The 114,330-nt window shown below is 50.3% G+C and carries 114 protein-coding genes (2 of these 114 only partly in view); 26 read left to right on the top strand and 88 right to left on the bottom strand.

Annotated elements, in window-relative coordinates; genetic code table 11:
- From CWE15_RS06520 to murJ, 22 genes are all read right to left on the bottom strand, one after another.
- Window positions 1-51 carry the beginning of a DUF2802 domain-containing protein gene (locus CWE15_RS06520; RefSeq protein ID WP_126757269.1) on the bottom strand. 438 nt of this gene lie to the left of the window's left edge, so the window shows 51 of its 489 coding nt (coding positions 1-51); the start codon lies at window positions 49-51; its stop codon lies beyond the left edge, outside the window.
- 9 nt (window positions 52-60) lie between these two features.
- Window positions 61-564 carry a chemotaxis protein CheW gene (locus tag CWE15_RS06515; RefSeq protein WP_126757268.1) on the bottom strand — a complete coding sequence of 168 codons (504 nt, stop codon included), beginning with the start codon at window positions 562-564 and terminating at the stop codon, window positions 61-63.
- A 2-nt stretch (window positions 565-566) separates the two neighbouring features.
- Window positions 567-1,274 carry a chemotaxis protein CheW gene (locus CWE15_RS06510; protein ID WP_126757267.1) on the bottom strand — a complete coding sequence of 236 codons (708 nt, stop codon included), beginning with the start codon at window positions 1,272-1,274 and terminating at the stop codon, window positions 567-569.
- A gap of 3 nt (window positions 1,275-1,277) precedes the next feature.
- Window positions 1,278-2,063 carry a ParA family protein gene (locus CWE15_RS06505; protein WP_126757266.1) on the bottom strand — a complete coding sequence of 262 codons (786 nt, stop codon included), beginning with the start codon at window positions 2,061-2,063 and terminating at the stop codon, window positions 1,278-1,280.
- An 8-nt stretch (window positions 2,064-2,071) separates the two neighbouring features.
- The gene (locus tag CWE15_RS06500; RefSeq protein ID WP_126757265.1) at window positions 2,072-3,133 is read right to left on the bottom strand and encodes a protein-glutamate methylesterase/protein-glutamine glutaminase; all 1,062 of its coding nucleotides are present in this window, start codon (window positions 3,131-3,133) and stop codon (window positions 2,072-2,074) included.
- 8 nt (window positions 3,134-3,141) lie between these two features.
- Window positions 3,142-5,280, bottom strand: coding sequence for a chemotaxis protein CheA (locus CWE15_RS06495; protein WP_126757264.1), 2,139 nt, complete (start codon window positions 5,278-5,280; stop codon window positions 3,142-3,144).
- Between the two features lie 11 nt (window positions 5,281-5,291).
- Window positions 5,292-6,041, bottom strand: a complete 750-nt coding sequence (locus CWE15_RS06490; protein WP_126757263.1) for a protein phosphatase CheZ — start codon at window positions 6,039-6,041, stop codon at window positions 5,292-5,294.
- Window positions 6,042-6,060: 19 nt separating this feature from the next.
- Complete coding sequence (cheY, locus tag CWE15_RS06485) at window positions 6,061-6,444, bottom strand: chemotaxis response regulator CheY (protein WP_126757262.1); 384 nt, start codon at window positions 6,442-6,444, stop codon at window positions 6,061-6,063.
- Between the two features lie 38 nt (window positions 6,445-6,482).
- Complete coding sequence (locus CWE15_RS06480; RefSeq protein ID WP_126757261.1) at window positions 6,483-7,208, bottom strand: RNA polymerase sigma factor FliA; 726 nt, start codon at window positions 7,206-7,208, stop codon at window positions 6,483-6,485.
- The gene (locus CWE15_RS06475) at window positions 7,201-8,043 is read right to left on the bottom strand and encodes a MinD/ParA family protein (protein ID WP_198674981.1); all 843 of its coding nucleotides are present in this window, start codon (window positions 8,041-8,043) and stop codon (window positions 7,201-7,203) included. The genes CWE15_RS06480 and CWE15_RS06475 overlap by 8 nt, the downstream gene beginning before the upstream one ends.
- Window positions 8,044-8,125: 82 nt before the next feature.
- Entirely contained in the window at window positions 8,126-9,532 is a 1,407-nt protein-coding gene (gene flhF, locus CWE15_RS06470) for a flagellar biosynthesis GTPase FlhF (protein WP_126757260.1), read from the bottom strand.
- 34 nt (window positions 9,533-9,566) lie between these two features.
- Window positions 9,567-11,669 (bottom strand): flagellar biosynthesis protein FlhA, encoded by a 2,103-nt coding sequence (gene flhA, locus CWE15_RS06465; RefSeq protein WP_126757259.1) that lies wholly within the window; start codon window positions 11,667-11,669, stop codon window positions 9,567-9,569.
- Window positions 11,670-11,774: 105 nt separating this feature from the next.
- Entirely contained in the window at window positions 11,775-12,104 is a 330-nt protein-coding gene (locus CWE15_RS06460; protein WP_126757258.1) for a hypothetical protein, read from the bottom strand.
- A 1-nt stretch (window position 12,105) separates the two neighbouring features.
- A complete protein-coding gene (locus CWE15_RS06455; RefSeq protein ID WP_126757257.1) occupies window positions 12,106-12,507 on the bottom strand; it encodes a hypothetical protein in 402 nt (133 codons plus the stop codon).
- On the bottom strand, window positions 12,495-12,956 hold the full coding sequence (locus tag CWE15_RS06450; protein ID WP_126757256.1) for a hypothetical protein: 462 nt from the start codon (window positions 12,954-12,956) through the stop codon (window positions 12,495-12,497). The genes CWE15_RS06455 and CWE15_RS06450 overlap by 13 nt, the downstream gene beginning before the upstream one ends.
- Window positions 12,950-13,447 (bottom strand): prepilin-type N-terminal cleavage/methylation domain-containing protein, encoded by a 498-nt coding sequence (locus CWE15_RS06445; protein WP_126757255.1) that lies wholly within the window; start codon window positions 13,445-13,447, stop codon window positions 12,950-12,952. Before CWE15_RS06445 ends, CWE15_RS06450 begins: the two co-directional genes overlap by 7 nt.
- A 72-nt stretch (window positions 13,448-13,519) precedes the next feature.
- Window positions 13,520-14,470 (bottom strand): 4-hydroxy-3-methylbut-2-enyl diphosphate reductase, encoded by a 951-nt coding sequence (ispH, locus tag CWE15_RS06440; RefSeq protein ID WP_126757254.1) that lies wholly within the window; start codon window positions 14,468-14,470, stop codon window positions 13,520-13,522.
- Window positions 14,471-14,472: 2 nt separating this feature from the next.
- Window positions 14,473-14,913 carry an FKBP-type peptidyl-prolyl cis-trans isomerase gene (gene fkpB, locus CWE15_RS06435; RefSeq protein WP_126757253.1) on the bottom strand — a complete coding sequence of 147 codons (441 nt, stop codon included), beginning with the start codon at window positions 14,911-14,913 and terminating at the stop codon, window positions 14,473-14,475.
- On the bottom strand, window positions 14,906-15,427 hold the full coding sequence (gene lspA / locus CWE15_RS06430; protein WP_126757252.1) for a signal peptidase II: 522 nt from the start codon (window positions 15,425-15,427) through the stop codon (window positions 14,906-14,908). Before lspA ends, fkpB begins: the two co-directional genes overlap by 8 nt.
- Complete coding sequence (ileS, locus tag CWE15_RS06425) at window positions 15,427-18,267, bottom strand: isoleucine--tRNA ligase (protein WP_126757251.1); 2,841 nt, start codon at window positions 18,265-18,267, stop codon at window positions 15,427-15,429. The genes lspA and ileS overlap by 1 nt, the downstream gene beginning before the upstream one ends.
- Entirely contained in the window at window positions 18,264-19,235 is a 972-nt protein-coding gene (gene ribF, locus CWE15_RS06420) for a bifunctional riboflavin kinase/FAD synthetase (protein ID WP_126757250.1), read from the bottom strand. Before ribF ends, ileS begins: the two co-directional genes overlap by 4 nt.
- Before the next feature lie 49 nt (window positions 19,236-19,284).
- The gene (murJ, locus tag CWE15_RS06415; RefSeq protein ID WP_126757311.1) at window positions 19,285-20,802 is read right to left on the bottom strand and encodes a murein biosynthesis integral membrane protein MurJ; all 1,518 of its coding nucleotides are present in this window, start codon (window positions 20,800-20,802) and stop codon (window positions 19,285-19,287) included.
- A gap of 348 nt (window positions 20,803-21,150) precedes the next feature.
- On the opposite strand from murJ, the gene rpsT reads away from it, so the two are divergent.
- Window positions 21,151-21,417, top strand: a complete 267-nt coding sequence (gene rpsT, locus CWE15_RS06410) for a 30S ribosomal protein S20 (RefSeq protein ID WP_126757310.1) — start codon at window positions 21,151-21,153, stop codon at window positions 21,415-21,417.
- Between the two features lie 126 nt (window positions 21,418-21,543).
- Here rpsT and CWE15_RS06405 read toward each other — a convergent pair whose 3' ends face one another.
- On the bottom strand, window positions 21,544-21,813 hold the full coding sequence (locus CWE15_RS06405; protein WP_126757249.1) for an acyl carrier protein: 270 nt from the start codon (window positions 21,811-21,813) through the stop codon (window positions 21,544-21,546).
- Between the two features lie 240 nt (window positions 21,814-22,053).
- Here CWE15_RS06405 and pseB point away from each other — a divergent pair, with 240 nt between their 5' ends.
- Genes pseB through CWE15_RS06390 form a run of 3 tightly spaced genes read left to right on the top strand, consistent with a single transcriptional unit; the run spans window position 22,054 to window position 26,382 of the window.
- Window positions 22,054-23,055, top strand: coding sequence for a UDP-N-acetylglucosamine 4,6-dehydratase (inverting) (pseB, locus tag CWE15_RS06400; protein ID WP_126757248.1), 1,002 nt, complete (start codon window positions 22,054-22,056; stop codon window positions 23,053-23,055).
- A complete protein-coding gene (pseC, locus tag CWE15_RS06395; RefSeq protein ID WP_126757247.1) occupies window positions 23,052-24,206 on the top strand; it encodes a UDP-4-amino-4,6-dideoxy-N-acetyl-beta-L-altrosamine transaminase in 1,155 nt (384 codons plus the stop codon). Before pseB ends, pseC begins: the two co-directional genes overlap by 4 nt.
- A gap of 1 nt (window position 24,207) precedes the next feature.
- Window positions 24,208-26,382 (top strand): 6-hydroxymethylpterin diphosphokinase MptE-like protein, encoded by a 2,175-nt coding sequence (locus tag CWE15_RS06390; protein WP_126757246.1) that lies wholly within the window; start codon window positions 24,208-24,210, stop codon window positions 26,380-26,382.
- Here the strand turns inward: CWE15_RS06390 and CWE15_RS06385 are convergent.
- The 22 genes from CWE15_RS06385 to CWE15_RS06280 all read right to left on the bottom strand — a co-directional run bounded on the left by CWE15_RS06385 (window position 26,372) and on the right by CWE15_RS06280 (window position 48,644).
- A complete protein-coding gene (locus tag CWE15_RS06385) occupies window positions 26,372-29,257 on the bottom strand; it encodes a 6-hydroxymethylpterin diphosphokinase MptE-like protein (protein ID WP_126757245.1) in 2,886 nt (961 codons plus the stop codon). The two genes, CWE15_RS06390 and CWE15_RS06385, sit on opposite strands and share 11 nt — an antisense overlap.
- A 20-nt stretch (window positions 29,258-29,277) precedes the next feature.
- Window positions 29,278-29,592 carry a hypothetical protein gene (locus CWE15_RS06380; RefSeq protein ID WP_126757244.1) on the bottom strand — a complete coding sequence of 105 codons (315 nt, stop codon included), beginning with the start codon at window positions 29,590-29,592 and terminating at the stop codon, window positions 29,278-29,280.
- On the bottom strand, window positions 29,592-30,023 hold the full coding sequence (gene fliS, locus CWE15_RS06375; RefSeq protein WP_126757243.1) for a flagellar export chaperone FliS: 432 nt from the start codon (window positions 30,021-30,023) through the stop codon (window positions 29,592-29,594). Before fliS ends, CWE15_RS06380 begins: the two co-directional genes overlap by 1 nt.
- 28 nt (window positions 30,024-30,051) lie before the next feature.
- Window positions 30,052-31,485, bottom strand: a complete 1,434-nt coding sequence (fliD, locus tag CWE15_RS06370; RefSeq protein ID WP_126757242.1) for a flagellar filament capping protein FliD — start codon at window positions 31,483-31,485, stop codon at window positions 30,052-30,054.
- An 11-nt stretch (window positions 31,486-31,496) separates the two neighbouring features.
- On the bottom strand, window positions 31,497-31,919 hold the full coding sequence (locus CWE15_RS06365) for a flagellar protein FlaG (protein ID WP_198674980.1): 423 nt from the start codon (window positions 31,917-31,919) through the stop codon (window positions 31,497-31,499).
- A gap of 461 nt (window positions 31,920-32,380) precedes the next feature.
- On the bottom strand, window positions 32,381-33,199 hold the full coding sequence (locus tag CWE15_RS06360; RefSeq protein WP_126757241.1) for a flagellin N-terminal helical domain-containing protein: 819 nt from the start codon (window positions 33,197-33,199) through the stop codon (window positions 32,381-32,383).
- Between the two features lie 213 nt (window positions 33,200-33,412).
- Window positions 33,413-34,231: a flagellin N-terminal helical domain-containing protein gene (locus CWE15_RS06355; RefSeq protein WP_126757240.1), complete on the bottom strand. Its 819-nt coding sequence runs from the start codon at window positions 34,229-34,231 to the stop codon at window positions 33,413-33,415.
- Between the two features lie 184 nt (window positions 34,232-34,415).
- On the bottom strand, window positions 34,416-34,835 hold the full coding sequence (locus tag CWE15_RS06350) for a hypothetical protein (RefSeq protein WP_126757239.1): 420 nt from the start codon (window positions 34,833-34,835) through the stop codon (window positions 34,416-34,418).
- Window positions 34,836-34,965: 130 nt separating this feature from the next.
- A complete protein-coding gene (locus CWE15_RS06345; protein WP_126757238.1) occupies window positions 34,966-35,790 on the bottom strand; it encodes a flagellin N-terminal helical domain-containing protein in 825 nt (274 codons plus the stop codon).
- Window positions 35,791-35,987: 197 nt separating this feature from the next.
- Window positions 35,988-37,223, bottom strand: coding sequence for a flagellar hook-associated protein FlgL (flgL, locus tag CWE15_RS06340; protein ID WP_126757237.1), 1,236 nt, complete (start codon window positions 37,221-37,223; stop codon window positions 35,988-35,990).
- Between the two features lie 10 nt (window positions 37,224-37,233).
- Complete coding sequence (gene flgK / locus CWE15_RS06335) at window positions 37,234-39,243, bottom strand: flagellar hook-associated protein FlgK (protein ID WP_126757236.1); 2,010 nt, start codon at window positions 39,241-39,243, stop codon at window positions 37,234-37,236.
- Between the two features lie 12 nt (window positions 39,244-39,255).
- Window positions 39,256-40,254, bottom strand: coding sequence for a flagellar assembly peptidoglycan hydrolase FlgJ (gene flgJ / locus CWE15_RS06330; RefSeq protein WP_241971856.1), 999 nt, complete (start codon window positions 40,252-40,254; stop codon window positions 39,256-39,258).
- Between the two features lie 31 nt (window positions 40,255-40,285).
- Window positions 40,286-41,392: a flagellar basal body P-ring protein FlgI gene (locus CWE15_RS06325; protein ID WP_126757235.1), complete on the bottom strand. Its 1,107-nt coding sequence runs from the start codon at window positions 41,390-41,392 to the stop codon at window positions 40,286-40,288.
- 20 nt (window positions 41,393-41,412) lie between these two features.
- On the bottom strand, window positions 41,413-42,096 hold the full coding sequence (flgH, locus tag CWE15_RS06320; RefSeq protein WP_126757234.1) for a flagellar basal body L-ring protein FlgH: 684 nt from the start codon (window positions 42,094-42,096) through the stop codon (window positions 41,413-41,415).
- Window positions 42,097-42,110: 14 nt separating this feature from the next.
- Window positions 42,111-42,899 carry a flagellar basal-body rod protein FlgG gene (flgG, locus tag CWE15_RS06315; RefSeq protein ID WP_126757233.1) on the bottom strand — a complete coding sequence of 263 codons (789 nt, stop codon included), beginning with the start codon at window positions 42,897-42,899 and terminating at the stop codon, window positions 42,111-42,113.
- Window positions 42,900-42,935: 36 nt separating this feature from the next.
- Window positions 42,936-43,679, bottom strand: a complete 744-nt coding sequence (gene flgF / locus CWE15_RS06310; RefSeq protein WP_126757232.1) for a flagellar basal-body rod protein FlgF — start codon at window positions 43,677-43,679, stop codon at window positions 42,936-42,938.
- 150 nt (window positions 43,680-43,829) lie between these two features.
- A complete protein-coding gene (flgE, locus tag CWE15_RS06305) occupies window positions 43,830-45,161 on the bottom strand; it encodes a flagellar hook protein FlgE (RefSeq protein WP_126757231.1) in 1,332 nt (443 codons plus the stop codon).
- 32 nt (window positions 45,162-45,193) lie between these two features.
- Entirely contained in the window at window positions 45,194-45,880 is a 687-nt protein-coding gene (locus CWE15_RS06300) for a flagellar hook assembly protein FlgD (RefSeq protein WP_126757230.1), read from the bottom strand.
- Window positions 45,881-45,902: 22 nt separating this feature from the next.
- Window positions 45,903-46,349: a flagellar basal body rod protein FlgC gene (gene flgC / locus CWE15_RS06295; protein ID WP_126757229.1), complete on the bottom strand. Its 447-nt coding sequence runs from the start codon at window positions 46,347-46,349 to the stop codon at window positions 45,903-45,905.
- A gap of 2 nt (window positions 46,350-46,351) precedes the next feature.
- Window positions 46,352-46,750 carry a flagellar basal body rod protein FlgB gene (gene flgB / locus CWE15_RS06290; RefSeq protein WP_126757228.1) on the bottom strand — a complete coding sequence of 133 codons (399 nt, stop codon included), beginning with the start codon at window positions 46,748-46,750 and terminating at the stop codon, window positions 46,352-46,354.
- Window positions 46,751-46,840: 90 nt separating this feature from the next.
- Window positions 46,841-47,677: a CheR family methyltransferase gene (locus tag CWE15_RS06285; RefSeq protein WP_126757227.1), complete on the bottom strand. Its 837-nt coding sequence runs from the start codon at window positions 47,675-47,677 to the stop codon at window positions 46,841-46,843.
- A gap of 37 nt (window positions 47,678-47,714) precedes the next feature.
- On the bottom strand, window positions 47,715-48,644 hold the full coding sequence (locus CWE15_RS06280; protein WP_126757226.1) for a chemotaxis protein CheV: 930 nt from the start codon (window positions 48,642-48,644) through the stop codon (window positions 47,715-47,717).
- Window positions 48,645-48,814: 170 nt separating this feature from the next.
- Here CWE15_RS06280 and flgA point away from each other — a divergent pair, with 170 nt between their 5' ends.
- The 3 genes from flgA to flgN all read left to right on the top strand — a co-directional run bounded on the left by flgA (window position 48,815) and on the right by flgN (window position 50,364).
- The gene (gene flgA, locus CWE15_RS06275; RefSeq protein ID WP_126757225.1) at window positions 48,815-49,501 is read left to right on the top strand and encodes a flagellar basal body P-ring formation chaperone FlgA; all 687 of its coding nucleotides are present in this window, start codon (window positions 48,815-48,817) and stop codon (window positions 49,499-49,501) included.
- Between the two features lie 83 nt (window positions 49,502-49,584).
- Window positions 49,585-49,920 carry a flagellar biosynthesis anti-sigma factor FlgM gene (gene flgM, locus CWE15_RS06270; protein ID WP_126757224.1) on the top strand — a complete coding sequence of 112 codons (336 nt, stop codon included), beginning with the start codon at window positions 49,585-49,587 and terminating at the stop codon, window positions 49,918-49,920.
- A gap of 18 nt (window positions 49,921-49,938) precedes the next feature.
- Window positions 49,939-50,364, top strand: coding sequence for a flagellar export chaperone FlgN (flgN, locus tag CWE15_RS06265; RefSeq protein ID WP_126757223.1), 426 nt, complete (start codon window positions 49,939-49,941; stop codon window positions 50,362-50,364).
- A gap of 11 nt (window positions 50,365-50,375) precedes the next feature.
- On the opposite strand, the gene CWE15_RS06260 is transcribed toward flgN, so the two are convergent.
- On the bottom strand, window positions 50,376-50,852 hold the full coding sequence (locus tag CWE15_RS06260) for an LPP20 family lipoprotein (protein ID WP_126757222.1): 477 nt from the start codon (window positions 50,850-50,852) through the stop codon (window positions 50,376-50,378).
- Between the two features lie 97 nt (window positions 50,853-50,949).
- Here CWE15_RS06260 and CWE15_RS06255 point away from each other — a divergent pair, with 97 nt between their 5' ends.
- The 3 genes from CWE15_RS06255 to CWE15_RS06245 all read left to right on the top strand — a co-directional run bounded on the left by CWE15_RS06255 (window position 50,950) and on the right by CWE15_RS06245 (window position 54,156).
- Window positions 50,950-52,116 (top strand): flagellar assembly protein T N-terminal domain-containing protein, encoded by a 1,167-nt coding sequence (locus CWE15_RS06255; RefSeq protein ID WP_126757221.1) that lies wholly within the window; start codon window positions 50,950-50,952, stop codon window positions 52,114-52,116.
- Window positions 52,117-52,184: 68 nt separating this feature from the next.
- Window positions 52,185-52,790, top strand: coding sequence for a DNA endonuclease SmrA (smrA, locus tag CWE15_RS06250; protein ID WP_126757220.1), 606 nt, complete (start codon window positions 52,185-52,187; stop codon window positions 52,788-52,790).
- 22 nt (window positions 52,791-52,812) lie between these two features.
- Entirely contained in the window at window positions 52,813-54,156 is a 1,344-nt protein-coding gene (locus CWE15_RS06245; RefSeq protein ID WP_126757219.1) for an alkaline phosphatase, read from the top strand.
- Between the two features lie 26 nt (window positions 54,157-54,182).
- Here CWE15_RS06245 and purL read toward each other — a convergent pair whose 3' ends face one another.
- The gene (gene purL, locus CWE15_RS06240) at window positions 54,183-58,058 is read right to left on the bottom strand and encodes a phosphoribosylformylglycinamidine synthase (RefSeq protein WP_126757218.1); all 3,876 of its coding nucleotides are present in this window, start codon (window positions 58,056-58,058) and stop codon (window positions 54,183-54,185) included.
- 170 nt (window positions 58,059-58,228) lie between these two features.
- Here purL and mltF point away from each other — a divergent pair, with 170 nt between their 5' ends.
- Together mltF and CWE15_RS06230 are read left to right on the top strand one after the other, a co-directional pair.
- A complete protein-coding gene (gene mltF, locus CWE15_RS06235) occupies window positions 58,229-59,695 on the top strand; it encodes a membrane-bound lytic murein transglycosylase MltF (protein WP_126757217.1) in 1,467 nt (488 codons plus the stop codon).
- An 85-nt stretch (window positions 59,696-59,780) separates the two neighbouring features.
- Complete coding sequence (locus CWE15_RS06230) at window positions 59,781-59,984, top strand: hypothetical protein (RefSeq protein WP_126757216.1); 204 nt, start codon at window positions 59,781-59,783, stop codon at window positions 59,982-59,984.
- Here CWE15_RS06230 and tadA read toward each other — a convergent pair.
- The 4 genes from tadA to guaB form a co-directional block, all read right to left on the bottom strand.
- Entirely contained in the window at window positions 59,953-60,465 is a 513-nt protein-coding gene (gene tadA, locus CWE15_RS06225; protein ID WP_126757215.1) for a tRNA adenosine(34) deaminase TadA, read from the bottom strand. The genes CWE15_RS06230 and tadA overlap by 32 nt on opposite strands.
- 12 nt (window positions 60,466-60,477) lie before the next feature.
- Window positions 60,478-61,896, bottom strand: coding sequence for a Na+/H+ antiporter NhaC family protein (locus CWE15_RS06220; RefSeq protein ID WP_241971855.1), 1,419 nt, complete (start codon window positions 61,894-61,896; stop codon window positions 60,478-60,480).
- 89 nt (window positions 61,897-61,985) lie between these two features.
- Window positions 61,986-63,563, bottom strand: a complete 1,578-nt coding sequence (guaA, locus tag CWE15_RS06215) for a glutamine-hydrolyzing GMP synthase (protein ID WP_126757214.1) — start codon at window positions 63,561-63,563, stop codon at window positions 61,986-61,988.
- 49 nt (window positions 63,564-63,612) lie between these two features.
- The gene (guaB, locus tag CWE15_RS06210) at window positions 63,613-65,079 is read right to left on the bottom strand and encodes an IMP dehydrogenase (protein ID WP_126757213.1); all 1,467 of its coding nucleotides are present in this window, start codon (window positions 65,077-65,079) and stop codon (window positions 63,613-63,615) included.
- A 133-nt stretch (window positions 65,080-65,212) separates the two neighbouring features.
- Between guaB and xseA the strand changes: the two genes are divergently transcribed.
- Window positions 65,213-66,571 (top strand): exodeoxyribonuclease VII large subunit, encoded by a 1,359-nt coding sequence (xseA, locus tag CWE15_RS06205; protein WP_126757212.1) that lies wholly within the window; start codon window positions 65,213-65,215, stop codon window positions 66,569-66,571.
- A 3-nt stretch (window positions 66,572-66,574) separates the two neighbouring features.
- Here xseA and CWE15_RS06200 read toward each other — a convergent pair whose 3' ends face one another.
- The 13 genes from CWE15_RS06200 to gspC are packed head-to-tail and all read right to left on the bottom strand — an operon-like array spanning window position 66,575 to window position 78,690.
- Entirely contained in the window at window positions 66,575-67,411 is an 837-nt protein-coding gene (locus CWE15_RS06200; protein ID WP_126757211.1) for a mechanosensitive ion channel domain-containing protein, read from the bottom strand.
- Window positions 67,412-67,457: 46 nt separating this feature from the next.
- Window positions 67,458-68,225, bottom strand: coding sequence for a type II secretion system protein N (locus tag CWE15_RS06195; protein WP_126757210.1), 768 nt, complete (start codon window positions 68,223-68,225; stop codon window positions 67,458-67,460).
- A 1-nt stretch (window position 68,226) separates the two neighbouring features.
- Window positions 68,227-68,754 carry a type II secretion system protein GspM gene (gene gspM / locus CWE15_RS06190; protein ID WP_126757209.1) on the bottom strand — a complete coding sequence of 176 codons (528 nt, stop codon included), beginning with the start codon at window positions 68,752-68,754 and terminating at the stop codon, window positions 68,227-68,229.
- Window positions 68,751-69,965 (bottom strand): type II secretion system protein GspL, encoded by a 1,215-nt coding sequence (gene gspL, locus CWE15_RS06185; protein WP_157980723.1) that lies wholly within the window; start codon window positions 69,963-69,965, stop codon window positions 68,751-68,753. Before gspL ends, gspM begins: the two co-directional genes overlap by 4 nt.
- A complete protein-coding gene (gene gspK / locus CWE15_RS06180; RefSeq protein ID WP_126757207.1) occupies window positions 69,949-70,947 on the bottom strand; it encodes a type II secretion system minor pseudopilin GspK in 999 nt (332 codons plus the stop codon). Before gspK ends, gspL begins: the two co-directional genes overlap by 17 nt.
- Window positions 70,940-71,587 carry a type II secretion system minor pseudopilin GspJ gene (gene gspJ, locus CWE15_RS06175; protein WP_126757206.1) on the bottom strand — a complete coding sequence of 216 codons (648 nt, stop codon included), beginning with the start codon at window positions 71,585-71,587 and terminating at the stop codon, window positions 70,940-70,942. Before gspJ ends, gspK begins: the two co-directional genes overlap by 8 nt.
- A complete protein-coding gene (gspI, locus tag CWE15_RS06170) occupies window positions 71,587-71,979 on the bottom strand; it encodes a type II secretion system minor pseudopilin GspI (protein WP_126757205.1) in 393 nt (130 codons plus the stop codon). Before gspI ends, gspJ begins: the two co-directional genes overlap by 1 nt.
- On the bottom strand, window positions 71,973-72,545 hold the full coding sequence (gene gspH / locus CWE15_RS06165; RefSeq protein ID WP_126757204.1) for a type II secretion system minor pseudopilin GspH: 573 nt from the start codon (window positions 72,543-72,545) through the stop codon (window positions 71,973-71,975). Before gspH ends, gspI begins: the two co-directional genes overlap by 7 nt.
- 9 nt (window positions 72,546-72,554) lie before the next feature.
- Complete coding sequence (gene gspG, locus CWE15_RS06160) at window positions 72,555-72,992, bottom strand: type II secretion system major pseudopilin GspG (RefSeq protein ID WP_126757203.1); 438 nt, start codon at window positions 72,990-72,992, stop codon at window positions 72,555-72,557.
- Between the two features lie 2 nt (window positions 72,993-72,994).
- A complete protein-coding gene (gene gspF / locus CWE15_RS06155; RefSeq protein ID WP_126757202.1) occupies window positions 72,995-74,215 on the bottom strand; it encodes a type II secretion system inner membrane protein GspF in 1,221 nt (406 codons plus the stop codon).
- The gene (gene gspE, locus CWE15_RS06150) at window positions 74,215-75,765 is read right to left on the bottom strand and encodes a type II secretion system ATPase GspE (protein ID WP_126757201.1); all 1,551 of its coding nucleotides are present in this window, start codon (window positions 75,763-75,765) and stop codon (window positions 74,215-74,217) included. Before gspE ends, gspF begins: the two co-directional genes overlap by 1 nt.
- Window positions 75,755-77,821, bottom strand: a complete 2,067-nt coding sequence (gspD, locus tag CWE15_RS06145; protein ID WP_126757200.1) for a type II secretion system secretin GspD — start codon at window positions 77,819-77,821, stop codon at window positions 75,755-75,757. The genes gspE and gspD overlap by 11 nt, the downstream gene beginning before the upstream one ends.
- 8 nt (window positions 77,822-77,829) lie before the next feature.
- Window positions 77,830-78,690: a type II secretion system protein GspC gene (gene gspC, locus CWE15_RS06140; RefSeq protein WP_241971862.1), complete on the bottom strand. Its 861-nt coding sequence runs from the start codon at window positions 78,688-78,690 to the stop codon at window positions 77,830-77,832.
- A gap of 216 nt (window positions 78,691-78,906) precedes the next feature.
- On the opposite strand from gspC, the gene hslR reads away from it, so the two are divergent.
- Together hslR and hslO are read left to right on the top strand one after the other, a co-directional pair.
- Entirely contained in the window at window positions 78,907-79,305 is a 399-nt protein-coding gene (gene hslR, locus CWE15_RS06135) for a ribosome-associated heat shock protein Hsp15 (protein ID WP_126757198.1), read from the top strand.
- A gap of 10 nt (window positions 79,306-79,315) precedes the next feature.
- A complete protein-coding gene (gene hslO, locus CWE15_RS06130; RefSeq protein ID WP_126757197.1) occupies window positions 79,316-80,233 on the top strand; it encodes an Hsp33 family molecular chaperone HslO in 918 nt (305 codons plus the stop codon).
- A 1-nt stretch (window position 80,234) separates the two neighbouring features.
- On the opposite strand, the gene der is transcribed toward hslO, so the two are convergent.
- The 8 genes from der to ndk form a co-directional block, all read right to left on the bottom strand.
- Entirely contained in the window at window positions 80,235-81,677 is a 1,443-nt protein-coding gene (der, locus tag CWE15_RS06125) for a ribosome biogenesis GTPase Der (RefSeq protein WP_126757196.1), read from the bottom strand.
- 26 nt (window positions 81,678-81,703) lie between these two features.
- Entirely contained in the window at window positions 81,704-82,900 is a 1,197-nt protein-coding gene (gene bamB / locus CWE15_RS06120) for an outer membrane protein assembly factor BamB (protein WP_126757195.1), read from the bottom strand.
- Window positions 82,900-83,508: a YfgM family protein gene (locus CWE15_RS06115; RefSeq protein ID WP_126757194.1), complete on the bottom strand. Its 609-nt coding sequence runs from the start codon at window positions 83,506-83,508 to the stop codon at window positions 82,900-82,902. Before CWE15_RS06115 ends, bamB begins: the two co-directional genes overlap by 1 nt.
- A 16-nt stretch (window positions 83,509-83,524) precedes the next feature.
- Window positions 83,525-84,802 (bottom strand): histidine--tRNA ligase, encoded by a 1,278-nt coding sequence (gene hisS, locus CWE15_RS06110; protein WP_126757193.1) that lies wholly within the window; start codon window positions 84,800-84,802, stop codon window positions 83,525-83,527.
- A 76-nt stretch (window positions 84,803-84,878) separates the two neighbouring features.
- Window positions 84,879-86,006, bottom strand: a complete 1,128-nt coding sequence (gene ispG / locus CWE15_RS06105) for a flavodoxin-dependent (E)-4-hydroxy-3-methylbut-2-enyl-diphosphate synthase (protein WP_126757192.1) — start codon at window positions 86,004-86,006, stop codon at window positions 84,879-84,881.
- 24 nt (window positions 86,007-86,030) lie between these two features.
- Window positions 86,031-87,182, bottom strand: a complete 1,152-nt coding sequence (locus CWE15_RS06100) for a RodZ domain-containing protein (RefSeq protein WP_126757191.1) — start codon at window positions 87,180-87,182, stop codon at window positions 86,031-86,033.
- Window positions 87,183-87,240: 58 nt separating this feature from the next.
- Window positions 87,241-88,374: a dual-specificity RNA methyltransferase RlmN gene (rlmN, locus tag CWE15_RS06095; RefSeq protein WP_126757190.1), complete on the bottom strand. Its 1,134-nt coding sequence runs from the start codon at window positions 88,372-88,374 to the stop codon at window positions 87,241-87,243.
- Between the two features lie 97 nt (window positions 88,375-88,471).
- Window positions 88,472-88,903: a nucleoside-diphosphate kinase gene (gene ndk / locus CWE15_RS06090; protein ID WP_126757189.1), complete on the bottom strand. Its 432-nt coding sequence runs from the start codon at window positions 88,901-88,903 to the stop codon at window positions 88,472-88,474.
- Window positions 88,904-89,104: 201 nt separating this feature from the next.
- Here ndk and msrA point away from each other — a divergent pair, with 201 nt between their 5' ends.
- A complete protein-coding gene (gene msrA, locus CWE15_RS06085) occupies window positions 89,105-89,644 on the top strand; it encodes a peptide-methionine (S)-S-oxide reductase MsrA (protein WP_126757188.1) in 540 nt (179 codons plus the stop codon).
- A 2-nt stretch (window positions 89,645-89,646) separates the two neighbouring features.
- Here msrA and CWE15_RS06080 read toward each other — a convergent pair whose 3' ends face one another.
- A complete protein-coding gene (locus tag CWE15_RS06080; RefSeq protein ID WP_126757187.1) occupies window positions 89,647-90,813 on the bottom strand; it encodes an IscS subfamily cysteine desulfurase in 1,167 nt (388 codons plus the stop codon).
- Between the two features lie 27 nt (window positions 90,814-90,840).
- A complete protein-coding gene (gene trmJ / locus CWE15_RS06075) occupies window positions 90,841-91,563 on the bottom strand; it encodes a tRNA (cytosine(32)/uridine(32)-2'-O)-methyltransferase TrmJ (RefSeq protein WP_126757186.1) in 723 nt (240 codons plus the stop codon).
- A 141-nt stretch (window positions 91,564-91,704) separates the two neighbouring features.
- Between trmJ and suhB the strand changes: the two genes are divergently transcribed.
- Complete coding sequence (gene suhB / locus CWE15_RS06070) at window positions 91,705-92,508, top strand: inositol-1-monophosphatase (RefSeq protein WP_126757185.1); 804 nt, start codon at window positions 91,705-91,707, stop codon at window positions 92,506-92,508.
- Window positions 92,509-92,551: 43 nt separating this feature from the next.
- Here the strand turns inward: suhB and CWE15_RS06065 are convergent, their stop codons facing one another.
- The 5 genes from CWE15_RS06065 to CWE15_RS06045 form a co-directional block, all read right to left on the bottom strand.
- Complete coding sequence (locus CWE15_RS06065; protein WP_126757184.1) at window positions 92,552-92,722, bottom strand: DUF3545 family protein; 171 nt, start codon at window positions 92,720-92,722, stop codon at window positions 92,552-92,554.
- Between the two features lie 140 nt (window positions 92,723-92,862).
- Complete coding sequence (ung, locus tag CWE15_RS06060; RefSeq protein WP_126757183.1) at window positions 92,863-93,546, bottom strand: uracil-DNA glycosylase; 684 nt, start codon at window positions 93,544-93,546, stop codon at window positions 92,863-92,865.
- A gap of 80 nt (window positions 93,547-93,626) precedes the next feature.
- Window positions 93,627-95,450, bottom strand: coding sequence for a DUF1302 domain-containing protein (locus CWE15_RS06055; RefSeq protein WP_126757182.1), 1,824 nt, complete (start codon window positions 95,448-95,450; stop codon window positions 93,627-93,629).
- 216 nt (window positions 95,451-95,666) lie between these two features.
- Window positions 95,667-96,596, bottom strand: a complete 930-nt coding sequence (locus CWE15_RS06050; RefSeq protein WP_126757181.1) for an electron transfer flavoprotein subunit alpha/FixB family protein — start codon at window positions 96,594-96,596, stop codon at window positions 95,667-95,669.
- Complete coding sequence (locus CWE15_RS06045; protein WP_126757180.1) at window positions 96,593-97,342, bottom strand: electron transfer flavoprotein subunit beta/FixA family protein; 750 nt, start codon at window positions 97,340-97,342, stop codon at window positions 96,593-96,595. The genes CWE15_RS06050 and CWE15_RS06045 overlap by 4 nt, the downstream gene beginning before the upstream one ends.
- 187 nt (window positions 97,343-97,529) lie before the next feature.
- Between CWE15_RS06045 and CWE15_RS06040 the strand changes: the two genes are divergently transcribed.
- The gene (locus CWE15_RS06040) at window positions 97,530-97,943 is read left to right on the top strand and encodes a SufE family protein (RefSeq protein ID WP_126757179.1); all 414 of its coding nucleotides are present in this window, start codon (window positions 97,530-97,532) and stop codon (window positions 97,941-97,943) included.
- On the opposite strand, the gene tcdA is transcribed toward CWE15_RS06040, so the two are convergent.
- Genes tcdA through rppH form a run of 8 tightly spaced genes read right to left on the bottom strand, consistent with a single transcriptional unit; the run spans window position 97,935 to window position 105,446 of the window.
- Window positions 97,935-98,705, bottom strand: a complete 771-nt coding sequence (gene tcdA, locus CWE15_RS06035; protein WP_126757178.1) for a tRNA cyclic N6-threonylcarbamoyladenosine(37) synthase TcdA — start codon at window positions 98,703-98,705, stop codon at window positions 97,935-97,937. The two genes, CWE15_RS06040 and tcdA, sit on opposite strands and share 9 nt — an antisense overlap.
- A complete protein-coding gene (locus tag CWE15_RS06030) occupies window positions 98,705-99,187 on the bottom strand; it encodes a PAS domain-containing protein (RefSeq protein WP_126757177.1) in 483 nt (160 codons plus the stop codon). The genes tcdA and CWE15_RS06030 overlap by 1 nt, the downstream gene beginning before the upstream one ends.
- On the bottom strand, window positions 99,181-100,209 hold the full coding sequence (locus CWE15_RS06025; protein WP_126757176.1) for a response regulator: 1,029 nt from the start codon (window positions 100,207-100,209) through the stop codon (window positions 99,181-99,183). The genes CWE15_RS06030 and CWE15_RS06025 overlap by 7 nt, the downstream gene beginning before the upstream one ends.
- A gap of 2 nt (window positions 100,210-100,211) precedes the next feature.
- Window positions 100,212-101,045 (bottom strand): thymidylate synthase, encoded by an 834-nt coding sequence (locus CWE15_RS06020; protein WP_126757175.1) that lies wholly within the window; start codon window positions 101,043-101,045, stop codon window positions 100,212-100,214.
- A complete protein-coding gene (lgt, locus tag CWE15_RS06015; protein WP_126757174.1) occupies window positions 101,042-101,860 on the bottom strand; it encodes a prolipoprotein diacylglyceryl transferase in 819 nt (272 codons plus the stop codon). Before lgt ends, CWE15_RS06020 begins: the two co-directional genes overlap by 4 nt.
- A gap of 3 nt (window positions 101,861-101,863) precedes the next feature.
- Entirely contained in the window at window positions 101,864-102,658 is a 795-nt protein-coding gene (locus tag CWE15_RS06010; RefSeq protein WP_126757173.1) for a sulfite exporter TauE/SafE family protein, read from the bottom strand.
- A gap of 2 nt (window positions 102,659-102,660) precedes the next feature.
- Window positions 102,661-104,934 carry a phosphoenolpyruvate--protein phosphotransferase gene (gene ptsP / locus CWE15_RS06005; protein ID WP_126757172.1) on the bottom strand — a complete coding sequence of 758 codons (2,274 nt, stop codon included), beginning with the start codon at window positions 104,932-104,934 and terminating at the stop codon, window positions 102,661-102,663.
- Window positions 104,935-104,936: 2 nt separating this feature from the next.
- Window positions 104,937-105,446 (bottom strand): RNA pyrophosphohydrolase, encoded by a 510-nt coding sequence (gene rppH, locus CWE15_RS06000; RefSeq protein ID WP_126757171.1) that lies wholly within the window; start codon window positions 105,444-105,446, stop codon window positions 104,937-104,939.
- A gap of 134 nt (window positions 105,447-105,580) precedes the next feature.
- Here rppH and mutH point away from each other — a divergent pair, with 134 nt between their 5' ends.
- The 8 genes from mutH (at window position 105,581) to arcA (ending at window position 114,102) form a co-directional block, all read left to right on the top strand.
- Window positions 105,581-106,276: a DNA mismatch repair endonuclease MutH gene (gene mutH, locus CWE15_RS05995; RefSeq protein ID WP_126757170.1), complete on the top strand. Its 696-nt coding sequence runs from the start codon at window positions 105,581-105,583 to the stop codon at window positions 106,274-106,276.
- A gap of 152 nt (window positions 106,277-106,428) precedes the next feature.
- On the top strand, window positions 106,429-106,863 hold the full coding sequence (locus CWE15_RS05990) for an ATP-dependent zinc protease family protein (RefSeq protein ID WP_126757169.1): 435 nt from the start codon (window positions 106,429-106,431) through the stop codon (window positions 106,861-106,863).
- Window positions 106,860-107,765 carry a 30S ribosomal protein S6--L-glutamate ligase gene (gene rimK, locus CWE15_RS05985; protein WP_126757168.1) on the top strand — a complete coding sequence of 302 codons (906 nt, stop codon included), beginning with the start codon at window positions 106,860-106,862 and terminating at the stop codon, window positions 107,763-107,765. Before CWE15_RS05990 ends, rimK begins: the two co-directional genes overlap by 4 nt.
- Window position 107,766: 1 nt before the next feature.
- Window positions 107,767-108,798, top strand: a complete 1,032-nt coding sequence (locus tag CWE15_RS05980; RefSeq protein ID WP_126757167.1) for a succinylglutamate desuccinylase/aspartoacylase family protein — start codon at window positions 107,767-107,769, stop codon at window positions 108,796-108,798.
- Between the two features lie 116 nt (window positions 108,799-108,914).
- Complete coding sequence (locus CWE15_RS05975; protein ID WP_126757166.1) at window positions 108,915-110,585, top strand: DUF342 domain-containing protein; 1,671 nt, start codon at window positions 108,915-108,917, stop codon at window positions 110,583-110,585.
- Window positions 110,575-111,579 carry a class I SAM-dependent methyltransferase gene (locus tag CWE15_RS05970; protein ID WP_126757165.1) on the top strand — a complete coding sequence of 335 codons (1,005 nt, stop codon included), beginning with the start codon at window positions 110,575-110,577 and terminating at the stop codon, window positions 111,577-111,579. The genes CWE15_RS05975 and CWE15_RS05970 overlap by 11 nt, the downstream gene beginning before the upstream one ends.
- Before the next feature lie 72 nt (window positions 111,580-111,651).
- The gene (locus tag CWE15_RS05965; protein WP_126757164.1) at window positions 111,652-113,259 is read left to right on the top strand and encodes a sensor histidine kinase; all 1,608 of its coding nucleotides are present in this window, start codon (window positions 111,652-111,654) and stop codon (window positions 113,257-113,259) included.
- Window positions 113,260-113,373: 114 nt separating this feature from the next.
- Window positions 113,374-114,102, top strand: a complete 729-nt coding sequence (arcA, locus tag CWE15_RS05960) for a two-component system response regulator ArcA (protein WP_126757163.1) — start codon at window positions 113,374-113,376, stop codon at window positions 114,100-114,102.
- Here the strand turns inward: arcA and CWE15_RS05955 are convergent.
- On the bottom strand, window positions 114,095-114,330 hold the 3' portion of the coding sequence (locus CWE15_RS05955) for an Hpt domain-containing protein (RefSeq protein ID WP_126757162.1). 103 nt of this gene lie beyond the right edge of the window; 236 of the gene's 339 nt are visible here — the last part of the coding sequence; its start codon lies beyond the right edge, outside the window — the gene reads right to left on this strand; the stop codon is at window positions 114,095-114,097. The two genes, arcA and CWE15_RS05955, sit on opposite strands and share 8 nt — an antisense overlap.

Genomic DNA, 114,330 nt, shown 5'->3' with positions numbered 1-114,330 from the left:
CGCTGCTGAACTTAAACTGAAGGGCAGCCAAAAAAGGATGAGTTCATTCATTATCGCCTACTATATTTGTGAGACTTCGTCCCATTCATCGTCGGTTAGAAGTTTGTTTAAGTCCACCAGGATAAGCAGTTCATTGTCGCGGTTACTCACTCCTTGAATAAAGCGTGCGCTTTCTTCCGTGCCCACGTTCGGTGCACTGTCAATGTCTGAGCTGCGCAAGTACACCACCTCGGCCACACTGTCCACCAGAATACCAATAACCTGTTGGTCCGATTCGATAATAACAATACGGGTGCTGTCACTGACTGCCGCTGGCTCGAGGCCAAAGCGGGCGCGCGTGTCGATAACAGTGACCACGTTACCACGCAGGTTAATAATACCGATAACGTATTCAGGGGCACCGGGTACAGGCGCAATTTCACTGTACCGCAGCACTTCTTGTACCTGCATGACGTTAATTCCATAGGTTTCTTCAGCCAGTTGGAAGGTGACCCACTGTAGAATAGGGTCTTCCGCGTCGCGGGCGGCTTCGTTGTTGGCCTGTTCACGGCTTGTTTTTGTCATTCTTAGCTCCCTACGCTGTTATCTAACCCTTGCTCGAGTAAAGCAATGAGTTCGTTTACATTTAATAAAGCACACATTTTGTCTTTTACAATACCTGCTAACCACGGGCGTTTACCAGCACTTGTGCGCCACTGCACTTCATTTGGGTGCAAAGCCGTGGTGGTTACCAGCTCTTCACAGGCTAGCCCCCAGTGGCTTTCGCCCAACATGACAAGGTATTGGTAGTCTAAATTTGCGGCCAATTCGTCTGTGTATTTTTCTGGCATGACCCAGCGGGCCGAGTCAACGACGTTTAGTTGCTCGGTCCGATGCGGCATGATGCCTAAATACCAAGGGGGCCTGCCAAATAAAGGCTTGGGCGTTTCCCAATTATGAATGCCGCCCAAGCTTTTTAATGGCACGGCGAGGTTTAAGCCGGCCACACGAAAGAACAAGGCTTGGAAGGGTTCTTGTTGGAACTCGTCCATGTCGGTTTTGAGTTCTTCGGCGTCGGGCAGTGCCGTTTTAACGTACGGCAATGCCGTACCTACGGGATCGGGTGCCGGTTCCACAGGGGCAGGTGCCGGTTCCGCGGGGGCCTCCTGTGGTGTGGCAAGTAAGCGTTCTAAGGGCGCGCGGGTTAGGGTGTCCAGCTGGCTTGGCTGCTCTTCTTCTAACAGGGCGCTGAGGTATTCGCGCATAGCGCGATCACTGGTTGAATGCTGGCTCATACGTTAATGTCCCCCGCGCTGGCTGAGGGTGAGTAAATGCTGTAATAACTGCTGGTACGCCACCACACCCCGCGCATTGGGCGCGTGAAGCGAAGGCGGTGTATGGGCGGCACTGGCGTCGCGAAACTTGGTGTCGATGGGGATCATACCTGTCCACACTTTCGAACCATGCTGGGCTAATAAACTTTTGTATGCTTCAAGGGACGCCCGGGTACGTCTGTCGTACATGGTGGGCACCACGGTCACCTGATGGTGTTTCTTGAGGGAATTTTGCACCAAGGTCAGGGTTTGCAGCATACGTTCGAGCCCTTTTAACGCCAAGGCTTCCGTTTGTACCGGCACCACCACTTGCTGGCAAGCCGCTAAGGCATTCACCATAAGTACGCCTAATACGGGAGGTACGTCGATAAGCACTGTGTCGTATTCTTTTTGCAGCATGTCCAAACCGCGTTTTAATACCAGCCCCATACCGCTGCGGCTGCCTAGCTTGCGGTCGAGGGTGGCCAGAGCCATGGTCGAAGGCAGCACATGGATGCCCTCGAATGCCGTGGGCTGAATCGCTTGGGTAAGCAGATTTTTGCTGAGCTCAGCGCCAGCGAGCAAAACATTGTAGGCGCTGTGCTGAATGCTTTCCGAGTCGATATTGAAGTAATAGGTTAAAGAGGCATGGGGGTCGAGGTCGATAAGTAAGACCTTTTGTTGACGCTCAGCCAGCAAACCACCCAGAGCGATGGTACTGGTGGTTTTGCCAACGCCCCCTTTTTGGTTTGCGACTGTCCATATATTCATAGCCTGTCCTATTTACAATCGAACGCACGCAGAATATGCCGTGAAATGTCGGGCAGGGCCAAGTCACGCTCGGCTAAACCTGCACTGGCCACAGCTTGTGGCATGCCATACACCACGGAGGTGTCTTTGTCTTGTGCCCAAATAGTCGCGCCCCGGCCCTTTAACATACGGCAGCCTTCGCGGCCGTCGGCCCCCATGCCTGTGAGTACCAGTGCGAGGACGTCACCGCCATAAATGCGGGCGACGGAGCCAAAGGTGAGGTCGACGCTGGGCTTATAAGTGAGCTTTTCGCTGTCGTCTTCACGGATTTGCAGCTTGGCCGAGCCTGGCCGACCCGCCACCAGCATTTGTTTGCCACCCGGCGCTAAATACGCCTTGCCTGGCTCCAATACGTCACCGTCTTCCGCTTCTTTGACGTCGATGGCACACAGACCATTCAAGCGATTGGCAAAGGCCCCGGTAAACGCTGCCGGCATGTGCTGTACCAGTACAATGGGCACAGGGAAATGCTTCGGTAAGCTGGTGAGTATTTTTTGCAATGCCACGGGCCCCCCTGTGGAGGTGCCAATAGCGAGTAATTTATAGTTGCCTGCTTTTACCGTGTCGCTGGCTGCCGAAGCCGGCTTTGCTGCTGGCATAGGTTTGAGTGCTGCAGCTCTTGCTACGGCACTTGGTTTACGGGCAATTTGCACCACCCGCTGCTGAAGCACCCGACTTGCGTCAGATCGGCTGCGGGCTATGTCTTCAAATTTCTTCGGCAGAAAGTCCACAGCACCCGCGTCGAGGGCGTCTAACGTGGCTTTGGCCCCTTCGTGAGTCAGCGAGCTGAACATTAAAATAGGAATGGGACGTTCAGCCATAATGCGACGTACGGCGCTAATGCCGTCGAGCACGGGCATTTCAATGTCCATGGTAATCACGTCAGGCTGGAGCTTGCGTGCCTTGGCAATCGCGTCTTCGCCGTCACGGGCTTGGCCTATTACTTCAATATGGGGAGATTCATTTAGAATCTCGGTGACGCGACGACGAAAGAAGCTCGAGTCGTCGACCACTAATACCTTGACTGTCATGTTTTCCTTTACCGATTTACGTAGCGTTTGGCGTACTGCTTTAACAGACTCGGGGTGTCGAGAATTAAGGCAATACCGCCGTCACTGGTAATGGTAGCGCCTGCCATACCTGGCGTGCCTTGGAGCATACGATCCAGTGGTTTAATTACGACTTCTTCTTGGCCCACCAAAGCGTCTACCACAAAGCCCACATACTGGGTACCAAGGGTGACCACGACCACATGGCCCGCGGCTGGGTCGAAATTCTCTGGTTGGGTGCGATTTAGCCATTTATTGAGGTAGAACAACGGGATGGCTTTTTCCCGAACAATCATAGTGAGCTGGCCGTCGACCCGGTTGGTCAGCTTGGTGTCCATGTTAATAATTTCACTGACGGACGCCAGCGGTAAGGCGAAGGACTGTGTCCCCACGCGCACCATTAAGGTAGGCAGTATGGCTAAGGTAAGGGGCACTTTAATTTCTAAACGAGTGCCTTTACCTAGCTGCGATTCGATACGAACAGAGCCATTGAGCTGGTTAATTTTAGTTTTTACCACGTCCATGCCCACACCGCGGCCGGACACGTCGGAAATAACTTCTTTAGTAGAAAAGCCCGCAGCAAAGATCAGGTTGTAGGCTTCTTCGTCGCTCATACGGGCGGCGTTTTCTGGGTCTAGAATACCGCGACCAATGGCGATATTTTTTAGTTTTTCCGGGTCCATACCGGCGCCATCGTCTTCAATGGATAGCAAAATATGGTCCCCTTCTTGGGACGCAGACAGCTTTACCAAGCCAGTACGCGGTTTCCCCGCTTTTTCACGAACGTCAGGCATTTCTATACCGTGGTCCACGGAGTTCCGCACCAAGTGCACGAGCGGGTCGGCCAGGGCTTCCACCAGGTTTTTGTCTAAGTCGGTGTCTTCGCCTTCAAGCTCGAGGGTAATTTCTTTTTTCAGGTTTCGGGCCATGTCGCGCACCACCCGTGGGAAACGGCCGAACACCTTGCGTATAGGCTGCATGCGGGTTTGCATGACCGAGCCTTGCAAGTCACCGGTTACCACGTCTAAGTTGGCGATGGCTTTACCGAGCTCTTCGTCGTTGGTGTTGCTGTTGAGCAGTAATAAACGGTTCCGCACCAGCACCAGTTCGCCCACCATGTTCATAATTTCGTCGAGGCGTCGTGTGTCTACCCGTACTGTGGTTTCAGCCGGTGGTGCTCCTCGGCCTGCAGCGCTTGGCTTTTTACTTGGGGCTTTGGCTTTCGGCGCTGGCTGGGCTTTCGGCGCTTGCTTCGGCTCGGGCTTCGGTTCTGGTTTTGACTCTGTTTTTGGTTCTGGTTTGGGCTCTGGTTTTGGTTCCGGCTTGGCAGCAATTGGCTTTGGTGCGTCATTACCATGCAACGCGTCGAGCAGGGCTTCAAATTCGTCATCGCTCATTTCGTCGTTGCTTGCAGACGGCTGTGGCTCTGGCTGTGGCTCTGTTTTTGCTGGTGCAGACTTAGCCCCTTGCAATTCGTCCAGCAAGGCTTCGAATTCGTCGTCGGTCATTTCGTCGCTGTCGCTGCTGTTTGGCGATGGCTCCGAGGGCGTTGGGGCTGCTGGCTCTGGCTTTGCGACAGTGGCCGGCCCATGCAGCTCGTCGAGTAAGGACTCGAATTCATCGTCGGTCATTTCGTCGATACCGCCTGCGGAGCTGGGCGCTTGCTCTTGTTCTGGCTCAGGCGCTGGTGCTTCTGCTTCTGCTTCGGGCTCTGTGCTGGCTGTATCTGGCAAAGCGTCGCCTGGCTTGCTGAGTTCCTCTAAAGCGGCCAATAATTCAGGGTCGGCTGCGGTCATGTCTTCTCGGGCTTGTACCGCGGCGAATTGATCATTAATGGTGTCTAAGGCCTGTAAAATGACATCCATCAGCTCGGGGGTAACTTGGCGGCCGCCATTGCGTAAAGTGTCGAATACGTTTTCAGCACCATGGCAGGTGTCTACTAAGGCGTCGAGGGAAAGAAAACCAGCACCGCCTTTCACCGTATGGAAACCACGGAATATGGCGTTTAATAAGTCGCTGTTATCTGGATCGTTCTCCAGCTCTACGAGTTGCCCAGAGAGCTGCTCTAAGATTTCTCCTGCTTCGATTAAAAAATCTTGTAGGATATCTTCGTCTACATCAAAACTCATTCTAGCAGCTCCTAAAACCCTAAACTCGACAGTAAGTCGTCTACGTCTGTTTGTCCGCTGACCACATCGTCCCGTGCTTCTGGGTCTATGATGGGGCCTTCGACACCTGTTATTTTCTTCTTATTCTTGCTATCGGCATCTGTTGCGGCTGCTTTATCAGTATCTTCACCAAACAGGGTGAGCAGGGAAACCAATTGCCCTTCAACCTCTTGCACTAAGTCGATGACGCGACGAATAACCTGACCTGTTAGGTCTTGGAAGTCTTGTGCCATAAGCACTTCGGTTAACTGCCCATGCAGTTTTTCACTATGACTGGAAGCGCGCTGTAAAAAGCCGTCGACTTGGTGGCACAACTCTTTAAACTCACTGAGTTCTAAGTTTCGTTGCATGAGCCTTTCCCAAGTTGGCCGCATGGCCGCTACCTCGGTGGCCATTTCCTCCACGAGGGGGAGAGAGCCCTCGACTGCGTCCATGGTCCGGTTGGCAGCGTCTTCTGTACGTTGAATGACGTATTCCAGCCGGTTTTGCGCATCGGGTAATTCATCGGCGGTTAGCTTGGCAAGACGAGGGTCTTCTAAAAAGGCCTGGAGGGAGTCGTGCAATTGTCTTGTCAGCTTGCCAATGGAGTCGAACAGCTCACCCTGCTCGACTTTGGCGATGTCTTGCACCAACTTGTCGGCTTCGGCTTGCAGCCCTGTTTCCAGCAACCGCACGAGCAGTTTTGCTTGTTCCAGTGTGACCTGACCAACCGAAGGCGCCATGTGCTACGTCCCTATATGTTTAACCTAAACGCTCAAACACTTTGTCGAGCTTTTCTTTTAATGTCGCTGCAGTAAAAGGCTTCACAATGTAGCCGTTTACGCCTGCTTGTGCTGCTTCAATAATTTGGTCGCGCTTGGCTTCCGCGGTCACCATTAACACAGGAATATGGCTCAAGCTTTCATCGGCACGAATAGCACGCAGCAAGTCGATGCCTTGCATTCCCGGCATATTCCAGTCGGTAATAACAAAGTCAAACTCGCCGTTTTGCAACATAGGCAAGGCGGTGGTGCCATCGTCGGCTTCCGACACGTTCTGCATGCCCAAGTCGCGAAGCAAGTTTTTGATAATGCGTCTCATTGTGGAGAAGTCGTCCACAACAAGTATTTTCATGTTTTTATCCAAAGTACCCTCCGGTGAGGTAAAGACCTAAATAAATACTATTACTCTGTCCAGCTGCGCATGCGACCCTTCAGACGCACCATAGCTTGACTGTGAATTTGGCTGACACGTGACTCGCTCACATCGAGTATTTGTCCTATTTCCTTTAGGTTCAGCTCTTCGTCGTAATATAACGAAAGCACCAAGCTCTCACGCTCGGGTAAGCCACGTATTGCTTCTGTTAGTGCACGTTGAAACGCGCTTTGCTCTACATCTGCAAAGGGTTCGTCGTGCGAGGTGTCTTGCGTACCGGCCACAATAACGTCGTCGGACACGCCTAAGTCTTCGATGCCGATTATACGACCTGATGAAACATCATTCAAAATATGATGGTATTCCGACAGACTCATGTCGAGCTTGTCTGCTACCTCTTGGTCGCGGGCGTCGCGACCGGTTTCGTTTTCCACTTCGCGAATGGCATTGGCAATAAGGCGGCTGTTGCGGTGGACTGAGCGCGGGGCCCAGTCGCCACGGCGTATTTCGTCGAGCATAGCGCCACGAATACGAATGCCAGCAAAGGTTTCAAAGCTTGCGCCCTTGCCTGTTTCGAAGTTTTTTGAGGCTTCCAGTAAGCCTATCATGCCCGCTTGAATTAAGTCGTCTACTTGTACACTGGCTGGAAGGCGCGCCACCATGTGGTGGGCAATGCGCTTCACCAAGTTGGTGTGCTGCTCGACAATTTGTTGCTGCTGACGCGCTTCTGAGGCATAGGCTGCCACTTTATTCATTCGTAGCCTCCTGTTCCACTGTCGGCTGGGCTACCAGCTGTTCAATAAAGAATTCTAAATGGCCGCCCGCATGGGCTGGAATGGGCCAGTTTGCGGCCCGCTTGCCTAAGGCTTTTAATGCTAAGGAGCCGGGCGAGCGTGGGTACGCTTGCACTAACAGCTCTTGACGGCGGACGGCTTTGCGTAAGTTCTCGTCGTAAGGAATAATGGCAGCAAGCTCTAGGGCCACGTCGAGGAAGCGGTCTGTCACCTTGGTGAGTTTATTAAACAGCACCTGGCCTTCTCGCATGGTGCGCACCATATTCGCTACAATTTTAAAGCGAAACACATTGTGTTCTCGGCTTAATACTTTAATGAGGGCATAGGCGTCGGTAATGGATGTAGGTTCGTCGCAAACCACCACCACCACGTCTTGCGAGGCACGGGCAAAACTAAGCACCATATTGGAAATTCCCGCCGCAGTGTCCACAATGAGCACGTCGAAGGGAGTGCGCATGTTGCTAAAGGCTTGGATAAGCCCTGCATGCTCTTGTGGAGATAGCTCGACCATAGAGCGTGTACCCGAGGTGGACGGCACAATATAAATGCCTTTCGGGCCTTCCACTAAAATGTCGTCAAGGCTGCACTCGCCCGACAACACATGAGATAAATTCTTTTCAACACGCAGGCCTAAAATAACGTCTACATTCGCCAACCCTAAGTCAGCGTCGAGCACCAGCACCCGCTTACCTTGCTCGGCCATGGCCAGCGCCATATTTAGCGACACGTTGGTTTTGCCAACGCCGCCTTTGCCACCTGTCACTGCAATTACTTTTATCTGGTTTGCTTTCATCATTCGCCTTAAACCGCTCGCTTGATCCTTCACTACCGAATTCCTACACCCTTAGTTTACACCAGTTGCAAAATTTTATTTCTTATTATGCATACGCAAGGTTGGTTTCGGCAGCAAATGAATGCTCAGATGCTGTGGCAGACGCCATTTCTTCAGCTCGAGCCATTAAGTCGCCCGCATCTGCAATTTTGATGTCTTCGGGTACGCGTTGCCCATCTGTAAGATAACTGATTGGCAATGAATTTTGAATGCTAACACTTAAAGACTCACCAATACTTAGACATTCGTCAATTTTTGTGAAAATACAGCCACTCAAAGGCAACTTTTTAAAACGACGTACGATTTCTTCTTGTACCGCACCTTGGGCTGTAGCGGCAAGCACTAAATACGGACGAATGCGTAAACGGGTATTGCGCATGAGGGCTTCTAGTTGGTCTGTAAGACGCATGTCGCGCTGGCTCATGCCCGCCGTGTCAATCAGTACCAACTTGCGTTGACGGAGCTGGGCTAGCACCGCGTTGAGTTCGTCGGCGTCTTTGGCGACCTTCACTGTACAACCAATAATACGGCCATAGGTTTGCAACTGTTCAGACGCGGCAATACGATAAGTGTCTGTGGTGATCATGGCAACACTGTCGGGGCCATGACGGCGCGCAAAGCGAGCTGCCAGTTTGGCCACAGTGGTGGTTTTACCCACACCCGTTGGGCCAACTAAAGCCACCACACCGCCTTGCTGCAATATGTCGTTGCTGGTGGTTTGCAGTTGGTTTTGCATCAGGTTTAAAGCTTGTTCCCAGGCTTCGTTTTTGGGCACACTTTCTGGGATAAAGCAGGAAATTTGGTCAGCGATTTGGGCGGAAAAGCCGAGGCTTTTAATTTTGTTCATAAGTAAGGCACGCATGGGTTCGCGGCGGGCAACCTCTTGCTCCATCAGGCCTGACACTTGGTGCTCGAGCAAGGCACGAATAGCGGCCATGTCGTCGCGCATGGTTTGAATTTGCGTGTCTTGGTTCGACAAACGCGCCGCTACTTCGGCGTCGTTTAAAATATGGGTTTCAGGCACATGCTGCCCCGCGACCTGAGCCATGGGCTCTTGCAAACTTGCAGCTTGTGTTTCCGCCGCTACCTGTGGTTGGTGGACTGGCTCGGCCATGGTGTGCATGGGCGCAGGTTGCACCGGCGCTTGCGGTTGTGACTGAGGAGCAGCGGCAGGCTCTTGCTGCTGACGCTCGAGCAGCGCTTGGAGCGAGTCGGCGATGGCCTGCTGCTTTTCTGCCCCACCGGTCAGTTCTTCTGCTGGGGTGACAGTATTTTGACGACCGGCACTCGGCGCCGCAGGCTGCGGTGCACTTTCTGGGTCGTAGGCGGCCACTAATTCAATACCACCCGACACGGTTTTGTTCGACATAATGACTGCGTCTGGCCCTAAGGTGCGCTTCACCTCATTTAATGCTGACCGCATATCTTTTGCAAAAAAACGTTTTATTTTCATATTGCACTCTCCGCCAAGCTAGCTCAGCTGCCCATTACTGACCGATTGAGCTGACGATTCTAATTTGTTTGTCGTCCGGTACTTCCTGATACGACAACACGTGTAGTCCGTGCAGGGTGTTGCGGGTGAACCGCGACAAGGTATTACGTAACATACCTGAGGTAAGCAAGACGGATGGTTGTCCGTTCATTTCTTGCTGTTGGTGCGCTTCTTTTAAACTGGTTTGTAAGCGCTCTGCCAACCCAGGCTCTATGCCTGCCCCTTCATTTCCTGCCATCTGTAGAGACTGATGCAACATCTGTTCCAACTCTGGCGCCAATGTTATGACAGGGAGTTCCTCCATACCGCCAGCGGCTTCTTGCACAATTAAGCGGCGCAGGGCAATACGGACTGCTGAGGTGAGCACGTCTGGGTCTTGGCTCTTGCCACCGTATTCCGCCAAGGTTTGCACTATGGTGCGGAAGTCGCGGACAGGCACGCCCTCTTCCAAGAGATTTTGCAGGACTTTGGCAATAATCGACAAGCTGAGTACATCGGGTACAAGGCCTTCAACTAACTTAGGTTGCTGTTTCGCCAACAAGTCCAGTAACTGTTGAGTTTCTTCGTGGCCCACCAGCTGTGCGGCGTTGTTCGTTAGTATTTGACTAACATGGGTGGCGACCACGGTGGCTGCGTCCACCACGGTATAGCCCAAGGTTTGTGCGTGTTCACGGTCTTCTTTCTTAATCCAAATAGCGTCGAGGCCAAAGGCTGGGTCTTTCGTGGCTTCCCCTTGAAGTTCGCCAAACACTTGCCCTGGGTTAATCGCCAACTCCCAGTCGGGGCGTATGTCGGCTTCGCCAAAGGTCACACCCAGTAAAGTAATACGGTATTGGTTAGGGCCTAAGTCGAGGTTGTCGCGAATATGCACCGAAGGAACCAAAAAGCCCAGCTCTTGCGACATTTTCTTACGCACGCCTTTAATACGCGCCAGCAATTCGCCGCCTTGGTTTTTATCTACCATAGGAATTAAGCGATAGCCCACTTCCAAGCCAATGGTGTCCACTTGATGCACGTCGTCCCAGCTGATCTCTTTGCTTTCGTGGGCTTGGTGTTGTGCCGCCATTTCAGTACTTTCACGAACCAAGGTGCCTTCTTTTTCGTCCTTCGCTTGGCGTAAGCGCCAGTAGGCAATACCTAAACATAGGCCTGCCATACTTAAAAAAGCTAGGTGCGGCATGCCTGGCACAATACCCATAACAAACAAAATAGAGCCGACAATAATCATGATGCGCGGATTGCCCGACAGCACCTTGTTCATTTGCTCGCCTAAGTCTTTGTCGGCGTTTTCACGGGTAATAATAATGGCCGTTGCCACTGACAGTAACAGCGAAGGAATTTGTGCTACGAGGCCGTCACCAATACTTAAGGTGGTATACACTTCCGCGGCTTGGCCAAAGCCGAGGCCGTGTTGGAACATACCAATTAAAATACCGCCAACAATATTAATGGCGAGGATAAGCAAACCAGCGATGGCGTCGCCTTTTACAAATTTACTGGCACCGTCCATGGAGCCGTAGAAGTCGGCTTCTCGGGTAACGTCTTCGCGTTTTTCTTTGGCTTCTTCTTGGGTAATCAGGCCTGCGTTTAAGTCTGCGTCTATGGCCATTTGCTTACCCGGCATAGCGTCGAGGGTAAAGCGTGCGGTTACCTCTGAAATTCGGCCCGCACCCTTGGTAATAACCACAAAGTTAATAATGATAAGAATTAAGAAAACCACCATACCCACGGTGTAGTTGCCGCCAATCACCACAGAGCCGAAGGCTTCGATAACTTGCCCTGCCGCGTCGGTGCCGTCTTGCCCGTTTAGCAGTACCACGCGGGTTGAAGCGATATTCAACGCCAAGCGAAAGACGGTCGCGATTAACAAAATAGCGGGGAAGGCTGCGAACTCTAAGGGCCTGCGGGTGTACACGGCCACCAACAGCACCATCATGGACAGGGTAATATTAAAGCTAAACAGAATATCGAGCAGGATGGGCGGCATGGGCAGCACGACCATGGCCAAAATAGCTAGCACACCAATAGGCGTACCAATGCCAACTAAATGACTTTTATAGTTATTGTAAAACCCCTGCAAGGCGGCGAGTTGTTGCATGTGGCTGCGCTTCCTGTGTTTAGCTGCTGTGTAACGTGCCATATTCCCGACACATCACTCTTTTCACAGGGAGTTAATTCAAGAAACATACCAAGATGCAAAAGCCTACTTTTCTTCACAGCCGGACGCTTGCTGGCCCTTCCCTTGCCAAGTGCCATGCCAAAGCACCGGACCAGCAAACCCCTGAAACTGCAGCTGCCAAGTAAATTGAGTTGGACTGCTAGCGTGGCTGTATAGATGGGCTTGCCCTAAGTTTGCTTGGCCTGCGCTGGGGGCCTGCTGCCACTGGGCCAGTAGTTGGAGGGCGTCGGCCCGGGCTTGTTGCACCTGTTGCTGCTTTTGGTATAGCTGAGCTTGGTGCAGCCAGGTCTGATGCAAACCTAACACGCCCAGCACGCCGATATTCATAGCTAATACAATATCTGTCAGGGTCATGCTACTCCCAGAGCTGGCCACAGCCCGCTTCCGCCCAGTAGTGTCGGCGGCGCTCTAAGCGCGTGCCAGCACGCCCTTCGAGTATCAGCTCCACCTGATAACAGCCCGGCTTTTGGTCTGGGCAAAGGCTCTCCTGCAGCGCCAACGACACCTGAATGGCGCTGGGCAATTGCCACGCCGCCTGCCATTGCTCTGTGTCCTTGTGCCCTTGCTCAAGCATTACGCCTGCGTGTCGTAAAATACTGCGGGCGTACACCTGCAATTCTGCCTGATGGGTGTCGTACACGGTTGCTTGCAGTTGCTGTTGCTGCACTTGCGCCCCATGCAATAAAGCCAAGGTACTGATACTGAGCAAGGCCAACACGCCCACTAAAACACTGCCTTTTTCCGTTAGTGTGGCCATGGCAAGCAGGCCTCGTGGTTCGGTTGTCCTTTCAAGCTGGCCGTAAGGCACAATTGCTGCTGGTGCAATGTTAACTTGCTCATACGCACTTGGCTTGGATCGGTTAATGCTTGCCAGCCAGGCGTGTTGCAACTGGCATCGGTGGGTCGCCATTGTAAGGCACCTGATTTGACCCGCACCCCCACGTCGCCATAGAGCAAACAATGCGCTTGAGCCTGGTACTGCCAGTCGCTGGGGTTGTCGACGAGGGTGTTCTGTACGTCGCGCCAAAGCCAATGCAACCAATGATGCACAGCTTGTACCGCCGCTTGCTTGGCTTGGTGTCTTTTCAAGCTGTTATGAAAATGCAGATGCCAGCTGACGAGGGCGCTGCCAAATAAAGCGGCCAAGGCACTGGCCAACACCAGTTCCACCAAGGTAAAACCTGTCGTTGGTTTTCTTCTCAACATAAAGGGACCCCACTTAGTAAGCGGTCACTTTCGCACAGGCGCACTCGCCCCAGGGAACTCACCACCACGGCAGCTTCGTGGGTGGCAAACTTGTGGTGTTGTATTCGGATGCTGCCTGCGCCAAAACCCGACAGGCCTCGGCCTGCCATAAAGCGCAACTGCTTGCCTTGGGTAAATTGGGCTTGCCAGCTGATTTCTGGAGGAGCCCTATACACCCCGTGGTGTTGGCAGTTGCCTTGGCTACTGGTGGCGAGCCAAATACAGTCTGGCTCGACGCTTAACCAATAGTCTTGGTGGTGTCGCTGGGCGAAGGCTTGTGCCTGCTTCACTGCTGCCGCAACAGCACTGACACTGTGGCCATATTGTAAGCGCCAACGCCACTGCACCCAGGTGTTCACACTGATGCTGGCGAACACCGTCAGTAAGCCTATGACCATAAGCAGTTCGAGCAAGGTGAAGCCTGCGCCCCACTTGAGGTGATGTCTACGCATAAAAAAAGCCCTACCAATGATGGAAGGGCTTAGTATGGAAAACGGACTGCTTCGCTGCCAGACAATTAGCTGTTAGCCTACGTTTTGAACCCGTAGCTCTGGTGGAATCGAGAAGGTGACGTTTTCTTTGCGACCTTCACGCTCGTCAATTTCCGTGTCGCTTCCAAACCATTCTCGAATACGCTCGATAACCTGCTGTACCAGTATTTCTGGTGCAGACGCCCCAGCGGTTACGCCTACGGTAGTGGCGCCTTCTAACCAGCTGCGGTCTATGCCGTCGGCGTTGTCGATGAGGTAAGCACGAGGGCCTATCTTTTCAGCCAGCTCGCGTAACCGGTTACTGTTGGAGCTGTTTTTAGCTCCCACCACCAGCATGACATCGGCTTCGCTGGCCAGTTCACGCACAGCGTCTTGACGGTTTTGCGTGGCGTAGCAAATGTCGTCTTTCCGTGGGCCCTGAATATTTGGAAAGCGTTCACGCAAGGCGTCAATAATTTCTGCGGTGTCGTCTACGGACAAGGTGGTTTGGCTCATGTAGTGCAAGTCGTTAGGGTTGTTTACTTCTAACTTGGCCACGTCTTCCACGCTTTCTACCAAGTAAATACCCCCGGTTTCACTGGAGTATTGGCCCATGGTGCCTTCCACCTCTGGGTGACCTGAGTGGCCTATCAGCACGCATTCGTTGTTGCGACGGCTGGCACGGGTTACTTCCATATGAACTTTGGTCACCAATGGACAGGTGGCGTCGAATACTTTCAGGCCCCGCTCTTTAGCGGCCTCACGCACAGCACGCGACACGCCATGGGCACTAAAAATAACAATGCTGTCGTCGGGTACTTGATGTAATTCTTCCACAAACACAGCGCCACGCTCTTTTAAACCGTCCACTACGTGTTTGTTATGCACCACTTCATGACGCACATAAATAGGTGGCTCAAACAATTCCAGTGCTTGCTCTACGATAGTAATCGCACGATCGACACCAGCGCAGAAGCCGCGTGGGTTCGCCAATACAATTTTCATCTTTACTCCACACTTAATATTTCGACGGCAAAGGTAACCCGCTGCCCTGCCAGTGGGTGATTAAAGTCGACGGTGACCACGCCGGCCGAGATGTCACGAATAATACCAGGTAGTTCGCGTCCATCGGGCTGGGTGAAGGCAATAATGTTCCCCACTTCTGCAGGCGTTTCAGCGGAGAAACGGCTCTGCTCGACTTGATAAATGTTCTGTGGGTTCGGTTCGCCAAAGGCCTCCGTAGGCTCCAACGTGAATTCCCGTTCGTCACCTGCCTTTAACCCAAGCAAACAGTTTTCAAAGTTTGGGGTTAAATTGCCGTCGCCTATGGTAAGGCGTGCAGGTTTGCCATGAACACGGGTGCTGTCGGCGGCAGAGCCGTCGTCGAGCTTTATAGCAAAGTGCATGATCACCTTGCTGCCTTGTTCAATTACGGCCAATTCACTCATTGCTTTTTCCTTGTTGCTGTACTGCAAAAAAACTATCCACCACCATAGTAATAGCGCCGAGTACAATAGCACTGTCGGCGATATTAAAGGCGGGCCAGTGGTAGTTACCATAGTAGAAGTCGAGGAAGTCTACCACAGAGCCTAGCATGACGCGGTCGATGACATTGCCAATAGCGCCGCCAATAATAAGGGCGAAAGCAATATTCACGCGCTTCATGCTTTTGGGTTGCCGCCTGAGCATTAGGCCAAGGCCGGCACTAATAAGGAGTGCCAGGCTGACAAATAAAACCTTTTGCCAGCCGCCTTGGTCGCTTAAAAAACTAAAAGCGGCGCCAAAGTTGCGTACATGGATAATATCAAAAAACGGTAGCACCTGAATGCGCTCCGACATGTACGCCACATTGTTTAAAATCCACTGCTTGGTGACCTGATCGAGCAGAACCACCAAGCCGCTAAGCCACAACATGGTCAGCCCACTTTGCCGCCAGCTGCTAGGTACCTGTTGTTTGGTCATTAGGCAAACGCTCGCTGTTCACCGTCGCCGCTGACGTTGGTGACGCAGCGACCACACAGGGTTGGATGCTCAGCATGGCTGCCGACATCTGAGCGGTGCTGCCAGCAGCGACTGCACTTTTCATGCTCGGTACGGCGTACCAATACACTTAAGCCTTCGATGTCCGTGTCGAGGGCATCGGCAGGCACTTCTGTGTTCGGTGCCACCACCACGTCTGACGTGAGCAAAATAAAGCGTAGCTCTTGCTCCGGCAAAGTCAGTACGCTTTGCAGCTCTGGGCTTGCAAACAGGGTGACTTCAGCTTGCAAGGAGCCGCCAATTTGGTCGTTATTTCGTGCTTGTTCTAGGGCCCGGTTCACTTCCGCACGCACTTGCAGTAATTGCTGCCAGTTGTCGTTCCCAATGCGGTCGCTGTTTTCAATGCCGGCTGGCCATGCGGTGTACCACTCAGCAGTAAACACGTACTTGTCGCGGTTGCCTTCAGCTGGTGCTGGCAAGAGCTCCCAAATTTCTTGAGCGGTGAAGCTCATAATCGGTGCCATCCAGCGCACTAAGGCTTCGGCAATATGCCACAGGGCCGTTTGGCACGAGCGCTGCGCTACACTGTCGAGCTTGGCTGTGTATTGACGGTCTTTAATAATGTCTAAGTAGAAGCTACCTAGCTCCACCGAGCAGAACCGCATGAGTTTTTGTACCACAGTGAGGAACTGGTAGTCGTCGTAGGCGTGGGCTAGCTCTTCTTGCAGTGCCCGAGCACGGTTTACAATCCAGTGGTCTACCGCCACCATGTCCGCCACCGCCACTTGGTGCTTGCTAGGCTCGAAACCATTCAGGTTGGCTAACAAGAAACGCGCTGTGTTGCGGATACGACGGTACGCGTCGGCAGAGCGCTTCAAGATTTCATTTGAGACGGTCATTTCTGCTGTGTAGTCGGTAGAGGCAACCCATAAGCGCAAAATGTCGGCGCCCATTTTGTTCCACACCTCTTGTGGCGCAACCACGTTGCCCAAGGACTTCGACATTTTGCGGCCTTGGCCGTCTACGGTGAATCCGTGGGTCAGCACTTGCTTGTACGGTGCTTTCCCCTGGGTTGCCACACCGGTTAAAAGCGACGACTGGAACCAGCCACGGTGTTGGTCTGAGCCTTCTAAGTAAAGGTCTGCCGGCCAGGCTAAGTCTTCATTTTGTGCCAATACCGCGTAATGGGTGACGCCCGAGTCGAACCATACGTCGAGGGTGTCGGTGAGCTTACGGTATTGGTCTGCTTCTTCGCCCAACAATTCAGCAGGGTCAAGATCGAACCAGGCTTGTATACCTGCTTCTTCAATTTTTTGCGCTGCGGCTTCTAAGAGCTCCGCAGAGCGCGGGTGCAATTCGTCGGTTTCACGATGCACAAATAAGGTCAGCGGCACACCCCACGTACGTTGGCGTGAAATACACCAGTCTGGACGGCCGTCTACCATGCCGGCAATACGCTGCTCGCCCCACTCGGGGATCCAACGCACTTTGCCGACTTCTTCGATTGCTTGTGCTCGTAAGCCCTGTTGGTCCATGCTCACGAACCACTGGGGCGTAGCACGGAAAATAATAGGTGTTTTATGGCGCCAGCAATGCGGGTACGAGTGTTCGTAGGCCTCGTGGTGCATTAAGTAGCCCGCGGCGGTTAAGCTGTCAATAATTGGCTGGTTTGCTTTAAATACGTGCTGGCCGGCAAATTCAGGGGTGTCACTTTTGTACACGCCGTTGTCGTTCACTGGGTTGTAGGTTTCAAGGTTGTACTTTTGACCTACATTGTAGTCGTCCACACCATGGCCAGGCGCTGTGTGAACACAACCTGTACCTGAGTCGGTGGTCACGTGGTCGCCTAAAATAACCGGCACGGTGCGCGCTTGTAATGGGTGTTGCAATTCCGCTAATTCAAGGGCGGCACCTTGGCAAATGCCGAGGCTGCTGTATGCGCTAATGCCATAGCGGGCCATGGCTTGCTCCACCAAGTCGGTGGCAAGAATTAAACGCTCGGCTGGACGTTCACCTTCGGCTTCTACTTGTACTAAGGAGTACTCAAGCTCGGCGGCCACAGTGACCGCCATGTTGGCTGGAATGGTCCAAGGCGTGGTAGTCCAAATAAGCATGCTAACTGGGCCTTCACCCACCTGGTCGCTGAACTTGCTGGCAACGACATCCGCTTCGATCACAGGGAAACGTACGTCGATAGCTGGTGAGGTACGGTCTTTGTATTCCACTTCGGCTTCCGCGAGGGCTGAGCCACAGTCGGTACACCAGTGCACGGGCTTAAAGCCTTGTTGCAAGTGGCCACGCTGCATAATGGCGCCAAGGGCACGCACAATATTGGCTTCTTGCTTAAAGTTCATGGTGAGGTACGGGTTGTCCCAGTCACCGAAGACCCCCATGCGCTTAAAGTCTTCCCGCTGAGCGTCTATTTGTGTGGCAGCATATTCACGACATTTGGCGCGGAACTCGGCGTCGGTCAGCTTCTGACCTGGCTTGCCGTACTTCTTTTCCACGACCAGCTCAATGGGCAGGCCATGACAGTCCCAGCCGGGTACATAGGGTGCGTCGAAGCCGCTGAGGGTTTTCGACTTCACCACGATGTCTTTCAAAATTTTGTTGACCGCATGGCCAATATGAATGGCACCGTTTGCGTAGGGAGGGCCGTCGTGCAAAATAAACTTATCGCGCCCTGCCCGTGCCTGACGAATTTGACCGTAGAGGTCGTCTGCGTACCAGCTTTTCAGCATGTCTGGCTCGCGCTTGGCCAAGTTACCACGCATAGGGAAAGGTGTATCAGGTAAGTTTAAGCTTGCTTTGTAGTCACTCATGGATGCTGCCCGTTGGTTGTCGCTTGAATACTGAATAAATGGGGACGCTGTGCAAACCACTGGCGCCCCGCTGCTTCGTCTTGTGCTAGTTGCGCTTGCAGCGCAGGTAAAGAGTCGAACTTCTGCTCTTCACGAATATGGTACTCGGGGTAAACGCTTAAACGCTGACCGTATAAGTTGCCATGAAAATCGAATAAATGAACTTCTAATTGTAACTGTTCACCGCCAAAAGTGGGCCGTTTACCAATATTGGCAATGCCCTGCCAGTGTTCTTTGCCATTACTTACGGTGACGGCAAACACCCCATGCAAGGGGCTGTGTAATCGCTTTAAGGCCAAATTTGCGGTTGGGTAACCTAGTTTGCGCCCATTCTTTTCCCCATGAATGACCCGCCCGCTAAAATGAAAGGGCTGGCCGAGCATGGTGGCGGCGTCGACAAACTGGCCCCGCACTAAGGCTTCACGAATTAAGGTGCTAGACACCCGGGTTGCCGACTGGCGGTAACTTTCCGTATTGGTTACGGTAAAGCCAAATTCAGCGCCCGCCTGCTGTAATAAATTAAAGTCACCTTGGCGGTTGCGGCCAAAGCGGAAGTCGTCGCCCACCACTAAATGTTTAACGCCAAGCTTTTCGACCAGCACCTGTTGAATAAAATGTTCCGCCGGTTGCTGGGAAAATTCCGCATTAAAACGCGTACAAATTAAGTACTCGAGGCCCAGCTTTGACATTAGGGCGTATTTTTCGCGCCACTGGCTTAACCGAGCCGGTGCTTGCTCTGGCCGAAATAGCTCTAACGGCTGTGGCTCGAACACCATAACCGCGGCAGGCACATTTAAGTCTTGCGCATATTGACGCACACGGCGCAGCACAGCTTGGTGCCCTAAGTGCACGCCGTCAAAGTTGCCTATAGTCAGCACACAATGGCGGTGCCGAGGGCGAATATTATGTAAACCGCGAATTAACTTCATAAGCGCGCGAGTATAGCGAAATTAAGCATAGGAATCAGCACCTGTGTAACTAATGTGCAGTTTTTAACTGACTCGGCCGACCACCTAGCAGTAAAAAACTGGCAACAAAGGTAACCCCACCGGTAGCAATTAAGCCAGTCAACCACAGAATACGCTGCATTAAGCTGTTGTCTATCCACAGCTCACGGCTTGGGTTCAGCCAGACAACAAGCAGGGCCATCGTTACGGCTGCCAGCACCACCCGGGCAAAAAACAGCCAGGTCGCTTTTGGTAAAGTTAACACCCCTTCTCGGTACAAAACACTGCCCAATAACAGAGCATTTAAGGTTCCCGACAGCGCTGTGGCAATGGCCAGCCCCACATAACCATAGGGGATAGCGAAAATGATATTGAAGCCCATATTGGCCACCATGGCGATAATACCGTATTTCACCGGGCGCTTGGTGTCTTGCCGCGAGAAAAAGCCCGTGGCCAATACTTTCACCAACATAAAGCTAAGTAAGCCAGTGGCATAGGCCGTTAAGGCCCAAGAGGCAAACAAAGCGTCGGAGGGGTCAAATTCACCCCGCATAAACAGCACCATGAGCATGGGTTCAGCAAGCACAATAAGACCCGCCATAGCCGGCACCCCAAGAATAACCACCATGCGCACGCCCCAGTCTAGCGTTTGCTGAAAGTCGTTCGCCGAGTCGTTCACATGGCGCGCCGACAACGCCGGCAAAATAACCGTGGCAATGGCAATGCCAAACAGGCCCAGAGGAAATTCGAGGAGGCGGTCGGCGTAATATAACCAACTAATGGAGCCGGTTTTAAGAAAACTCGCAATAAGGGTGTCGAACAGCAGGTTGACCTGGCTCACGGACACGCCAAATAAAGCGGGGATCATGAGGGTGCGAATACGAACCACCCCTGGGTCGCGCCAGCCCCAACGGGGGCGAACCAGTACGCCGGCTCGCTTTAAAAAGGGCAGCTGAAACAGCAATTGCAGCAAGCCACCAAAGAAAACACCTAGGGCCAAGCCAATTTCAGGCTGCTGAAGTTGGGGGGACACATACAAGGCCGCTACAATAATGGCCACGTTTAACAGCACTGGGGTAAAGGCGGCCACCCCAAAGCGCCCCATGGTGTTGAGCACAGCGCCAGCTAAGGCGGTGAGTGTGACAAAGAATAAATAAGGAAAAGTAATTTTGAGCAGTAAGCTAGCCAGTTCAAATTTCGCCCCGTCCGGCCCCCCTTGGTACCAGTCGAGAAACCAGCCCATACCAAACAAGGCCGCCACCACGGGCGAAAGCACCACAGCGGCAATGGTGACTATGCCCACCAAAGTACCTAAGGTCCCTGCTGCGCGTGCAATGAGTAGGCGCGTATCGCTTAAGGACTTGCCATGATGGTATTCGGTAAGTACCGGCACAAAGGCTTGGGCAAACGCGCCTTCGGCAAAGAGCCGACGTAAAAAGTTCGGTATTTTATTGGCAAAAAAGAACACGTCCGCCGCAGCGCCTGCCCCCATCAGCCCGGCAATCACAACATCTCGCAACAGCCCAAGCACACGGGACAGCAAGGTCATAACACTAACAATAGCGCCAGAGCGTAATAATTTAGGTGCTTTCGGAGCAGCAGGTTCAGGTTGTTTTTGCGCAGAATGAGCCGTGGTCACTGTTTGATTCCAAAAAATGAAAAGAACGTCTACTAGCTAGGAGATTACCACGCGTTGACAGCCCGCGGAAGCCTTGCAATAAGGCCATTTTCATTGGGGTTTGCAGGGGGTTTAAAAATCGACTTGATTACTTACCCCATTGTAAGCGATAATTTGTGCAAATAAATGTCGATTTTATTGACTTTTTCACTTGGTATAGGCATAGTCCTCGACCTTAAAATCAGTACAGTTTTTTACGTAATATTTCAGGAGTCCACCTTGGCTAACATTAAGTCTGCGAAAAAGCGTGCAGTACAGGCAGAGAAAAGCCGTCAGCACAACGCCAGCCGTCGTTCTATGATGCGCACATACATGAAACGTGTTGTTGCAGCTATTGCTGCCGGCGATCAGGAAAAAGCAAAAGCTGCTTATTCTGATTTAACCCCTATTTTGGATCGCTACGCCACGAAAGGCCTGATTCATAAAAACAAAGCAGCTCGTCATAAGAGCCGCCTAGCTGCACAAATTAAAGCTATCTCAGCTTAATTTTATTTTGCGTCTGGCGATGCCTGGCCTACAAAGGTTCTAACACCACAGTAGGTCATGCATTGCATGACGTTGAATGCATTGCATGACGTTGAATGCACGTTTGCTCCCCTGTTCTTCTCTTCTTTAATACACTTCATCCATTCGTTTATAAGCCAACACTAATTCTGCTAGTGTGCCTGGCATACCTTCAAGAGATTCTGTTTGAAAAGGTCGACTGCCTAAGCGCTCGTCCATTCGCGCTATCACCATAGCCATGGCAAGAGAGTCGAGGCCCGATTCCACTAAAGCCGTGTGGGGGTTTATTTCTGCGGCGAGTTCTGTGCCTGTTTGTGCTGCTACCTCTTCCATGCACTTAAACAGTTCACGTTCTATTTGTGCTTCACGTGTGGTCACTTCAACTTTCCTACAAATTAAATACAAGAAAATAATGATTTCTCAACATTCACTAACAATAGCACGCTCGGCGCAACTGTAAAATATGTGTTTCGTGGTAGTATGTGCATGGAAATTGCTTTAACACCGCAGTAGGACTGCAGCAAGACTGCAAACGCCATACTTTTGGCACGGGTGAAGCTGGTGGAAAGCCTGTACAGCTGATATAAAAGATGAAACGGACACGGTGAGCTCAAACCTATGTTTAATAATAAAGTTATTCTCATTACTGGCGGCACGGGGTCTTTTGGCCAGCGTTATACTGACACCTTACTAAAGCGCTACTCTCCTAAAAAAATAATTATTTATAGCCGCGACGAACTAAAACAGTCAGAAATGCAGCAGCACTATAACGCCCCATGTATGCGTTACTTCATTGGTGACGTACGAGACCGGGAGCGTTTGAACCGGGCCATGTATGGGGTGGACTATGTCATTCACGCGGCCGCTTTAAAGCAAGTTCCAGCGGCTGAATACAACCCCATGGAATGCATTCGCACCAACATTGATGGCGCTGAAAACGTGATAACCGCCGCGATTGATAATGGCGTGCGACGGGTGATTGCGCTTTCCACGGATAAGGCCGCAAACCCAGTTAACTTATATGGTGCCACTAAGTTATGTTCCGATAAGTTGTTCGCTGCAGGTAATAATATGGCCGGTAGCCGACCAACCCGCTTTTCAGTGGTGCGCTACGGTAACGTGGTGGGTTCGAGAGGCTCAGTCGTACCTTATTTTGAAAAACTGATTGCCGAGGGCGCCACCGAGCTGCCTATCACCGACATTCATATGACCCGCTTTTGGATTACCCTGCAACAAGGCGTCGACTTTGTATTGAAGAACTTCGAACGCATGCACGGCGGTGAAATATTTGTTCCGAAAATCCCTTCCATACGCATTCGTGACTTAGCTTCGGCTATGGCACCACACCTTAAGCATAAAATTATTGGTATTCGCCCAGGAGAAAAGCTCCACGAAGTCATGTGCCCAGCCGACGATAGCTATCATACCTTGGAGTTTTCTGACCACTTTGTGATTTCGCCAACCATTCAAATGTTTGAGCGCAACTTAACTTACGACATAAATGGCCTTGGGGAAGTAGGTAAGCCGGTGCCTGAAGGCTTTGAATACAATTCAGAAACCAACCCAGAGTTTTTATCCGAAGAGCAAATTCGGCAACTGAATAATACGGTATCGCTATGATTCCATACGGCCGCCAACTTATTTCTCAGACCGATATTGACGCTGTTGTTGAAGCACTGCAAAGTCCTTTAATTACGCAAGGGCCGCGTGTTTCAAACTTTGAACAAGCCATAGCTGACTATTGCGGTGCCCCTTATGGCGTGGCTATGTCGTCGGCCACCGCAGCCTTGCATTTGGCCTGTTTGGCGCTGGGTGTGGGCCCTGGCGATAGGGTTTGGACCGTGCCCAACACCTTTGTGGCTTCAGCTAACTGCGCTCGCTATTGTGGCGCAGACGTCGATTTTGTTGATATAGACCCAAACACTGGAAATATGTCGATCACTGCCCTTGCCACCAAACTGACCGAAGCCCAAGCAAGTGGGCACTTGCCGAAGGTCATTATTCCTGTGCACTTTGCTGGGGCTAGCTGTGATATGGCGGGCATTGCTGCATTAACCAAGCCTTTGGGCATTCATATTATTGAAGACGCAAGCCACGCCATTGGTGGCCAATACCAAGAACAGCCCATAGGCAATTGTGCCTACTCGGACTGCAGTGTGTTTAGTTTTCACCCAGTAAAAATGATTACCTGTGGAGAAGGCGGCGTGCTCACCACGCAAAATGCCGAGCTTGCTGAGAAGGTAGCGACCTTACGCAGCCACGGCATTACCCGAGACCCTGCGCATATGCACGCAGACAACCCAGAGCCCTGGTACTACGAACAACACGCCTTGGGCTTTAATTACCGCATGACAGATATACAAGCAGCGTTAGGCTTAAGCCAACTAAGTCAACTGGACCGCTTTACACAGGTGCGCAACACGCTAGCGAAACGCTACCATGATGCGTTTGCTGATAGCCCGGTAAGCACCTTACAGGTGCCTGCCGATATGTACTCAAGTTACCACTTGTTTGTTATTCAAGTACCTGCGGCACACCGACTGGCTACCTTTAATGCATTACGGGAGGCGGGCATTGGCGTGCATGTGCATTATATTCCTGTGCACTGGCAACCTGACTTTGCCACCCTTGGCTTTCAGCGCGGCCAATTCCCTGCCGCCGAGTATTATTACAGCCAAGCCATTACGTTGCCCTTGTATGTTGAATTAACCGAGGCGGAACAGGACTTCATTATACAGCAGGTACTTATGCTCGCGCGTCAATGGTCGTAATATGTTTTTTAGAGACTTTCGTCACCAAATAGAACCTGACGAAGATAAGCAGCGGCTTTTTTTACAGGCTGCCCGCGAGCGTTTTTACGCCAATTTAAGTTTGTTGCAACTGCAGTTACCCGAGTTGGCCGAGCAATTACGGGCGCTGCAACCAAGTCAGTATACTTTGACATGTGACCGCTCAGGGCACGGCAATTGCGTGCACCAGCATTCCTTTACTATGGCTTGGCCGCCTGCTGCTTTCGAGCCTCCCTATGGTTTTCGCTCTCTTGAAGGCGCAAAACCCGTACTAATAGCCGCCGAGTTACATTATTCAGGTCAGCAGCTAGTAAAGCAGTTATGTCAACACCCTACTCCTTTTGCACTTTTGTATATCCCGAGTTTGGAACTGTTTCATGCCAGCTTGCATGCTGTGGACTGGCTACCCGTGCTGCACAATACGCAGCTCGTTGTGCAGCTTGAGTCACACGTACCTGCTGCAAAACGCTTTAGCCAAGACTTGCAAACCTTAGCTGAGCATCGGGTGGCGGTGGAGCCGGCCTGTTTTGCCGCCATGGAAGAAAACCCTGAACAGCTTGCTGCAGAGCGCCTGTGGCACTTCCAACAGTGCTTACAATACAACCACGACTGCGACCCTGTGCTGCGCCTGCATACCCACAAGTATAAATGGCAGCATGAGTTTCGGCTGCAGAACCTCTTAATTGAAAAACTGCGCCAGCGCCCCATGCCTTCCAAACATGGTTTTACCACCCTGATTTTATGTGGTTATACTCCAGAGATTTTAAGTGAAGCGACTGAAATTCAAGGCCTCAAGCGGGTAATTTTGCTCACCCCACACTCGGTTCCTCAACAGCTCCTTCGTCAGCTTCTCGACAAGAAGGTGCAGCTGTATATGTGCACGGGGACAACCTCAGAGGTGATTGAGCAATTTGTACAATTGATTCACCAACTACCAGGTAAAGCGTTATGGCAGTGTCGTGTGTACCAAGCCGACTCAAACAACGCTGCCAAACAAATACGCCAAAATGTCGAGCTAGAGCTTAGATACATAGTACAGCCTGCCATGGGGGTTCGGCGCTGTTTAGATGCAGCCCACCAAGTGTCAGCTGTAACCCAACACTTAATAACTCGCCGCACTGAGCTACCGAACAACCCCATTTTACTACTGGGCAATGGGCCTTCTTTAACAGCCACCTTAGAAGCCATTCAGGCCGGGCATGCGGAAGGCTACCTGTTGGTGTCGTGTGGAACCACTCTGGCTACCTTGCATGCACACGGCATTACGCCACATATTCATTTGGAGCTTGAGTTCCATTCAAAAGCACTGCTAGAACTAAATAAGGACTACCTAGCCAAAGTCCACTTATGCGCACCTCTTGGCTTTCAACATGGTATTCGTACTCTGTTTGGCTCTCATAGCAGTTTTATATTGGCTGGGCATGCCTTTGACGAGCTAGTGCCCGGTTTACCGGATGACACGATACAAGTGCACGACGCATTCCCTACCGTACTCAATTTGGGTCTTGCGTTATTTGCTCAGCTTGGGGCGAAAGAGCTTTGGATAGCTGGTTTCGACTTGGCCTTTGTTAATCATGATCAGCATCACGCTATAGGATCTATCTATGATCAGCAAAATCCACAGCATTATTTTCGTGCGACTGGGGAGCTTCTAGAAGTAACAACGATTCATAATATGAAAGCGCATACGAAGCGTGAGTTTCAATTTTCTGCTTTGCAGGCACGACTTATTATTTCGCGTTTCCCTCGTATGCAGGCGTATCAACTATCTCCGGGATTGGACTTAGGTGCCCGCTATCGAGAAAGCATAGAGCCCTACAGCGGGACAGTCCGATGGCCGCTTAAACGCTGGTCCTTATCTAGCGCCCAAGTAAACTGGCAGCGTCCACAGCATTTTTACCGCTGCAGCGAGTTGTTTGCCCCCTTAGCCACTGCCACAGCTGAGGAATTAGAAGCCGCTCTTGAGCAGCACTCATTCAAACTAAGCTTGGCTAAACTAGAACACCAACCTGCAGTTTATTGGTCCTTAAGCCTTCGCCGTACTATCGCGGCTTTGTTACTCCGGCTACAAGTGGGGCCCCTCACTGACCTGCAAGATGCCCACGAAGCGTTTCAGCTCATGCTTGAGGACTTCATCCAAGCAGAAGCTAAAATTTAACTGAAATCTCGTCTAACTTGTGCGGGTTTTCGAGCCAGCTGTCGATAGCTTCTTGCAAATAAGAAATCCAAATTTCATTGGCTTTTCGGAAGTTATCAAGGGCTTTTTCTTCATCTCCATCAAGAAATAAGAAACGCACTAAACAGGCACTGGCAAAATGCGAGCTGCCAAAAATAAGATAAAACCAAAGGCTTTTACCCTCTTTATGGAGAGCCAGTATATTGTTTTTTTCATCTTCTAAGCGAGTTAAGGCTTCATCGATAGAATGAACCGGTCGCTTAGCTAATGCCAACATGTTTTCCGCTTCTTCCTGCATACGCTGATTGTCAAAGCCGCGACGATATACTTCTAACATGGCCTCCCGATGTTCGTCCGTAAATAGTTGTGTCCGTAAATGTGTCAGCAACGCCTCACGGTCAGCTTTGGGGTAAGCGGAGACTTGTTCGAACGGACTCGGTTCTGTGCCTTGAATATACGCACCATCACTGCAGTTAAACACCTGGCTTGCCTGCATGCCCGCATCAGCTTGTACTCGCTGGGCCTGCTCGGATAATAACTGTTCCATTATTCGACGAGACAGTTGAAATTCGTACTTGGTGAGCACCACAGGGCTAAAGTTTCCTCTAACGGCAATAGCTTCCCCCGCTGATTTGCGGAAATTATGCCAGCTCTTTTCTTCACCTTTTTTATAGTAGGCAGAGCTTTTTGAGTGATGGTGGTCCATGTCTTTAAAGCCTAGGTCGACCCCCAACAAATAAATGTTTTTAAAGCCAAGGGTAACAGCGATGCTCAAGGCTAAGTTGGTCACCGTTGGATAGCAAAAGTCGACCGCGGCTAATTCACGCTCAAGCTTACTGCGCCGTAGAACAGCTGAGGTACTGGCTTCGCCTTGTTTAAATACAGCGAAGTGCTCTTTAAATAAATCCACACTGTCTGGATGTGTGGCGGTTAGAGACAGTAAAGTAATTTGTTTTAGCCAAGCAAGGTCATTTACTTGTGTGATCCAGTGATAAGTTGCCCTGTTTTGCTCGACTTCAGCGTGAAAGTCTGGCTGTATGCCTGCCACGTACAATGCTTTAAGTGCTGTCCCACAAGACACCACAATAAACTCATCTCGCCGCTGCTTTAGCAATTGCAAATTACTATCTAAAGAGGGGCCGTTCCCTACCAAGACCACGGGCATCTGGGCTAAGTCTTCAGCAACACGCCCTTCATATTTTAAAATGCGCATACGGCCACGTTGAATATTTTGCTCGATATTCCGAAACGCATATCGATTGTGGTCAAAGTTATCACCTAGCATTAAGTAACTTTGCAAGTCTCGTTTCAATTGGTTGATATGAGGCTGCATGTGGGGCGTAAAGCGTGGCACATAAAAGTAAGAGCTTGCCGTTAAATAACCACCGGAAGACTGATACATTTCAAACATATCTTGATGCAAGTAGGTGCCGTCGTCGCCTATGTTTATGGCCAAATGTAAACCTGCCTCACGCTGCGCAGGTAATATTTCATGCCAAGGCACCGTCATGAGTGACCAATAAAAAAAGTCAGGGTTTGGTTCAAAAATATATAATGACTTGATGTCGTACTGACTGACCAGCTCTTGTAGCTGGTAACCAAGCTCTAAGCCAAACCAAATAAGGCTGCTTAATGTTTTTGGTATAAAATGCCCTTTTTCTTCAAGCTCTGTGAGTAAGGCACCAAACTGCCGCGCTTTTGCAAAATGTAGGTAGCTCCACAGTTTTCCGCCTCGATAACCTGTAAACATATCGTTTCTATTGGGCTCGTCGGCAAATAACTGGAGGGTTTGTTGGCACAGCTCGTTTGGCCGTTCATGGTACAAAGCGCCAAGCCGTTGCTCGTGATACAGATTCACTTCGCCATGGTCGTCTAAAAAAGCCTGCCACTGGACTGGCTGATAGTCTTTAAATTGCTCGTATATGTCTGGGAATTCTTGCGCAAAGGCAGCTAAATTCTTTTCTTTTAGGCTTTTTAGCTCAGCCATTCTCAATGCTGCTTGTTCACGCTTAATATTGCTGCGTACTTTCCCTGCTCGGGGAATCAGGTATTGGGTGACATGGCTTAGTGGTTGAATACTTTGCTCACCATAAGCCAAGGCTTTTAAGTTGAAGCCTGGCTGTACCAGCGTGTCGTATACAGCGTCCATAATAGGGTCATGGTAGTGCTTATATAAATAAACATCTTGTGCTTTAAATGCTTGCTGTAACTCAAGTAAGTCTTGGCCTATTTGTTCACCGGTTTGCCCTATTTGTAAAAACAAACGAATACCGCGCTCTTGAGCCGTCTCTAAAATAAAGTGCCAGTCGGCTACTTGCGCACTGGCGCGGAAAAAGTCGAGGGTTGGCTCGTATACCAAAATATTTTGTGGCTGTACTTGTGGCGAGCGAAGTAAGGCTTCTAGGGCATGCCCTAAGCCTAACCCGAGCATGACGACTGTGTCCGCTTGCGCCGGTACTGGGCTTAATGGCAAGGCGGGAACAAACCCTTTCGACTCTGGCATTTGGTATGCGCGTAGCAGAGGCACCTGTTTAACAGGCGTACCGTTGAGCTTTATATGGGCAGCGCCTTGGAGGAAGTCGGCAATGTCTTGTTCACTTTCAGCTTTTGGGTCGAGTCCATAAATGACTTGGCCAGAGTTCTGACTCGCTAAATTCAGGTGCCCTTTTTTATTACAGAACAACCCTAAGTCGTCGATGATGTTTTCTTCAAACACCACGGCCAGGTTCGGCATATAGGCCTGAAATGCCGTTCGATTCAATTGGGTTCTGTGGGAAAGGGGTTCTGTGAGTTGCGATTCAAGTTCGGTTTGGGTAAGGGAGCATGGGGCCAGATGTTTCTTTATTGCTTTTATCATGTGGATTACTTCCCGGTAAACTAATATTGGCGCCTCGCCTTACGGCCTTGTGCCAGCTTAAGTAAATTCTGCCGTGTTTCGTCACGCGCTTCAATGGCTTGCGTGGTCCAGTTGGCAATTTTACTTTGCGTAGCTCTTAAAAAAGTAAGCGTCTCTGGGTCTATTTCTTGGTTCAATTCTTCAAAGTGGGCAAACAACCGTGAAAGCACATCATTGTGTTGGTCGACCTTGGCTGGCAAGGTGTCAAGTGGGTTGTCTGAGTCTGCGAGAAGGGCGTCGATCTCCGCCTGCAAAGCGCGGAGATCATTGATAAAGGAATGAAGTATTTCGGTCATTATGCGCCAGCTGCCTGACGTTCCGCCTGCATGCGTAGGCCTTCTTCACGAGCAGACACTGGAATAGCGTCCCAGCCTTCTTTAATTTGGCGCAACACAAACATGGTTTCTTCCAGCTTGGTAATGTCGTTATCAACACTGACGTCTGTTAACTGGTCAATAATAAAGCTATACAGGTCAAATAAATTATTGGTTACTTCTGCTTTCACGTCCATATCCAGTGCGTCTTGCAGTGCATTGACAATGGCTACGGACTTGGTGAGGTTTTCTGCTTTTGCAGCAAAGTCTTTCCGTTCAATGGCGCCTTTTGCATAGGCCATTTTATCGAGCGCCCCTTGCAGCAACATTTGGATCACACGGTATGGGTCGGCGGTGACCACTTGGTTACTCACCCCCACTGATGCGTAAGCTTTTAAACCTTTGTTGTACATGGAATCACCTTTATCTATTAGTTCTTTATTAACCGTATCCTAACTGTGCAAACATCAGGTTTGCGCCGTTTTGAAGGCTTGATATGGTTTTATCTAACCCTGCAAAACGCATGCGCTGTGTTTCTTCATAGGACTCTAAGTAGCGTTCAAATGCTTCGCGCTCATCACGTATCAATGTTTGCTGACTCTCGACCGCTTTTGTGCGCGACTGCAGCAAGCCACCGGATTGACCATATTCATCCACCAGCGAGCTCAAACGTGTGGCTATGCCGTTTTCACCTGCAAACATTTCGCTTACAGCGTCGAAATTAGATGCCAGGGTTTCTTTTAGCCGCTCTTTACCTGCATCAAGCTCACCACTGGTTCCTTTACTCCACTCAAGTTTACCGTCTTTATCGAAGGTTAACCCTAATTGGAATAGGTTATTGATTTCGCCGGTGCCGGCACTCCCAGCAACAATGTTAGAGAAAGAGCCCTGAATTGAACGCACCATACCGTCGCCAATTAAAGGGCCGCTTTTACTTTTACCGTCTTCGTCTGCGGGCTTGTATTGGGTCGAGCTATTTATCTTATCGACCATTCCATTATAAGCTTTAACAAAGGCTTCAATTGCTTCTTCAACACCTTTTGTGTCGAAGTCGACACTGGCTTTAATGGGCGTATTAGCCTCTGTTTCTCGCAATACGGTAATACTCGAGTTTTGAATCACATTCTCAAAGGTGTTGGTGCTGCTGTAGGCATCAATTCCATCAATATTGATATGGGCGTCAGCGGCTTGGTCTTCAAGCTTTATGGTCATACCCGCTGGGCCAACTCCTGTGGCAACCGTTGACACCGAGTCGAGTTCAGCATTGTCGTTGGTCACAGACAGCTCGCTATTGGCACCGGTAATATCCGATGTAAACACTAAGCGTGTTTCTGGAGAACTACCACCCGTGTTAATAATACTGGCGCTAACACCGAAGTTATCTTTAGACTCATTCACTTGACGAGCAATGTCTTCTAAACTGGCATTTGCGTCTACGGAAATAGAAAAAGCGTGTTCGCCGTCAGCTGTAGCAAAGTTCAAGTTACCAGCTGTGGTTGTGACTGTGTCTTTAGCGCTGGTAAAAGCTTCTGATTGAGCCCGAGTGCCTCGTGCAAGTGCCAGCACTTCCACCATGTAGTTGCCTTTGGCAGCACTCCGGGATGACTCCATGGTAAAGAAAGGCTCACCGTCTTCTGGGTTATTTACAGTGGCTGCTCGGGCTTGCATACGGTCTGTGTCGGAGAGAGTACGAAGTGGGTCTTTTAACTCATTAATAGCTGAGCGCAATGAACCAAGCGCAGAAATTTGCACCTTGGTTTGTTCTTCTCGTTTATCAAGAACAGCCATGCGCGGCCCACGCTCCGCTTGAACAAGCTGCTTCACTAAACTGTCTAAGTCTAGGCCAGAGCCTATTCCAAGTGATGAAATACCCATACGTCCTCCTGCTATACCATACTGTTTACAAGCACACCAATGGCCTTTTCTGCGCCTTCTTGTTGCTCTCGCAACCGCTTCGCTAACTCAAGCGCTTCTTCACTTGGAAGCTGACGAATAACTTCACCTGAGTCCTGGTCGATGACAGATACAACGGTGCGATTCGCAGCTTCGTCAACCGTGAACTTCAATTGCCGTGCTTCTAATGGTATTGCTTCATTTAGTTCTTGAATAATATCAGCTAACGCACTCAGCGGTTGCTCTTTCGGTTGAGCTTTTTCCGGTTGCGTTACGCTTTTGGTATCTTGCCGTGGCAACGAAACCGTTGCGACAGAAATCGAAACAGCATCCTCTTTGGCAACGTCCTGTGCTTGACGTTCAGCCTGCTGGTTGCGCTCCGCCCCCATGGACAAGTTTGTGGATTCAACTTTCATACCAATAAACTCCCACCTCTTCAACAAGCGAACTTGCTTGCTCATTTACCTGCGAGCTACAACCCTCGCAAGCTACCCCTACATGTAGCTGTATCGGCACCATACTTCATTACTTTAGATTTTATTGTGGCAAGTTTATTTGGTATTGCAATTTTATCCACTTGTAAAGTGTTGGCATGATACCTGCTTTGCTAATACTGTGTTTCAGTGAACACGCTATTTTGACAACTTTTTGACGTTTGTCTGCTGGCTAACCCGGGTGCCCCCCTACAACCTCTTACTCGGGTTAGCCAGTCTTTCCTACAAACTACAATATACTCTTACTTATTTTCTGTATCGGACCCAACTGGTTAAACTTTAGCCACACCGGCAAAAAATTGCCACCCCACCCAGTTTTTATTGATGCATAAAAAAATACCGAGCAGCTGCTCGGTATTTTGAAGTCTTTGGCTTGCCGATTATTAACGTAAAAGCGATAGTGCCGCTTGTGGACGTTGGTTGGCCTGTCCTAAGATAGAGGTACTTGCTTGCTGAATAATTTGGTTACGTGTCAATTCAGCTGTTTCTTTTGCAAAGTCTGTGTCCATGATGCGTGAGCGCGCGCCCGAAACGTTTTCAGAGATGTTCGTTAAGTTACGAATGGTTGACTGAAAACGGTTTTGGATAGCACCTAAGTCGGCACGCTGCGCTCCGATAGTGGAAATAGCACCATCTAAGCTTTTTAATGCTGTCGCGGCACCTGCCGCACTTGAAACAGACAATGAAGCAATTCCTAAGCTTCCTAGCGCAACACTTTTGAGCGAGATGGAAATGTTTTGATCCGCATTTGCACCCACTAGGAAGTTTATCCCTTTGTAGCTACCACTTAATAAGTTTTGGCCTGCAAATTCAGTCGTTTCAGAAATACGCGTGATTTCTGTTTTAAGGGCTGATACTTCTTTTTGTAGCGCAGCACGGTCGGCTGTGGTGTTAATGCCGTTCTGTGATTGTACCGCAAGCTGACGCATACGCTGAAGTGAATTAGTTACTTCTTGCATGGCACCTTCCGCTACCTGTGCTACAGAGATGCCGTCTTGCGCATTACGTACCGCTTGATTTAGACCTTGAATTTGCGAGGTCATGCGGTTGGTGATTTGCAAGCCCGCAGCATCATCTGCCGCACTGTTAATGCGGAAACCAGATGATAAACGCTCGAAAGAAGTATTTAAGGCATTGCCTGAGTTCAGCAATTGACGTTGTCCATTCAATGACGACACGTTTGTATTTACATATAGAGACATAAGTCCCCCCTTTTATATTCCGAATCCTCAACAGGAAACGTATTTCAGTGTTTGCTATTTTGACACCTTTTTAGGTGCTCAGATCCTTATCGGATGAAAGCGGCAAACCTTTAGGGGGGATCGGCAATTATTTGCCACCTGATGAAAAAAACCACCAGACAATAAAAAACCGGCTCAAATTGAGCCGGTTTCCCTTATTTTGCTGCTTACTAATTAACCTAGCAGTGAAAGGGCTGCTTGTGGTCTTTGGTTGGCCTGACCCAAGATTGTTGTACTGGCCTGCTGAATTATTTGGTTACGTGTTAACTCGGCTGTTTCTTTCGCAAAGTCTGTATCCATAATACGTGAGCGAGCTCCCGTTACGTTTTCAGCTATATTCGTTAAGTTACGAATGGTTGACTGGAAGCGGTTTTGGATTGCACCTAAGTCGGCACGCTGCGCTCCGATAGTGGAAATAGCACCATCTAAGCTTTTTAATGCTGTCGCGGCACCTGCCGCACTTGAAACAGACAATGAGGCAATTCCTAAGGTTCCTAAGGCAACACTGCCAAGTGTAATAGAGATATTTTGATCTGCATTCGCACCCACTAGGAAGTTCTTTCCTTGATAACCACCACTCAATAGTACTTGTCCAGCAAACTCAGTGGTTTGAGAAATTCGCGTGATTTCTGTTTTCAGTGCAGACACTTCTTTTTGTAGTGCAGCACGGTCGGCCGTGGTGTTAATGCCATTTTGCGACTGAATAGCCAGTTGACGCATGCGCTGCAAAGAAGTGGTGACCTCTTGCATGGCACCTTCGGCTACCTGGGCCACGGAAATACCGTCTTGGGCATTTCGCACCGCTTGGTTTAGACCTTGAATTTGCGAGGTCATGCGGTTGGTAATTTGTAGGCCTGCTGCATCGTCTGCCGCACTGTTAATACGAAAGCCAGACGACAAACGCTCAAACGACGTACTCAACGCATTCGAAGAGTTCATAAGTTGGCGTTGGCCATTAATTGATGAGATGTTTGTGTTTACATATAGAGACATAAGTCCCCCTTCTGTTTAGTCCGGCTTCCGCTTTGGAAGTTTATGAGTAACTGATTAATCCTACACAGCATGACTGTGTCTAATTACCTTATCGGACACCTTGGGGAATTCTTGAGCAAAAAACCGACAAGTTTGTCGGTTTTTGTTTGAGTTTGATACAAGCAATTGTTTATTCTACGAAAGTTTATTGCTTCGGTACTGCGTTAGTGACCGCTTCTTCGTAATATCGACGCACACTTAAGGTTTGGTCATTGATTAAGCGCTGGTAGATAATACCTGCAAAAGCAAACGTATATTCACCCTTTTGCAAAAAGACTGAGGGCGCTTGGTTATCTGACGCATCATACACCCAGGTACCACCATATTGGTTCCTGAATATTTCTCCCACATAAGCACCAAACATATTGCACAGGGTAAAAATAATTTCGCTATTGTGGATGTCTTGGCCGTATTTTTCCCGGGCTTGCAAAATAAGTTGGTCGACGGTTTCTAGACTCTCCACGCTTTGGTCGAGGGTCGCAGCAAACTCTTCCGCCGCATAGGCACTGGCATCGGCTGCTGTATCTATCATGAGTTGTTTTAGTTCTGAGCCTGAAACTGACATACGCTGCCCTTTTTATAAGTGAGTTAAAGCTAGTTTATGGCGTTCATAGAACGATAGCAACCAGTCGCTAGCTTTAACAAAAATGCCGGACCCGAGGGCCCGGCAACTCTTGCCAAAACAAGAGAGAGTCTTAACCTAGCAGTGAAAGCGCTGCTTGTGGTCGTTGGTTGGCCTGACCTAAAATGGTCGTACTCGCCTGTTGAATAATTTGGTTACGGGTTAGCTCTGCTGTTTCTTTGGCAAAGTCTGTGTCCATAATACGTGAGCGGGCGCCTGTTACGTTTTCAGCAATATTCGTGAGGTTGCGAATAGTAGACTGGAAACGGTTTTGAATAGCACCTAGGTCTGCACGGGACGCTCCAATCGCTGAAATTGCAGCATCAATTTTTGTCAGTGCCGCTGAAGCCTTTGCTGCAGTATCGACACTCACATCACTGACAGTAATGTTTAAGTCGCTTGTTGCTACACTGTTCAATGTAATAGAGATATTTTGGTCGGCGTTTGCACCTACTAGGAAATTTTTATTTTCATAGCTGCCACTTAACAGGTTTTGACCTGCAAACTGCGTCGTGGTTGCAATACGGTCAATTTCAACACGCAGGGCAGACACTTCTTTTTGTAGTGCTGCGCGGTCAGCTGTTGTATTGATACCGTTTTGCGACTGTATTGCGAGCTGGCGCATACGCTGTAGTGACGTGGTCACCTCTTGCATCGCACCTTCAGCAACCTGGGCTACGGAAATACCGTCTTGGGCATTTCGTACTGCTTGGTTTAGACCTTGAATTTGTGAGGTCATACGATTGGTAATTTGCAGACCGGCCGCATCGTCTGCCGCACTGTTAATGCGGAAGCCCGATGACAAGCGCTCAAAGGATGTATTCAGCGCATTTGATGAGTTCATAAGTTGGCGCTGGCCATTCAATGATGAAATATTTGTGTTTACATATAAGCTCATTGTTCTCTCTCCTGATAAATATTTGTCAGAGTGATGGCTCTTACCGGCCTTTTATTATCAATCTGTGACATCTTCTATTAAATGTATCGGAGCGGAGTCTGTTTTCTTTAGCCTAATTTAAGATTTTTTTATTTGTTTCGGCCATAAAAAAAAGCTAACGAATATGTCGTTAGCCTTTCTTCAATACTTCCCTGCGTTTATCGAATAAAGTCAAATAAGCTCAGTCGAGTAATGCGTGTAAACGTTGCTTGTGCAGCTTGCAACATCACGTCTTGCTTGGTGAGTTCTGTCATGGCTTCCGAATAGTCCACGTCGGAAATATGCGATCGCGTTTCTCGGTTAGCAATTTCCAAGTCAACATTACTATTAAACGCATGATCAAGAACATTCAAGCGACCACCAGTTTGCGCCCGCACGGAAGACAAGGTGTCTTGCGAACGGGTGATTTGTTCAAGCGCATTGGTCAGCTGCTCTGAAAACATCTCAGGCGGCATGGAGCCGTCTTCCAATGCAGTGACAAAATTGTCAATGGTGGTGACGAGGTTTTGGGTGGGTTCATTTAAACGAAGCTCCACACTTTCCCCAGCTCCAAAGGTGCCTTCAAACTCTATTTCTATGCCATTAAAACTAAAAGGCTGGCCGGGGGTATAAGGGATAGGCCCTGCAACTAATGGCTCCCCCGCTTCATTCAGCCTATGGACATTGATATTGGTTCCGTCAAAGTCAAACCGGAGGCTATTGAGCTCTGGCGCTTGCACTTTATTAAACTGGGCACTGTGAAACGCATCAAAAGTGGCTCTGTCTGTTACTCGCGCATAGGCTCCTGAAACGCCACCTGTGCTGTCAGCGAATTTCAAGGTACGGTTGGCGGCCACATTTTGAAATGCGGCACTGCCCGGCTCCACACTGGTCACCTGCAAGGAAGGTGACAATTGCACTTGGTTACGGCCGTCGTCACCATTGTAATTGTAGTGGCCGGTTACTGGGTCTTTGCTAAAAGGCTGCGTACGCTTTTGAAACCCTGCAAATAGATAGTCGCCGTTTTCGTCTTGCGAGTTCATCATATTCAGCATTTCGTCGCGAATACCGGCAAGCTCTGCCGCCAATGACTTTTTGTCTTGCGCTGACATAATACCATTGCCCGACTGCACCATAAGGACCCGCGCTCGGTCTAACCCTGTGGTCATATTCGACAACACGGAGTCGGTGCGCTGCAGACGGTTTTTTAATAGGGTGGCGTTGCGTTGAAACTGCTCGTTCTGACTAATTTTGTCGTCTAATCCGAGTACCTGCGCTTTACCTACAGGGTCGTCTGCGGGTGTCAGTATTTTGGTTTCACTGGCAATTTGGTTCTGCACTTTGAGTAGCCGCTTTTGCGCGTCTAGCACAGCATTTAAGCCGCGGCTATATATTTGGTTTGTTGGTATACGCATGGCTTACACCTTACCTTGTGGCATTAAACAAGGTGTCGAACACCTGTTGTGCCGTACTAATTAAACGGGCCGCTGCATTATAGGCCTGCTCATATTGAATTAAGTTTGCTGCTTCTTCATCTAGGCTAACGCCAGATACAGAGTTATAAAACTCTTCCGACTGTTTTAGCATGGCGTCGGATACTTGTTCGGCGGTACGAGCTTGCGACACTTTGTTCCCCACATCCGACACCATGCGGCCATACCCTTCTGTAAAGGTGAGGGTGTTTGCGTCGGAAGGTGCGTCCGTATTGCGACGCAACATTTGCTGGCGTTGCAACTCGGCAATAGCTAAGCCATTTTTGTTGTCATTAATAGCGCCAGCGTTGTATTCCACACTAAAGACATCACCCGCGGCCGGCTTTCCTGTCAAGCTGACGTCATAGTCGGCTGGGTCTAACGCAGGGATTTGGCTAAACACATTGTTCATGTCCGACGTACTGTGGTTCAACACAGTGCCGTCGTTCAGGGTAATTTCTAAGTTATGCTGGCCTGCACTAAATCCTTGGTAGGTTACTTGAACGGGGGCATTGTTACTGAGTGCGTTGCCATTAAAGTAGTTGCCTAAGCCTGAAACCCCTTGAAGCTGCAAGTCCCCTTGCCCTTGGTTGTTGCCGTTATTCCCTACGCGTACCGGGCTGGCAAGGGCCAAGTCTTCTGGCCGCTGCATGGCCACCTGAATATTATCGGCTGCATTTTTCGTTGGCTTTAATATAAACCGGTCTCCGGCTACAAACGTGCCGGAAGCAAAGCTCAGTGTCAGCCCATAGTCTTCGCCACCGCCGTTGGGCGGGCTGATGTCGTATACCGGGTAGTCGTTGGCGTTCCCAATCACTTGTCCTGACGCATCGAGGGGCATAATCCGGTAGGTATTAGCAGACAACACTTCCACTTCAAAGTTATTGGCTACCATACGGTTCATTTCGCCAGGGACTAAACGAGCTTCAATGCGTTGGTTTGTGCCCTGGTTTGATGATGCCGGCAAACCATTCACCATAGAGCCTGAGAAACTAAAAATGGGTTGCCCTAGCTCGTCGTCTAAGTCGAGCCCCTGCTGCTGTTGTTTATTCACTCCGTCAGCAAATGCTAAAGCAAGCTGCCCCATGCGCATTTGCGTGGGTTCGAGCACCTCGGAACGGTAGGCTAATAAACCACCTAAACGCCCGCCAACTTTTAGCTCGTCTATGCCTTGGCTAATACTTTGTCCGGCACTTTGAGTTATAGCAACCAGCTGCGGGCGGTCTGGGTCTGGGTCACCCTGCATACGCATCAGGTTATAGGTACCGTCTTCTAGCACCAAAGCTTGACCACTCGATAGGTTCACACGCACCCGACCGTTCGCGTCTTCAATGGTAGAAATGGTCATGTACTCAGACAACTCGCGAATTTTTTCGTCTCGCTGGTTTAACAAAGTGTGACGCTCACCCGAGGCATCGCTTTGTGGCATCAGGTCGAGCTGACTATTAATGTCGCTAATGCTCTGTACAATGCTGTTGGCGGTATCGACAGTGAGGTGCAACTGTTCGTTTAACAGCCGCTCTTGGTTGCTTAAAAAGTTCGCCGAGTCTTTCATTTGGGCAATGGTTGCATTGGCTTGCCCCAGCACCAACTCACGCTGAGTGATGGAAGCAGGGTCGTCGTTCAAGTCCTGCATCATGCCAAAAAACTTCGTGATAGCACTGTTAATGCTCGAGTCGCCACTGCCAAACATGGAGTCGATTTTTGACGACTCATTTAAGAAGGCCGTGGTGTAGCCATGCCGTGAGGTGTCGGTCCAATATTGGCGCTGCGTAAACTTGTCTAGCAAGCGTTCAACTTCCACACGGGAAATTCCTGCCCCGTAAGGCGCTTCCGTGTAGCTGCTGCGTTGGCGTACATAGCCTGGGGTATTAATATTGGTAATATTATTCCCTGTGACTTGCAAAGAGCGCTGGTGCCCTTGGGCAGCCTGGCTTCCTACTCGGAGTAAATCGAATGTCATAAAGTCACCTTATTAAAACCCAAACTGTTGACGTATTGCTTGCATAGCGTCACCACTTAAAATACGTTTTAGTTTGTTTGCGTATTCAGGGTCTGTTGCATAGCCAGCTTGCTGAAGTTGCTCCGCAAACTGGATGGCGTCGCGACCTACCTCTAACGCCTGCTGATAGCGCGGATTTGACTGCAAAAAGCTTACATAGTCATGGAAGCTTTCTGCCACCGAACGATAAGCCCTGAAGTGAGCCTGCTCTTGCTTGCGCTGACCGTCTTCAAACTCGTGAGTTTGCGTACTTACTGTGGCCCCTGTCCATCTTGTATCGGCCTTAATGTTGAAAACATTATTACTAGATTGCCCTTCTGGTGTACGAATAACATGCTGCCCCCAACCGGTTTCAAGAGCGGCTTGTGCAAGCACTGTGGCAGGTGACACACTGGCTTGCTCTGCTGCTTTCTGCGCATAAGGTGCCAACCGTTGTAAAAACTCTAATGGGCTAGCTGGGCGCCAGTCCTGATCGTCCGTGGCCATACGAAGGGCTGGGATGCGTTCAAGAATGCCAGCGGGTGCTTGTTCCTTTGGTGTTTCTTCGCGCACCACACGAATGCCGCGCTGCGCCATGCTGGTGTCTAAGTTCGCAACCGGCAATAAACTGGCCGGCGTATAATTCGACGTCCCCGCAGGACTTAATTGCTGCACAATCAAGTCCGCCAAACCTAAGCTGCCGTTTTTCGCTAATTCCGAGCTAAGCTGTTGGTCGTGCATGTCTTCATAAAACTTGGTGTACTGGGTATTCAACGGATTGTCGGCACCAAAGATTTCGTTGGCTTTACGCATGCTCGACAATAGTTGGCTCATAAAAATAGACTCAAAATGCTCGGCCGCTTGGCGTAGGGCTTTTTGCTCCGCTTCTTTCCCTTGCATCCCCTGACGACGTAGTGCGTCCAGCGACTGCAAGTCCAACACAGACGTTGACTGTGCATGCTGCAGCATTTGATGTCCGTAGTTATTGTCCATGGCCTTCCCTTCGTTGCTATTGCCTACCCAGTTAAATAATGACGAGCTCGCCGTCGATAGCACCCGCATGTTTTAGCGCTTCGAGTACCGCGATAATGTCACCGGGGCCTGCCCCAATTTGATTAATCGCGTTAATCAAGTCGTTCATGGACACGCCTGGGTCAAAATGGAACATGCGTGCATTCTCTTGCCGCACTTCAATACCAGAGTCTGGGGTCACCACAGTTTCGCCTTCACCAAAAGGGTTTGGTTGAGACACATTAAAGTTTTCAGAAATGGTGACCTGCAAGTTTCCGTGGGCCACTGCCGCCGGATGCAAGCGCACATTTTGCCCGACCACAATAGTGCCGGTACGGCTATTAATAATAATGCGTGCCGCTGCTTGCCCTTGCTGTACGTGAATATTTTCCAGCGTGGATAAGTAACTAACCCGTTGGCCCGGGTCGCGGGGCGCAATGACTCGCACGGACGCGGCGTCTACTGGCACGGCAGAGCCTGGGCCAATTAAGTTATTAATGGCTTCCGCCATATGGCGCGCCGTCGTGAAGTCCGGACGGTTTAGAAGGAAAGTAATAAATTCACTGTGAGCAAAGCCGGTTTCTACTTCTCGTTCGACCATAGCACCATTGGGAATACGGCCTACGGTGGGTGTATTAATAACAATGCTAGAGCCGTCTTGCCCTTCAGCGCCTAACCCGCCTACAGCTAAGCTGCCTTGTGCAACGGCATAAATTTCACCGTCGGCACCGCGTAAGTAGGTTTGCATTAAGGTGCCGCCCACCAGGCTTTTGGCGTCGCCGACTGAACTGACGGTCACATCTATTTGTTGCCCCGGCTTAGCAAAGGCGGGGAGTTCTGCATGCACAGCAACCGCCGCCACGTTATTAATTTGGGGGCGTTGGTTGTCGGGTAAGTTAATACCAAAATTACCCAACATGGTGCGGAAGGTTTGGTCGGTAAAAGGTGTACGTTCACCTGTTCCTGGCAAGCCCACCACTAGACCGTAACCAATTAACTGGTTCGAGCGAATGCCCGCTACCGAAGCCACATCTTTAATTCGCTGTGCTTCTGCCACCGGGATCGACCAAGCCGACAACAGTACCAGAACACCTAGGAGTCCAATCAGTTTGCTTTTCATCTTTCTCTCCTTTGCGGCTCTTAGAAAGGCCAAATAGGGCCGTTAAAGAATCGCGTCAGCCAGCCTTGGCGTTGGGTATCCGCCAAGCTGCCCGTACCTGAATACTCAATGCGTGCGTTCGCTACTCGGTTCGACAACACCGTGTTGTCAGAAGAGACATCCCGCGGTCGGATCATGCCAGTTAAACGTACATATTCTTCGCCGTTATTAAGGGTTAACCATTTCTCACCCCGAACAATGAGGTTGCCGTTCGGTAACACACGTATAACTGTTACGCTGATTTCACCACTTAATCGGTTGCTTTGGTCGGCCGAGGCATCGCCAGAAAACTCGGTGCTGCCTTCTAAGTTTGCCGACAAGGAGTAGCCTCGGAAACTTAAGTCGCGCCCCAGCACCGTGGGTGTGGGCAAGTTAACACTGGTGCCTCGGGAAGTCCCTGTGGTAGCACTTTTCGAGGCCGAGGTATTTTCTTGTAAGCGTACAGTAATGATGTCACCTAAGCTGCGCGCCCGAATATCCGAATACAAACCGTTAATTTCACCATTAAACAAGGAACCATTTGGGGTTGCTTGCTGTGTGGGTTGTTCGGGTATGGCCGGGGCGTAATAAGGGTCGTCTGGCACGGGCCGTGGCGCAGGCTGTGCCGCGCATGCTGTTAAGCTCAGTGCGAGAACAAAAGACACGCCGTGTTTTAAAGTACGCATAAGGTTACCCCAACTTAAAGTTGCTGAATGGCAAAACCAAGCATTTGGTCGACGGACGAAATAACCTTCGAGTTCATTTCATACACCCGTTGCGACTCAATCAGGTTCACCAATTCTTCGGTTACATTCACGTTCGAGGTTTCTAAAGCCCCTTGGTGCAAACTCCCCATGCCATCAACCCCTGGAATACCTTGTAATGGCGCTCCGCTCGAGGCACTTTCCTTAAATAAGTTTTCGCCAATAGGTTCAAGGCCCGCTGGGTTAATAAAGGAAGCTAAGTTAATTTGCCCCACCACTTGGTTGCCCGCTTGACCTGGCATGGTCACGGCCACTTCACCGTCTTGACTGACCGTCACCGACAAGGCGTCATCAGGTATGTTAATGGCTGGCTGCAAAGGATGACCTGCCCCAGGTGTAACAATTTGGCCGTCGCGGTCTAGGGTGAATTGTCCGTTTCGGGTATAGGAAACAGAGCCGTCGGGCATAAGTATTTCGAAAAAGCCTTTCCCGCTGATCATGATGTCTAGGGAGTTTTCTGTGGTAATTAAGTTACCCTGCGAAAAGTTCTTTTGGGTCGCGACCACACGCGTACCTGCCCCTAGCATTAACCCAGAAGGCAATTCCGTTTCTTGCGTTGACTGGCCACCTGGTTGGTTAATGTTTTGGTACAGCAAGTCTTCAAAAATAGCTCGGCTTTTTTTAAAGCCAATGGTGCTGGCGTTTGCTAAGTTGTTCGACGTCACCGCAATGTCGCGTTGCTGGGCGTCAAGGCCGGTTTTACTTATCCATAGAGCGGGATGCATACATCACCTCATTCACTGTGTGTTGATGGTGTTTTATTAAACAATGCTTAATAAGCGTTCTGAGCGCTGATCGTTTTCTTGCGCTGTCTTCATCATTTTCACGTTCATTTCATAATTGCGTTGTAGGGCAATCATTTGCGTCATTTCTTCCACAGGGTTCACGTTGCTGCCTTCTAAGGCCCCCTGCTCAATACGCACTAATCCGTCGATTGGCGCTAAGCTGTTGTCTTTCATACGGAATAAACCGTCTTCGCGACGTGTCATGTCACGGTTCACAGGGTTCACAAGCTTGATGCGGTCGACGGTTTCAATCACATTCGCTTGGGCTCCTTCAGGACGGACCGACACGGTGCCATCTGCACCGATAAACATATTAGTAATGGGAACGGGTAAGAAAATGGGTCCGTTATTGCCCAGCACCGGCTGCCCACTGCTGGTTTGCAACATACCGTTTGCGTCCATTTGTAAGTTACCATTGCGAGTGTAAGCTTCGTTGCCATCCGCATCGGTAACCGCTATCCAACCTGGGCCGCGCACGGCAACGTCTAGGTCGCGACCTGTCGTGCGGAAAGCCCCATCGGCATAGTTTTGCCCCGGTGTTTCCGTCATGGCAAACACGCGCGTTGGCAAACCTTCGTTATAGGCTTGCATGGCGCGCGCCTGCTGCAGGTCGGCTTTAAAGCCCGTGGTATTGGCGTTCGCCAAGTTATTTGCCCGTACCGCCATGGCGTTCATGCTTTCTTTCGCGCCGCTCATAGCAATAAACAGTAAATTATCCATGCTTTGCTCCTCGACAAAAAATTGTCACATACAGGATCTCTACCTGAACTAATGCATGAAGTATGCCAAAGCTTGAAAAGTGAACGGTGAAGGGTAAGAAGGTAAAAAAAAGCGCGACCGAAGCCGCGCCAAGTCACAAACCCGCAGGGGTTATCGAACCTGTAGAATTGTTTGTTGTAATGTCGAGTTCACTTCCAGCGCTCGGGAGTTTGCTTGGAAGTTTTTCTGCGCCACTATCATGTCCACCAACTCTTGGGTGAGGTTCACGTTCGAGTTTTCAAGAGCTGACGACTCGATAGCACCGAACACACCACTGTTTGCTTCGCCGGCAATGGCTTCACCGGAGTCAATGGTTTGCTGCCATTGGGTGCTGCCTACTTGCTGCAAGCCCTGTTCATTGGCAAAGCTGACTAAGGCAACGCGGCCTAGGAACTGAGTGTCGCCATTCGAATAAGACGCCGCCACTAAGCCCGACGAGTCCACTTCGACCCGCGTTAACCGACCAACGGTTGTACCGTCTTGGTTTAAGTTGGTAATTTCAAAGTTTGACGCATATTGGGTTGGGATATTGGTACCCGCTTCATTTTGGAAGTTCAACTGGATATTCTGTGTTGCGTCCGCACCATTCCCTAACAAGGCTGGCGTTAAACTGAAGTCGACGGGTGGGAAGGTTAAGTTGGGCGCCACCACGTTTGGGTTACCACTGGCGTCGAAGGTGACACGCGTACTGGTTGAACCCGCAGCACTTGTAGCCCCTGCGTTTGCTGTGTTCAAACTCACTTCTTGACCATCAAAGGTGGCGTACATGTCCCATTCATTTGGCGCACGTTTTACAAAGTACATATTTACAATGTGTGATTCACCTAACGAGTCGTACACGGTCGTGGATGTAGACGAATGGTAAGTGGACGGGGATGCTGGGTCAAAGTTTGACGCACCCGGTGCTGTTTCAATAATTGGCGTTACGCGCGCATCCACGTTAAAAGACGCAAACACGTTGCTGGTTGGGCTAGGTGCACCCGCTACATCTGGAATACGAATAGGTTGCATGGTGCTAAGCGCCACCGACGACGTAGTACCCGAGTTACGGTCGACTGGGAACGACTGTAAGTAGTTTCCTTCATTGTCGACAATAAAGTTTTGACGGTTTAACTTGAAGTTACCCGCCCGGGTATACGACAAGTCTTGCGAGCCAATAGAAGGTGCTGTGGTGAAGAAGCCACCGCCTTTAATGGCCATATCCAAGGAGTTCTCAGTAAAGTCGAGAGTACCTTGTGAAAACTGCTGGGCCACCATAGAGGTAAGCGCACCGTCACCGGTTTTAGTGCGGTTGTTGGAGAAAATAGAAGATGCATACACATCGGCAAATTCAACCCGGGACTGCTTAAACCCTGTGGTTTTTACGTTGGCTATATTGTTGGCTGTCACATCGAGATCTTTTTGCGACGCTGCTAAGCCACTTAGTGCAATATTAAAAGACATAAGTCACCTCTTGTTGTAGTCGTTTACGGGGCTTAAGCGCCGCCGCTCGTAATTTGAATAACGTCGCGTAAGTCGACGCGGCCAATCGATTCAAGGTTCAGTACAATACCGCCCTGTCCGCCCATACTGACACTTTCCACAAAGCCATAGGTAAGTGCCGGTAAGGCTTCAGTTTGTGTACCCATGCTACCGGTGGCTTCAATAACATAGTCACCGTTTGGCGCTTTACTGCCATCGGCAAGCGTGCCGTCCCAACTAAAGTTATGTTGGCCTTGCGGTAGGGTTCCCATGTCAATGGTGTGGACAATTTCGCCCGCTTCATTTTTTATTCGTACTTGCACGTTGTCGCCACTTTGTGGCAACGACACAATGCCGTCGACAGGTCGTGTGCCGTTAAAGTAGGAAACATCCGATGGGATAAGTACCTTTTGCCCCACCATGGACGAAGCCTGCAAAGCTTGGTTCGACGTCATATTGGCAGCAAACTGCTTAAATTCATTTGACAAGTCGCTGATACCTTCCGCCATGGTGAAGTTGGTCATCTGTGCGATCATTTGATCGTTGTCCATGGGCTTGGTGGGATCTTGCATACTCATTTGCTGGGTCAGTAAGCGGAAAAAGTCTTCCTGCCCTAACTTGCCGTCGCCTTGATCCTTGCCGACTTGCTTTTTATCACCCCAATACAGTTGTTCTGTAAGTGAGTTGGTTACATGTTCCATCGGAAACTCTCCCGCTTAATCATTAAGTACCTTGCCCCATACGCAAGGTTCGGCTTAGTAACTGTTTACTGGTGTCGGCCAGTTGCACGTTGGTTTGGTACGAGCGTGAAGCCGACATCATATTGGCCATTTCTTCCATAACATTGACATTGGGCTTGTAAATGTAGCCATTGTCATCGGCCATGGGGTGGTTTGGTGCGTATTCCATGACCAGCGGCTTGTCGCTTTCGACAATGCCTAACACTTTCACGCCCATGCCGGCATTTTGCTGAATACTGGCTTGCCCTGGGCCACCATGCAGCGCCGTTTGTAACTGAGCGGCAAATACTGGATGCCTGGCTCGGTAGGTTTCCCCCGACGAGCTGCTCACGGAGTTGGCGTTCGCCAAGTTACTGGCCGTCGTATTTAAGCGCACGTTTTGTGCACTCATGGCACTACCGGCGATATCCATTACTGTATAGAGGCTCATTATTATTGTCCTTTCAGTGCTTTTTTCATGCCTGAAATACGACTATTCAAAAATGTCAGGCTTGCTTGATACTCTAATGCATTTCGTAGATACAAGTTCCGTTCCACATCCACATCCACTGTGTTACCGTCACCTGTATCTGGTTGATTTACATTGCGATATTTTTCACCTTCAGCCCCCTTCAGAGTTACGCTGAAGTGGTCTTTATTGGTCGCTTCAAGGGAAAAGTTTTGCCGCTTTTGCACACTGTTAAGGGCCGCACGGAAGTCAAGATCACGGGCTTTGTAGCCGGGTGTGTCGGCATTGGCGATATTACTTGCAAGCACTTCTGCGCGCCGCTCTCGGGCTAGTAGCGCATAGGGATGAATGCCCAAGCCATTCTCGATGCTAATTGACGACATAATTTTGTCTCCTATAAAGTCTTACAAGAGACAAAGCAAATTATGTGCCATTAATTATCGGCAAGGGTTTAGCAGAGGAAAGCAGGAAGTTTAGTTTTTACGCTGGTAGACAATGCCTGGGTTGCAGCGGACCATTTGAAAGTCATTCGTGAGGCCCGATATAGATTCAGACGCACCCAACAGTAAGTAGCCTTCTGGTTGAAGGGCCATACGCACTTGGGCAAGAATTTTCCGTTTCACTTCCGGTGAGAAGTAAATAAGTACATTTCGACAATAAATAATGTCGAACTTGCCAAGCAAGGTGTAGCTGTCGAGCAAGTTTAAATGGCGGAATTTGACCAATGACCGCACTTCTTCCTTTAACCGCATAGTGCGGTTATTTGGCAAGGCTTCAAAAAAGCGCTGCTTACGCTCCTCACTCAGCCCACGGGCGAGGGAAAGTCCGTCGTACTCGGCTTGTTGCGCTTGCTCGAGCACCCGGTTAGAAATATCGGTCCCTACTATTTCAATGCCATGAGGTAATGCACCTGGATTTCGTGCCCGCCACTCTAAATAACTCATAGCAATTGAATAGGCCTCTTGCCCTGTTGAGGAAGCAGCTGACCAAATACGTAACGGCCGTTGCAAATTCCTGTGTTCAGGCAATAGCTGGTTTTTTAATACTTCAAATGGGTAGGTGTCACGAAACCACAAGGTTTCATTCGTTGTCATGGCGTCAAGTACGGCAGAGCGTAAAGCACGCTCTCGCACTTGCATGGACCGTGAAACAAGATCGGTAAGCGAGTCGATGTTAAACTGCCGCATCAGCGGAGCTAATCGACTTTTCACCAGATATAGCTTGTTGTCGCCCAGCACAATGCCGCTTTGCTGTTCTAAAAACAGGCAGAACGCATCGTATTCTGCACGCCCTAACTCTCTATTTGTCACGAACTAAAAACCAACCTTATCCATATGAAGAATGAGCTTAAGCGTCTGCTTGCAGCCACTTGCGTACAGCACCCGCCAGCTCGTCTGGGTGAAACTTTGCAATAAAGTCGTCTGCCCCTACTTTTTTGATCATGGCTTGGTTAAACACACCACTTAATGATGTATGCAAAACAATCACCATATTTTGTAAGCGCGGGTCGGCTTTAACCTCTGCTGTCAGGGTGTAGCCGTCCATTTCTGGCATTTCAATATCGGACACCATTAAAGGAACCGTCCGGCTAATATCATCGCCCACTTCGTCTGCTTTGTCTTTTAGCCAGTTGAGAGCTTCACGCCCATCTTTGACGGTCACTAATGGAATATTCAAGGGCGTAAGTGCCCGCTTAATTTGATTGCGCGCCACGGTCGAGTCGTCGGCAATCAGTAAGGTACAGTCTGACCAGTCGCGGTGGTCGGGTGCGCCATGTAACTCGGCACTGACCTGCGTATTGGCTGGGGAGATTTCTTCTAAGATTTTCTCCACATCAATAATTTCAATCAGTTCGTCATCGACTTGTGCTACCGCTGTTAAGTAGCTACTTCGGCCTGCTCCTTTGGGGGGCGGCATGACATTTTCCCAGTTCAGGTTAATAATGCGCTCGACCCCGTCCACCAAGAAGCCTTGGATACTGCGGTTGTATTCCGTAATAAGCACAAAGTGTTCGTGAATGTTCTGGATTGGACGACCTCCAGTAGCCAAGCTTAAGTCGATAATGGAAATAGCTTGGCCACGAATATGTGCCACTCCGCGTATATACTTATTACTATGGGGCATAGTGGTGAGCTTAGGGCATTGCAACACTTCCCGTACTTTGAACACGTTAATGCCGAATCGTTGACGGCCATTGAGCCGAAACAATAAAAGCTCGAGTCGGTTTTGTCCCACAAGGTCTGTGCGCTGATTCACGGAATCTAAAATACCAGCCATACATGCTCCATCATTCATTTTGTAATACGGCACAAGCCTTGCATAACTCATGCTTATACTTATTTCGGCTGTCACGACGAAAACTTGACGCTCTTATAACAGTATACTGAAGATACTTTAAAAAGCTTACGAGTTTATTTGTTTCGGTTGCTAGAATATTGAGGTTTATTATGCACTATTTCCGCACGCTATGCGCTGCCCTTGTATTATTTGCAAGCCCTATTGATGCAGCAAACTATACTCACAGCCAACTTTCTGAACAAGCAGAAACCTTTCTAGCAAATCAGCTAGGTCACTTAGATGGTGATATACAACTTACTGCTAGTAGCTTAGATGCTCGTATGCCTGCTCGCCAGTGCCAACAGCCGTTGCAATTTTCCTTAGCGGGAAGCCAAACGCCTGACCGGCAGGCAACCGTGCAAATAGAATGCTCTGACGCGGAGGCGCCGTGGCGTTTATTTGTACCCGTCCGTATTCAACGCATGCAAAATGTGGTGGTAGCGGCTCACAATTTACCTGCAGGGCATGTTATTAGTGCCAGCGACTTAAGTGTTAATAAAGTCGACGTACAGCAAGTTCGCGACTCGGTGTTTAGTCAGCCAGACGCCTTAATTGGTGCTAGAATTAAACGACGCGTTGGCGCACTACAAGCAATACAGGCACGGCACACCTGTTTTGTCTGTCGTGGTGAAAATATCACCATTATTACCAAAGTCGGGAATTTGCATATTCAAGCCACGGGCATAGCCCGCAGCGACGGCCTGTTAGGTGAGCGTATTGTGGTGACGAATGCTCGCAGCAACAAAGACGTACAAGGGGTGATTAGCGCAATAGGTGAAGTCACCGTCAGTCAGTAGTACACTAATGCATAATTCCATTAAAGTATTTACTTTTGTGGCCGATACTGTGATTGTAGAGGATATTTTGTAGGGGCAAAACCATGAGTATTGATAAGTTAAATTCAACAATGAACCAAGCGTTAAACAACCGCACGGCACGTACCGAGCAACAAGCACCTGCGTCACAAACCCAGGTGGCCAATACAGCGGCTGCTCCACGTCAAGACGCCGTGTCACTCACGCAACAGGCTCAGCAGCTTAATAAATTACATCGCCGTGCAGAGCAAGACTCGGGCGTTGACGCTGAAAAAGTGGCTCGTATTAAAAAAGCCATTGCAGATGGGTCGTATTCCGTCGATGCAGAGCGCTTAGCGGCGAAAATCGCACACTTTGAAAGCGACATGTTTGGAAACATTTCAGGCAGCGGTCGTAGTTAATTGGTGCGTCACCACTCTATGAAGAGCGAAAGCTTAAACCAGCTGCTGGATCAGCAGTTAGCCCAGTTACAGTCGCTATACGACACCCAAGCCCTTGAACTCCAGGCTCTTGAACAGCGTAATGCCCCAACGCTAGAAGAGTTAACCGAGCGCAAGGGTTCTTTGCTTTCTGCCATTGAACAAACCGACAACAGCCTGGCACAGCATCCACAAGCCCAGCAGCTTTCTCAACCCGAGTTTTTAGAGAAGCGTGAGCGTATAGAGCAACTTCTGCAACAAGTTCACGAGCAAAACCAAGTCAACGGCCAAGTTCTTCGTCTTACCCTAGGCCGCATACAAACCCTCAAGCAAAGCCTGCAAAACATGCACGGCGAAAACAGCATGACCTATAACGAAAAAGGCCACACGCGTAGCGGCCTTTCTGGTAAAGGTATTAAAGCTTAAACAACCCCCACTTAGTAAAAGTGAATGCTTTTCAATTTCGTTGGCTGTGCAGTACTTATGTACACGTTATGCAAGCGCTCAAAGTCTACCTTTAACTCAGTCGCATAATACTCACCCACAGGGTAGCTACGAACCACTTCCGCACCACGAATAAGGCCCGTTACTTCACTTCGGAACTGATCGCTTTGTAGCATCATGTCGGCCACTCTAGTTTCACCCGTTAAGTAAGCCCCTTGCACCTGCTCGGCTAGCTCTCGATAAGCTTCCAGCCGTGAAGCACGCATGGCTTGCAGAATGCGTGTCGCCTCCGTGTCGCCCTGCTGGCTGGCAACTGGCGCATACCCTGTCGCTGTAATAACAGGGTACTCATCGGGTGCAATGGTTTGGTACTCAATGTGACGCTCCATACTTGTACAACCCACTGCGCCTAGCAGGAAAGCCGCACAAGCGATACCCTGTAACGGGTGGCGAACAAATAACTTTGCCATGTACTCTGTCCTTTCTCTTTTTCTCTTGCTATCTGTATCGGCACGTATTCTGCATAGTTAAGGGTGAAAATAGTTTTCATCAGCAAAGGTGTCAAAAATGTGGCGACTTACCCTATTCCTTCTTGCGCTTGTATATGCAGGCACAGGCTATACCGCTGACTGGTATGAAACCCGTGGCTGGGCTCCTATTATCAATGGAAATGTGGAGGCGGCCCGAGAGCGTGCCATTGAAAATGCGCTCAGAGAAAGCCTAGACCTTGCAGGTGGAACCGTGCATAGCGTGGAAGACGTCGTAAATGGCGTATTAACTGGCCAACGCCTTCAGTGGCGCAGCAACGGCGCGATTGAACACGCTTCCTTAGTACGCGAGCGCACAAACGGCCAACGTCATGAAGTCACCTTGCGTACCCTTGTTCGGCCCAATGTGAACGCCTGTGAAGACCATGGTGTGAAACGCAGTGTGCTGATTACTCCCTTTGCTGTAGCACAACGGGAGCACTTAGCTCACGGGCAAGTGTATGAACTCGATGCGGCCAGCTCCTTCCGCTTTAGCCGCCTTGTGGGCCAACACAGCCAGTCACTTATAGTCAGCCAAACGCTGCCAAGCGACCCTGGGCTTACCCGCTACCTGACTGGAAACCATACGGAACAGCTTGCCGACTTTACCCGCCGACAAGCCCGCGAATTCAATAGTCAATACATTATTGCTGGGGTGTTTCACGACATCAGTGCCACACCGCAGCCAGGACCTCGCCTGCTTTTTTGGCGCCACCCCAAATACAACCGCCAATTTGAATTAAGCTTATACCTGCTGGACGGGTATAGTGGCGAGCGGATTACCACCGCCAGTATTACCGGTGAGGCGGACTGGGACTACCCTTATAATGCCGCAGTAGATGTACATAGCGAGCTATTCTGGCGCCAAGGGTTTGGCCAGGAGCTAGAAGCGAAGATGCGAGACTTGGTGTATGGCTTAGAGCAAAAAGTGCAGTGCACGCCGGTGAAAGGGTTGGTGGTCCGCGCCAGCGACGGGGCTATTCACAGTAATTTAGGCGAACGTCAGCAGCTTAGTATTGGCACTCGTGCCCGTATTTTACACCGAGGCGGATTTTTAGATGAGCTTGGCCAATACCGTGAGCAGTGGGTTCTAAACCCCACTGAACTTGAAGTCACCCAAGTATATGCAAGCTCCAGTGAGCTACGCAGTGTCTCGGGCGAGCCGTTAGTAGGCATTCAAGCCAGGGACATGGTCATTCTGCAATAACACTTCGCCATTGCTCCCACACTCGGTAATATTTGCTAGACTAGGCAAGCTGGCGGTGGAGGTGAACAATGGCCAATAAAAACCAACCCGGGTTTAATGAACTCTTAGGTGAACTAATGCCTGACTTTATGGCAGAAGTGAAGCCTATAAAAAATGATCCTGTAGCCATACAAAGCTTTGGTTCGGAAAAAGGTTTAGCCCATGCGCTGCGGCGAAAAGCGGCGACTTCGCTAGCGCAAACAGACCCAGGCGCAGGCCTGACGGACGAAGTGCGCGAGTGGGTTGAACCTGAAGGTATTCTGGAGTGGTGCGACGCAGGCATTCAAAAAGCCGTTTTTAGAAACTTCAAACTCGGCAAGTATGGCTACGACGCATCCATCGACTTGCACAAAATGCGTGTGGCCAAAGCACGTGTTGAAATTGCTCACTTTATTGAGCAATGTCACCGCCGCGATGTGCGGACCGCCTTAATTATTCATGGTAAAGGCAGCCGCAGCAAAGACCGCCCCGCCCTCCTCAAAAGCTTATGTTACCAATGGTTAATAGACTTACCTTTGGTATTAGCCTTTCACACAGCTCAGAAAAGTGACGGCGGTGCAGGTGCCACCTATGTCATGATTCGGAAAAGTGATGCCAGTAAGATAGAAAACCGAGAACAAAACCGACGTCGTTAATTTTTTATTGAGGCTTTAAACTATGCGTATATGGCTCGTAACGCTGCTTACTGCAGCAAGCTTGATGTTCAGCCCCTTCAGTCAGGCTGAAGAAACTCCTGAGAATCTTATTTTAATTATAGGCGACGGCATGGGTATGCCCTACCTGTCGGCTTACCGTTATTTTAAAGACGGCCGCGCCCATACGGATGTGGCAGACGTTGAGCGTACCCTGTTTGACCGTTACTTTGTGGGTACCGCCAGCACCTACCCTGCCGACGACACCTGGGTTACGGACTCTGCAGCCGGTGCAACTGCTTTAGCCACAGGCATTAAAACTTACAACGGTGCCATTAGCGTGGATGCCGACCACAAGCCGTTGACCACCATGATGGAAATTGCAAAAGACAACGGTTACTTAGCCGCAACCGTGGCCACCACGCGTTTAACCCATGCTACCCCTGCAGGCTTTTTCACCCATGTGCCGAGCCGCCGCATGGAACATGACATTGCCCGCCAGTTCGCCACACCGAATACCAAGGGCGAGTATGTATTCGACCTGATTGTGGGCAGTGGGAGTAACAAGTTTCGTTTTACCAATGACGACGGCGAACACGTGGACTACCTAAGCGATATGCAAGCCGGTGGTGTGAATGTCGTGGAAAGCTTCGCTGAGCTAACACAACAGCGTCAATTGCCGGTCGCTGCGTTCATGCACGAAAATAATTTCCCGTATGTGATTGACGATAAGCCACGCTTAGCGCAAATGGTGCAAGAGTCGCTGCGCCTATTAGCCACCCAAGACAAGCCTTATGTGCTGATGATTGAAGCGTCCATGATTGACTGGTGCGGCCATGGCAATGACATTGCCTGTGCTATGCACGAAATGAAAGAGCTAGAGCTGGCTTTAGCCTTTTTAGCCGACTATGTGGATGAGCGTGGTGATACGGCACTCGTACTCACCGCCGACCATTCTACCGGTGGTTTAACACTCGGTGCTGACGGTCAATACCAGTGGCGCGCAGCTAAAGTAAACCGTATTAACCGAAGCTTACGCTCTATTGCTACCGAGCTCGCAGATATGCCTCTGGTGGACTGGCAAGACTTTATTAGTCAGCACATTCCGTTTCCACTAAGCACCGAACAACAAAGCCAATTGAATACGGTCGCGGCGCTAACCAGTAGTGACAAATGGCGTGAAATTAACAAGATCCTTGTGGACATTGTGCGCTTTCATACGGGCAGCGGCTTTACCACGGGTGGTCACACCGGGGAAGACGTTCCTGTCATTGCCATTGGTCCATGGGCCAGCCACTTTCAAGGCCAGCAAGACCACACGGATATTGCCAAACAATATATTGACTGGATCAAAAAAGCCCACAACTAAGGTGGGCTTCCTTTCATACACTCGCGTTACCCGAGGGTAACGCGTGCATTTCTAAATAAGCGCATCCAAGCACCGTCTTCGCCCCAGGTTTCTGGGTACCAGGAATTCGCGACACTTCGGAACACCCGCTCTGGGTGAGGCATCATAATGGCAACACGGCCGTCGGCACTGGTGACACTGGTCACCCCTTGGGCTGAGCCGTTCGGGTTCGCAGGGTACTGTTCCGTTACCTGGCCATAGTTATCTACATACCGTAACGCAACACCCGCACGCTCATTAAGGGCCATGGCGTCTTCGGTTTGGCGGAACTGAGCACGACCTTCACCATGGGACACAGCGATAGGCATACGTGAGCCTGCCATTCCTTGGAACCAAGGTGAGTTGGTTTCTTGCACTTCCACCATAGCCACACGAGCTTCAAAGCGCTCGGAGCGGTTGGTGACAAAGTTCGGCCAGTCTTCCGTACCTGGAATAAGCTCATTCAAGGTGGACAGCATTTGGCAACCATTACAAACACCTAAGCTTAAGGTATCCGCCCGGTTAAAGAAGGCGCTAAATGCGTCCCGTGCCCGCGGGTTATACAGGATAGACCGCGCCCAGCCGCCTCCAGCACCTAGCACGTCACCATAGGAGAACCCACCACAGGCAGCGAGCACCTGCATGTCGGAGAGGTCTTGGCGGCCCGATAGAATGTCGCTCATGTGCACGTCGATGGCTTTAAAACCAGCACGATCAAAGGCGGCTGCCATTTCATAATGGCTGTTTACGCCTTGCTCACGCAGAATAGCCACTTGCGGTGCTGCGCCTTTTAAAATATACGGTGCAGCAACGTCGTCGCTGCTATCAAAGCTAAGCTCTGCGTGTAAGCCTGGGTTATTCACGTCGGCTTTTATGGCCTTTTCTTCGTCCACACAGGCTGGGTTGTCGCGTAAACGCTGCATTTGGTCTGTGGTTTCAGCCCACACAGTGCGTAAACGTGAACGCTGTGCTTGATAAATTGTTTCGGCGCCTTGGCTAATCGTCACTTCGTCTGCAGAAGTTACCTGACCAAGTTCAACCAACATGTCACTGTAGCCCGCGTCCGCAAAGACTTGTGTGAGCCTTTCAGCTGTCTGCTCCGACACCTGAATAACGGCACCTAGCTCTTCACTAAATAAAGCTGCTTTTGCATCCACACCTTCTGGCAAGGCTACGGACACGCCACAGTGACCCGCAAAGGCCATTTCCGCCAAGGTGACAAATAAGCCACCGTCGGAACGGTCGTGGTAAGCAATCAGCTCTTCTTTGGCTACCAGCGCTTGTATTTGCTCAAAGAAAAACGCTAAATGCTCTGGTGCGTCAAGGTCTGCGGGCGTTTGCCCTAGGCTACGATACACTTGTGCAAGTGCCGAAGCACCCATGCGGTTTTGACCACGCCCTAAGTCGATAAGAACAAGCTTACCACCTTGTTCCGGGCGCAACTGTGGCGTAACCGTTTGACGTATGTCTGTTACCCGGGCAAAGGCGGTAATCACCAAGGTCATGGGCGAGGTAACCGCTTTTTCTTCACCGTTTTCTTGCCACTGGGTTTTCATTGACATGGAGTCTTTACCCACAGGTATCGTAATACCCAGCGCAGGACACAGCTCTTCACCTACGGCTTTAACCGCTTCGTACAAGCCGGCTTCTTCGCCCGGGTGGCTGGCGGCTGACATCCAGTTAGCAGACAGTTTGATCCGCTTCATGTCACCAATAGCCGTGGCTGCAATATTGGTAATGGCTTCCGCCACTGCCATGCGTGCCGAGGCACCGTGATTTAACAAGGCGGTGTTGCTACGTTCACCCATGGCCATGGCTTCGCCTGCGTAGCTGTCGTAGGAAGCTGCTGTCACGGCACAGTTGGCTACAGGTATTTGCCACGGGCCAACCATTTGGTCGCGGGCCACAAGGCCCGTTACTGAACGGTCCCCAATGGTAATTAAGAAGGTTTTTTCGGCAATGGCCGGTAAACGCAACAAGCGCTCTACTGCGTCGGTCACGTCCACCCCTTCCACTGCAAAGTCGTCGCCTTTGGCTTCTAGGCGTTCGGCAATGCGGTGCATTTTTGGGGTTTTGCCAAGCAGTACATCCAGCGGCATATCCACTGGATTATTATCAAATACTTCGTCGTATAAACGTAAGTGGCGCTCTTCTGTAGCTTCACCTACCACCGCAAACGGTGCGCGCTCACGCTTACATAAGGCTTCAAAGGTGGCCATACGCTCCGGCACCACAGCCAGTACGTAACGCTCTTGTGACTCATTACACCATACAGCCACAGGCGGCATACCCGGTTCGTCGTTTGGAATAGCGCGTAATTTAAACTCACCACCGCGCTCACCGTCGTTCACAAGCTCTGGTAAGGCGTTCGAAAGACCACCTGCGCCCACATCGTGAATAAAGGCGATGGGGTTGTCTTCTCCTAGCTGCCAACAGCGGTCAATCACTTCTTGGCAACGGCGTTCCATTTCAGGGTTTTCCCGCTGTACGGAAGCAAAGTCGAGGTCTTCTGCCGACTCGCCCGACGCCATGGACGACGCGGCGCCTCCGCCTAAGCCGATATTCATGGCGGGGCCACCCAACACAACCAAGGGTGCACCCACTGGAATGTCACGCTTTTGTACGTGATTCTCACGGATGTTTCCTAAACCACCGGCTATCATGACGGGCTTGTGGAAACCACGGACTTCTTTCCCGTTAAAGCTCACCACTTCTTCTTCGTAAGTGCGGAAATAACCCAGTAAGTTCGGACGGCCAAATTCATTGTTAAAGGCGGCGCCGCCTAAGGGGCCTTCCACCATAATATCGAGGGCGCTGACAATACGGCCTGGACGACCAAAGTTTTGCTCCCAAGGCTGTTCAAACCCTGGAATACGTAAGTTCGACACGGTAAAGCCCGTTAAGCCTGCTTTTGGTTTCGAGCCAATGCCGGTAGCGCCTTCATCACGAATTTCACCGCCAGACCCTGTAGCCGCACCTGCGTAAGGAGAGATAGCCGTTGGATGGTTGTGAGTTTCCACCTTCATTAAAATATGAATGGGCTCGTGATGGTAATTGTATTCGTAATTTTCGTTCGGGAAGAATCGTCCCGCTTCGCTGCCTTCCATGACCGCCGCGTTGTCTTTATAAGCTGACAACACATAGTCTGGCGTCACTTCGTTGGTGTTCTTGATCATTTTGAACAAGGACTTAGGCTGCTTCACCCCATCGATGGTCCAGTCCGCATTAAATATTTTATGGCGGCAGTGTTCCGAGTTGGCCTGCGCAAACATGTACAACTCCACATCGGTGGGATTGCGCTGCATGGCACTGAAGTTTTCGAATAAGTAATCAATTTCGTCTTCGGCTAAAGCTAAGCCCATTTCTTCGTTGGCTTGCTCAAGGGCTGTTTTGCCTGCACCTAATATATCGATGCTAATCAGGGGCGCCGGCTGTTGCTCTGCAAATAACTGCGTAGCTGCTGCCATGTCCTGCAAGACACTTTCGGTCATACGGTCATGAAGTAGCGCCGCTGCTTGCTGCATATCGTCGGCACTGAGGTCGCCTTCCACATGCCATAAAACTCCACGCTCAAGGCGCTTTACCGCCTGCAAACCGCAGTTATGGGCAATATCAGTAGCCTTTGAAGACCAAGGTGAAATGGTGCCTAAGCGGGGTACGACTACAAACTCTTGCCCATGTAAGCTCGGCGTCGGCACAACGTGCCCGCCAATCAACTTGGCAAGTTGAGCTTGCTCTGCATCTGTTAAGTTTGCGCTGAGTTCAGCAAAATGAAAGTAATGGGCTTCAATGCCTGTGGCTTGAATGCCCGCGCTACGTAGTTGTTGCAAGCGCTTTTCAGCGCGAAAGTTTGAGAGTGCAGAAGCACCTTGAAGTATAATCACAGGTCCGGCTCCAGGTAAATTCTGGGATACTTTAGATGGCGCAATAGTATACTGATTTCTCCAACACTTTGCGACAACAAACATTGTGGCAAATATGCAAGCAGATAAGCCTGCACTTCTTTCGCTTAAATGGTATAAATATTGTAAATGAAATGATTAACTGAGTGTGTATGGCATCTGATTCTTCACCTACTAAGCAAGGTCTACAACCAGCGCATCGCGTTGTTTTATTTAGAATTCTTCGCGCTGCTACCGTGCTTGGCTTGGTCATGATCATTCCTTTGTGGCTCAATATTTTCGCGCCTGAGCCCATTGAGCACAGCCGCTTGCGCCACGTGCTTGAGCGCGGTGAACTCCGCATTGGCACCCTGATGACCCCAACCAACTTCCAAGAGCGTAATGGTCTGCGCGGTGGCTTTGAATATGATTTAGCCAACGGCTTGGCAAAGCAGCTGGGCGTACAACTAGAAGTTACGCAGGTGCTGGACATACGCCAACTTTGGACCTTGTTAGAACACAAGCAAGTGGACTTTTTAGCGGCAGGGCTCGATGTCACCGCCATGCGTCGTGACAACTTACGCTTCAGCCCTCCGTACAACTTTATTGAACAAAAGCTGGTATATAAACAAGGCACCCGCGACCGCCCCCGCGACTGGAGCCAGGTACAAGGCCGTATTCGGGTGGTGAGCGACAGCAGTCACGAAGAATTGTTACGTCGTATTAGCACCCTACACCCTCATTTAAACTGGTCCAGCACACATTTATATGACGCCGACGAGTTACTCGACCAAGTGATGGCCGAAGAAATAGATTTTGCCATTGTGGACTCGCACCATTTAAATATTAGGCGCAGGTATTATCCCGACTTAAGTATTGCCTTTACAGTCCGCGACAAGGTGCCTCTGGCCTGGGTGTTCCCAAACGAAAGTGACGACAGCCTCTATGCTTCGGCCATTGAGTACATTGGTAGCCAACATAACACGGGCCATATCGCCAAACTGACCGACCGCTACTTTGGCCATGTGCAAGAGTTTAACTATGTAGACACGCAGCTTTTTATTGCTGCGGTAGAACACACCTTGCCTAAGTATTTGGACATGTTTCAACGCTATGCAGGTGGCCTCGACTGGCGTTTACTCGCCGCGGTGAGCTATCAGGAGTCTCTGTGGGACCCTTGGGCACGCTCGCCAACCGGCGTACGAGGATTAATGATGCTCACCCTCCCTACTGCCCATGCTATGGGTGTGCGTAGCCGCCTAGACCCGGAGGAAAGTATTCGTGGTGGTGCCCGCTACTTGGCGCTTTTGCACCAGCGTATTCCGGCCCGCATTACCGAGCCAGATCGCACCTGGTTTGCCCTTGCTGCCTATAACGTGGGCATGGGTCATTTAAACGACGCCCGTATTATTACCGAACGCCAAGGCGGCAACCCCGACTACTGGATAGACGTGCGCGAACGCTTGCCGTTACTGCGACAAAAGCAGTTTTACCGCACCACTCAATACGGCTATGCACGCGGCGACGAACCAGTTCGTTATGTAGGGAATATTCGCCGCTATTACGACACCTTAAAGTGGCTCGATGAACAGGGGCGTATTCCTTACCCTGAGGCTGCCTCTGGTGTGTTAGCCGATTAAGCTTCACCAGCACTTTTTGTGCTGGCAAATTGCGGAAAGACTTGCTAGAACTACACATACAACATGCGGCAAATAGGTACCTTTCATGCCTAAAGCAGGACATCGGCCTTTGTATAAGCAAAAGCGGAATGAGCGTCGCCACCAAAAACTTCGCGCTTTAAGTCACCGGGTTATGGAGCGAAAGCGGAAGTGGTTTTACTTGAATGAAGTGCACGAAAGAAGCCACACGGGTAATGTATGTTTAGACCCAGACTACATTAACTTTGCTGTTGACGAAGACGCTTCTTAGCAGCACGCCGTAGCCGGAAAAACTCGCTCAGCATGTTGGAGCATTCCTCTGCAAACAACCCTTCGGTTATGTCTACCTGATGGTTTAGCTTTGGGTGTTGGGTAATACTGAGCACACTGCCCGCTGCCCCTGCTTTCGGGTCCCGCGCGGCAAACACTAATCGCTGAATGCGACTATGCACTAACAACCCGGCACACATAGAGCAGGGCTCTAAGGTGACATACAAAGTGACGTCACCTAGCCGGTAATTACCCAAAGCTTTCGCCGCAGCACGTAGGGTCACCATTTCCGCATGAGCAGACGGGTCGAGGTCGGTAATAACTCGGTTATGCCCCCGCGCAATAATCTCCCCTTGATACACAGCCACAGCCCCAACCGGCACCTCGCCAATGGCTTCTGCTGCTTGTGCTTCCGCCATGGCTTGTTGCATAAAGTATGCGTCCGCTTGCGCTAGGCTGTCTGTTGTCTGTTTGCTGTTCATTCCCTGATGTTCCTAGCTTGCCACACGGGTCACTTCAACAAACATACCTGCCAGCAAGTAAAACACTATGGTCGCTGCGGCGGCCAGCAGCGCATAGGGTAGCTGTGTGCGCACATGGGCAATATGGTCAGAGCCTGAGGCCAAGGACGCCATGATAGTGGTGTCACTAATTGGCGAAGCATGGTCGCCAAAAATTCCCCCAGCAAGTGCCGCACCAATCAGTAAAGGCACCGGAATGCCTAATCCTAACGCCAAAGGGACGGCCAACGGAATCATTAAAGCAAAGGTGCCCCAGCTCGAGCCAATGGCAAAAGCCGTTATACCCGAGAGAATAAACACTAAAACAGGGATAAGCATAAAGGGCACGGATGTGTTTAGCAGGCCTGTTAAATAGTCGCCCGTGCCGAGGCTTTTCGTAACATCGCCAAGCGCAATCGCTAGCCAAAGAATAACAGCCAGCGGCAAAATGTCTCGCGCTCCGCGTACTATGCCTCGCACGACATTTCCCACAGAATTTGGAATCGACACTAGGGTGCCCACGATGGCTATAAAAAGCGCAGCATAAATAGCCACAAACACACTGAACATGCCGCTGCCTGCCACCAATTTGCCGTCGCCCGTATACACCAACATGGCCGGCACCAGCACAACCATACTGACAAGGCTTAGAATAACGGTGGCGACAGCCCCTTTATTCACTGCATCAGGCGCTGCTTTGGTGGTACTTTGACGCTTAGCATAGTCGTCTTGTGCGGTTAATTCGTAGGCTTTCATGGGGCCTATGGTCCAGCCGGTCCACGCCACCCACAGGGCTAAGAATAAGGCAAAAATAGCATAAGCATTTAGGAGTACAGAGCCCGCAAACACCATAAGCGGCTGCTCTACTTCCTGCTGGCCAATGAGGCCGAGGTTAAACGCGCCCCAAGCATTAAGCGGAATCAGAATACAGACAGGCGCACAAGTGGAGTCGATAATGTAGGCAAGTTTTTGCCGGGAAATACCCAAGCGGTCGTACACAGGGCGAGACGTGGTGCCCGAGGTCATAATGGACACGTTGGATTCGATAAATACAATCACCCCCAATACCCAAGTAAACAAACGAGCGCGCTTGCGACTATGCACCCATTGTTTATTTTCCAGCGCCTGCACAAAGCTACCGAAGGTGCCGCCTTGCTCTAGCACCCCAAACAGGGCGCCAATCGCTAAAGTAAACCCCCACAGCATGAGGTTACCTGGGTCCACCAAGGTACCGTATAAGCCTTCACCCGCAGCTAGTGCGGCTGTGCTTAGGTCTGGGCTATATAGTAAGCCATACGCAAAAATAACACCGCCTAGTAAGGCCCAAATAACACGCCGGCTTATAATAGCCACTAAAATGGCCAATAAAGAAGGCAATAAGCTAAGCCAACCTAGCTCTGCATTCATCTGCATTTCTCTCAATTAATAGTAAGTTACCTAATAAAGTACAGGAACTGCATGCAAGATAACAGTGTTCTTGGCAAGCAGTTCCTATGGGTCACTTACTCCCACTCAATGGTGGCAGGTGGCTTGCCTGAAATGTCGTACACCACCCGTGAAATGCCGTCGATTTCATTGATAATGCGGTTAGAAACGCGCTCTAATAGCTCGTACGGTAAGTGGGCCCAACGTGCTGTCATAAAGTCGATGGTTTCAACCGCGCGCACGGCAATAACCCAGTCGTATTTTCGGGCATCGCCCATAACGCCCACACTTTTCACTGGCAAGAACACAGCGAAAGCCTGGCTGACTTTGTGGTATAGGTCGGCTTTGTATAGTTCTTCAATGAAAATGGCGTCGGCACGGCGTAATAGGTCGCAGTACTCTTTCTTTACTTCCCCTAATACCCGTACACCTAAACCTGGCCCTGGGAAAGGGTGGCGGTACAGCATGTCGTAAGGTAAGCCGAGTTCAAGTCCAATTTTGCGCACTTCGTCTTTAAATAGCTCGCGCAGTGGCTCTACCAAGCCCATTTTCATGTCTTCTGGAAGGCCGCCCACATTGTGATGCGACTTAATCACTTGCGCTTTCCCTGTTTTCGAGCCTGCTGACTCGATCACGTCGGGGTAAATGGTTCCTTGCGCCAGCCAATTCACGTCTGTGAGCTCTTTGGCTTGCTCGTCGAATACTTCGATAAACACACGGCCAATAATTTTACGTTTGGCTTCTGGCTCGCTGGTGCCAGCAAGGGCCGACAAGAAGCGCTCTTCTGCGTCGACTTTAATAATGTTTAAACCGAAGTGGTCACCAAACATGTCCATAACCTGTTGGCCCTCATTCAGGCGCAGCAAGCCATTGTCCACAAATACACAGGTAAGCTGCTTGCCAATGGCACGGTGAAGCAACATGGCGGTAACCGAGGAGTCTACCCCACCCGATAAGCCAAGAATGACTTTACCGTCGCCCACTTGCTCTTTAATGCGGGCAATAGCGTCGTCAATAATGGAAGCCGGAGTCCAATGCTTTTCACAGCCACAAATGTCTACAACGAAGTGCTCTAGCATACGCAAGCCCTGCTTGGTGTGCGTTACTTCTGGATGGAACTGCACGCCGTAAAAACGCTTTTCTTCATTGGCTATTGCCGCATGGGGGCAATGCTCAGTTTTCGCAATGGTGGTAAAACCTTCCGGAATTTCAATGACTTTGTCGCCATGGCTCATCCATACGTCGAGTAATGGCGCACCCGACTCGCTTATGGCGTCTTCAATGTTGGCAAAAAATGCGCTTTCGCCCATACGCTCTACGCGGGCATGGCCAAATTCACGCTCGGTGGAGCCTTCCACTTTTCCGCCTAGTTGTACCGACATGGTTTGCATGCCGTAGCACACGCCTAGAAGCGGTACGCCGGCGTTGAATACGTACTGCGGCGCGCGCGGCGAGCCTGCTTCTGTGACACTTTCAGGGCCACCCGACAAGATTATTCCGTCAGGGTTGAAGCTGCGTATTTCTTCTTCGTTGGTTTCCCAGTCCCAAAGCTCACAGTACACACCAATTTCGCGCACACGGCGGGCAATAAGCTGCGTAAATTGAGAGCCAAAGTCGAGAATGAGAATACGATGCTGATGAATGTCTTGTGTCATGGTGTCCACTTTAAAGTAAGCGCGGCCAGAAACTGGCCGCAGATAACAATTAACCTAAACGATAATTCGGTGCTTCTTTGGTAATTTGCACGTCGTGTACATGGGACTCACCCATACCTGCAGCCGTCACTTTTACAAATTCTGGCTTGGTCCGTAAGGTTTCAATATCGGCGGAGCCTGTCAGCCCCATCGCCGAGCGCAAACCACCCATTTGCTGGTGAATTATATTGCTAATAGGCCCCTTATAAGCCACACGTCCTTCAATGCCTTCAGGAACAAGCTTGTCGGCTTGGTTTGAAGACTGGAAATAGCGGTCTGATGAGCCGTGGCTTTGATCCATAGCGCCTAAGCTGCCCATACCGCGGTATGACTTGTAGTAGCGGCCTTGATAAAGCTCGACTTCACCCGGTGCTTCTTCGGTACCGGCTAACATGCTACCCACCATGACACTGCTAGCGCCAGCGGCTATTGCTTTTGCAATATCACCGGAGAAGCGGACGCCACCGTCAGCAATAACGGGGATGTTCAGGCCTTCAAGGGCTGCCACCGCATTGGAAATAGCGGTAATTTGTGGCACGCCACAACCGGTTACAATGCGCGTGGTACAAATAGAGCCCGGGCCAATGCCTACTTTTACGGCATTTACACCGGCATCGGCGAGGGCTTTAGCGCCTTCGCCCGTAGCCACGTTCCCACCCACAATTTGCATGTCTGGGTAGTTTTTCCGCACCCACTTCACTCGCTCGATTACGCCTTCTGAATGGCCGTGTGAGGTGTCTACAAGAATAACGTCCACGCCCGCTTCTACCAGAGCCGCAACCCGCTCTTCTGTGCCAGCACCTACACCAACGGCGGCACCTACACGCAAGCGGCCTTGGCTGTCTTTACAGGCATTGGGTTTGTTGGCTGCTTTTTCAAAGTCTTTTAGGGTGATCATGCCTTTTAGCGCGTGGGCGTCGTCGACCACAAGAATTTTTTCAATTCGGTGCTTATGCATCAACTCAAGAATGACGTCGCTTTCTGTGTGCTCTTTGACGGTAATTAAGCGCTCTTCCGGGGTCATCACGTCGGCTACTTTTAAATGCTGGGAGTGCTCTGAACGTGTGTCGCGGCCTGTCACAATACCAACCAAGCGACCATTTTCTACCACTGGAAAGCCGTGAAAGCCGTGCTCTATGGTGAGGGCTTTCACTTCTTGCAAGGTAGTTTCTGGGGTCACTGTGACTGGGTCAGACACGGTGCCGCTTTCGTATTTTTTCACACGGCGTACATGCGCAGCCTGCTCGGCAATGCTCATGTTTTTATGAATAAAGCCCATGCCGCCTTCTTGCGCTAAGGCAATAGCAAGACGTGCTTCGGTTACTGTGTCCATAGCAGCAGAAACCAAAGGTATTTTTAATTCAATGTCTTGGGTTAGCTTTGTGTTTAAATTTGCTTGGTGCGGCAGCACAGTGGAATGTGCAGGCAAAAGTAGTACGTCATCGAACGTTAAAGCTTCTTGGGCAAGTCGTAACATGGCAACATCTCTCTCTTTTTGAACCACCTAGAGGGCATTGCAGGTGGGTACAATGTTGCGGCGGTATTTTACTCACTCCGACGCATACAGTAAACTAAAATTTGAAAATTCTTCGTATAAGGGTCGTAACACCATGATAACCACTCCCCCCGCTGCTGCACAGCGCGACATATACACGGTCACGCGGTTAAACCGTGAGGTGCGCCATTTGCTTGAGCAACAATGGGGTCAGGTTTGGTTGGTGGGCGAAGTATCCAACTTTTCTCGCCCAGGCTCTGGCCATTGGTACTTCAGCTTAAAAGACAATGACGCGCAAATTAGCTGTGCCATGTTCCGGGGGAATAATCAGCGAGTGCGTGTACCTGTTAATGCCGGCATGCAAGTCATGGTGCGGGGTCGCATTAGTTTGTACGAGCCCCGCGGCAATTATCAGCTGATTGTAGAACACTTAGAGCCCGCCGGTGAAGGCTTACTGCAACAACAGTTTGAAGCATTAAAACGTGCTTTAGCGGCAGAAGGCCTGTTCGCCCCAGAGCGAAAAAAGCCGTTGCCTGAGCGCGTCCGCAGACTAGGTGTTATTACCTCGCCTTCCGGAGCAGCTTTGCATGATGTGCTGTCGGTGCTTCAGCGCCGCGACCCGAGCTTGCACGTCATTGTATACCCGGCCCAAGTTCAAGGGCAGGAAGCCCCTGGCGCTTTACGCTACGCCTTATCACGGGCGGTGCAGCGCAACGAAGTAGACGCACTGCTGATTACCCGTGGCGGCGGTTCGTTGGAAGACTTGTGGGCTTTTAATGACGAAGGCTTAGCCCGGGATATTGCCGCCTGTCCTTTACCGACAGTCAGTGCCGTGGGCCATGAAGTGGACTTTACCATAGCCGACTTTGTAGCAGACTTACGCGCGGCCACTCCTTCTGCCGCAGCCGAGCTATTAAGCCAAGATATGCAGCACTATGCTCGCCATTTACAACAGCTTGAGCAGCGGAGTGTCAGAGCTTGGCATACTCAGTTTCAGGGGAAGCAAACCTTGGTTCGGCACTTACACGCGCGTTTACAGCCCTTAAACCCGCAACGCCGGATAGAACAGCAGTCGCAGCAGCTCGACGGCCTGAATGAACGCTTACTGCGCAGTATGCAACAACGCCTACGCCAGCAAACCCAACAGCACCTCAGTTTGTTGCACCGTTTGCAGCAACAACACCCTGAGCGGGACATTCAAAGTTTAAAGAGCAATTTAAGCCAACTGCAAAACCGCTTACAGCACGCCATGCGGGCCTTTGTCCGAAACAAACAAAAGCACTTTGTGGCCCAGCAGCAAGCCTTGCATATTGTTAGCCCGCTCAACACCTTAGCCCGCGGTTATTCGATGACATTCGACGAGCAGCAGCAACTTGTACGTGACGCGACCGAAGTGAAACCAGGTCAGCTCATTACCACTCGGCTGGGCCAAGGGCATTTGGTCAGCCGAGTGGAGCAGACACATAAAGACTAAAGCTTATTTTTCTTCGCTTTCTGCACTACTGTGATGCATATGAACATCCATTTGCGGGTATGGAATACCAATGCCCGCCTTGTCGAGCGCGTCTTTGAATTTTTCCATCGAGTCCCAGTACACGCCCCAGTAGTCCGCACTGTTTACCCACGGGCGCACAATAAAGTTCACCGACGAGTCCGCCAACTCAGACACTGCAATCGTGGGTGCTGGGTCTTTTAGTACCCGATCATCCGCCATCAGCAGGTCGTGAAACAGCTGCTTCGTTTCTTGCAAATTAGCGTCGTAAGACACCCCAAACACCATGTCGACGCGGCGCGTTGGGTTGTGCGAAAAGTTAGTAATAGCCGCTGAAGTAATACGGGCGTTCGGTACGACGACTTTTTTATTGTCCGGTGTTTTTAGAATGGTGGTGAACAATTCGATGCGCTGAACGGTTCCGGCAATGCCGCCCGCGTCCACATAGTCGCCGGACTTAAAGGGGCGATAAATCATAATCATTACACCGGAAGCAAAGTTCGAAAGGGAGCCTTGCAGGGCTAAACCTATGGCTAAACCAGCGGCACCTAAAATGGCAATAAAGGACGTAGTTTGCACACCCACATGGGACAGCGCCATAAGCAGCGCCGCAATAATAATTAGGGTTCGCACAATACCTGCCAGAAAGGACACCACCATATTGTCAATGCTGGTTTTGTCTAAGCGTTTGATCATACTGCCCGAAATGACGCGGGCTAGAATAAAGCCACCGATAACAATGAGCACAGCCACACAGGCTTTAATACCAAACGCGATAAGCATGTCTTGGTTTTCGCTGAACCAGGTTAGTATTTCTTTCATGGTTTGTTCACCTTTTTGTTATGAACCTAAGTGTGTAAGGGTAAGCCTAAAGTTGAAACCTAAAACTGTATTGCCCTTGTTGGTTTGGTCGACCCACCAGCTGCAACAAGTCGTGAATGGCGGTAGGTGCCATGGCTGTAGGCTGCATGGTGACAGCCAAATCCACATTACCTGGTGCAAAGTCACCTTGCACACGCAGGCCAAGATAATTGCTTGGGTCCATGTCTACTTGTACTAAGCCATTGCTACACGCCAGCTGCATTGAATAGTCACCCAGCGCTTGCCAACGAGTTCCCATAAGGGTTTCCACCTCATAAGCGGCTAGCCGCGCATTTAAATGAGAACATATCGGTTGGCCGAGCGCAAACTCGGTTACTCCGAGAACCACCTCGCCTTGCAAAGGAACGAGGTCGGGTATGTCCAGCCAACGGGCTAAATGCCCTAATTCACCTTGAAAGCGTGCATCGGTGAGCGTTAGCTGCTGACCGGAAAGGGACATAACCACGTGGGCTTGCCCCCGCACCGGGTTGACCGGGCTTTGCCCTATCTGGATATCTGCTGCTAGCTGCCCGGCAAGCAGTGCGAGCGGAAACACATCCCATGAAACCTGCTCCATATACTGATGCTGGATGCGTATTTGCTGTGCCTGCCCTTTCCACAAAGTGCCTTGCACACCTTGCAATTGCACATGCTCCGGCAAGGGCGCCAGCGCCATGACCAGACGAGCCGGTAAAAACACCAGCAGCCCCACCAAGTAAACACTGATCACCAAGGCTAGGCCGATCCGATTTTTTCTCTTGTTTTGCTTCACCATGTTAAGCTTCAACCCTTACTTGTAAGCGACGGACACGCACCACACCCGGTGTATTAGTTTCCGACACATCAAGGCTTTCAATCGCAACGCCCCGAGCGACCAAGCGCTCTATGAGAGTCAGCAGGGTCGTAAAGTGTGCTTCGTCAAACACCAGCACTTGCGCGTCGTTCTGTGGCTGAATTCGGGTGATGTTTAATTCCAGCTCTGCCGTGGTACGGCTTAAAAAAGCCGACAGCTCCTGCTGTTGCAAAGGCTGTACCCCTGCTTGATGCGTGCTATCAGCTTGCTGTTGGTAAATACGTGCTGCTTGTCGCTCAAACCACGCCTGATAGCTTTGCTGAGAACGCAGCTGCTGCTCTGCCCGTTCCACCCCTTCATGCAAAGGCTTCCAGACGCCAAGCCAAAGCGTGGTAAAGACCAGCAAGGCCGCAAGGCCTAACAGTAAACGTTGCTCACGTTGTTGCAGCCCTTGCCAGCGCGCGATGAAAGGCTGCAGGTGAGGTTGCAAACGTTGTCTCAATTTTTTCATGATGGTTTCCTTACCGTGAGTCGCCCCGCTATTTGACCGCTGCGGCTCACCAACTGCCCTTGCTCTATGTCCAATGCTTGTTTTCGTGCTTCCCGCTGGAAACGTTCAAAAGTATTAAAATTTTTGCCTGTTGCTTGTATTCGCAGTTCGCCACGGTTGCCATCGAACTGTAATAAGCTCACTTCCAATGCTGCTTCTTCAAAGGCCGGTACCAGGTCGTTTAGCATACTTAACAACAAGGCGCCGCCCTCGCCGGTATGGCCACTGGCCAATTGCTCCATGCGGCGGCGCACATCTGGGGGCACACGGTGCTGCTCAGGGAATAGTTCCAAATAACGGCTTTCAATGGCTTGTTGGATGTGTGCCGTTTGCTGGTTTAGTTGCATCCAGGTCACACCTAGGTTGCTTATGTAAGCCAGCATGAAGAGTGCTGCAGCAGCGGCTGGCCAACGCAGCATGTCCCAGTCCATAGACTGCCGCTGCTCTTGCGTAAAAGCGCCTTGGCATAAGTTAAGGGTGGCTGTGTCCCATTGCTTTAATAGTGCGAGTAAGGGCAAGTCCTGAGCCAAAGCCCGTGTGGGGGCCGGTACAGGCACGTGCTCTGGCCAATGTACTTCACCTAAGGTAAGTAACTCTGCAGGTAGCTCGTCTTCTGGGTACGCCAGGTGCTCAAGCCATTCAGGGTCTAGCTGCACCCCTTGCCAGGCCCCTTGGCGAATCAGCCAGTGGCTGTCAAATGCAGCCACCGTCCAGCGGTCTTGCTCATAGGGGAGTAAGAGCACATCGGGGATTAAGCGGCTTACTTGCAGCCCTGCTTCTTGCAACGCATCGAGCCAAAAGGACATGCGTGATTTTGCTACCACAGCAACAGGTATGGGCTGATTCGCAGGCGTGTGACTCGGCCAAGCAAAGTGCAGCTCGTCTATATCCTGTGCAACGTCGTCTTCCAGCGTGAAAGGTATTATGTTTTGCAGGTGACGACGTGACTTCGCAGGTACAGCAGCTTCTAGCAAGCTTATGCCGTTACTGGCTACAGTGACATACAAGCTGCGGTTGCTGGCCTTCTCCGTTAGTTCTGATAAATGCTCTAGGCTTGGCAGCACGCCACTGGCTATCACCTCTTCTGCTGTGGCGTCTGCTATCAACCAGTGTACTTGTGCGTCCCTGGTGGTTGGTAGCCGTATTATTAGTTTTTCACTCATCTCGCTCATAGCCTCCACGGGAGCGGTGGAGTACCCACGCCTTACCGTCTTTAATGTGTAATTGCGAAGTGCCATACAACTCTAAATCACCATACTTGACTTGAGCATTCAACTCAAAATATTGGCTGTTCAAAGTCAAGCCTTCCACGTCGCTATTTAATTGCCCTTCTTCGCCAAACCCTTGAATGGCTGGCTCCGCATTTATACTTTCTAAAGTTTCATACCCGTTGCTTGGCCGACCGCTGAGTAGGTCTTCAGCTGCATGCCTGTCAAGCCGCCCACGAAAATAAGCCATTACAATTTCGGGCTGGTCTGCATCGACCGTATTTAAATTTAAAGGCCAGTCTGTAACGCCCGGAATGACGCACACAAACGGCTCTATCCGCTGATACACCGCCTGGCTGTACCCTGCCACCTGCCGCAATTCAGAGCGGTGCACCAATAAGCTGTTTGCCGCCACATAGGGTTGCGCCAAGGACTCATAGTCTGCGTCCTCTGCTCCCATACTGTCGTGCAACTCTCGGTCTGCATCTAGCCAGTCTACGAGCGTGGCCGTGAGTCTTTGCGCTGTGTACTCGTCGAGCTCTAGGGCCGAAAGCAAACTTTGGTAACGCTCCACAGCGGTCGCAAACGCCGCTGTATTGTTTGGGTCTTTGTGCAGACTGTTCAAGTTAAAGCAGCTGTGCAAGTCGCGGACGCGGCCACCAATGGCCCCGCCGCGCACAGGGAAAGGTCCTTGCCGCGACGCCCACGCTTGCTGCAAGTGCGTGCGTCCTTCCGACGCTTCATGCTCGCGCAACAGCACTTGCCGTAGCAATGCCTCCGCACTAAGCCAATGCCAATAGGCTTGTTCCGCATGTTCGCTGCCGCTGACTCGGGCTATCTGCATGCGTAAGTGGCCACTCATGCGGGTGGCTAATACGGTCACCACCGCGACAATAAGCAACACACTGATAATGGCCACCCCCTGGCTGCGCTGCTGGCTACTCATTGACAAGCTCCAAGGGCTGCGCACCACTGGTTAACAACACCCGTTCAATCACCCCCAGTTGTGCATGCTCAATACGAATACGCACTTGTTCCGGCAATTGTTCCGCCTGTTGCCAACGACTTACCTGAGTGCCTGTGCCTGGTGTGGTAAATTGCACTTCAAAGTTTTCCACCCCCGTAAGCAAGGCTTGCACTTGGGGTTGCCCGCTGACAGAGTCGACAAAAGGCAGCGACAGCCGTTGCAACACCTGATCTCGCACCCGGTACACCACAGGCTGAAGCTCTGAACGAGGCAAGGCCTGTTGCGGGTTCACCCACCCCGCACGGACAAAAGCTAGGCCACCGCTGTCGCTTTCCAATAAGCGGCTATCATTACTAATATAAAACGATTCTTGCTGTCCCTCTGCGCGACGGTTGCGAGCTACCAGTTGCCGCACGTCCCGGTCGATAATCAGTAAGGCAAACTGCAACTCGGCTAATAATGCATGGCGCTCGCTTGAGCGGCTTTCTGCCTGTGTCATTTGCTGAAAAACAGAAGCGCTGGCCATGCCAATAATAGCCAACACGGCCATGGCCAACATTACTTCAATAAGGGTGAAGCCTCGTGCTTTCAGCTGTATGCAGTCTGTGCCTCGTTTCATTAACGCCGCCCCACAAAAGTACTAAGCTCAGCCACCACAGGGCCATTTTCTTCGGTGCGAACAGAAATGGTTACTTCTCGCAAGTCGTCGGTGACGGTTTCTAAAACCCGCTGTTGCCAGTACCAGGTTTGGCCCGCTAGCTCGACACTCCCGCTGTCATTGTTTTGCGGAGGCCATTTTTTGCTAAGCTGGCTTGGCGCCGCTGCTTCGGCCAGCTGGTTGCTGGCTACCAGCTGCGCAAAATATCTTTCTTGTAGGTATTGGGTGCTATGGATTTGCTGTGTGGCTACCATTAGCGCTGCCAGTGCAGCCAAGCCAAACACGGCCAAAGCAAACATCACTTCCACTAAAGTAAAGCCACGAGCTTTTTTGACTGTGAATGCTTTTACCATAGTGCCCCCTCAACCCGTTTTAGTTGTACCCCGTCGCTGGCATCTAACTGCATTATGGGGCTATGCAGGTCGTCCCATTGCAGCCGAAAAGGAATAAACTCGGTGCTTTCAAATATAATAACTTGCGGCTGGGGTGCTGCCTCGTCTTCGTCCCTTTCCGTTTGCTCCGACTGCAAAAAGCTGTCGTCTTGTTGGCGGTTGTCCAATAAACGAAATTCGCCTGGCAGAAACGTCATGTCTACCTGTTCGGGCATGCTAACCGGCAACAGTGGCTTTTCCGTAAAGGCTTGCCAGCGGTCTTGTTGCCAGCGGTAAAAACGGTATTCTTGCTCGCTAAATTCAACCCCTATCACCCAATGGCGTAATAACGCCTGTTCCCGTGCATAATGAAACTTAAGTTCAAATTGTTGGCGCAGGTCTTCACTGCTTTCTCCATGGGAACGGCTCGGCAATTGCAGCACTATGGTAAGGGCTGCAACGCCAATAATAGCCACCACCAACAGCAGCTCAATTAAGGTGAACCCCTGTTGTTGTGGCTGCAAGCGGTTCTCACTCAGCAGCGGCATAAGGCTTCCTTATGGGTTGCCTTCGTCATGCATGTTCCAGGTCCCTATGTCGTCTTCAGTGCCTGGTTGACCGTCAAAGCCCATGGTGAAAATATCGTAGCGATTGTATTGGCCCGGGCTTAATAGCTGGTATGGGTTGCCCCATGGGTCTGCAGGCAAGCGGCGTATATAGCCAGCTTCAGGGAAGCTACGTGGCTTGGGGTCGAGCTGACTTTCTTGCACGAGGGCTTCTAAGCCCTGCTCTGTGGTTGGGTATACGCCGTTATCTAAGCGGTACATTTCCATGGCGTTTTCCAGTGCCGTTAAGTCGGACACAACTTTTTGCCGCTCCGCTTTGTCTCTATTACTAAACACATTCGGAATCACCATAGTGGCGAGAATGCCTAGAATCACTATCACCACCATAAGTTCTAACAGCGAGAATCCTGACTGCTTACTTCTTCCCATAACTACAATCCTATTTGTTGGTTCAAGTTCATTATTGGCGTAATAATCGCCAACACGATAAAAAGTACTATGCTCGACATGGTAATAATCAGTACCGGCTCAAACACTTTCAAGCTAACACTGACAATGGTCGAAAATTCGTTGTCTTGGTTGTCGGCTAAGCGCCGTAGCATTTGTTCTAGCTCACCACTGCGCTCGCCAGACGCTATCATATGCAGCATCATGGGTGGAAACAGCTTACTTTTTCCTAACGCAGCGCGCAGGCTCGAGCCTTCGCGCACATCGTCGGCCGCTTCCTCAACCACTTCTCGCATGCGCTTATTGCCCATCACTTGCGCTGTTATTAAAAGCCCGTCCAGCAGCGGAATGGCCGACGCCGTTAAAATGCTTAAGGTCCGGGCAAAACGCGCGGTGTTAATGCCACGCACCAGTTTCCCCACAAAGGGTAAGTGCAATAACCGACAATGCACCCGGTAACGAAACCGTTCGTTTTGCATAAGCCGGCCCCACACCACCAGTCCAATAGCAAGTGCCAACAAAGTGTACAAGCCATAGGCCTGCATCCATTCACTGATATGAATTAACACCCGGGTCACCAGGGGCAGTTCCGCCCCCATATCAGTAAACTGCTCAACTATTTCAGGCACCACCACAGCAAGTAAGAAGCTCACCACCCCTAAGGCAACAAGGGTCAGGACGATCGGATACACGGCCGCCTGCAACACCTGACTTTTCATCATTTGTCGCTGCTCTGTGTAGTCAGCTAAACGTTCGAGTACTTCGTCTAAATGACCTGACTTTTCACCCGCAGCCACCATGGCGCAATATAAGTCATCGAACACCGCTGGAAAGTCGCCCAGCCCTTCCGCCAAGCTGTAGCCTTCCACGACTCGGCTGCGTACTGCCATCAGCATTTTTTGTAAACGGGGTTTTTCCGTTTGATCGGCAACCGCCAACAAGGCTTGTTCAATGGGCAATGCCGCTGTAATCAAGGTGGCTAGCTGCCGGGTAATCAGGGCCAAGTCGGGCGTGCTAATACCTCGCTGAAACAAAGGGCGTTTGCGTTGGTTTGTTTGCGGCTCGGCAGCGGCTCGCTCTACCTCAATAGGAAATAACCCTTGTTGGCGAAGCTGCTGGCGTATTTGCCGCTCTGTGTCTGCTTCGAGCACGCCTGTTTTCTTTTTGCCTGCGGCATCGAGGGCTTGGTATGAGAAGGCTGGCATTATTCCTCCCGCGTAACCCGCATAACTTCTTCTAAGCTGGTTTGGCCTAGCAGAATTTTATCGCGCCCATCTTGGCGAATACTGGGGAACTTGGTTCTGGCATAACGTTCAATGTCTTGCTCACCTTGTCCATTATGCACCAGCTCGCGCACCCGTTCGTCCACCACCAGTAATTCATGAATACCGGTACGACCGCGGTAGCCTGTCTGATTACAATGTGCGCACCCTACCGCCCGGTAAATGGTTGGCCGGTCTTGTTCTTGTGCTGGTACAGGCAAATCCAGCAGAGCCAGCTCTTCGTCGGTTGGCATATGGGCCGCCCGACACTCTTGGCAGAGAGTTCGCACTAAACGCTGCGCTAACACGGCTAATAAACTCGACGACAGTAAGAAAGGTTCTATGCCCATATCTTCCAAACGGGTCAGTGCACCCGCGGCCGTGTTGGTATGCAAGGTAGAAAGCACCAAGTGCCCGGTTAAACTGGCCTGCACCGCAATTTGCGCCGTTTCACTGTCGCGTATTTCACCTATCATGACCACGTCGGGGTCTTGTCGCAAAATAGCCCGTAATCCCCGAGCAAAGGTCATATCCACCCGCGGGTTTACCTGGGTTTGGCCAATACCTTCTAAAGCATATTCAATGGGGTCTTCCACGGTAAGTATATTGCGGTCTTTGGTGTTTATTTCCGAAAGGCCCGCATACAAGGTCGTACTTTTCCCCGAGCCCGTTGGCCCTGTGACCAAAATAATGCCGTGTGGCTTATGAATAAGTTCACTGAATGTGGCCCGTATTTTTTCTGCCATGCCCAGTTGCACCAAGTCGAGGCGGGCATTGTTTTTGTCGAGCAAACGCAGGACCACGCGCTCGCCATGGTTCGAAGGCATGGTGGACACGCGCACGTCTACGGCTCGGCCGGCAATTAACAGGGAAATCCGGCCATCTTGAGGAATTCGCTTTTCGGCTATATCTAACTGAGCCATCACTTTAATACGGCTTACCAGCAGCGAAGCGAGTTTCCGATGGGGCCGTAAAATTTCCCGCAGCACACCGTCAATACGAAAACGAATAATCAGGTCTTTTTCGAAGGTTTCAATGTGTATATCGGACGAGCCTTCTTTAATGGCTTCGCTCAGCATGGCGTTGATGAGCTTGATAATAGGCGCGTCGTCTTCACTGGCTAACAGGTCTTCTGTTTTCGGCAGCTCTTCGGCTAAGGAAAACAAGTTCACCTCATTGCCTATGTCTTCCATGAGTTGTTTGGCTTCCGACGAGTCGCGCTGATAGGCCAAGCCTAGAATACTGTCGAACTCGGCACTGGGGTGCGCTTGGACTTGAAAGCCATGCCCCAAAAACCGCCGTACTTCATGCAAGGTTTGCGCACTTGCCTGCTCACGAATATGCAGTACCGGCTGTTCGTTTTCCCATACCAACACCACACCAAACCGCTTGGCAAAAGCAAAGGGAATGCGCACCGGCTGGGCTTCCAATTGCGGCTCCAATTCCGCCGCAAGGTCTGGGCTTATTTCTTCCTGTGTAGGTTTAGTTGTCATTGCGCTCATCTACCGATTCATGCTGACGTTCACGTAATAACTCTTCAAAGCGTTCTGGCAGGGGGGTTCCTTCTGGCCACTCTGGCAGCACAGGAAGTACATCGGAGCTACGCAGTGACACGCCACGCTCTTGTTGCACCAACTGTTGTGCACGAATATAGCTGTACTTTTGACGGCTCAAACCCGCCATGGTGTTGTCGTCTCGAATAATGGTTGGGCGAATAAATACCATCAGGTTTCGCTTACGCGTGGTCACATTCGTCGACTTGAATAAGTGCCCTAGAATTGGAATGCGGCTCAGCACAGGTACCCGTGACAAGCTTTCTTGTACATCTTCGTCAATTAAACCGCCAAGCACTATGGTGTCACCGTCGTTGGCAAGTACTGTGGTTTTCAGTTCACGCTTATTGAAAATAACGTCCACACTGGTGGTACCGGCAACGCTGGACACTTCTTGCTCTATCATTAACTGCACCGAGTCGCCTTCGTTCACTTGCGGCGTTACCCGTAAGCGAATACCCACTTCTTGTCTATCCACGGTTTGGAAAGGGTTTGAATTATTCGAGCTGGCCGTGCCACCGGTAATGATGGGCACTTCTTGCCCCACCAAAAACACCGCTTCTTGGTTGTCTAAGGTGGTAATACTCGGTGCCGAAAGAATATTGGAGTTGGTATTCGTGGCCACTGCTTGCACCACGGCGGCCCAGTTGTCTTTTACTGTCCCAAACAATAGTCCATTCGCTGAGCCAAGTAAGTTTGCTAATAGTGAGTAGTCACCTGGCTTGTCCGGCTCGCGGGTGGTGTACTCATTGCCTGCGTTATCCACTCGGGTTACTTCAGAGCCTTTCTGGGTACGGGCTTGTTCCGCAGCAACCGCAAGCTGGCCAAGCGGTACCATGCCATTACCCGAGTACTGAGTCATGCCGTATTCTTCGCTAATCCACTGAATTCCAAACTGGTTACCGTCGCCTTCAAACACTTCCACAATAATGGCTTCCACCAATACTTGTGCACGGCGAATGTCGAGCTGACCGACCACATCGGCAATGGCACTGAGCATGTCTGGCTGTGCGGTGACCACTAAGGCATTGGTTGGCTCATGGGCTTCTATACTAATTTCTGCTCCACTGCGACGGCTGCGAGTTTGGCTGCCCGTGGTGCCACCTGCCGCACGTCCTTCTTCAGCAATCAGGGTTGCTGTCATGCCACGCAATAGCTCCACCATTTCTTCAGCTTTGGCATAGCGCAGGTAAAACACTCGAGTATTGCCGCTGGTCTCCATTTCTTGGTCGAGTTGTTTTATTAGGCGCACCACGCGTTCCCGCGCGCGCTCTTCGCCACTAACCAACACACGGTTGGTGCGCTCGTCGGCCACTAATCGCGGCACGAGCATTTCCGGCGTACTGCCACCCGACTGGACAAAAACACTTTGTGCTATGCGGACCATTTCGCTTGCTGAAGCATACTTCAGGGTGACTATGTCCACGTCCTTATTGCCAACTCTGTCGACCCGGCGAATAATTTCAGCCAAGCGGTTCACGTTCGCCGCCCGCCCGGTGATCATAATGACATTGGACACGTCATAGTTCATGACAGCGCCGCCAGCGGTTTGGTCGTTCAGCTGACGTAACAAGGGGGCCAATTCACGCACCGACACATTACTAACAGGCACCACGCGGGTTACCCACTCATCGCCGCTATGTTCGTCGCCTTCTGTGACTTGCGAGGGGGCGTTCTTAGCGTCTCTGTCGCGAATGATCTTCAAGGTGCCCGAGTCCATTTCAATGACCGCATAGCCATACACGGACAACACATTTAAAAAGAACTGATAGTATTCTTCCCGCGACATCACATCGTAACTGCGCACATTCACGCGGCCCCGCACTTCTGGGTCGACAATAATAGTGCGCTCCAGGTTCCGGCTCACCACTTGAATGAACTCGTTCATGTCTGTGTTACGGAAACTGGCTGAAAACTCGTCGCTTTGCGCCTGCACTGGCAGCACCACAAGGGCCGCAGCTAGCGTTATCCAAGAAAGCTTTTTTAATACTTGCATCGGTTCACCTATTCTTCCGGTATGTAGACATCGATATCTACATACTCACCATCTCGTAAAACGCGGATTTGCGCTTGAGTTGCCCCTTCTAACTGACTTATAAGGGCGATTGCGTCGGCCATATTGGTTAAGTCATAACCATTCATAGCAACCGCTAAGTCGCCCGGCCGTAAGCCAAGTTCACGGAATAATGTGCTGTCCCCTTTGGGGGCTAAACGGTAACCAATAAGCCCCTGTTCACTTTGCTGTGGGGTAATACTTATTAGCTCTAAAATTTCCATTTGCTGCGAAGTCAGTTCTGGCTCAACCGCCTCCTCGCTTTCTTGCGCAGCCGTGTCCGGCTCTGTCACTAGGGTTAATGGGGCTTCGCCACCATCACGCCCTTCTAACCAAAGAGTCTCTAATCTGTTGTTATTTTCCAGTAACACCCGGTCGCTTAAAATTTGTTTCACCACGGCTCGGCTATTGGCAATGATGTCACCGGGAATATACGTGGTTTGTGTACTGCCTTGTTGTACGATGGCCGCGGACAAGTTTGGGTTAGTACTGGCGGTCACCCCCACCAGACGAATGTTTAATTGGGTGACTGGGGCGTCTTGCACGGGCGCCGCTTGTTGTATGGCGCCTTGTTCACCAAATAAATGCAACGACTTAATCCGGCGTGTGTCAAGCACAGGCTGGCTTACAGTAGGAACAGCAATAGCACTGAGGGGTGTTAAAGGGGCTGGGCTGTCAGGCACGGCTAAACGCCAGGTGAGCTGTGCCAACGTCCATGCGGCAAACACCAAAAGCACCAGGCTTACGCTGGTAAAAACAAATTGCATCAGCCGCGGAGAGCGCAGCCACTCAAGGAGCCTATGGAGGTACATCACGTTTATTATTATATTCCTTGTCAATGGAATCTCATTCTATACTGCACAGCTTATAGCAACAACCGGTCAACATACCATTAACATCAATTTTTGGTTAGTCGCTTAGTTTTTCTGCAGTTTCAATTCCCTTTTCTGTGACTGTGATACACTTTTTCTTTGCTTGCACGCATAATACGCTGTATTAGGTTATTAAATGAGGGGTTCGTTCACTTTATGTCGAAACAAAATGTTTCAGAAACCTCTGTACGGCTCGATAAATGGTTATGGGCCGCTCGCTTTTTTAAACAGCGCAGCTTAGCACGTACCCATGTACAGGCTGGCAAAGTGCATTACAATGGGCAACGTACCAAACCAGCCAAGCTGGTTGAAGTGGGTGCCACTATTGAATTACCCCGCGGCTACGACCGAATGACAGTGGTTGTCAAAGCCATTAGCGGTCAACGCGGTAATGCAACTCAGGCAGCCACCTTATATGAAGAAACACCAGAAAGCCTCGCCAAACGGGAAGCCAATGCGGCCGCTCGTAAGGCGAATGCACTGTATAATCCACACCCAGAGAAGCGCCCGAACAGTAAACAGCGGCGTGATTTAATTAAATTTAAGCAGCAATAGGTTGTCTCTTATGTCTGAATCAACAACGTCACCTTCGTCAGCACAACACAACAGCATTTATCGGTTCACTTTTGCTGAACACGACGTGCGCGGCGAACTTGTCCAGCTTAACTCCAGTTATGCTGCTTTATGTGACAAGCATCATTACCCGGCCCCCGTTGCCAAGTTGCTTGGTGAATTGCTTGCAGTGACCAGCTTACTCACTGCAACATTAAAGTTTGAAGGCCATATTAATGTGCAGGTGCAAGGGAGTGGTCCGCTTAACTTTGCCACAGTGAATGGCCGTCACGACCAAAAGTTACGCGGTTTAGCTCGCACTCGCGCTGAGCTCACCGACGACAGCTTGCTAGGCATGTTAGGTGACGACGCACTATTAATTTTAACGCTAACGCCTGAACAAGGTGAGCGTTACCAGGGCATGGTAAAAATTGAAGGGAATAGTTTGGCCAAGGCTTTAGAAACTTACTTTGACCAGTCTGAGCAGTTGTCCACACGTATTTGGCTGCATGCAGACCCAGAGCGTCACCAAGCTGCGGGCTTTATGCTGCAAGTACTACCGGTTGCACAAAATGCGCCTAGCACGGCCAAAGAAAAGCAGCAGGAAAGCTTTGAGCATTTTACGACCCTTGCCAGTACTTTAACGCAGGAAGAAATTTTCACCTTGCCGGTGGAAGACATTCTGCATCGGTTATTTCACGAAGACGATATTCGTTTATACCCTGAGCAAGAAGTCGCTTTTTATTGTGGTTGTTCGCGGGAGCGCACCGCAAATGCGTTACGCTCGGTAGAGCGCAGTGAGTTACGAGAAATATTAGAAACCGAAGGGCGTTTGGTGCTGTCTTGTGACTACTGCTTAACCGAGTACAGTTACGACGCCATCGATGTAGAAGCCCTCGACAGTCCAGAGGCTCCTACACAGACGCAGTAAATTACTTCTTCTTCACGTGGCGTAGCATGCGCTTACGTTTGCGCTGCTGCGACAAGCTAAGCTTGTTGCGGCGGCCTGAGAAGGGGTTATCGCCAGAACGAAACTCTATCTTCACTGGGGTACCCATAAGCTGCAAAGACCGACGAAAGTAGTTCATCAGGTAGCGCTTGTAGCTGTCTGGCATATTACTCACCTGATTGCCATGAATAACAATAAGGGGTGGGTTGTATCCCCCAGCGTGAGCATACTTCATTTTTACGCGGCGGCCACGTACCAGTGGCGGCTGGTGTTCATCAATAGCCGACTCCATAATACGCGTTAACTGAGACGTACCCACACGTTTCGTGGCACTGGCATAAGCTTCTTGTACTGACTCAAACAAGTGGCCCACATTGGTGCCGTGTAATGCCGAAATAAAATGGATACGGGCAAAGTCGACAAAGCCTAAGCGGCGGTCAAGCTCTTGCTTTATCCACTCCCGTGCATCCGACTCGAGGCCGTCCCATTTGTTAATAGCCACCACCAAAGAGCGGCCCGCATTCAAGACAAAGCCAAGAATGCTTAAGTCTTGATCGCTAATACTTTCCCGCGCATCTATGACCATAATCACCACGTTGGCGTCTTCAATGGCTTGCAGGGTTTTAATAACAGAATACTTTTCAATGGCCTCGTCGATACGGCCACGACGCCGAACTCCGGCTGTGTCGATCAGGGTGTAGGCTTGGCCGTCACGCACCATGGGAATATACACGCTGTCGCGGGTGGTACCCGGCTCGTCGTACACCACCACCCGCTCTTCACCTAGAATACGGTTGGTTAAGGTTGATTTGCCCACATTAGGGCGACCCACAATAGCAAGCTTAATGGGCGTGGCTGGGTCGGGTGCAACAAAGCCTGTGTCTTCGTCAATATCGACTTCTTCAGCCACAGGGGCAATAACATCGGGGAAGTCTTCAAGCAGCGGCTTAAAGGCTTCCTTCATTAACTTGCTCACACCACGGCCTTGGGCCGCTGCAATTTGCCATACCTGGCCAAGCCCAAGCTTATAGAAGTCGGAGCTGGCCGAGTCACCGTCAATGCCGTCTACCTTGTTGGCCACCAAGCGAATTTCTTTCTCTTGGCGGCGTAAATAGTCGGCCAGGTGTTCGTCCGACGCGGTTAAACCGTCCCGAGCGTCCACCAAGAACAAAACTAAGTCTGCTTCATGCACCGCTTGCAATGACTGTTCAGCCATGGCGCGGTCAATGCCTTCTTCATCGCCTTGAATACCGCCTGTATCCACAACAATAAACTGGTAACCGTCGTAACGCGCCGAGCCATACTGGCGGTCGCGCGTTAAGCCCGGGAAGTCAGCCACGAGTGCGTCGCGGCTGTTCGTTAAGCGGTTAAATAATGTGGATTTACCCACATTGGGGCGGCCGACGAGGGCCACAACTGGCAACATGAAACGTCCTTTTGCTCAGGGGGTGCTTACTCAGCACCCACCAATTTAATTGAATATAAACGACCCGCAGCGCTTTGTACGAGTAAGTGCTCGCCAGCTACTACAGGCGCCGTGCGAATAGCGTCGCCTTCTTCTAAACGAAGTCGACCCACCAATTCACCTGAATTTCTGTCCAGCCAATGAACATAACCAAACCGGTCGCCCACAACTAAGTAGCCTGCATGCTCAGTCACGTCGGTCAGGCTTCGGAAGTAAAGGTCGCTGTTGCGCCACAGCTCAGTACCCGACACACGGTTTAGGGACACCACATGGCTTTCTTGAGTGACCAAAACCAATCGATTACGAACCAACTTAGGTGCACTGGCGCTTGGTTGATCGCGCTTCCACAACACTTCACCCGAGCGCAACTCCAACGCTACCGTTTGGCCATTATAGCCGGAAATATATACAGTACTGCCCACAACCAAAGGGGTACCATCCACGTCGGTAATACGCTCTAGGTCAGAAGAGCCTTGCGGAGCTGCTACGCGAGCTTCCCAAGCGAGGCGGCCACTTTCTAGTAGCAGAACTTGTAGCTTACCTGTGCCTGTACCCACAACAACACCACCGCTGGTAATAACAGGACGCGACACACTACGTAATGAAAGCAAGCCTGTTTCGTCTTCAAAGCTCCATACTTGGCTGCCGTCTTCTTCGTTCAGTGCCACAATAAAGCCATTGCTTAAATGCACCACCACAAAGCCTTCGGCCACGGTTGGGGCGGTCATCACTTCACCCTTCACCTTGCCTTCCCACAGGGTTTCGCCTGTGTTTTTGTCAAGCGCAAAGACAATGCCATTTTCTGAGGACACGTACATACGCTCGCCAACAATCACTGGGCCGGCAGAAAGCCGAGCGGACTCACCTCGTGGAAAGTGCTCAAACCAACGTTCAACACCACTCAAGTCGCGCTGCCATATGCGCTTTCCCGTGTCAGCATGATGCGCCACCAACAAACCGTAGCGGTCTGCTGCATACACCACGCCATTGTCGTACGCTGGCTGTAGTTCTGTATAGTGTTCTTCAGTACCCAGGCCGACCCGGGTTTTCCAGACAACTTCAGTTTCTACGCTTGGCGTAAAGGCTGTGAGAGCTGCATAGTTCGGCTTGCTTTTTGAGGAGCAGCCGGCCAATACCAAGGCTAAAGCTGCAACTGAGAGCATCGACTTGAAGGTTTTATTCATTAGTTCGCCGCCAAATTGTCGAGTTTCATTTGTAAAAACGGGTGAGCGCCTTGCTGCGATAATGCAATTGCGTTTTCATAGGCTGCTTTAGCCTCAGTCAGCTGGCCTTGCGCAACAAAAATGTCGCCTTCAACTTCCGCTTTCAAGGCCGCATAACCTGGTGCCGTTACAAGGGCTAGGGCTGAAGTCGCTGCGCTGAACTCTTCCCGCGCTAACTCAACGCGCGCTAGGCGTAAACCAATGACGCCTTGTAATTCAGCGCGAGACGTTTCAGCTAACGCCTTGCGTAAGTGTTCAGCTGCTGCTTCTAGGTCGCCCTCTTCGACTGCTGCGCTGGCTAAGTGCAAGCGGGTTAAGGCTGCCTGTGAACTACCTTCTAAAGTATTGAGCAGTTCATCAGAAAATGCCGTTTCGGGCGACTGTATTTGTTCCAATGCTTGTTCGTAAGCCGCCGTTTGTGCTTGCGCTGATTCTTGCTGTGCACTTTGGTAACTGCGCCAACCAAACATAGAACCAAGGCCAATCACCAAACCGGCAACAATCCAAGGTCCGTATTCGCGAATAAAATTCTTTACTAATTCTACTTCTTGTTCATCGTTGTTAGCCACGTGCTATTCCCCTTTATTATTTTAATTCTAAGCCGCTGATAAGCGCTTGCAGGCCGTTCCAGTCGAGTGTCGTTTGCTCGCCTTGGCCTCGTAAAAATTTCACCGTATAGGTATTGTCCGCTACTTCACTTTCTCCAAGTAGGATTGCAATATCAGCGCCTGACCTATCCGCACGTTTTAATTGATTACCAAACTTTCCACCACCACAGTGCTGGTGTACACGCAATGTAGGAAAGGCGTCTCGTAGCTTTTCGGCAACAGCTTGCGCTGGAAGTTCCGCTTGCGCGCCGCCAACCACAATAAAGACATCCACAGGTTTCGGCACCCGCAGGGTGTCGGCGGCTTCCAACATCAGTACCAAGCGTTCAAGCCCCATGGCAAACCCAACAGCAGGGGTGTCTTTGCCACCTAATTGACCCACTAAACCGTCGTAGCGGCCACCGGCACACACAGTTCCTTGCGCACCTAAACTGTCGGTGACCCATTCGAACACCGTTCGGTTGTAGTAGTCGAGACCACGCACTAAACGTTCGTTCAGCGTATAAGCAACGCCCGCTGCGTCTAACCGCGCACACACACTTTCAAAGTGCTCGCGCGACTCTTGGTCCCAATAGTCGGACAGCTTAGGCGCTTGGCTCAACATATCCGCCATGGCTGGATTTTTTGAGTCCAGAATACGCAAAGGGTTGGTTTCTAAACGGCGAACACTGTCTTCGTCGAGTTGGTCCATGTGCTCGCGCAAATAGGCTGTCAGTGCGTCCCGATAGTTCGCACGCGCCTCGTTCGAAGCCAGCGAGTTCAACTCCAACGTTAAGTGCTCAGCAATGCCAAGGTCACGCCACAAACGGGCTGTCATAATAATAAGTTCAGCGTCAATGTCGGGACTAGCAATACCAAAGGTTTCAACGCCCACTTGGTGGAATTGGCGGTAACGTCCTTTTTGTGGACGCTCGTAACGGAACATGGGCCCCATATACCATAAGCGTTGTTGCTGGTTATACAGCAACCCGTGCTGGTTACCTGCGCGCACACAGCTTGCCGTACCTTCTGGACGTAAGGTGAGGCTCTCGCCATTCCTGTCGTCGAAGGTATACATTTCTTTTTCCACAATATCGGTGACTTCACCGATAGAGCGTTTGAATAACTCCGTATGCTCCACAATAGGCATACGTATTTCACTGTAGCCATAACGTGCAACGAGCTGGCGAATAACCTGCTCAATTGCCTGCCAGCGACCGGTTTGGTCCGGCAGTATGTCATTCATTCCACGAATTGCTTGAATTTGCTTTGCCACTGCAACAGCCTTCCTAATAGTAAAGTGTCGGCATTATAGGGAGTTTACACAGGTAGGTAAAACGTTACGCCCACGATTAATTGGTCTCTGTTGCGTCAACAACAGGTATTTTATTGGTTTCGTCAACACGCGCCACATAGGCACGAATACGCTGCTCCAACTGATCGACTAAGTCGTCGTTGTGGAGTCGTTCCCGTTGACGTTCGCCGTCTATATAAAAACCGCTGCGGGTTTTTGCCCCTGCTAAGCCAATATTGGAAATATTTGCTTCACCCGGTCCATTCACGACACAGCCAATAATGGACACGTCAAGGGACGTAGTAATGTCTTCGAGACGTTGCTCAAGTGCGTTCACTGTTCCAATGACGTCGAACTCTTGTCGTGAACAACTCGGGCAAGCAATAAAGTTAATGCCACGAGAACGAATGCGCAGCGACTTTAAAATATCAAAGGCGACTTTAATTTCTTCCACCGGATCCGCAGCTAACGACACCCGCATGGTGTCGCCAATGCCTTCTGCTAATAACATGCCAAGGCCAACCGCAGACTTCACCGCACCGCTACGAGCGCCACCTGCTTCGGTAATGCCCAAGTGCAACGGCTGTTCAATTTCTTTCGCCAGCAAGCGGTAGGCTTCTACCGCTAGAAATACGTCCGAAGCTTTGACACTGACTTTGAAGTCATGAAAGTCGAGGTCACGTAAAATATTCACATGGCGCATGGCCGACTCCACCAATGCTGCGCCATTGGGCTCGCCATATTTTTCTTGAATATCCCGCTCGAGGGAGCCAGCATTGACGCCAATACGAATCGGAATATTGCGCTCGCGAGCAGCATCAACCACCGCACGAATACGGGTTTCATTGCCAATATTGCCTGGGTTTATACGCAAGCAGTCCACACCATATTCGGCAACCTTAAGCGCTATACGGTAGTCAAAGTGAATGTCGGCAACCAAAGGTACTTGGGTCTGCTCTTTAATTTGCTTAAAGGCTTCGGCGGCATCCATGGTGGGTACGGACACCCGCACAATATCTGCACCGGCAGCTGCAATAGCGTTAATTTGCGCCACGGTTGCCGCCACATCGGTGGTTTCAGTATTTGTCATGGACTGTACGGCAATGGGTGCGCCGTCACCAATAGGGACGTCGCCTACATAAATGCGGCGACTCTTACGTCTTGTAATGTTCGCTGGGGTACTCATGTACAACTACTCAATAATGGCCGGTTATAATTCTGGCACGCGAAATGGAACCACTCGGTTCGTTGGCAGTGCGCTTAAGTCGACACGCTCACCTTGATAATATACTTCAACCGCGGTTGGAGCGCCCAAAATAACATTATACGCACTCACGCCGCCGAGGGGCATATTATAACCTTTTCGCTTTGTACCTACTGCTAAAATGTTTTCATTATTTCCATGCTCGCTCACCTCAACCCAGCTGTCACCCTTGAAGTACAGCACGAGCTCGCCAGCATTCGGGTCGGCTGCATCTAAAAAAGAGCCAGTGCGAGTCACTGGGGTGTTTTCGGCCGTCGCTTCTGCTGTTGTTTCATTATTCATTAACGGCTCACTCAGTGGTTCTTCCGCTTGTTCTGCACCTGCTTGCTGAGGGGTCGGGGTTTGTTCTTCACCAGCTGCCGGGCTTGTCAGGTCACGGCTTTCAGAAGTTAGCTCTTGCGGTGGCTGGCTCAATTCGTTTTCTAAGGCTAGGCTTTCACCGCCTCGATTTGCGCCGTCTTCAAACGGCTGTGCCGTCTGCTCTGCGCTTTGCTCCGATGCTGCCGTTATGAAGGCATCGGAAGGAACAGCGTTTGCAGCTTGCGCTGACGCGTCTTGTGTTTCAGACGGCATCGCTTGGCTTGCTTCCGGCTCCATTTGCTGCTCCGTCTGCTGCTCTGACGTAGCCGGCATGTCCGTTGTTTCCAAGTCGTTGGTTGTGGCGGACTGCTGCCAGAAGAAGAGCACCACGGAAGCAATTAATATGGCCACAATAACGTAGGTAATCAGCATCAAACGGTTGTCATGGGTTTCCATGGTTTTTTTGCGTGAAAAGCTACGCATATCTTTTGGCTGCGGTTTTTCGTCAATTAGGTCATGGTACGCATTCAGTACATATTCTTCCGACGCTTCCACATGCTTGGCATAAGACCTTAAGTAACCTCGGGTAAAGGTAACCGCCACTTTCGGGTCGAACTTGTTCGCTTCAAGCTCTTCAATAAGCTGCTGCCGCAGACACAGGCTTGCAGCCACATCTGCGGTTGATAATCCTTTCGCTTCTCGTGCGGCACGTAAAATATCACCAGGAAAAAGGCGCATGTCGAGCTGCGCTTCTTCACCGCTTTGTTTTTGTTGTATGTTTTCGTCTTCTACTGTCATGAGAGCCTGATTTATACGCGTTACCAGTCCATGGTGCGTGTGTTACGCTCCTTGCTTGCTAGGTCGTTGCTTTTACAGCAATTGCCTGGCCACCCTTTTGTCGTTGTTGTCGTTTTAATAGGCGCTTGGTTCTATCTGCGACATCCCCCACGAGCTGCCCACATGCGGCATCAATATCATCGCCTCGTGTTTTTCTAACCATAACGACATATCCGTGTTCCATCAATACCTTTGCGAACCGATCAATACGAGAATTGCTCGAACGACCATAGTCACTTCCCGGAAATGGGTTAAATGGAATCAGGTTGATTTTGCTTGGTGTACCTTCCAGTACCTTCGCCAATTGATGCGCTTGCTCCATCGAGTCATTTATATGGTCAAGCATTACATATTCAACGGTTACTTTGGTTTGCGCTTTTGAGTTTTCCACATAGCGGCGCGCCGACTCTAAAAATTGCGCTATCGGGTACTTTTTATTCACGGGAACAATTTCGTCACGCAGCTCGTTGTCCGGCGCATGCAGCGATATAGCAAGGGCTACGTCGATTTGGTCACGCAATGCGTCAAGGGCAGGCACCACACCTGAGGTACTTAAAGTGACACGGCGTTTCGACAAGCCGAAGCCAAAGTCGTCGAGCATGAGCTCCATGGCGGGCACGACATTTTTTACATTCAGCAAAGGTTCGCCCATGCCCATCATGACCACGTTGGTGACAGCCTTTACATTGGTTTCACCAAAAGCACCTAAAACCTTGTTCACACGCCATACTTGGCCGATGATTTCAGACACACGTAAATTTCTGTTAAAGCCTTGCTGACCTGTCGAACAGAAGGTGCATTCAAGGGCACACCCTACCTGCGACGACACACATAAGGTGGCGCGGTCGGCTTCTGGAATCCAAACACTTTCGACTTCTTGGCCATCGCCTAAGTCCATTGCAAATTTAATGGTACCGTCGGCGGACTCTTGCTGGGTTTTAATTTCTGGCGCTTTAATTTCAGCAAGCTCACTTAACTTAGCCCGTAAGGCTTTGTTTAAGTTTGTCATTTGCTCGAAATCGTCAACACAATAGTGGTAAATCCACTTCATTACCTGGTCGGCTCGAAATGGCTTTTCACCGATATCGGCAAAAAACGCTTTCACGCCTTCTCGGTTTAAATCAAGTAAGTTCACTTTCTTTACGGTGGACATAACAACCTCATACTGTGTGGAGAACAAGCGGCTTAATGGTGAAAAAGGGGCCGAAGCCCCTTTTACAACATGCTTGCTTAATGCGACTTGCTATAGTTTAGCGTGTACGCGGGCAAATTTCTTCATCGCTGAAGAAGTAAGCAATTTCACGTGCTGCTGACTCTACTGCGTCTGAGCCGTGCACTGCGTTTTCGTCAATGGTGTCTGCGTAGTCTGCACGAAGTGTACCGGCAGCTGCTTCCTGTGGGTTTGTTGCACCCATGATTTCACGGTTTTTACGCACTGCGTCTTCACCTTCAAGAACCATCACAACGATAGGGCCTGAAGTCATGAACTCAACAAGCGCACCAAAGAAAGGACGCTCAGAGTGTTCAGCGTAGAAGCCTTCTGCTTTTTCTTTGCTTAGGTGCATCATTTTCTGACCAACAACACGCAGGCCAGCAGTTTCAAAGCGGTTAATAATAGCGCCAACAACGTTTTTTGCTACGCCGTCAGGCTTAATGATGGAAAGGGTACGTTCCAAAGCCATGTTATATACTCCAAGTCGATAGGCCCACTTGGCCAATATGACCAAAGTGATAAAAATTCGCGCGAATTATACGTGATCTCCGCGTTAATTCCCAATGAAAACTTTTCACTCGCTGGCAATTTAAAGTTTTTTAATGCTTGCAGTGCTGGTAACTCTTCATCTAGTATGGACGTCTAAACACCTAAACAGAATTGAGGTCATATGTCTGAATTATCTATTGCCACCTTTGGCGGTGGCTGTTTTTGGTGCACCGAAGGGGCATTTCAGCAACTGCAAGGAGTTCATTCGGTACAATCTGGGTATGCTGGTGGCCATACAGAAAACCCGACCTATGAAGCTGTATGCACAGGCAACACAGGCCACGCAGAAGTCGTGCAAATTCAGTATGACGCGTCCGTCATTTCTTACCGAGAGTTACTGGAAGTGCTTTTTGCTATTCACGACCCAACCCAACTGAACCGCCAGGGGAACGATATTGGCACCCAATACCGTTCAGCTATTTTTTACCATACGGAAGCGCAGCGTGAAGTGGCTGAAGCATTTATTGCAGAAGTGACAGCAGACGAGGTGTTTGACCAGCCAATAGTGACCGAAATAAGTCCGCTGCAAAATTGGTACCCCGCAGAAGACCACCACGAGGACTATTTTAACCGAAACCCGGAGCAACCCTACTGTGCAGCTGTAGTTGCCCCGAAGTTAGCCCGCTTTCGTAAAACCTTTGCGGACAAGTTAAAGAAATAACGCTACAACCATAAAGGCTTGCTGTTACGCAAGCGCGGGATGGCTTCATTCAGTATATCTTCTACCGCCGCTATATCTTCTTCTGTGGTATAGCGGCCCACACTAAAGCGAATAGTCGCAAGGGCCAACTCCCGCTCACGGCCAAGAGCGAGTAACACGAAGGAAGGGTCCACAGTAGCCGAATTACAGGCCGAGCCCGACGACACAGCTAAGTCACTCAAGTTCATGGCCAAGGCGTCGGGGCACAAACCACCAAAGCTCACATTCAGCAAGCTACCTACGCCCTGCTCTAAGCAGCCGTTCAAGGTCACATCGCCTAATGCCTGAATGGTATTCCATAAACGGTCACGATACCCAGTAAGCCGTTCCATCTCGGTTTGACCTTTTTCTTTAGCGATACGAGCAGCTTCGCCAAAGCCAACGATTTGGTGAGTGGCTAAGGTTCCCGAACGCATGCCACGCTCGTGACCACCACCATGTATTTGTGCCTGCAGGCGAACCCGAGGGGTGCGTCGAACATACAGTGCTCCTATTCCTTTTGGGCCATACATTTTGTGGCCAGAAATAGACAGCAGATCAATATTCAGTGCATTCACATCCACCGGTACTTTGCCTACGCTTTGAGCACCATCCACATGAAAAAGTACATCACGCTCCTTACACATAGCACCTAACGCCGCTATGTCTTGGATAACACCAATTTCATTGTTTACATGCATAACGCTAAGCAAAATGGTGTCGTCTCGAAAGGCTTCAGCAACTTGATTTAAATCCAGCAGGCCGTTGCTTTGTACGGGCAAGTAGGTGATGTCAAAACCACGTCGTTCGAGGTCAGCGCAGGCGTCGAGCACTGCTTTATGCTCGGTGCACACAGTAATAATATGCTTACCTTTGTCTTGATGAAACTCTGCAACCCCTTTAATAGCCAGGTTATCTGATTCCGTTGCCCCTGAGGTAAATACAATTTCACGAGGGTCTGCAAGAATAAGCTCAGCAATTTGGTGACGGGCTTCGTCTACCAGCTCTTCCGCTTGCCAGCCTAAGCGATGGGACCGCGACGCAGGATTACCAAACACCCCGTCATAGGTTAAGCATTGCATCATTTTTTCTGCAACAGCAGCGTCAACAGGGGTTGTGGCAGCGTAATCAAGATAAATAGGTCGTTTCATACTTCAAGCTCTTTCTCTTCGGTAAGATTATTTCTTAACATGACGTTCGAATGAAGTCAGTATGCCACGTAAAATATTTAATTCATTCTTATCTGGTCGTGTTCTTGTATAGAGTCGCCGCAATTTACTCATTACCTTGCCCGGGTGATTCTTTACAATAAAGCCGGAGTCGGTAATAGCACGTTGTAAATGGGTAAAAAAGCCCTCCATTTCACCCGCTGTAGGGTAGTCACCTTCGGCCTCTGGGTAACCTTGCTCTTCTGCGGCTAAGTAAGCAACCCGCACTTCATAGCATAAGGTTTGCACCGCCATAGCTAAGTTGAGGGAACTGTACTCCGGGTTGGCAGGTATATGCGTGTGCATATGGCACTGCTGTAATTCTTCATTGGTTAGGCCCGAAGCCTCCCGTCCAAAAACCAAAGCCACTTTACCACTTTGGCCTTCTGCCATGATTTTAGCACTCGCTTCACGTGGTGTGGTCATGGGCCAGTCCAGCGTGCGGCTTCGCGCACTGGCGGCAAACGTAAGTTGACAATCGTCAATGGCTTCCACCAAGGTGTCGACAATACGCGCATTGGCTAAAATATCGGTAGCTCCTGCAGCTAAAGCAGCGGCTTTACCCTCGGGCTTCTCTTGTGGGTCCACCAGCACTAAGTCGGTGATTCCCATCGTTTTCATGGCTCGTGCGGCCGAGCCTATATTGCGTTGATCTGACGTGTTCACCAGCACAATTCGAACGTTGTTGAGCATAATATACGCACCTTTTTTATAGGTGCGCAATGCTAGCACAACATTGCTTTGTGTGCCTATATGTAGATTCATTGCGCAATAGCCATTGTTTGTTTATACTGCGCCTGAATAATACGTTCTTTGCCAGTACAGGAAATCAGCATGCACGCAATGTTAAACATTGCCGTTCGCGCAGCGCGCGCGGCCGGCCGGGTGATCACTAAATCGTATGGTAACCCACAACACTTAGAAATCGAGTCGAAAGCACACAACGACTTTGTCACCAATGTGGACAGAGCCGCTGAAGAGGCTATCATTGCGACTATTAAAAAGTCTTACCCAAAACATAGCATTATGGCGGAAGAGTCAGGTGTTATGGTCGGCGTAGATGCTGATTACCAGTGGGTGATTGATCCACTCGATGGCACCACAAACTTTATGCGCGGCATTCCACACTTTTGTGTGTCGGTTGCTCTTACCGTTAAAGGGGTCCCACACCACGCCGCTATTTACGACCCACTACGTGACGAGCTGTTCACAGCCAGCCGCGGTGCGGGCGCTCAATTAAACGGTTTCCGTACACGTGTAACAAGCCCTAAAAACCTTGAAGGTACTTTGCTTGCTACAGGTTTTCCATTCCGTATGAAGCATATTCTTCCTGAGTACCAAAAACTTTTTGGCGCCTTATTTGAAGACGCTGCCGACATTCGTCGCGCTGGTTCTGCTGCTCTCGACTTGGCTTATGTGGCCTGTGGACGTATGGACGGATACTGGGAAGCGGGTTTAAAACCATGGGACACAGCCGCAGGCGAACTGCTTGTACGTGAGTCCGGAGGTATGGTGACAGACTTTGCCGGTGGCATGAATTATCGCACATCGGGCAACATTGTTGCTGCTAGCCAAAAGGTTATTCAACCTATGCTCGTCAAAATGCGCAACGAGTTACCCCAGTCACTTCTCGACTAAAAAACAAAAACGCCGGCATCAAATATGTCGGCGTTTTTCTTTATTAAATCTCTAAGTCTTCAATGTCATAACTTGACGTGTAGTCAATACTTTCAAGTTCTTTTAGCAAGTTATGGCGCTCTTTTAGCATTTCTATTTCTCGCCACTTACGCTTAGCGCGACGTCGTTTGGCTGGCCGTGCTTCCGTGTTTTTTAGCTCTTCTGAATGATCCATAGAAAGCTCCTTACTATTTTATTTTTATAAGAGTGTTATCTATATCATGCGAACTTGGCTTCCTTGCCTGCTTGCATACCCTCTTTATACCACAAAAACACAAAAGAGCACACAATTAATTAACATTCGAACAAAAAGCATCACGCAAGTGACCAGTTTATCACCCCCTTCCCTTGCGCCGTTAAAAAGTCGTTGGCTTTTCTAAAGTGCTCCTGTTCAAAGAAACCTCGGTAAGCGGATAAAGGCGAGGGGTGCACGCCCGTTAATACACAGTGTTTGCTGGTGTCTATCCCCTTCAAGGCATTCTGTGCGTGCTTCCCCCACAGCATAAATACCACCGGTGGACCCGCCGCTATATGTTTTAATATTGCTTGGGTTAGGGTTTGCCAACCTAATTGCTGGTGGGAGCCTGCAGCGCTGTCCCTGACAGTGAAGACTGTATTGAGCAACAATACCCCTTGCTCAGCCCAACCTGTTAAACAACCATGCTCTGGCGTTTTAAACCCTGGGTAATCCACAGCGAGGGCTTTATACATATTCCGAAGCGAAGGCGGCACTTTTATACCTTTCGGTACTGAAAAAGCAAAGCCATGGGCTTGCCCTGCTTGGTGGTATGGGTCTTGACCTAAAATCACCACACGCACGTGTTCAGGTGCTACCGCTGCTAAGGCAGCAAATATGTGGTCGTTATCAGGGTAAATGCGTATTCCTTGCGCACGCTCTTTTTGCACGGCCTGCCAGCAAGCCTCAAGCTCTGCTGTTATGTCCGGCTGTGTTATTGCGGCACGCCACGAACGAGGAAAGTAATCGAATAGTTTGTACATTGTGTATGTCTTGCTAAATTATTTGTTACCAAGAAAAAAGGCCAGCAATGGCTGGCCTTTCATTATTTGTAACCCTTTGTTTAAAACGAAACTGCAAAGCTCGCTGAAACAAAGTCACGGTCGTGAGTTGGGTCGTAGTCAGCACCGTCAAAGCGGCTGTACGACACATTAAAGTTGTACTTGCTCATGTAGTTACCACCCATGATTAAGGACAAGTTACGGCGACCTTCAATAAAGTTGGTATTCGGCGAGTAACCGCTAATGTCATGACCGAAAGCAATCGCTGGCGTTAAGTTCCACCCCATGAAGGCGTTTGAGTACTCAAACTGTACACGGGTACGGTAACCATAGGACGTACTGGTGACAAAGCCTTCACAGTTGCCTGCGCTAATACCTGCAGCAACACCAAGAGCTGACTCTGCATCTGCTTGGGTGAAGCATTTACCGTATACAGGGTTACGACCAAAGCGTTGCTCGTTTAAGCCTGGTAAGTCCGCCACATGGCTTAAGGCCAATTCGGCAATAAAGGTTACGCGCTGAGCTCCAAGTACTTGGTCAAAGAACTGCAAGAAAGTGGTTTGTGCTTGCCATACTTCCAGCTCTTCGTAACCTGCTGCGTGTCCGCCCACAGGAATACCGTCTGGACGTACTTTGTCGAGACGATCTAAGAAGGTGCTTGGAATGTTCGGCTGCAAACCCGCACTTAAAATTTCTGTGGTGTTAATTTGTACGGCTTGAGCCGGACGATAGCTTACTTCACCACTCCACGACCAAGTACCTAGCGTGGTACTAAAGCTAGTACCGTAAATTTTGTTGTCTTCTGGCCACTCTACAAAGTACTGAGGACCTAACGTTGACACCACGTTATTGCTTGGAGCAGGCGTACGCCAGTCGTAAGCAGAGATAATAGGGGCCGTGTTATGGACGTTTAAGAAGTAAAAGCCGAACTCTGTGTCAAGCGCCATCGAGTAGTAACGCATAGACACACCAAACTGACCGCTGTCACTGGCTTTTAAGTCGTCTGCACGGGCTACATATAAGCCGGCTTCAACAGACTCTTTGTCACCAAATATTGTATTTGGCCCTACTTGTGGGTTTAAGGTTACCTTGTTACAACCAGGCCCGCCGAGAATGTCAACGGACGAGAAGTAGGTACCACAGCCGTCAAGCTTGGTGTTGTCCCACTCATACATGTAGAAGGTGTCCAGGCTTAAGCTTTCGGTTAGGCCAAGGGAAAAGGTCACCATACCCACTGGTAAAAGTGCTTCCCGAAGTTCTGCACCTGGGCGACGTAGGGCGTTTACGTCAGCTGGGTTAATCGCGTTTACACCGTTTTGAATAAAGGTGCTTTCACCCCAGCTAAGTACTTGGCGACCCACCCGTAAGTCGGCAGGCATATTGCCAATGTCAAAGCTGGTGTATACAAAGGCGTCAAGCAAGTTAATGCCTTTGCCTTTTGAATATTTGTCAAAGGCGTCGTTATTTAAGCGCGCGTCCGATGCATAGTTATTTGCTGTATGTCCATGCGGGAAGCCTTCGTTTTGTAGTACGTCGTCGTACCAATAATTAAAACGAACAAATGCACCTGTATTACCACTGCCCGTAATGCTGATGTCGTGCACACCACGGAAAACAAACGAGGTCATGTCGCCTTTGTCGAAGTTCAGGTTACCGTCGTCTGCTACGGACGAGTGGCCACCGCCACCTTCCATATTCCCTGGGTGAATAATTCTTAAGTCTCTGTCTTGTACACGCCACTGTGCACCAAGGGAGAATGTTGAGTCGAAATCAATATTCACTGGGCCGAGATCGAAATTAGCAGCGTTCGCTGCAGGCATAGCAACAGCAAGCGCTACGGCCGAAGCGAGAGGAAGTTTTCTGAATACAGATGTCATTTTTTTCATTGTTGTTGCCACCTATCCTGCGTTACCGAGAACTAGAGTCCTAGGCTATTAATTATCAAAAATCATGTCTGATTCGCTGCTCAAGCGCAAGCACTAATAACAATTCAAACATAAATATTTGAGTTTTTATATAATCTTGTTGTTTTTATTAACCCGTTAATAAAGCAGGTTAGCAGACCACTAACCTGCTTGTCACCTTATTAGGCTTTCTTATCACTATAGTGCGTTTTCTAACGCGGGTAAAACATCAAATAAGTCGGCAACTAACCCATAATCAGCAACTTGGAATATAGGCGCCTCTTCGTCTTTGTTAATAGCAACAATAACTTTAGAGTCTTTCATACCCGCCAAGTGCTGAATTGCGCCGCTAATACCGACTGCAATATATAATTCAGGTGCAACAATTTTACCCGTTTGACCCACTTGCATGTCGTTCGGTACAAAGCCCGCGTCTACAGCAGCACGCGAGGCACCAATGGCTGCACCTAGCTTGTCAGCAATACCTTCAAGCAAGGCAAAGTTTTCGCCATTTTGCATACCACGGCCACCCGAGATAACCACACGAGCCGAAGTTAGGTCTGGACGTTCACTTTCAGCAAGCTCTTCGCCCACAAAGCTGACTTTGTCAGAGCTAAAGACTTGATCAACGGCTTCAATGGCCGCCGAACCACCTGTCGCTTCTACACTATCAAAGGCGGTAGCACGCACTGTCACAACCTTAATGGCTTCATTGCAGCGCACTGTGGCAATGGCATTACCTGCGTAAATTGGACGGCGGAAAGTGTCGGCACTTTCCACGGCAATGACGTCAGACACTTGCGCAACATCAAGCAACGCCGCAACCCGTGGCATAAAGTTCTTACCTGTTGTGGTTGCTGCTGTCACTATGTGGCTATAGTCTTTGCCTAAGTCCGCAACAAGGGCAGAAATATTTTCAGCTAAGAAGTGGCCGTAGGCTGCGTTATCGGCACAAAGCACTTTACTAACACCTGCAACCTGTGCTGCTTCTGCTGCCACCGCTTGGCAACCTTCACCAGCCACTAGCATATGAATGTCATCACCCATCGCCTGCGCCGCAGCCATGGTTTTTAGCATCGCTGGATTTAAGCTTTGGTTGTCATGTTCGGCAATTACTAAAATACTCATAAAACTTTCGCCTCATTTTTTAACTTTTCAACTAACTCTGCCACATCGGCAACCTTGACACCTGCACTGCGCTCGGCTGGTGGTTCAACGCTTAGCAATTCGATGTTATTGGTTAGTTCTACACCCATGTCACTGGCCGCTTTCACATCCAGAGGTTTACGCTTCGCCTTCATAATGTTTGGCAGTGAAGCATAACGGGGTTCATTTAAGCGCAGGTCTGTGGTGACAATGGCTGGAAGTGTCAACTTCACCGTTTGCAAGCCGCCGTCTACTTCACGAGTTACCTGTACGCTGTCGCCTTCTACCACGACCTCTGAGGCAAAGGTACCTTGTGGCATATCGGTTAGGGCGCCCAACATTTGACCCGTTTGGTTGTTGTCTGAGTCAATGGCTTGCTTACCAAGAATAACCAGTTGTGGTGCTTCTTCTGCAACCACTTCCTTGAGTAGTTTCGCAGCAACCAAAGAGTCTGGCATTTCGTCGCATTCAATATGCACACCCCGGTCGGCTCCAAGGGCCAGTGCGGTTCGGATTTGCTCTTGGCAGGCTTTTGGCCCGATAGAGACTACCACCACTTCTTCAGCGACGCCTTTTTCTTTTAGGCGCACAGCTTCCTCAACAGCAATTTCACAAAACGGGTTGAGAGCCATTTTTACGTTACTTAGGTCAACGTTGGACTGATCTGCTTTTACGCGTACTTTCACGTTGTAATCAATCACTCGTTTAACCGCGACCAAAATTTTCATAACTACTTTCCTTATCCTATTAGGTCTTGGACGGTATAAATTCGCCTGCCATTATGTAAAAGCAGCCTGCATCCTACAAGGGAAAACGCTATAATAGACGAAATTTTGCTATCAATCACGACCATTCGCGTATTCTATTGGGGTAATTTGTACCCCATGCGTTACAGTTTCAAAGGCCTATTTCGTTATGCAAACTTCTCTCAATTCAGCTGCCTACGCCTTACAACAGACGCTCTGTGCGGCCCGAGGCTGGGAGCAGCGTTACCGTGAATTATTACAAATAGGCAAACAAGCCCCCAACAATGAGCATATACGCACCTCTGAGTTTCAGGTGCAAGGCTGCCAAGCAAAGGTGTGGTTACAGGTAAATGTGCAGGAAGGTGGCATGCAGGTGCTGGCTGACAGCGACGCCCGCTTAGTGAAAGCCTTACTGCAGGTCATGATAACGCCGCTACAAGGCCAACCCTTGGAATATTTAGCCCAGTTTGATTTTTCGGCTTGGTTAGCACAGTGCCAACTGGCAGACCATCTCAGTGCGTCGCGGGTGAATGGCTTGCACCAAATGGCCTTGGCCTTAAAAGCCCATGCGCCTTTAGCCTAGCATCTTTTTTAATAGCCGAGCCGCAGCAAAAAACCCGAAGCTGCCGGTGACCATTAAAGAGGCACCAAACCCTGACGAGCAGTCTAAGCGACCTTGCTGTTTGCCTGGTTTTTCGTAGGAGACCGTACCGTCACTTTGTGGGTAACGTAGCTGTTCTTCCGAATACACACACTCGATACCAAATTTGCGCTTTGGGTTTTTACTAAAGCCATGGTGTCGGCGTAAGTCGTAGCGCACTTTCGCCATCAGTGGGTCTTGTTGTACGCGGGCTACATCGGCCACCCGAATTTCCGTTGGGTCAATTTGCCCCCCTGCCCCGCCAGTGGTGACCACAGGCAGCTTGTTGCGCACGCACCAAGCAAGCAAAGCAACCTTCGCCCGGACACTGTCAATCGCATCCAACATGCCGTCCAGATCTTCAGGCAAGTCGGCGGCTGGCTCTTCAGCCCGAATGAAGTCGTCCACTATGGTGAGTTTTATGTCTGGGTTAATGTCTTGTAGTCGCTCAGCCAGCACTTCTGTTTTTAAGCGACCCACAGTGCCGGTAAGAGCATGGGACTGACGGTTCACATTACTTAAGCAAATATCGTCCATGTCTATTAAGGTCAGTGCGCCTACCCCGCTTCGCGCTAAGGCTTCAGCGGCCCAGGAGCCAACCCCACCTAAGCCCGCTACGGCTAAGTGCAGCTGTTGTATTTTTTTCGCTTCATCGTGGCCATACAGGCGCTCGATACCACCGAAGCGACGTGCGTACTCTGTCATTAAAAGGTATTCCAATTGGTTTGTTTGTTCATGCGTTCGCGCAGCTTCGCTTCAGCCAATGCTGACTCCGCCATATCTGTCACGTCGTACACAATAATGCCTAAATGTTCCACCTGGCCCCGTGCATTGGTCAGGGGCAACAAGGTCACGTTTTGGTACATATAGGTTGATGCGCCCGTAACGGGGCGGTACGAAGAGAATTGAAACAAATAAGGCCGCTGCTCCCAAATAATAAAGGCTCGACTACCTAATTGAAAGGTACGCTCGGCTTTCCGGAGAAACCAGTCTTGGTCTATTTCTGGGGCAACCTGAAATAAACTTTGCTGCTGCACTTCACTGGCGCGCTTCCCACTGTGATTTGCCATAAACTCGTTCCACAGCGACACTGTAAAGTTGCGGTCGATCACCACAATGCCCACATCAATAGCGGCTAATAGGCTCATTTTGGTGTGTAAGTCGTCCATTTCCTCTGTATTCAACATACTGAGTCACCATCTAATAAATAGGCCAACTGACGATTCATGGCCGGCAACGCCGTGCTTGGAAATAACAGCAACAAGTCGAATTCAATATCAAAACCTTCTAACTTGTAGCCAATTTCGATTGCCAAAATTTCTTGCCAACGCTTCGCTGCACCTTTGAGTAACTCAGGCACAGACACATTGCGCCCAAGAATAACGGGGTGCGCTTGGTTCATGCGCACATACAATTGTTCACCAATTCCTTGCAAACAAGCGCCTATCAGCAAGTTACTAATGTCTAATAACGCTTCAATGTCATAGTCTTTGTCGTGCGTGTCGTTACCAAGTAAGCGGCTCACGTCTTTCATGTTGGTGTCATTAAAAATCACCATGGCTTCGCCTGTAATACCGTCACCGGTAAAGCCTTGAGTGACAGCAGAAACCGCAGCAGATTGGTCCACCGAGGTTAACACCATGTGCAGTTCCGAAGGCGCTATCTGGTTCACTGTGGGCACTGGCAGCTGCACAAAGACATCCAGTGCTCGCGCCAGCAATTCACCCGCTCGGCCCATGGCCACATTCGCCACTTCTTGGTACATGTCCCTGTGGCTAACCTGCAGTTCTGCGCCACGGTCAGCGGCTTGTTGCGCTGCTGCAGCGGGCGGCTCTGCGGTTGCGGAAAAGAAGCCATATTCTTGTAAAACCCGTTCTAGGACTGCCACTTCGGTTGGCTTTTTAATAAATTCAAAGGCACCCAATGCCAGCACCCGTGCTTTCGCTTCGGGTTGAACGTCTCCCGACACCACCAACACCATGGCCGGCAAGTCTCGCCTGCGAATTTCTTCCAGTGTTTGGTAGCCGTCCATGACCGGCATGTTCAAGTCTAAAAAGGTAAGCGCACCTTTGCCTTCCGCAATCAGCTCCAGGGCTTCTTCACCATGTTCAGCAAAACTAACGTCTACATCCCATGCAGCGGGAAGAATCCGCGCCAGCTGCTTACGCGCTAATGCGGAGTCGTCACAAATCAGCACAGGCAATGGCATAGCTAAATCGCCACCGGTGCTTTAATATGTGGGTGGGCTTGGTAGTTCACCAACTCGAAGTCTTCAAATTGAAAGCTAAAGATGTCTTTGACCTCTGGGTTTATTTTCATCTGGGGCAAGGGCAGCGGTTCGCGACTGAGTTGCAGCTGCGCTTGTTCTAAATGGTTTGAATACAAGTGCGCATCGCCGAAGGTATGAATAAACTCACCCGGCTCGAGACCACACACTTGCGCCACCATTAAAGTAAACAAAGCGTAGCTAGCAATGTTGAAGGGCACCCCAAGGAATATGTCGGCGCTACGCTGGTACAGCTGACAGGAAAGCTTTCCGTCCGCCACATAGAACTGGAACATGGTATGGCATGGCGGTAACGCCTGTAAGCCTTGCTCTGCATTTTCTTGTGGCGACAAACCTGCTTTAGGGAGCACGGCAGGGTTCCACGCACTGACCAGTAAGCGGCGGGAGTCTGGGTTTTGCTTGATTTGCTCAATCAGCTCCGCAATTTGGTCGACACTTCCCCCTGTCGGAGTTTGCCAACTGCGCCATTGAGCTCCATACACAGGCCCTAAGTCCCCGGTTTCAGTTGCCCAGCCGTCCCAAATAGACACACCGTTTTCTTTTAGGTAACCAATATTGGTGTCGCCTTTTAAGAACCACAGAAGCTCATGAATGATGGAGCGTAAATGGCATTTTTTTGTGGTGACCAGTGGAAAACCGTCGGCTAAGTCAAAGCGCATTTGATAGCCGAATACGCTGCGTGTTCCTGTACCGGTTCTGTCTTCTTTTACGGTGCCGTTCTCAAGCACATGGGCCATCAGTTCCAAGTACTGCTTCATACGTTTGCTCCTAGAGGTTTTGCTGTTGCTAAGCCTTTCTTCTTATATGCCAGATACAAAATACCTGCGCCCAATAATACCATAGGTAAAGAAAGCCATTGGCCCATACTAAAGAAGCCAAGTAAGCCTAGGTGAGCGTCTGGCTCGCGGAAGTACTCCACGGCAAAACGTGCCACGCCATAGCCGAGTAAAAACAACCCACTCACGGCCCCGACAGGACGCGGCGAGCGGCTGAACCACCAAAGCACCAGAAACAGCAACAGCCCTTCACCCAGGGCTTGGTATAGCTGTGAAGGGTGGCGCGCTATCGGCCCGGCGTGCGGAAATACCATGGCCCAAGGCACGTCACTAGCTCGGCCCCAAAGCTCACCATTAATGAAGTTACCAATACGACCTAAACCTAACCCGACAGGTACCATAGGCGCGGCAAAGTCACCTACTTGCCACAGGCTCACCTTTTGTTTGCGGGCATACACCACAAAGGCCAGGATGACACCCAATAACCCGCCGTGGAACGACATGCCGCCGGACATAATGTTAAACAGGTACAGCGGGTTTTGTAGGAAGCTACCAAACTGATAAAACAGCACATAGCCCACCCGGCCACCAATAATAAGCGCGAGGAAGGACCAAAACAGGAGGTCTTGCCATTGCTCTTTTTTCCAGTTGGCATCGGCTGCGGCACGCTTGCTACCCCACCAGTAAGCAAACACAGCGCCCAGCAAGTACATAACACCATACCAATGCAGGTCTAACGGGCCTAAGCTAATAAATACGGGATCGATGTGCGGATACTGTAAAGGTTCCGAGTTCATTTTTTATCCTGAAACGAGTAAGTGGATGGAAACAACAATCAGCAGCCCTGCAAATGCACGCTGCAAATAACGTACGGGTAATTTCGTGGCAAGTTTAGCGCCCACTGGCGCAAACAAAACCGAAGTCGCTGCAATACCAAGCCAAGCAGGGATATATAAAAAGCCAATCAAGCCTTTGACCTCTTCATGTACCCCGTGGCTGGCCAAACTGGCATAAAGCAAGGTACTTAAACTTGCCAACGTAACACTGCACACGGAAGCAACGGCCACAGCACTGGCCATTCGTAATTGATAGTAATGCAGTAAAGGCACCACTAAAGCACCGCCACCAATCCCTATCAGCGAAGCAATGAGCCCTATGCCCGTGCCCATGCTATAAATTTTCCATTTTTTAATGGCTTTGTCTTTATTGCGCGGCTGCCGTTTCCAAATCATACGCAATGCCAATAGCAACAACATCACAGCAAACACGCGCTGCAAAATAGCGGGGTTTAACGACACGCCAAGCCAAGAGCCTAAAAAGGCACCTAGCACAATGACCGGCACCAGCCAGCGCACCCAGCCCCATTCGATATTCCCATGGCGGTAGTGAGCATAGGCACTGGAAAAAGTTGTTACGGCTATCGTGGCTAAGCTTGTTCCTATCGCTGTTGGCACAACAATGTCTGCGGGCAACCCCATGATAGGCAGCAAATAAATGAGTAAAGGCACCACGAGCACGCCGCCACCAATACCGAGCATACCCGACAACAAACCGGCTGAAACACCACCTAGAAGTAAAATAGCAAGAAGCGACATGGTTATTTCCCTGCTCGAATAAAGCCACCTAAGCCTAGGCGCTCTAGTTCCATGCGTACATGCCTGCGCACATCGTCGGCCCGGCTCGCTTGCAGCACGTCTGCTCGAAGCTGGCCCAAACGCTGGCTATCCATTTGTCGCACAGCCCAGCGAATTCTGTCGAGGTTATGCCCCCCAACACTTAAGCTGCGGTAGCCTAAAGCCACTAACAACATAGCCCCGCCTGGGTCTCCGGCCAGTTCCCCACACACACCCACAGGTTTCTCTAAGCGTTGGCACACCTGGATAATAGAGTCTAAGGCCAGTAATAGGGATGGGTGATAGGCTTCATATAAACGTGTGACGCGCGGGTTGTTGCGGTCCACCGCCAGCAAATACTGAGTTAAGTCGTTGGTACCAACAGAGAAAAAATCAACACGCTGCGCTATTTGTTCAAGCTGGTATAGCACCGCCGGCACTTCTATCATAATGCCAATCTGAGGACGCTTTAATTCAAACCGCTCCCCTTCTTCTTGCAGTTCATTGCGCACTTCAAAATAAGCTTGGTTCATCAGACGAATGGCATCGTCCACTTCGTCAATGGAAGTCACCATAGGCAGTAAAATACGCAAGGTATTCAGCCCTACATTGGCCCGCAACATGGCCCGCACTTGCACCAGGAATATATCGGGGTGGTCTAGGGTAATCCGAATGCCGCGCCAGCCCAAAAAAGGGTTTTCCTCTTGTATAGGAAAATACGGTAACGGTTTGTCGCCGCCCACATCCAAGGTCCGCATCACCACGGGCTGGCCTGCGTAACGCGCAAAGATATCACTGTATAACTTGACCTGTTCCGTTTCTGTAGGAAAACGGTCGCGCAACATAAAAGGAATTTCAGTGCGGTATAAACCAATACCATGGTGAGCGCCTCTGTCTTCCGTGTGGTCTATCACCAACCCCGCGTTCAGTTGCAGCTCGACTACTTGGCCGTCTTTGGTTTCAGCGGGCAAGTGGTTTTTGCTTTGCACCACTTGGTCCAGCTCAAGCTCTTCTTGGTAAAGGGCTTTGTATTCATTCACCACTTGAATCGGCGGGTTTATATAGACATCGCCACTATAACCGTCCACTACAAGGTATTGTTCTTCAAAGTAGCTCAGTGAAACATCGTCTAGGGAAAAGACCGCAGGCACACCCATACTGCGAGCCATGATTGCCGCATGACTGTTTGGCGACCCCCGCAACGACACTAACCCCGCTAAATGCTCTCGTGGTATGGAAGCAAGCATACTGGCTGTCACTTCCTCTGCTACCAAGATAGCCTGGTCAGGAATGGCCTCGTGTTGACTGCTTTTGTCTAGCAAGTTGGCCAGCACTCGCTGTCCGAGGTCGCGCACATCCACAGCTCGCTCGCGTAGGTATGAGTCTTCTATGTCTTCAAACTGACTAACAAAGTCTTCCACCACCAGTTTTACGGCGGTTTTTGCCTGCCAGCCTTCTTTAATTTTTTCTTCAACGGCATTGCCCAGGCTGGCTGCATCTAACATGCCTTGGTACACATCGAAAATAGCCAGGGTGTCGGCGGCCACATACTCCGCCACTTGATCAGCCAAGGCTCGCAAGTCTTGTCGGGTTTTTGCCACCGCTTTGCGGAACTTGTGTATTTCGTACCAGGGCTGCTCTGTTCGCCTTGGTACAACGGCACTAAGCTGTGCAACAGGCTTGCCAATATACACAGGCCCTAAGGCAATACCTGGAGCGCCAGCAATAGCCTTTAAGCTGCGTAACCAAGGCGACCGCTGGTCCGACACAAGGTCTTTGACTTCTGCATGGGAAATAACAGCGGCTAATTTCGTTGCCAAGGTAACAACAAAGGACTCTTCGTCGCTGGTAAACTGGCGAGCAGACACTTGCTGCACGGCCAACACACCCAGCACTTGCCGCTGGTAAATTATGGGGGCCACGAGCATGGACAAGAAGGGCTCTTCGCCAATGCCGTCCACAGGTTTGAAATGGGGGCTTTTACGCACATCGGCGATATTGAGGGGCTCTTCTCGCTCGGCCGCTAAGCTGATAAGGCCTTCACCAAAGTTCAGTGCGACACGCCGGTTTGGCTCGACATCTAAGCCATCGGTGGCCATCAGTACAAACTGACGTACTTCATGGTCGGTTAAATAAATTGAACACACGTCGGTTTCAAGGGCCGACTTCACTTTACGCACCATAGTGTCGAGGGCCGCATCAAACTCAGGCGCTTGATGAACCGACTCGACTATTCGTTGGAGCGTACCTAACATCATACTTACCGCCTACGTCTGCGTTTCGCTTTTTTATGTTTAAACGGCATCACTAAGGGCGCAAACTCTTTCATTGCTCGACGGTATACGTCGCGTTTAAAGGAAACAACTTGTCGCACTGGGTACCAGTAAGAAACCCAGCGCCAACCGTCAAATTCCGGGTGGCTCGATTGCAATACATCAACATCAGACTCTGGGCAGGTAAGCTTGAGTAAAAACCACTTTTGCTTTTGACCTATGCATAATGGCTGCTGCCCTTTACGCACCATGCGCTTTGGTAGCCGGTAACGAAGCCAATGACGGCTCGTGTAGACAAGCTCAACTTGATCTTTGCGCAGTCCAACTTCCTCGTAGAGCTCGCGATACATCGCCTGCTCTGGCGTTTCTCCTGCGTCTACTCCCCCTTGTGGGAATTGCCAACTTTGCTGCCCGAAGCGTCGGGCCCAGAATACCTGACCATGCTCATTGCAAATCACTATGCCGACATTTGAACGATAGCCTTCGGCATCTATCACGTGAGCATCCTCAATTCATTTCTTAATGAATCAATTCAACCACAAACAAGGCCTACGGGCAATCAGATATCGTTGTTGAACCCTATTTCAACCCCAGTTAACATGAGGAGCCATCTGTAACCTGTGAGCAAAGTATGCCAAGCAGTCATTTTCCTCAACCCGCAAGCACACCGCCAGCAACTGAAGCAGAGCTTCTTGTCCGTGCGCAAGCACTTGCTGGGTATTCGTTGGGGCAACTAGCCGAACAAGCCGGCTGGATTACGCCCACTCACTTGCGGGCAGCAAAAGGTTGGGCGGGGCAACTTATTGAGCTATACCTTGGCGCTACGGCAGGCTCACGCCAAGAACAAGACTTTCCTGAACTCGGGGTCGAGCTTAAAACCATTCCTATTAACGAACAGGGCATGCCCCTTGAAACCACCTATGTGTGCATTGCCCCGCTACTGCATTTAAGTGGCGTGCAGTGGCAGCAAAGCAATGTGCATAACAAATTGCAACGGGTGTTATGGGTGCCTTTAGATGGGCGCCGCCACATCCCGCCAGGCGACCGGCTGATAGGGCCTAGTGTTCTGTGGAGCCCAACCGCCGAACAGAATAGGCAGCTACAGCAAGACTGGGAAGAAATTACCGAGCTCATTGTACTAGGTCAAATTGAGCAAATAACGGCCCGTACAGGTACTGTGTTGCAGTTACGTCCAAAAGCGGCAGACGGCAGCGTGTTGACCGACGCTATCGGCCCGGAAGGCCGAACCATTCAAACCCGACCACGCGGTTACTACTTGAAGAAACCTTTTACCCATCAACTATTAACCGAGGCACTAGGTATCTAAATGGCCAACAAACCCCCATGTCCCTACTGCCGCCGGTTGCGCTTTATGGTTATTTGGATGCTGCTTATGGCGCTTTTTTATTTTGGCTTCTGGTCGTAATCAGAGTATAACCTTGTTCTTGTATATGTTGTTGGTTTGCAAGGAATCATACATTGACAGACACACTAAGAACACTTGGTTGGCGCGAATGGCTTGCCTTACCCGACTTAGGCATACCTGCCATTAAAGCAAAAGTAGACACAGGTGCGAGAACATCCTGCCTGCATGCTTTTAAACTTGAGCCCTTTACAAAAAATGGGGAAGAGTGGCTGAGAATTTGGTTGCACCCTCACCAAAACGACTGGACCGAGCATGTTTGCGAAGCCCCTATTTATGACCAACGGGAAGTCACCGACTCGGGCGGGCACAGGGAACAGCGGTACGTGATACAAACTTCCATGGATGCCGCAGGTCTACGGGCCCCTATTGAGCTGACTTTAACCAATCGAGACACCATGAAATTTCGCATGCTACTAGGCCGAGAAGCATTAAATGGCCGATTTTTAGTAAACCCTAGCGCTTCATTCTTACTTGGAGTACCTCAATGAAAATTGCGCTTCTTTCACGGAATCAGAACCTGTATTCCACTCGCCGCATCGTCGAGGCTGCAGAGCAACGCGGGCATCAGATTTCTGTGTTAGACCCTCTTCGCTGCTATATGAATATAAACGCCAAAGAGCCTGAAATTCACATTCGCGGCAAAAGGCTCGAGCCCTTTGACGCTATAATACCGCGCATAGGTGCTTCTATTACTTTTTACGGCACCGCCGTGCTACGGCAGTTTGAAATGATGGGCACCTACCCCCTCAATGAGTCTGTGGCCATTAGTCGTAGCCGCGACAAACTGCGTTCACTGCAATTGCTGTCACGTAAAGGTATTGGCCTTCCTATTACTGGCTTTGCCAGCAAACCAAGTGACATACCCGACCTGATTGAAATGGTAGGCGGTGCGCCTTTAGTCATTAAACTACTGGAAGGGACCCAAGGCATTGGCGTGGTGTTAGCAGAAACGCGTAAAGCTGCAGAAAGTGTCATTGAAGCCTTTATGGGTTTAAACGCCAACATTATGGTTCAAGAATATATCAAGGAAGCCGGCGGTGCCGACATTCGCTGTTTTGTATTAGGCGACCGGGTTATTGCAGCCATGAAGCGCCAAGCACAACCGGGGGAGTTTCGTTCGAACTTGCACCGCGGTGGCAGTGCCACACTTGTGAAGCTTAGCCCTGCTGAGCGCGCTACAGCGGTGAAAGCTGCCAAAACAATGGGCTTAAATGTTGCGGGTGTCGACTTATTACGCTCTGACAACGGCCCATTAGTCATGGAAGTCAATTCATCTCCGGGCCTTGAGGGTATTGAGCAGGCTACTGGCAAAGATATTGCCTCAGAAATCATTGCTTTTATAGAGAAAAATGCCAAGCCTCATAAAACGCGCACTAAAGGGAAGGGCTAATATGGCACGTTCACAACCGACACCTTTTCGCCTAAACACCAGCAACATTGAAGCAGGAACGCAGCAAACAGTGCGCATACCTGCCGCTCGTTTATACAACGACACCCCGTTAGATTTACAGGTAGAAGTTATGCACGGGGCCAAGCCTGGCCCAGTGCTGCTCGTGTGTGCTGCCATTCACGGCGACGAATTAAATGGGATTGAAATATGTCGCCGACTGATTCAAAAGGTAGACGCCACCGAATTAGCGGGCACTTTGTTGGTGGTTCCGGTTGTAAACATGTTTGGTTTTATTCAGCAGTCTCGTTATTTGCCTGACCGGCGCGACTTAAACCGATGCTTCCCTGGGTCGGAACGAGGCGCGCTCGGCAGCCGGCTCGCTCACTTGTTTCGCACACAACTGGTGGAGCGAGCAACCCATATTATTGACTTACACACAGGGGCGATTCACCGCAGTAACCTCCCCCAAATACGCGTTAACTTAGACAACGAAAAAGCCACTGCAATGGCAGAAGCCTTTAACTGCCCTGTTATTATGAACGCAAAAGATCGCGACGGCTCTTTACGGGCGCAAGCTACAGAATTAGGCATTCCACTTATTCTGTATGAAGCAGGCGAAGCTTTACGCTTTGATCATGCTGCCATTCAAGCCGGCTTAAATGGTGTTTTGAACGTCATGAAGATGCTAAAAATGCTAAAAGGGCGGCGTACCAGAAAGCGGGTTAAACCCGTTATATCTCAACGTTCTCTATGGGTTCGCAGTAGTCGTGATGGCATTGTTTTAGTGAAAGTTGAACTTGGCCAAACAGTCACCAAAGGACATATATTAGCCGAAGTCGCTTCGCCCCACGATCAAAGCACAGCCAATATCACTTCACCTATTCATGGCATTATCATTGGCAAGAGCAACATACCCGTTACAAATGAGGGAGAAGCCTTGTTTCATATTGTTTCTTTTGAGCGCGAGGAAATTCCGCTTGCCACCGAAATGGTGGACACCTTTGTTGAAGCTTACCCCGCAAGCCCTTTGTAACACTCAAGTTTCACGAGTTTGCGCCGAAAGATAAGAAAGGAAACTACCCTTTTTGCGCTATTCGTGTCATAACATGTCGTTAATAAATTGAGTATGCAATATGGCCTTGTTCTATAATGAAAAATATAAAGCTCAAGCTTGAGCGTCGAACACTAATACTTGAAATTCCGCGTAATACGGCGGGAGACGCGCTAGAGGCCTCCGTTCTTGAAGCGCTCTTTCTCCAGTCGGACTTTAAAAACTGCTTTGTAGAGCCTGATGTTTGGGCCTATGTTTTTCACCGTTACACAATAGAACAAGCCAAAGACGACAACCCAACGATCACGCTGCAAGTCGGCGAAGTGCGCCCAGCTCAGCTAACCCTCACCGTTTCAAACGACAAAATGGAAGCCGAAGCTTTAGTTGAAGCGCCTTATGGTGGTAGTCCCCTTGCCACTGAGCAAGTGCTAAACCACCTGCGCAACGCCAATGTCACCAACGGTATTCGCAAACAAGCTGTGAAGGCGATTGTCACCCATAGTAAACAGGCCGCCCCGGGAGCAAGATTTAAAATACTTATCGCCAAAGGTAAGAAACCACAAAATGGTACAGACACTTGGTTTCAACCCTTAGTGGAAGATGCTCGCTCTCGCATGCTAAAGCCCCAAATGAAAGACAAACACCGAGTAGACATGCGTGATCTTGGCTCTCTGATTACCGTGAAAGCTGGCACACCTATGCTTCAGCGCATTCCATTCACCGAAGGGGTTCCTGGTTACACGGTTACCGGCGAGCCCATCGCTGCAAAAGACGGTAAAGATAAAGCAATCAAACCGGGGAAAGGCACTGAAATTTCACCCGACGACCCCAATACGCTGATAGCCAATGTAAGCGGCTTACCCATTTTCATCGACAACTCAGCTTATGTAGACGACGTATTAAGTTTAGGTGACGTCACCGTCAATACGGGGCACATTGATTACGATGGCTCCGTTATTATTGACGGCAATGTTGCCCCTGGCATGCACGTACAGGCAACGGGTGACATTACTATAAGTGGCTATGTCGACTCGGCTACGTTGCACGCTCAAGGAAACATCACTGTTGCCAAAGGGGTCATTGGTCGCCAACTAGAATCGCATGAAGTAGACCATCTGGTTCCCACTGAGCTTTCAGCGCGTCTGACTTCAGACGCTACCATTTGGGTTGCCTATAGTCAGTACGCCGCTTTAAAGGCCAAGCTTGGCGTGCATGTGGAGCGCCAATTAACCCATTGCACTTTAATTACCCCTGGAGAAACCCATATAGGGGGGGAAGGCGAAGCGGCCATGGGCAAAATTATTGGAGGGCATACGGAAATTGCCGACAATTTATATGTCGGGCAAATGGGGGCACCTGCCGGCACCCGAACCCGCATTTACTTTTCCCAGCCAGCGAAAAGCGAAGAGCAACTACGCGCTGAAGAAACATTAGCCGCCGTGTTACGTGAGCACCTGCAGCAACAGCAAAAGCTTCTGAATGCGAAAAAACAACTACGGGAATCGAAGCAAGAGCCTGCTCCTCATCTGGTAGACAACCTCGACACGTTGCTCGCAAAAACGCAAGTGGCTGTCAAAGAGGCACAAGCCAAACTTAATGAGCTTCATGAAAACGAGCTGCATCTCCTGCCACCAGTGCGGATTAAAATTAATAAAGTGGCCCATTCAGGTGCAGAGTTTATGTTTCATGATAAAATATTCAGAATCGAGCAAACCCGAGGTCCCTGCACCGTAGTATTAAAAGAAGGACAAATTAAACTTGAGTCTTGATTCCACCTGGCGGCTGCTGCAACGTCAGGGTATTTTTGAACATCACCCGGCATTCCTTTTTGTGAACCCACCCGCCGACGCCCTTGTGCAATCGCCTCATTCCAGCTGGCGCTTGTATGCACATGAACGAGCTTATCAGGCGCCTGGAACCCTTTTACCATCCGAACAAGTGAGTGCCCACTTCGAGTATACAACCCAGTGTGACGCTGCTGTTGTCTTTTTACCGAAAGAAAAAAAACTGTCCGACTTTATTTTGGCTCAGTTAGCTCACCAGCTTCCGCTACATACTCAGGTTTATATAGTTGGGCCGAATGACGGCGGCATCCGCTCTTTCGCCAAGAAAGCTATTCCTGGTTTTGCCCCCTTACAAAAGGTTGGCAGCGGGAACCATTGCCAACTGTTGACCACAGAACTAGTTCACCAGCAAGACTTTGTTGCAGAGCAGCACTTGAAGAAGCAGAACATTGTTTTTCAAGAGCGTCAGTACCCCTTGGCTTTTTTACCCGGTGTGTTTGGTGAAGGAAGGCTCGACGCAGGCACTGCGTTCTTTCTAGAGCACATGCCTGCAAGTGTGTCGGGCCGGGTGCTCGACTTTGGCTGTGGCAGCGGCGTTATTTCTTACTGGTTACAACAACACAGAAACTTAGAACATATGATGGCTGCGGACCTAAGCACGCTTGCAACAAGCGCAGCGGCCCACACCCTTGCAGCTTGTCAAACCCCATACGAAGTAAGGTTGTCTGACGGTTTTTACGCTATTTCTGAAACCTTTGACTGGATAGTGACTAACCCTCCTTTCCACCAAGGCAAAGCAACAGACTACGAAATTACATCTCGTTTTATTGCCGAGCTGAAACAACATTTAAACCCAGGTGGGCAGGTTGTTATGGTGGCCAATAGCTTTTTACCTTGGCCTAACTTGCTGCAAGCGTCCTTTCAGCATGTTCAAACCTTGGCAAAAAACAATCGCTTTACCATAACTTTAGCTCGTTAGCTTTTGCTTGTGTTTAGCGTAAGACAAAGGCAGTATAGGGCTATAACAATTTAACTACATTTGGCTTGGTACATGGCGCGGGTTTTTGTTAACTCCTTACAGCAAAGGTTGCTTTTAATTGCCGTACTCGCAGTTACTGTCACCCTTTGTGCTGCCTTTTTTGTCACCATTTCAACCCAGCTTCAGGTTCAGAAAAAAGACTTAGTCAGCCGGACTGAAGCCATTTTACACGTGCTAGCTACCAGCTTGAAAGCCCCGCTCGAAAAAGGGCAAACGGAGCAGGTGAACGCTGTTCTTAGTGGTTTGCGTGAAGCCCAATTCATTCGGCATGTGCATGTTTACCGTGCTGCGCTCTATGAGCAGCAACCGTTGTACTTCGCTAGCTATAATCGGCCGAATACTGCACCGCTCCCCATGCGCACTACGCAGCTCGAGGAACTCATTAGCCCACGCGCTACGGCCGACTATGTAGAATTGGCCAAGCCTATATATAATGACGACCGTCACCTAGTGGGTCATGTCTATATACGCACCTCGGCCACCAATATTTACCAAGAGATGTGGCGGGCCATTGCGATTGCCATCGCCAGCCTTCTTGCTGCCATGGTGTTGGTCACACTTCTTCTTAAATTGATGTACCACAGGGCCACACACCATATTTACCGCATGAGCCAACGCTTGCGTAATATTAACCAGCAACAAAACTACTCCTTGCGCTTAGTACCCTCCGGCTACACAGAGCTCAACCAAGTGAGCATTAGCGTCAATGGAATTCTCGATAAGCTACAGCGGGTTATGCAGTACAATGAGGAATGTGAACAGCAGCATAAAAAGCTCACCCAAGAGCTAGAGCAGGATATACAACAGCGGACCACGGCTTTGCGTAAGGCCAACACACAGCTCATTGACACCTTAGAGCAGCTCCATGCCAGTCAACAACGCCGAATTGAAACTGAACGGTTAGCTTCCATGACGGATATCGTCAGCGGTATCGCCCATGAAGTGAACACGCCCCTGGGGCTGTCTGTGACAGCAGCGAGCATGTTGGAAGACTCGTTTGTTCACTTTGCTTCACACTATCAAGAGTCTCTGTCTCCCGAGGTGGATTCACAGCTGAACGATATGCGCGAACACCTGGATATTGTCCTGCGGAACTTAGCCCGTGCAGACGAGCTTATTGCCCGGTTCCGTAGCCTAGCCTTTGAGCACGCTAAAGAGCCTAGCGAAACCCTTAATTTAAAGAAATTGGCACTCGCCGCCGGCGAGCAAGTACGCCCACTCATTCAACACCGGCAAACACAAGGTATAGTCGTGGATGCTCCGGACCAATATATTAGTATGCGCAGGCGTCCGCTGGAGACGATTCTAAAAGAATTATTGGAGAACGCCGCATTACATGGATTTAAGGGGCAAAAGAAAGGTATAATAAAGCTCAACGTAAGCTGTAACAGTGAAACACTACATATTTCATGTAGTGACAACGGCGTAGGTATGACAGAAGCAATGCAGCGCCGTGTTTTTGAACCTTTCACCACGTCTAAGCGAATAGACGGCCATCCTGGCTTAGGCATGCATTTAGTCTATAATTTAGTACGTTACATTTTGAAAGGCACAATTCACTACGAAAGCCAGCTAGATAAAGGGACAACCATTTCGATTGAGATCCCACTAAGCGATTAATATGATTTTCAGCTTGTTTCCTGTAGCTTTCAATCATATCCTTATTTAATAACGACTTTTATTTTAAGCATACCATCACTTTGTATGCTTACGAGCGGCCACATGGATGCAAATATGACTGTAAAACTGCTAATTGTTGAAGACGAGGTTATTACTCGGCAAACTCTTTCTCGCCTTTTTCAAGAAGAAGGCTATGAGGTATTTGACGCTGCAGATGGGCGCCAAATGGAACATATCATGGCTCAACAAGACATCGACATTATTATTATGGATGTTAACTTGCCCGGTAAGAGCGGGTTAGAACTTGCTGAGTCTTTGCGTGAGCATAAAAACATTGGGCTTATTTTCTTAACCGGCCGTGACAGCAGTGAAGACCGTCTGCTCGCCCTTGAACTAGGCGCTGACGACTATTTAATTAAGCCATACAACCCGCGCGAACTCACCATACGTGCACGCAACCTTTCACGCCGAATTGAGCAAATTAATTCTCCGAAAGAGTTTGCCGTTGAAGGTAGTCGCCAATACCACTTCAGTAACTGGATACTTGACTGCGACAGTCGTTGCCTGTACTCACCTGAAAACAAGGTGTTTCGTTTGCCGAAAAGTGAGTTCCGTGCACTTGAGCTATTCTTAACGCAACCTGGCAAAATACATGACCGTGAAACCTTGGTCAGAAAAATGCTCGACCGTGAACTACGCCCGAATGATCGTACCGTAGACGTAGCCATTCGTCGCATTCGTCGCCACTTTGAAGCTCACCCAGAAACACCGAACTTAATTACCACCATTCATGGTGAAGGCTACCGCTTTGTAGGCGACGTCGAAGTAAAAGTTGCTACCTAGCGTCTAACCAGGCAGTGGCTTGTGCAATATCCTGGCTCAATTGATTGGGCCAGGATTCAAGCAACTGTTCCACCTCTTCCCATGTCCAGCGGTTCTTTTCAATATGCTCCATTGGCTGAGCTAAACCACTAAAACCTAATGAACGACAAGCGCCCTTCATTTTATGGGCCTGGCTGCGAGTTGCTTGCTCGTCCCGTGCATGCACTACGCTATCCAACTCCTGCATAT

Source organism: Aliidiomarina taiwanensis, assembly GCF_003987015.1.
Lineage (GTDB): Bacteria > Pseudomonadota > Gammaproteobacteria > Enterobacterales > Alteromonadaceae > Aliidiomarina > Aliidiomarina taiwanensis.
Note: the sequence above shows the minus strand (reverse complement) of the source record. Positions and strands in the feature narration are given on the sequence as shown.

Bases quoted from the DNA above. Each gene is read 5' to 3' on its own strand.
- CWE15_RS06365 (WP_198674980.1), bottom strand. From the start codon at position 31,919: ATGAAAGTTGAATCCACAAACTTGTCCATGGGGGCGGAGCGCAACCAG.
- CWE15_RS06325 (WP_126757235.1), bottom strand. From the start codon at position 41,392: ATGAAAAGCAAACTGATTGGACTCCTAGGTGTTCTGGTACTGTTGTCG.
- CWE15_RS06010 (WP_126757173.1), bottom strand. From the start codon at position 102,658: ATGTCGCTTCTTGCTATTTTACTTCTAGGTGGTGTTTCAGCCGGTTTG.
- flgA (WP_126757225.1), top strand. From the start codon at position 48,815: ATGCACTATTTCCGCACGCTATGCGCTGCCCTTGTATTATTTGCAAGC.
- gspI (WP_126757205.1), bottom strand. From the start codon at position 71,979: ATGGTAAAAGCATTCACAGTCAAAAAAGCTCGTGGCTTTACTTTAGTG.
- CWE15_RS06350 (WP_126757239.1), bottom strand. From the start codon at position 34,835: ATGTCAGTTTCAGGCTCAGAACTAAAACAACTCATGATAGATACAGCA.
- suhB (WP_126757185.1), top strand. From the start codon at position 91,705: ATGCACGCAATGTTAAACATTGCCGTTCGCGCAGCGCGCGCGGCCGGC.
- pseC (WP_126757247.1), top strand. From the start codon at position 23,052: ATGATTCCATACGGCCGCCAACTTATTTCTCAGACCGATATTGACGCT.
- CWE15_RS06450 (WP_126757256.1), bottom strand. From the start codon at position 12,956: ATGTTGAGAAGAAAACCAACGACAGGTTTTACCTTGGTGGAACTGGTG.
- gspH (WP_126757204.1), bottom strand. From the start codon at position 72,545: ATGCCGCTGCTGAGTGAGAACCGCTTGCAGCCACAACAACAGGGGTTC.
- flgJ (WP_241971856.1), bottom strand. From the start codon at position 40,254: ATGGACAATAACTACGGACATCAAATGCTGCAGCATGCACAGTCAACG.
- CWE15_RS06065 (WP_126757184.1), bottom strand. From the start codon at position 92,722: ATGGATCATTCAGAAGAGCTAAAAAACACGGAAGCACGGCCAGCCAAA.
- CWE15_RS06360 (WP_126757241.1), bottom strand. From the start codon at position 33,199: ATGTCTCTATATGTAAATACAAACGTGTCGTCATTGAATGGACAACGT.
- gspE (WP_126757201.1), bottom strand. From the start codon at position 75,765: ATGACAACTAAACCTACACAGGAAGAAATAAGCCCAGACCTTGCGGCG.
- CWE15_RS06495 (WP_126757264.1), bottom strand. From the start codon at position 5,280: ATGAGTTTTGATGTAGACGAAGATATCCTACAAGATTTTTTAATCGAA.
- CWE15_RS06380 (WP_126757244.1), bottom strand. From the start codon at position 29,592: ATGACCGAAATACTTCATTCCTTTATCAATGATCTCCGCGCTTTGCAG.
- ung (WP_126757183.1), bottom strand. From the start codon at position 93,546: ATGTACAAACTATTCGATTACTTTCCTCGTTCGTGGCGTGCCGCAATA.
- CWE15_RS06200 (WP_126757211.1), bottom strand. From the start codon at position 67,411: ATGAAAGAAATACTAACCTGGTTCAGCGAAAACCAAGACATGCTTATC.
- CWE15_RS06245 (WP_126757219.1), top strand. From the start codon at position 52,813: ATGCGTATATGGCTCGTAACGCTGCTTACTGCAGCAAGCTTGATGTTC.
- CWE15_RS06255 (WP_126757221.1), top strand. From the start codon at position 50,950: ATGTGGCGACTTACCCTATTCCTTCTTGCGCTTGTATATGCAGGCACA.
- mltF (WP_126757217.1), top strand. From the start codon at position 58,229: ATGGCATCTGATTCTTCACCTACTAAGCAAGGTCTACAACCAGCGCAT.
- tadA (WP_126757215.1), bottom strand. From the start codon at position 60,465: ATGAACAGCAAACAGACAACAGACAGCCTAGCGCAAGCGGACGCATAC.
- fkpB (WP_126757253.1), bottom strand. From the start codon at position 14,913: ATGAGTGAATTGGCCGTAATTGAACAAGGCAGCAAGGTGATCATGCAC.
- CWE15_RS05975 (WP_126757166.1), top strand. From the start codon at position 108,915: ATGAAAAATATAAAGCTCAAGCTTGAGCGTCGAACACTAATACTTGAA.
- flgF (WP_126757232.1), bottom strand. From the start codon at position 43,679: ATGGATAATTTACTGTTTATTGCTATGAGCGGCGCGAAAGAAAGCATG.
- CWE15_RS06505 (WP_126757266.1), bottom strand. From the start codon at position 2,063: ATGAATATATGGACAGTCGCAAACCAAAAAGGGGGCGTTGGCAAAACC.
- CWE15_RS06030 (WP_126757177.1), bottom strand. From the start codon at position 99,187: ATGTTGAATACAGAGGAAATGGACGACTTACACACCAAAATGAGCCTA.
- CWE15_RS06385 (WP_126757245.1), bottom strand. From the start codon at position 29,257: ATGATAAAAGCAATAAAGAAACATCTGGCCCCATGCTCCCTTACCCAA.
- CWE15_RS06515 (WP_126757268.1), bottom strand. From the start codon at position 564: ATGACAAAAACAAGCCGTGAACAGGCCAACAACGAAGCCGCCCGCGAC.
- CWE15_RS06230 (WP_126757216.1), top strand. From the start codon at position 59,781: ATGCCTAAAGCAGGACATCGGCCTTTGTATAAGCAAAAGCGGAATGAG.
- flhA (WP_126757259.1), bottom strand. From the start codon at position 11,669: ATGCAACAACTCGCCGCCTTGCAGGGGTTTTACAATAACTATAAAAGT.
- CWE15_RS06460 (WP_126757258.1), bottom strand. From the start codon at position 12,104: ATGACCCTGACAGATATTGTATTAGCTATGAATATCGGCGTGCTGGGC.
- ispG (WP_126757192.1), bottom strand. From the start codon at position 86,006: ATGAGTACCCCAGCGAACATTACAAGACGTAAGAGTCGCCGCATTTAT.
- flgM (WP_126757224.1), top strand. From the start codon at position 49,585: ATGAGTATTGATAAGTTAAATTCAACAATGAACCAAGCGTTAAACAAC.
- flgE (WP_126757231.1), bottom strand. From the start codon at position 45,161: ATGTCTTTTAATATTGCACTAAGTGGCTTAGCAGCGTCGCAAAAAGAT.
- CWE15_RS06045 (WP_126757180.1), bottom strand. From the start codon at position 97,342: ATGAAAATTTTGGTCGCGGTTAAACGAGTGATTGATTACAACGTGAAA.
- bamB (WP_126757195.1), bottom strand. From the start codon at position 82,900: ATGAATAAAACCTTCAAGTCGATGCTCTCAGTTGCAGCTTTAGCCTTG.
- ribF (WP_126757250.1), bottom strand. From the start codon at position 19,235: ATGAAGTTAATTCGCGGTTTACATAATATTCGCCCTCGGCACCGCCAT.
- lspA (WP_126757252.1), bottom strand. From the start codon at position 15,427: ATGACCAAACAACAGGTACCTAGCAGCTGGCGGCAAAGTGGGCTGACC.
- flhF (WP_126757260.1), bottom strand. From the start codon at position 9,532: ATGAAAATAAAACGTTTTTTTGCAAAAGATATGCGGTCAGCATTAAAT.
- smrA (WP_126757220.1), top strand. From the start codon at position 52,185: ATGGCCAATAAAAACCAACCCGGGTTTAATGAACTCTTAGGTGAACTA.
- CWE15_RS06050 (WP_126757181.1), bottom strand. From the start codon at position 96,596: ATGAGTATTTTAGTAATTGCCGAACATGACAACCAAAGCTTAAATCCA.
- CWE15_RS06455 (WP_126757257.1), bottom strand. From the start codon at position 12,507: ATGGCCACACTAACGGAAAAAGGCAGTGTTTTAGTGGGCGTGTTGGCC.
- CWE15_RS06475 (WP_198674981.1), bottom strand. From the start codon at position 8,043: ATGATGAAAGCAAACCAGATAAAAGTAATTGCAGTGACAGGTGGCAAA.
- pseB (WP_126757248.1), top strand. From the start codon at position 22,054: ATGTTTAATAATAAAGTTATTCTCATTACTGGCGGCACGGGGTCTTTT.
- CWE15_RS06480 (WP_126757261.1), bottom strand. From the start codon at position 7,208: ATGAATAAAGTGGCAGCCTATGCCTCAGAAGCGCGTCAGCAGCAACAA.
- CWE15_RS06055 (WP_126757182.1), bottom strand. From the start codon at position 95,450: ATGAAAAAAATGACATCTGTATTCAGAAAACTTCCTCTCGCTTCGGCC.
- CWE15_RS06100 (WP_126757191.1), bottom strand. From the start codon at position 87,182: ATGACAGTAGAAGACGAAAACATACAACAAAAACAAAGCGGTGAAGAA.
- CWE15_RS06040 (WP_126757179.1), top strand. From the start codon at position 97,530: ATGCAAACTTCTCTCAATTCAGCTGCCTACGCCTTACAACAGACGCTC.
- fliD (WP_126757242.1), bottom strand. From the start codon at position 31,485: ATGGGTATTTCATCACTTGGAATAGGCTCTGGCCTAGACTTAGACAGT.
- flgL (WP_126757237.1), bottom strand. From the start codon at position 37,223: ATGCGTATACCAACAAACCAAATATATAGCCGCGGCTTAAATGCTGTG.
- fliS (WP_126757243.1), bottom strand. From the start codon at position 30,023: ATGTACAACAAAGGTTTAAAAGCTTACGCATCAGTGGGGGTGAGTAAC.
- CWE15_RS05980 (WP_126757167.1), top strand. From the start codon at position 107,767: ATGGCACGTTCACAACCGACACCTTTTCGCCTAAACACCAGCAACATT.
- ptsP (WP_126757172.1), bottom strand. From the start codon at position 104,934: ATGATGTTAGGTACGCTCCAACGAATAGTCGAGTCGGTTCATCAAGCG.
- gspJ (WP_126757206.1), bottom strand. From the start codon at position 71,587: ATGAAACGAGGCACAGACTGCATACAGCTGAAAGCACGAGGCTTCACC.
- gspC (WP_241971862.1), bottom strand. From the start codon at position 78,690: ATGTACCTCCATAGGCTCCTTGAGTGGCTGCGCTCTCCGCGGCTGATG.
- flgK (WP_126757236.1), bottom strand. From the start codon at position 39,243: ATGACATTCGATTTACTCCGAGTAGGAAGCCAGGCTGCCCAAGGGCAC.
- CWE15_RS06300 (WP_126757230.1), bottom strand. From the start codon at position 45,880: ATGGAACATGTAACCAACTCACTTACAGAACAACTGTATTGGGGTGAT.
- arcA (WP_126757163.1), top strand. From the start codon at position 113,374: ATGACTGTAAAACTGCTAATTGTTGAAGACGAGGTTATTACTCGGCAA.
- gspG (WP_126757203.1), bottom strand. From the start codon at position 72,992: ATGGGAAGAAGTAAGCAGTCAGGATTCTCGCTGTTAGAACTTATGGTG.
- CWE15_RS06080 (WP_126757187.1), bottom strand. From the start codon at position 90,813: ATGAAACGACCTATTTATCTTGATTACGCTGCCACAACCCCTGTTGAC.
- flgH (WP_126757234.1), bottom strand. From the start codon at position 42,096: ATGCGTACTTTAAAACACGGCGTGTCTTTTGTTCTCGCACTGAGCTTA.
- guaB (WP_126757213.1), bottom strand. From the start codon at position 65,079: ATGTTACGACTTGCCCAAGAAGCTTTAACGTTCGATGACGTACTACTT.
- CWE15_RS06280 (WP_126757226.1), bottom strand. From the start codon at position 48,644: ATGGCTGGTATTTTAGATTCCGTGAATCAGCGCACAGACCTTGTGGGA.
- murJ (WP_126757311.1), bottom strand. From the start codon at position 20,802: ATGACCTTGCTGTCCCGTGTGCTTGGGCTGTTGCGAGATGTTGTGATT.
- CWE15_RS06345 (WP_126757238.1), bottom strand. From the start codon at position 35,790: ATGAGCTTATATGTAAACACAAATATTTCATCATTGAATGGCCAGCGC.
- CWE15_RS06260 (WP_126757222.1), bottom strand. From the start codon at position 50,852: ATGGCAAAGTTATTTGTTCGCCACCCGTTACAGGGTATCGCTTGTGCG.
- CWE15_RS06020 (WP_126757175.1), bottom strand. From the start codon at position 101,045: ATGAAGCAGTACTTGGAACTGATGGCCCATGTGCTTGAGAACGGCACC.
- mutH (WP_126757170.1), top strand. From the start codon at position 105,581: ATGCCAAGCAGTCATTTTCCTCAACCCGCAAGCACACCGCCAGCAACT.
- CWE15_RS06355 (WP_126757240.1), bottom strand. From the start codon at position 34,231: ATGTCTCTATATGTAAACACAAACATCTCATCAATTAATGGCCAACGC.
- CWE15_RS06195 (WP_126757210.1), bottom strand. From the start codon at position 68,225: ATGGTGAAGCAAAACAAGAGAAAAAATCGGATCGGCCTAGCCTTGGTG.
- CWE15_RS06500 (WP_126757265.1), bottom strand. From the start codon at position 3,133: ATGACAGTCAAGGTATTAGTGGTCGACGACTCGAGCTTCTTTCGTCGT.
- ispH (WP_126757254.1), bottom strand. From the start codon at position 14,470: ATGAAAATTGTATTGGCGAACCCACGCGGCTTCTGCGCTGGTGTCGAT.
- gspM (WP_126757209.1), bottom strand. From the start codon at position 68,754: ATGAAAAAATTGAGACAACGTTTGCAACCTCACCTGCAGCCTTTCATC.
- ndk (WP_126757189.1), bottom strand. From the start codon at position 88,903: ATGGCTTTGGAACGTACCCTTTCCATCATTAAGCCTGACGGCGTAGCA.
- hslR (WP_126757198.1), top strand. From the start codon at position 78,907: ATGTCGAAACAAAATGTTTCAGAAACCTCTGTACGGCTCGATAAATGG.
- flgN (WP_126757223.1), top strand. From the start codon at position 49,939: ATGAAGAGCGAAAGCTTAAACCAGCTGCTGGATCAGCAGTTAGCCCAG.
- CWE15_RS06390 (WP_126757246.1), top strand. From the start codon at position 24,208: ATGTTTTTTAGAGACTTTCGTCACCAAATAGAACCTGACGAAGATAAG.
- flgG (WP_126757233.1), bottom strand. From the start codon at position 42,899: ATGCATCCCGCTCTATGGATAAGTAAAACCGGCCTTGACGCCCAGCAA.
- rimK (WP_126757168.1), top strand. From the start codon at position 106,860: ATGAAAATTGCGCTTCTTTCACGGAATCAGAACCTGTATTCCACTCGC.
- gspK (WP_126757207.1), bottom strand. From the start codon at position 70,947: ATGAGTAGCCAGCAGCGCAGCCAGGGGGTGGCCATTATCAGTGTGTTG.
- hslO (WP_126757197.1), top strand. From the start codon at position 79,316: ATGTCTGAATCAACAACGTCACCTTCGTCAGCACAACACAACAGCATT.
- lgt (WP_126757174.1), bottom strand. From the start codon at position 101,860: ATGAACTCGGAACCTTTACAGTATCCGCACATCGATCCCGTATTTATT.
- trmJ (WP_126757186.1), bottom strand. From the start codon at position 91,563: ATGCTCAACAACGTTCGAATTGTGCTGGTGAACACGTCAGATCAACGC.
- der (WP_126757196.1), bottom strand. From the start codon at position 81,677: ATGTTGCCAGTTGTGGCCCTCGTCGGCCGCCCCAATGTGGGTAAATCC.
- tcdA (WP_126757178.1), bottom strand. From the start codon at position 98,705: ATGACAGAGTACGCACGTCGCTTCGGTGGTATCGAGCGCCTGTATGGC.
- guaA (WP_126757214.1), bottom strand. From the start codon at position 63,563: ATGACACAAGACATTCATCAGCATCGTATTCTCATTCTCGACTTTGGC.
- flgB (WP_126757228.1), bottom strand. From the start codon at position 46,750: ATGTCGTCAATTAGCATCGAGAATGGCTTGGGCATTCATCCCTATGCG.
- CWE15_RS06445 (WP_126757255.1), bottom strand. From the start codon at position 13,447: ATGCGTAGACATCACCTCAAGTGGGGCGCAGGCTTCACCTTGCTCGAA.
- ileS (WP_126757251.1), bottom strand. From the start codon at position 18,267: ATGAGTGACTACAAAGCAAGCTTAAACTTACCTGATACACCTTTCCCT.
- gspD (WP_126757200.1), bottom strand. From the start codon at position 77,821: ATGCAAGTATTAAAAAAGCTTTCTTGGATAACGCTAGCTGCGGCCCTT.
- CWE15_RS06220 (WP_241971855.1), bottom strand. From the start codon at position 61,896: ATGCAGATGAATGCAGAGCTAGGTTGGCTTAGCTTATTGCCTTCTTTA.
- CWE15_RS06490 (WP_126757263.1), bottom strand. From the start codon at position 6,041: ATGGCGCCTTCGGTTGGTCAGGTCACACTGGAACAAGCAAAACTGCTC.
- CWE15_RS05965 (WP_126757164.1), top strand. From the start codon at position 111,652: ATGGCGCGGGTTTTTGTTAACTCCTTACAGCAAAGGTTGCTTTTAATT.
- flgC (WP_126757229.1), bottom strand. From the start codon at position 46,349: ATGAGCCTCTATACAGTAATGGATATCGCCGGTAGTGCCATGAGTGCA.
- msrA (WP_126757188.1), top strand. From the start codon at position 89,105: ATGTCTGAATTATCTATTGCCACCTTTGGCGGTGGCTGTTTTTGGTGC.
- gspF (WP_126757202.1), bottom strand. From the start codon at position 74,215: ATGCCAGCCTTCTCATACCAAGCCCTCGATGCCGCAGGCAAAAAGAAA.
- CWE15_RS06510 (WP_126757267.1), bottom strand. From the start codon at position 1,274: ATGAGCCAGCATTCAACCAGTGATCGCGCTATGCGCGAATACCTCAGC.
- xseA (WP_126757212.1), top strand. From the start codon at position 65,213: ATGATAACCACTCCCCCCGCTGCTGCACAGCGCGACATATACACGGTC.
- CWE15_RS06025 (WP_126757176.1), bottom strand. From the start codon at position 100,209: ATGCCATTGCCTGTGCTGATTTGTGACGACTCCGCATTAGCGCGTAAG.
- gspL (WP_157980723.1), bottom strand. From the start codon at position 69,965: ATGAGCGAGATGAGTGAAAAACTAATAATACGGCTACCAACCACCAGG.
- rlmN (WP_126757190.1), bottom strand. From the start codon at position 88,374: ATGTCCACCGTAAAGAAAGTGAACTTACTTGATTTAAACCGAGAAGGC.